This window comes from Vagococcus fluvialis, from assembly GCF_048815235.1.
GTDB lineage: Bacteria > Bacillota > Bacilli > Lactobacillales > Vagococcaceae > Vagococcus.
Window position 1 is genome coordinate 1 of record NZ_JBMEAO010000006.1, and the last position, 115343, is coordinate 115343.

General features: G+C 32.9%; 112 protein-coding genes and 1 other RNA gene (1 of these 113 running past the window's edge). 32 read left to right on the forward strand and 81 right to left on the reverse strand.

Going from position 1 to position 115343, the window contains the following annotated elements; genetic code table 11:
- Positions 1–159: 159 nt before the first annotated feature.
- Positions 160–900, reverse strand: coding sequence for an SDR family oxidoreductase (locus ACODH8_RS04975; RefSeq protein ID WP_332466067.1), 741 nt, complete (start codon positions 898–900; stop codon positions 160–162).
- A gap of 121 nt (positions 901–1021) precedes the next feature.
- Positions 1022–2962, reverse strand: a complete 1941-nt coding sequence (locus tag ACODH8_RS04980) for an ABC-F family ATP-binding cassette domain-containing protein (protein WP_332465920.1) — start codon at positions 2960–2962, stop codon at positions 1022–1024.
- A 189-nt stretch (positions 2963–3151) separates the two neighbouring features.
- Between ACODH8_RS04980 and ACODH8_RS04985 the strand changes: the two genes are divergently transcribed.
- Entirely contained in the window at positions 3152–3796 is a 645-nt protein-coding gene (locus ACODH8_RS04985) for a redox-sensing transcriptional repressor Rex (RefSeq protein ID WP_332465921.1), read from the forward strand.
- Positions 3797–3832: 36 nt separating this feature from the next.
- On the opposite strand, the gene ACODH8_RS04990 is transcribed toward ACODH8_RS04985, so the two are convergent.
- Positions 3833–4477 carry a type II CAAX endopeptidase family protein gene (locus ACODH8_RS04990; RefSeq protein WP_332465922.1) on the reverse strand — a complete coding sequence of 215 codons (645 nt, stop codon included), beginning with the start codon at positions 4475–4477 and terminating at the stop codon, positions 3833–3835.
- A 174-nt stretch (positions 4478–4651) separates the two neighbouring features.
- On the opposite strand from ACODH8_RS04990, the gene groES reads away from it, so the two are divergent.
- A complete protein-coding gene (groES, locus tag ACODH8_RS04995; RefSeq protein ID WP_332465923.1) occupies positions 4652–4936 on the forward strand; it encodes a co-chaperone GroES in 285 nt (94 codons plus the stop codon).
- Positions 4937–4959: 23 nt separating this feature from the next.
- Entirely contained in the window at positions 4960–6585 is a 1626-nt protein-coding gene (gene groL / locus ACODH8_RS05000) for a chaperonin GroEL (RefSeq protein WP_332525816.1), read from the forward strand.
- 60 nt (positions 6586–6645) lie between these two features.
- On the opposite strand, the gene aac(6') is transcribed toward groL, so the two are convergent.
- Positions 6646–7074 (reverse strand): aminoglycoside 6'-N-acetyltransferase, encoded by a 429-nt coding sequence (gene aac(6'), locus ACODH8_RS05005; RefSeq protein WP_332465925.1) that lies wholly within the window; start codon positions 7072–7074, stop codon positions 6646–6648.
- Positions 7075–7223: 149 nt separating this feature from the next.
- On the opposite strand from aac(6'), the gene ACODH8_RS05010 reads away from it, so the two are divergent.
- From ACODH8_RS05010 to ACODH8_RS05020, 3 genes are all read left to right on the forward strand, one after another.
- A complete protein-coding gene (locus ACODH8_RS05010; RefSeq protein WP_332465926.1) occupies positions 7224–7748 on the forward strand; it encodes an HdeD family acid-resistance protein in 525 nt (174 codons plus the stop codon).
- A gap of 57 nt (positions 7749–7805) precedes the next feature.
- Positions 7806–8267, forward strand: coding sequence for a DNA starvation/stationary phase protection protein (locus tag ACODH8_RS05015; protein ID WP_332465927.1), 462 nt, complete (start codon positions 7806–7808; stop codon positions 8265–8267).
- A gap of 174 nt (positions 8268–8441) precedes the next feature.
- A complete protein-coding gene (locus tag ACODH8_RS05020; RefSeq protein WP_332465928.1) occupies positions 8442–9032 on the forward strand; it encodes a type 1 glutamine amidotransferase family protein in 591 nt (196 codons plus the stop codon).
- 46 nt (positions 9033–9078) lie between these two features.
- Here the strand turns inward: ACODH8_RS05020 and ACODH8_RS05025 are convergent, their stop codons facing one another.
- The 5 genes from ACODH8_RS05025 to ACODH8_RS05045 all read right to left on the reverse strand — a co-directional run bounded on the left by ACODH8_RS05025 (position 9079) and on the right by ACODH8_RS05045 (position 12843).
- Positions 9079–9906 carry a DUF368 domain-containing protein gene (locus ACODH8_RS05025; protein WP_332465929.1) on the reverse strand — a complete coding sequence of 276 codons (828 nt, stop codon included), beginning with the start codon at positions 9904–9906 and terminating at the stop codon, positions 9079–9081.
- Between the two features lie 82 nt (positions 9907–9988).
- Entirely contained in the window at positions 9989–11266 is a 1278-nt protein-coding gene (locus ACODH8_RS05030) for a S41 family peptidase (RefSeq protein ID WP_332465930.1), read from the reverse strand.
- Positions 11267–11280: 14 nt separating this feature from the next.
- A complete protein-coding gene (locus ACODH8_RS05035) occupies positions 11281–11724 on the reverse strand; it encodes an NUDIX domain-containing protein (RefSeq protein ID WP_332465931.1) in 444 nt (147 codons plus the stop codon).
- Entirely contained in the window at positions 11711–11974 is a 264-nt protein-coding gene (locus tag ACODH8_RS05040; RefSeq protein WP_332465932.1) for a hypothetical protein, read from the reverse strand. Before ACODH8_RS05040 ends, ACODH8_RS05035 begins: the two co-directional genes overlap by 14 nt.
- Positions 11975–12069: 95 nt before the next feature.
- On the reverse strand, positions 12070–12843 hold the full coding sequence (locus ACODH8_RS05045) for a DNA-binding response regulator (RefSeq protein ID WP_332465933.1): 774 nt from the start codon (positions 12841–12843) through the stop codon (positions 12070–12072).
- A gap of 239 nt (positions 12844–13082) precedes the next feature.
- Between ACODH8_RS05045 and adhE (ACODH8_RS05050) the strand changes: the two genes are divergently transcribed.
- The 4 genes from adhE (ACODH8_RS05050) (at position 13083) to ACODH8_RS05065 (ending at position 17653) form a co-directional block, all read left to right on the forward strand.
- A complete protein-coding gene (adhE, locus tag ACODH8_RS05050) occupies positions 13083–15668 on the forward strand; it encodes a bifunctional acetaldehyde-CoA/alcohol dehydrogenase (protein WP_420517586.1) in 2586 nt (861 codons plus the stop codon).
- A 95-nt stretch (positions 15669–15763) separates the two neighbouring features.
- Entirely contained in the window at positions 15764–16186 is a 423-nt protein-coding gene (locus ACODH8_RS05055) for a GNAT family N-acetyltransferase (RefSeq protein WP_332465935.1), read from the forward strand.
- Positions 16187–16203: 17 nt separating this feature from the next.
- On the forward strand, positions 16204–16617 hold the full coding sequence (locus tag ACODH8_RS05060) for a hypothetical protein (RefSeq protein ID WP_332465936.1): 414 nt from the start codon (positions 16204–16206) through the stop codon (positions 16615–16617).
- A gap of 106 nt (positions 16618–16723) precedes the next feature.
- Positions 16724–17653 carry a hypothetical protein gene (locus ACODH8_RS05065; RefSeq protein WP_332465937.1) on the forward strand — a complete coding sequence of 310 codons (930 nt, stop codon included), beginning with the start codon at positions 16724–16726 and terminating at the stop codon, positions 17651–17653.
- 112 nt (positions 17654–17765) lie between these two features.
- Here the strand turns inward: ACODH8_RS05065 and ACODH8_RS05070 are convergent, their stop codons facing one another.
- From ACODH8_RS05070 to ACODH8_RS05135, 14 genes are all read right to left on the reverse strand, one after another.
- Positions 17766–18719 carry a bifunctional oligoribonuclease/PAP phosphatase NrnA gene (locus ACODH8_RS05070; protein ID WP_332465938.1) on the reverse strand — a complete coding sequence of 318 codons (954 nt, stop codon included), beginning with the start codon at positions 18717–18719 and terminating at the stop codon, positions 17766–17768.
- A gap of 9 nt (positions 18720–18728) precedes the next feature.
- On the reverse strand, positions 18729–20054 hold the full coding sequence (locus ACODH8_RS05075; protein WP_332465939.1) for a DRTGG domain-containing protein: 1326 nt from the start codon (positions 20052–20054) through the stop codon (positions 18729–18731).
- A 197-nt stretch (positions 20055–20251) separates the two neighbouring features.
- Positions 20252–21670, reverse strand: a complete 1419-nt coding sequence (locus tag ACODH8_RS05080) for an MFS transporter (RefSeq protein ID WP_332465940.1) — start codon at positions 21668–21670, stop codon at positions 20252–20254.
- Positions 21671–21737: 67 nt separating this feature from the next.
- Positions 21738–23411: a ribonuclease J gene (locus ACODH8_RS05085; RefSeq protein ID WP_332465941.1), complete on the reverse strand. Its 1674-nt coding sequence runs from the start codon at positions 23409–23411 to the stop codon at positions 21738–21740.
- A 13-nt stretch (positions 23412–23424) separates the two neighbouring features.
- Complete coding sequence (gene dapA / locus ACODH8_RS05090) at positions 23425–24315, reverse strand: 4-hydroxy-tetrahydrodipicolinate synthase (protein WP_332465942.1); 891 nt, start codon at positions 24313–24315, stop codon at positions 23425–23427.
- A gap of 12 nt (positions 24316–24327) precedes the next feature.
- Positions 24328–25380, reverse strand: coding sequence for an aspartate-semialdehyde dehydrogenase (locus tag ACODH8_RS05095; protein WP_332465943.1), 1053 nt, complete (start codon positions 25378–25380; stop codon positions 24328–24330).
- A 103-nt stretch (positions 25381–25483) separates the two neighbouring features.
- Positions 25484–25972 carry an ECF transporter S component gene (locus ACODH8_RS05100; RefSeq protein ID WP_332465944.1) on the reverse strand — a complete coding sequence of 163 codons (489 nt, stop codon included), beginning with the start codon at positions 25970–25972 and terminating at the stop codon, positions 25484–25486.
- A 109-nt stretch (positions 25973–26081) separates the two neighbouring features.
- Positions 26082–27797: an ABC transporter ATP-binding protein gene (locus tag ACODH8_RS05105; RefSeq protein ID WP_332465945.1), complete on the reverse strand. Its 1716-nt coding sequence runs from the start codon at positions 27795–27797 to the stop codon at positions 26082–26084.
- 138 nt (positions 27798–27935) lie between these two features.
- Complete coding sequence (locus tag ACODH8_RS05110) at positions 27936–28637, reverse strand: hypothetical protein (protein ID WP_332465946.1); 702 nt, start codon at positions 28635–28637, stop codon at positions 27936–27938.
- Between the two features lie 322 nt (positions 28638–28959).
- Positions 28960–29190: a hypothetical protein gene (locus ACODH8_RS05115; protein ID WP_332465947.1), complete on the reverse strand. Its 231-nt coding sequence runs from the start codon at positions 29188–29190 to the stop codon at positions 28960–28962.
- A gap of 3 nt (positions 29191–29193) precedes the next feature.
- Entirely contained in the window at positions 29194–29526 is a 333-nt protein-coding gene (locus ACODH8_RS05120; protein WP_332465948.1) for an LPXTG cell wall anchor domain-containing protein, read from the reverse strand.
- Between the two features lie 16 nt (positions 29527–29542).
- The gene (locus ACODH8_RS05125) at positions 29543–30622 is read right to left on the reverse strand and encodes a DUF916 and DUF3324 domain-containing protein (RefSeq protein WP_332465949.1); all 1080 of its coding nucleotides are present in this window, start codon (positions 30620–30622) and stop codon (positions 29543–29545) included.
- Positions 30606–31124, reverse strand: a complete 519-nt coding sequence (locus ACODH8_RS05130; protein WP_332465950.1) for a hypothetical protein — start codon at positions 31122–31124, stop codon at positions 30606–30608. The genes ACODH8_RS05125 and ACODH8_RS05130 overlap by 17 nt, the downstream gene beginning before the upstream one ends.
- A 396-nt stretch (positions 31125–31520) precedes the next feature.
- Positions 31521–32150, reverse strand: coding sequence for a WxL domain-containing protein (locus tag ACODH8_RS05135; RefSeq protein WP_332465951.1), 630 nt, complete (start codon positions 32148–32150; stop codon positions 31521–31523).
- A gap of 226 nt (positions 32151–32376) precedes the next feature.
- Here ACODH8_RS05135 and ACODH8_RS05140 point away from each other — a divergent pair, with 226 nt between their 5' ends.
- Positions 32377–33489 carry a DUF916 and DUF3324 domain-containing protein gene (locus ACODH8_RS05140; protein ID WP_332465952.1) on the forward strand — a complete coding sequence of 371 codons (1113 nt, stop codon included), beginning with the start codon at positions 32377–32379 and terminating at the stop codon, positions 33487–33489.
- A gap of 69 nt (positions 33490–33558) precedes the next feature.
- Here the strand turns inward: ACODH8_RS05140 and ACODH8_RS05145 are convergent, their stop codons facing one another.
- The 10 genes from ACODH8_RS05145 to ACODH8_RS05190 form a co-directional block, all read right to left on the reverse strand.
- Entirely contained in the window at positions 33559–36744 is a 3186-nt protein-coding gene (locus ACODH8_RS05145; protein WP_332465953.1) for a pectate lyase-like adhesive domain-containing protein, read from the reverse strand.
- 261 nt (positions 36745–37005) lie between these two features.
- Positions 37006–40215, reverse strand: a complete 3210-nt coding sequence (locus tag ACODH8_RS05150; protein ID WP_332465954.1) for an SNF2 helicase associated domain-containing protein — start codon at positions 40213–40215, stop codon at positions 37006–37008.
- 13 nt (positions 40216–40228) lie between these two features.
- Positions 40229–43348: an SMC family ATPase gene (locus ACODH8_RS05155; RefSeq protein WP_332465955.1), complete on the reverse strand. Its 3120-nt coding sequence runs from the start codon at positions 43346–43348 to the stop codon at positions 40229–40231.
- Positions 43349–43358: 10 nt separating this feature from the next.
- Positions 43359–44492: an exonuclease SbcCD subunit D gene (locus ACODH8_RS05160; protein WP_332465956.1), complete on the reverse strand. Its 1134-nt coding sequence runs from the start codon at positions 44490–44492 to the stop codon at positions 43359–43361.
- 118 nt (positions 44493–44610) lie between these two features.
- Positions 44611–45219: a TetR/AcrR family transcriptional regulator gene (locus tag ACODH8_RS05165; protein WP_332465957.1), complete on the reverse strand. Its 609-nt coding sequence runs from the start codon at positions 45217–45219 to the stop codon at positions 44611–44613.
- Positions 45220–45298: 79 nt separating this feature from the next.
- The gene (locus tag ACODH8_RS05170; RefSeq protein WP_332465958.1) at positions 45299–46027 is read right to left on the reverse strand and encodes an ABC transporter permease subunit; all 729 of its coding nucleotides are present in this window, start codon (positions 46025–46027) and stop codon (positions 45299–45301) included.
- A gap of 14 nt (positions 46028–46041) precedes the next feature.
- Complete coding sequence (locus ACODH8_RS05175) at positions 46042–46914, reverse strand: ABC transporter ATP-binding protein (RefSeq protein ID WP_420517589.1); 873 nt, start codon at positions 46912–46914, stop codon at positions 46042–46044.
- Positions 46915–47047: 133 nt separating this feature from the next.
- Positions 47048–47305, reverse strand: coding sequence for a hypothetical protein (locus ACODH8_RS05180; RefSeq protein ID WP_420517591.1), 258 nt, complete (start codon positions 47303–47305; stop codon positions 47048–47050).
- Positions 47306–47442: 137 nt separating this feature from the next.
- Entirely contained in the window at positions 47443–48882 is a 1440-nt protein-coding gene (locus tag ACODH8_RS05185) for a catalase (RefSeq protein WP_332465961.1), read from the reverse strand.
- Positions 48883–49093: 211 nt separating this feature from the next.
- On the reverse strand, positions 49094–49723 hold the full coding sequence (locus ACODH8_RS05190) for a lysophospholipid acyltransferase family protein (RefSeq protein ID WP_420505106.1): 630 nt from the start codon (positions 49721–49723) through the stop codon (positions 49094–49096).
- 127 nt (positions 49724–49850) lie between these two features.
- Between ACODH8_RS05190 and ACODH8_RS05195 the strand changes: the two genes are divergently transcribed.
- Positions 49851–50597 (forward strand): tRNA1(Val) (adenine(37)-N6)-methyltransferase, encoded by a 747-nt coding sequence (locus ACODH8_RS05195; protein ID WP_420505107.1) that lies wholly within the window; start codon positions 49851–49853, stop codon positions 50595–50597.
- Positions 50584–50877 carry a GIY-YIG nuclease family protein gene (locus ACODH8_RS05200; protein ID WP_420517592.1) on the forward strand — a complete coding sequence of 98 codons (294 nt, stop codon included), beginning with the start codon at positions 50584–50586 and terminating at the stop codon, positions 50875–50877. Before ACODH8_RS05195 ends, ACODH8_RS05200 begins: the two co-directional genes overlap by 14 nt.
- 13 nt (positions 50878–50890) lie before the next feature.
- Here ACODH8_RS05200 and ACODH8_RS05205 read toward each other — a convergent pair whose 3' ends face one another.
- The 3 genes from ACODH8_RS05205 to aspS all read right to left on the reverse strand — a co-directional run bounded on the left by ACODH8_RS05205 (position 50891) and on the right by aspS (position 54412).
- Complete coding sequence (locus ACODH8_RS05205) at positions 50891–51631, reverse strand: class I SAM-dependent methyltransferase (protein WP_420517594.1); 741 nt, start codon at positions 51629–51631, stop codon at positions 50891–50893.
- An 87-nt stretch (positions 51632–51718) separates the two neighbouring features.
- Positions 51719–52603 (reverse strand): YitT family protein, encoded by an 885-nt coding sequence (locus tag ACODH8_RS05210; protein WP_332465965.1) that lies wholly within the window; start codon positions 52601–52603, stop codon positions 51719–51721.
- A 45-nt stretch (positions 52604–52648) separates the two neighbouring features.
- Positions 52649–54412, reverse strand: a complete 1764-nt coding sequence (gene aspS, locus ACODH8_RS05215) for an aspartate--tRNA ligase (RefSeq protein WP_420517595.1) — start codon at positions 54410–54412, stop codon at positions 52649–52651.
- A gap of 390 nt (positions 54413–54802) precedes the next feature.
- Here aspS and ACODH8_RS05220 point away from each other — a divergent pair, with 390 nt between their 5' ends.
- Positions 54803–56104: an N-acetylmuramoyl-L-alanine amidase gene (locus ACODH8_RS05220; protein WP_332465967.1), complete on the forward strand. Its 1302-nt coding sequence runs from the start codon at positions 54803–54805 to the stop codon at positions 56102–56104.
- Between the two features lie 53 nt (positions 56105–56157).
- Here ACODH8_RS05220 and ACODH8_RS05225 read toward each other — a convergent pair whose 3' ends face one another.
- From ACODH8_RS05225 to ACODH8_RS05255, 7 genes are all read right to left on the reverse strand, one after another.
- Entirely contained in the window at positions 56158–56874 is a 717-nt protein-coding gene (locus ACODH8_RS05225) for an MIP/aquaporin family protein (RefSeq protein WP_332465968.1), read from the reverse strand.
- A 4-nt stretch (positions 56875–56878) separates the two neighbouring features.
- The gene (gene glpO, locus ACODH8_RS05230; protein WP_420517596.1) at positions 56879–58693 is read right to left on the reverse strand and encodes a type 1 glycerol-3-phosphate oxidase; all 1815 of its coding nucleotides are present in this window, start codon (positions 58691–58693) and stop codon (positions 56879–56881) included.
- Positions 58694–58724: 31 nt separating this feature from the next.
- Entirely contained in the window at positions 58725–60227 is a 1503-nt protein-coding gene (glpK, locus tag ACODH8_RS05235) for a glycerol kinase GlpK (RefSeq protein WP_420517598.1), read from the reverse strand.
- 248 nt (positions 60228–60475) lie between these two features.
- On the reverse strand, positions 60476–61960 hold the full coding sequence (locus ACODH8_RS05240; protein WP_420517599.1) for a helix-turn-helix domain-containing protein: 1485 nt from the start codon (positions 61958–61960) through the stop codon (positions 60476–60478).
- On the reverse strand, positions 61961–63256 hold the full coding sequence (locus tag ACODH8_RS05245; protein WP_420517600.1) for an FAD-dependent oxidoreductase: 1296 nt from the start codon (positions 63254–63256) through the stop codon (positions 61961–61963).
- A gap of 74 nt (positions 63257–63330) precedes the next feature.
- Positions 63331–63777, reverse strand: coding sequence for a D-aminoacyl-tRNA deacylase (gene dtd / locus ACODH8_RS05250; RefSeq protein ID WP_420517602.1), 447 nt, complete (start codon positions 63775–63777; stop codon positions 63331–63333).
- A gap of 12 nt (positions 63778–63789) precedes the next feature.
- Positions 63790–66009 carry a bifunctional (p)ppGpp synthetase/guanosine-3',5'-bis(diphosphate) 3'-pyrophosphohydrolase gene (locus tag ACODH8_RS05255; protein WP_332465974.1) on the reverse strand — a complete coding sequence of 740 codons (2220 nt, stop codon included), beginning with the start codon at positions 66007–66009 and terminating at the stop codon, positions 63790–63792.
- A gap of 255 nt (positions 66010–66264) precedes the next feature.
- On the opposite strand from ACODH8_RS05255, the gene ACODH8_RS05260 reads away from it, so the two are divergent.
- Positions 66265–66588 carry a metalloregulator ArsR/SmtB family transcription factor gene (locus tag ACODH8_RS05260; protein ID WP_332465975.1) on the forward strand — a complete coding sequence of 108 codons (324 nt, stop codon included), beginning with the start codon at positions 66265–66267 and terminating at the stop codon, positions 66586–66588.
- A gap of 18 nt (positions 66589–66606) precedes the next feature.
- Entirely contained in the window at positions 66607–67815 is a 1209-nt protein-coding gene (locus tag ACODH8_RS05265; RefSeq protein ID WP_420504321.1) for a chloride channel protein, read from the forward strand.
- 49 nt (positions 67816–67864) lie between these two features.
- Here ACODH8_RS05265 and ACODH8_RS05270 read toward each other — a convergent pair whose 3' ends face one another.
- From ACODH8_RS05270 to ACODH8_RS05285, 4 genes are all read right to left on the reverse strand, one after another.
- Positions 67865–68548: a (p)ppGpp synthetase gene (locus ACODH8_RS05270; RefSeq protein ID WP_332465977.1), complete on the reverse strand. Its 684-nt coding sequence runs from the start codon at positions 68546–68548 to the stop codon at positions 67865–67867.
- 121 nt (positions 68549–68669) lie between these two features.
- Positions 68670–69422 (reverse strand): 16S rRNA (uracil(1498)-N(3))-methyltransferase, encoded by a 753-nt coding sequence (locus ACODH8_RS05275; RefSeq protein WP_420517603.1) that lies wholly within the window; start codon positions 69420–69422, stop codon positions 68670–68672.
- A 3-nt stretch (positions 69423–69425) separates the two neighbouring features.
- Positions 69426–70373 (reverse strand): 50S ribosomal protein L11 methyltransferase, encoded by a 948-nt coding sequence (gene prmA, locus ACODH8_RS05280; RefSeq protein ID WP_332465979.1) that lies wholly within the window; start codon positions 70371–70373, stop codon positions 69426–69428.
- An 18-nt stretch (positions 70374–70391) separates the two neighbouring features.
- Positions 70392–70868, reverse strand: coding sequence for a DUF3013 family protein (locus ACODH8_RS05285; RefSeq protein ID WP_420517604.1), 477 nt, complete (start codon positions 70866–70868; stop codon positions 70392–70394).
- Positions 70869–70978: 110 nt separating this feature from the next.
- On the opposite strand from ACODH8_RS05285, the gene ACODH8_RS05290 reads away from it, so the two are divergent.
- The 3 genes from ACODH8_RS05290 to ACODH8_RS05300 all read left to right on the forward strand — a co-directional run bounded on the left by ACODH8_RS05290 (position 70979) and on the right by ACODH8_RS05300 (position 73369).
- On the forward strand, positions 70979–72250 hold the full coding sequence (locus ACODH8_RS05290; protein WP_332465981.1) for a replication-associated recombination protein A: 1272 nt from the start codon (positions 70979–70981) through the stop codon (positions 72248–72250).
- 58 nt (positions 72251–72308) lie between these two features.
- Positions 72309–72497: non-coding RNA, 6S RNA (gene ssrS, locus ACODH8_RS05295), on the forward strand.
- A 398-nt stretch (positions 72498–72895) separates the two neighbouring features.
- Positions 72896–73369 carry a universal stress protein gene (locus tag ACODH8_RS05300; protein ID WP_332465982.1) on the forward strand — a complete coding sequence of 158 codons (474 nt, stop codon included), beginning with the start codon at positions 72896–72898 and terminating at the stop codon, positions 73367–73369.
- A gap of 45 nt (positions 73370–73414) precedes the next feature.
- On the opposite strand, the gene ACODH8_RS05305 is transcribed toward ACODH8_RS05300, so the two are convergent.
- From ACODH8_RS05305 to comGA, 9 genes are all read right to left on the reverse strand, one after another.
- The gene (locus ACODH8_RS05305; protein WP_332465983.1) at positions 73415–74599 is read right to left on the reverse strand and encodes an acetate kinase; all 1185 of its coding nucleotides are present in this window, start codon (positions 74597–74599) and stop codon (positions 73415–73417) included.
- An 18-nt stretch (positions 74600–74617) separates the two neighbouring features.
- The gene (locus ACODH8_RS05310; RefSeq protein ID WP_420517605.1) at positions 74618–75625 is read right to left on the reverse strand and encodes a class I SAM-dependent methyltransferase; all 1008 of its coding nucleotides are present in this window, start codon (positions 75623–75625) and stop codon (positions 74618–74620) included.
- Between the two features lie 116 nt (positions 75626–75741).
- Positions 75742–76098 carry a competence type IV pilus minor pilin ComGG gene (gene comGG / locus ACODH8_RS05315; protein WP_332465984.1) on the reverse strand — a complete coding sequence of 119 codons (357 nt, stop codon included), beginning with the start codon at positions 76096–76098 and terminating at the stop codon, positions 75742–75744.
- Positions 76058–76480 carry a competence type IV pilus minor pilin ComGF gene (comGF, locus tag ACODH8_RS05320; RefSeq protein ID WP_420517606.1) on the reverse strand — a complete coding sequence of 141 codons (423 nt, stop codon included), beginning with the start codon at positions 76478–76480 and terminating at the stop codon, positions 76058–76060. Before comGF ends, comGG begins: the two co-directional genes overlap by 41 nt.
- Entirely contained in the window at positions 76477–76791 is a 315-nt protein-coding gene (locus ACODH8_RS05325) for a hypothetical protein (protein WP_420504318.1), read from the reverse strand. The genes comGF and ACODH8_RS05325 overlap by 4 nt, the downstream gene beginning before the upstream one ends.
- A complete protein-coding gene (gene comGD / locus ACODH8_RS05330) occupies positions 76775–77230 on the reverse strand; it encodes a competence type IV pilus minor pilin ComGD (protein ID WP_332465987.1) in 456 nt (151 codons plus the stop codon). Before comGD ends, ACODH8_RS05325 begins: the two co-directional genes overlap by 17 nt.
- A complete protein-coding gene (comGC, locus tag ACODH8_RS05335; protein ID WP_332465988.1) occupies positions 77230–77520 on the reverse strand; it encodes a competence type IV pilus major pilin ComGC in 291 nt (96 codons plus the stop codon). Before comGC ends, comGD begins: the two co-directional genes overlap by 1 nt.
- Positions 77517–78560: a competence type IV pilus assembly protein ComGB gene (gene comGB / locus ACODH8_RS05340; RefSeq protein ID WP_332465989.1), complete on the reverse strand. Its 1044-nt coding sequence runs from the start codon at positions 78558–78560 to the stop codon at positions 77517–77519. Before comGB ends, comGC begins: the two co-directional genes overlap by 4 nt.
- Entirely contained in the window at positions 78523–79476 is a 954-nt protein-coding gene (comGA, locus tag ACODH8_RS05345) for a competence type IV pilus ATPase ComGA (RefSeq protein ID WP_420517607.1), read from the reverse strand. The genes comGB and comGA overlap by 38 nt, the downstream gene beginning before the upstream one ends.
- A gap of 130 nt (positions 79477–79606) precedes the next feature.
- Here comGA and ACODH8_RS05350 point away from each other — a divergent pair, with 130 nt between their 5' ends.
- On the forward strand, positions 79607–79948 hold the full coding sequence (locus ACODH8_RS05350; protein ID WP_332465990.1) for a hypothetical protein: 342 nt from the start codon (positions 79607–79609) through the stop codon (positions 79946–79948).
- Positions 79949–80002: 54 nt separating this feature from the next.
- On the opposite strand, the gene ACODH8_RS05355 is transcribed toward ACODH8_RS05350, so the two are convergent.
- Positions 80003–80728 carry a YebC/PmpR family DNA-binding transcriptional regulator gene (locus ACODH8_RS05355; RefSeq protein WP_332465991.1) on the reverse strand — a complete coding sequence of 242 codons (726 nt, stop codon included), beginning with the start codon at positions 80726–80728 and terminating at the stop codon, positions 80003–80005.
- 71 nt (positions 80729–80799) lie between these two features.
- Positions 80800–81315 carry a VanZ family protein gene (locus tag ACODH8_RS05360; RefSeq protein WP_332465992.1) on the reverse strand — a complete coding sequence of 172 codons (516 nt, stop codon included), beginning with the start codon at positions 81313–81315 and terminating at the stop codon, positions 80800–80802.
- A gap of 117 nt (positions 81316–81432) precedes the next feature.
- Here ACODH8_RS05360 and ACODH8_RS05365 point away from each other — a divergent pair, with 117 nt between their 5' ends.
- Positions 81433–83247 carry a M3 family oligoendopeptidase gene (locus ACODH8_RS05365; RefSeq protein ID WP_332465993.1) on the forward strand — a complete coding sequence of 605 codons (1815 nt, stop codon included), beginning with the start codon at positions 81433–81435 and terminating at the stop codon, positions 83245–83247.
- A gap of 38 nt (positions 83248–83285) precedes the next feature.
- On the opposite strand, the gene ACODH8_RS05370 is transcribed toward ACODH8_RS05365, so the two are convergent.
- The 18 genes from ACODH8_RS05370 to ACODH8_RS05455 form a co-directional block, all read right to left on the reverse strand.
- Complete coding sequence (locus ACODH8_RS05370; RefSeq protein ID WP_332465994.1) at positions 83286–83939, reverse strand: CatB-related O-acetyltransferase; 654 nt, start codon at positions 83937–83939, stop codon at positions 83286–83288.
- A gap of 159 nt (positions 83940–84098) precedes the next feature.
- The gene (locus tag ACODH8_RS05375) at positions 84099–85400 is read right to left on the reverse strand and encodes an NlpC/P60 family protein (RefSeq protein ID WP_420517609.1); all 1302 of its coding nucleotides are present in this window, start codon (positions 85398–85400) and stop codon (positions 84099–84101) included.
- A gap of 142 nt (positions 85401–85542) precedes the next feature.
- Positions 85543–86064, reverse strand: coding sequence for a rod shape-determining protein MreD (gene mreD, locus ACODH8_RS05380; protein ID WP_332465996.1), 522 nt, complete (start codon positions 86062–86064; stop codon positions 85543–85545).
- Positions 86061–86924 carry a rod shape-determining protein MreC gene (mreC, locus tag ACODH8_RS05385; protein WP_332465997.1) on the reverse strand — a complete coding sequence of 288 codons (864 nt, stop codon included), beginning with the start codon at positions 86922–86924 and terminating at the stop codon, positions 86061–86063. Before mreC ends, mreD begins: the two co-directional genes overlap by 4 nt.
- Before the next feature lie 164 nt (positions 86925–87088).
- Positions 87089–89689 (reverse strand): bifunctional acetaldehyde-CoA/alcohol dehydrogenase, encoded by a 2601-nt coding sequence (gene adhE, locus ACODH8_RS05390; protein ID WP_332465998.1) that lies wholly within the window; start codon positions 89687–89689, stop codon positions 87089–87091.
- A gap of 266 nt (positions 89690–89955) precedes the next feature.
- Positions 89956–90225, reverse strand: a complete 270-nt coding sequence (locus ACODH8_RS05395; protein ID WP_332465999.1) for a post-transcriptional regulator — start codon at positions 90223–90225, stop codon at positions 89956–89958.
- A gap of 36 nt (positions 90226–90261) precedes the next feature.
- Positions 90262–90567 carry a preprotein translocase subunit YajC gene (gene yajC / locus ACODH8_RS05400; protein WP_420517611.1) on the reverse strand — a complete coding sequence of 102 codons (306 nt, stop codon included), beginning with the start codon at positions 90565–90567 and terminating at the stop codon, positions 90262–90264.
- Between the two features lie 80 nt (positions 90568–90647).
- On the reverse strand, positions 90648–91793 hold the full coding sequence (gene tgt, locus ACODH8_RS05405) for a tRNA guanosine(34) transglycosylase Tgt (RefSeq protein ID WP_332466001.1): 1146 nt from the start codon (positions 91791–91793) through the stop codon (positions 90648–90650).
- Positions 91794–91814: 21 nt separating this feature from the next.
- The gene (gene queA / locus ACODH8_RS05410; RefSeq protein WP_332466002.1) at positions 91815–92849 is read right to left on the reverse strand and encodes a tRNA preQ1(34) S-adenosylmethionine ribosyltransferase-isomerase QueA; all 1035 of its coding nucleotides are present in this window, start codon (positions 92847–92849) and stop codon (positions 91815–91817) included.
- Between the two features lie 110 nt (positions 92850–92959).
- A complete protein-coding gene (locus ACODH8_RS05415; RefSeq protein ID WP_332466003.1) occupies positions 92960–93160 on the reverse strand; it encodes a hypothetical protein in 201 nt (66 codons plus the stop codon).
- A 90-nt stretch (positions 93161–93250) separates the two neighbouring features.
- Positions 93251–94258, reverse strand: a complete 1008-nt coding sequence (gene ruvB / locus ACODH8_RS05420) for a Holliday junction branch migration DNA helicase RuvB (RefSeq protein ID WP_332466004.1) — start codon at positions 94256–94258, stop codon at positions 93251–93253.
- A gap of 12 nt (positions 94259–94270) precedes the next feature.
- The gene (gene ruvA, locus ACODH8_RS05425; RefSeq protein WP_332466005.1) at positions 94271–94888 is read right to left on the reverse strand and encodes a Holliday junction branch migration protein RuvA; all 618 of its coding nucleotides are present in this window, start codon (positions 94886–94888) and stop codon (positions 94271–94273) included.
- Positions 94889–94943: 55 nt separating this feature from the next.
- Positions 94944–95375, reverse strand: coding sequence for a peptide-methionine (R)-S-oxide reductase MsrB (gene msrB, locus ACODH8_RS05430; RefSeq protein WP_332466006.1), 432 nt, complete (start codon positions 95373–95375; stop codon positions 94944–94946).
- 3 nt (positions 95376–95378) lie between these two features.
- Positions 95379–95945: a Maf family protein gene (locus ACODH8_RS05435; RefSeq protein ID WP_332466007.1), complete on the reverse strand. Its 567-nt coding sequence runs from the start codon at positions 95943–95945 to the stop codon at positions 95379–95381.
- 14 nt (positions 95946–95959) lie between these two features.
- Positions 95960–97864, reverse strand: coding sequence for a DNA mismatch repair endonuclease MutL (gene mutL / locus ACODH8_RS05440; RefSeq protein WP_332466008.1), 1905 nt, complete (start codon positions 97862–97864; stop codon positions 95960–95962).
- Between the two features lie 19 nt (positions 97865–97883).
- On the reverse strand, positions 97884–100463 hold the full coding sequence (mutS, locus tag ACODH8_RS05445) for a DNA mismatch repair protein MutS (protein ID WP_332466009.1): 2580 nt from the start codon (positions 100461–100463) through the stop codon (positions 97884–97886).
- 1 nt (position 100464) lies between these two features.
- Entirely contained in the window at positions 100465–100863 is a 399-nt protein-coding gene (locus ACODH8_RS05450; RefSeq protein ID WP_332466010.1) for a YlbF family regulator, read from the reverse strand.
- Between the two features lie 11 nt (positions 100864–100874).
- Positions 100875–101675: a TIGR00282 family metallophosphoesterase gene (locus tag ACODH8_RS05455; protein ID WP_332466011.1), complete on the reverse strand. Its 801-nt coding sequence runs from the start codon at positions 101673–101675 to the stop codon at positions 100875–100877.
- Positions 101676–101835: 160 nt separating this feature from the next.
- Between ACODH8_RS05455 and ACODH8_RS05460 the strand changes: the two genes are divergently transcribed.
- The 6 genes from ACODH8_RS05460 to ACODH8_RS05485 all read left to right on the forward strand — a co-directional run bounded on the left by ACODH8_RS05460 (position 101836) and on the right by ACODH8_RS05485 (position 105753).
- The gene (locus tag ACODH8_RS05460; RefSeq protein ID WP_332466012.1) at positions 101836–102465 is read left to right on the forward strand and encodes an NAD-dependent epimerase/dehydratase family protein; all 630 of its coding nucleotides are present in this window, start codon (positions 101836–101838) and stop codon (positions 102463–102465) included.
- Positions 102466–102492: 27 nt separating this feature from the next.
- Positions 102493–103251 (forward strand): phosphopantothenoylcysteine decarboxylase, encoded by a 759-nt coding sequence (locus ACODH8_RS05465; RefSeq protein ID WP_332466013.1) that lies wholly within the window; start codon positions 102493–102495, stop codon positions 103249–103251.
- A 16-nt stretch (positions 103252–103267) separates the two neighbouring features.
- On the forward strand, positions 103268–103810 hold the full coding sequence (locus ACODH8_RS05470) for a phosphopantothenoylcysteine decarboxylase (protein ID WP_332466014.1): 543 nt from the start codon (positions 103268–103270) through the stop codon (positions 103808–103810).
- 9 nt (positions 103811–103819) lie between these two features.
- Positions 103820–104443: an ECF transporter S component gene (locus tag ACODH8_RS05475; RefSeq protein WP_332466070.1), complete on the forward strand. Its 624-nt coding sequence runs from the start codon at positions 103820–103822 to the stop codon at positions 104441–104443.
- Between the two features lie 67 nt (positions 104444–104510).
- A complete protein-coding gene (locus ACODH8_RS05480; RefSeq protein ID WP_332466015.1) occupies positions 104511–104690 on the forward strand; it encodes a hypothetical protein in 180 nt (59 codons plus the stop codon).
- A gap of 145 nt (positions 104691–104835) precedes the next feature.
- Complete coding sequence (locus tag ACODH8_RS05485; protein WP_332466016.1) at positions 104836–105753, forward strand: prenyltransferase; 918 nt, start codon at positions 104836–104838, stop codon at positions 105751–105753.
- Between the two features lie 44 nt (positions 105754–105797).
- On the opposite strand, the gene ACODH8_RS05490 is transcribed toward ACODH8_RS05485, so the two are convergent.
- A complete protein-coding gene (locus tag ACODH8_RS05490) occupies positions 105798–106400 on the reverse strand; it encodes a TetR/AcrR family transcriptional regulator (protein WP_332466017.1) in 603 nt (200 codons plus the stop codon).
- 180 nt (positions 106401–106580) lie between these two features.
- Here ACODH8_RS05490 and ACODH8_RS05495 point away from each other — a divergent pair, with 180 nt between their 5' ends.
- Together ACODH8_RS05495 and ACODH8_RS05500 are read left to right on the forward strand one after the other, a co-directional pair.
- Positions 106581–107624 (forward strand): YibE/F family protein, encoded by a 1044-nt coding sequence (locus ACODH8_RS05495; RefSeq protein ID WP_332466018.1) that lies wholly within the window; start codon positions 106581–106583, stop codon positions 107622–107624.
- Positions 107614–108363, forward strand: a complete 750-nt coding sequence (locus ACODH8_RS05500) for a YibE/F family protein (protein ID WP_332466019.1) — start codon at positions 107614–107616, stop codon at positions 108361–108363. The genes ACODH8_RS05495 and ACODH8_RS05500 overlap by 11 nt, the downstream gene beginning before the upstream one ends.
- A gap of 23 nt (positions 108364–108386) precedes the next feature.
- Here the strand turns inward: ACODH8_RS05500 and ACODH8_RS05505 are convergent, their stop codons facing one another.
- The gene (locus tag ACODH8_RS05505; RefSeq protein WP_332466020.1) at positions 108387–109505 is read right to left on the reverse strand and encodes a 3D domain-containing protein; all 1119 of its coding nucleotides are present in this window, start codon (positions 109503–109505) and stop codon (positions 108387–108389) included.
- A 154-nt stretch (positions 109506–109659) separates the two neighbouring features.
- On the opposite strand from ACODH8_RS05505, the gene ACODH8_RS05510 reads away from it, so the two are divergent.
- From ACODH8_RS05510 to ACODH8_RS05520, 3 genes are all read left to right on the forward strand, one after another.
- Positions 109660–110139: a nucleoside 2-deoxyribosyltransferase gene (locus tag ACODH8_RS05510; RefSeq protein WP_332466021.1), complete on the forward strand. Its 480-nt coding sequence runs from the start codon at positions 109660–109662 to the stop codon at positions 110137–110139.
- A 104-nt stretch (positions 110140–110243) separates the two neighbouring features.
- Positions 110244–111977, forward strand: coding sequence for an ABC transporter ATP-binding protein (locus tag ACODH8_RS05515; RefSeq protein WP_332466022.1), 1734 nt, complete (start codon positions 110244–110246; stop codon positions 111975–111977).
- A complete protein-coding gene (locus ACODH8_RS05520; protein ID WP_332466023.1) occupies positions 111970–113727 on the forward strand; it encodes an ABC transporter ATP-binding protein in 1758 nt (585 codons plus the stop codon). Before ACODH8_RS05515 ends, ACODH8_RS05520 begins: the two co-directional genes overlap by 8 nt.
- Before the next feature lie 42 nt (positions 113728–113769).
- On the opposite strand, the gene ACODH8_RS05525 is transcribed toward ACODH8_RS05520, so the two are convergent.
- The 3 genes in view from ACODH8_RS05525 to ACODH8_RS05535 are tightly spaced (at most 55 nt apart) and all read right to left on the reverse strand, a layout consistent with a single transcriptional unit that may run on beyond the window.
- Positions 113770–114240: a hypothetical protein gene (locus ACODH8_RS05525; RefSeq protein ID WP_332466024.1), complete on the reverse strand. Its 471-nt coding sequence runs from the start codon at positions 114238–114240 to the stop codon at positions 113770–113772.
- Positions 114241–114295: 55 nt separating this feature from the next.
- A complete protein-coding gene (locus ACODH8_RS05530) occupies positions 114296–114985 on the reverse strand; it encodes a YjjG family noncanonical pyrimidine nucleotidase (RefSeq protein WP_332466025.1) in 690 nt (229 codons plus the stop codon).
- A 19-nt stretch (positions 114986–115004) separates the two neighbouring features.
- Positions 115005–115343: the 3' portion of a MerR family transcriptional regulator gene (locus tag ACODH8_RS05535; RefSeq protein ID WP_332466026.1), read on the reverse strand. Its footprint extends 147 nt past the window's final position; only the last 339 of its 486 coding nucleotides appear in the window; its start codon lies off the right edge, out of view; its stop codon occupies positions 115005–115007.

The window sequence follows — 115343 nt, forward strand, 5'->3', positions numbered from 1 at the left end:
AGGAATAACTAACATCACTATTTAGATATTCTCGGACAACTTTATGCTTAAATTTATAGTTATACTTTGTCATAAAAATACACCCCTAAAGTTAGATTTTTTGGTCTAACTTTAGGGGTGCACTACACTAATCATAACTAATCTCAATCTTTTTTATTATTACTGAGCAGTGTAACCTCCATCGGCTACAAACTCACTTCCTGTTGAATAACTAGACTCGTCACTTCCTAAATAACTAATTAAATTGGCTAATTCTTCAGGACGACCTAATCGTTTAATCGGATTTAATTGTTTCATAACAGGTAATGCTTCACCTGGTAACATCGTTGTTTCAACATAACCTGGGTGAACACTGTTAACACGAATATTATATCCTTCTTGAGCTGCATAAAGAGCTGCTGATTTAGATAGCAGTCGAACGCCACCTTTAGAAGCGCTATAAGCTACCGTTGAAGGTTCACTTACTAATCCCATCATTGATGAAATATTAATAATAGAGTTTCCTTCATCATTGAGTTTCATTGTTTTTATACCATACTTAGTTCCTAAAAAGACGCTCGTTAAATTGATATCAATGATTAAGTTCCAATCTTCTAATGACCCATGTTCAATATCAATTGCTTTCCCAATCCCGGCATTATTAACAAGAATATTTAGTTTACCGAACCTGTCTAGGATTAATGTCACAGCATTCTTCCAACTATCTTCCTTTGTCACATCTAATTTAACAAATGCAACTCGTTCTTCTGGGAGTTTTTCCATTACACTTTTAGAGAGTTCCTCATTAATGTCACCAATAACAACATTAGCTCCCTCATCTAAAAACTTCTTTACTGTTGCAAGCCCAATACCTGACAAACCGCCTGTTACCAAAGCAACCTTATTAGCTAATTTTCCCATAGCATCAAACTTCCTTTCTTTTATACCTACCTTTATTGTAACCGTTTTCTTTGTTTTTGTCATTGTTTCTGCCTACGAAAAAAAGGATGACAAAAAATCATCCTTTTCTTTAACTATTTCATTATTCAAATTCTTCTAAAGCTACCGAAGCATTTTCCCATTCTTCAAGTAGTTGTTCTTGTCTTTCGAATTTTTTATTTAGTTTTTCATTAAGTTCCTGTAAAACACCATGATCTTCTAAATTTTCTGGTAAGCCCATTTCTTCTTGTAAAGCTTCAGTTGCTTCTTCCAGTTCATGCAATTCTTTTTCCAAGGCTTCTACTTGACGCTCTAGAGTTCGTTGCTCTCTTTGCTTTTGTTTGTCTAGTTCGAAATTTTTCTTCGTATCAGTTTTAACTTCTGAAACAACAGTTTCCTCTTCATCAAGAAGTTCTTTTAGTTGCTCTTCCTCAAACTTCTTCTCTAAATAATAATCATAGTTGCCGTGATATAATTTACTACCTTCGTCTGATAATTCCAATACACTGGTAGCAATTCGATTAATAAAATAACGGTCATGGGATACGAATAAAATAGTTCCTTCATAATCTATCAGTGCATTTTCTAAGACTTCTTTACTATCAATATCTAAATGGTTCGTTGGCTCATCTAGAATTAAGAAATTATCTTTATTCATTGATAATTTAGCCAAAGCAACTCTTGCTTTTTCTCCCCCACTTAATAAAGGAATTGTTTTCTTCACATCTTCTCCTGAAAATAAAAAGCTGCCTAGTACGGTTCTAATATCTTTTTCTGGTGTTGTTCGATGTTCCGACCATAGCTCTTCTAAAATCGTTTGTTGTGAATTTAACGTTGCTTGTTCCTGGTCATAGTATCCTATAGAGACATGATGACCTAATCGTTTTTCCCCTTTAATTAAAGGAATCATATCAATAATTGACTTTAATAAGGTTGATTTCCCAACTCCATTTGGTCCAACTAAAGCAATCGCTTCTTGTTTTCTAATACTAAAATCAATTGGCTCACATAAAATGGTGTCTTCATAACCAATAGCTACGGAACTGACTTCTAACACTTCACGCCCTGATTCTCTTTCAATACCAAATAAAAAGTTAGCTGATTTTTCATCCCCTTGTGGACGATCCATTCGTTCCATTTTATCTAATTGTTTTCTTCTGCTTTGAGCTCTCTTAGTTGTTGAGGCTCTTACTAAATTTCGTGCTACAAAATCTTCTAATTTATTGATTTCAACCTGTTGCTTCTCATACTCTTTCCACTCACGTTCTAGTCTCTCAGCTTTTTGATCAAGATAACGACTATAATTACCTTTATAATGACTCATCTTGCGGCGACTAATCTCATAAACTTCTTGCACAATCTTATCTAAAAAGTAACGGTCATGGGATACCATTAATAGTGCCCCACGATAATTTTGTAGATAATTCTCTAACCAACCAAGGGTGTCAATATCTAAATGGTTCGTCGGCTCATCTAGAATTAATAGGTCTGGTTTTTCAAGTAATAGTCTGGCTAGAGCTAATCTTGTTTTTTGACCTCCAGAAAGATTACTAATCAAATGATTGTAATACGTTTCATCAAAACGGAAACCGTGTAAAACAGATTTAATTTCTGATTCGTAACCATATCCATTTAAATCATTAAACTCATGTTGTAAACGATCGTATTCATTTAATACTTGTTGGTATTCTTTTTCGTCATTTTGAACGTTGGAATCTGAAATTTGTGTTTCCAAAAACCTTAATCGTTTTTCCATTCTTTGGATTGGTTCAAAAACAGCAAGCATTTCTTCCCAAATTGTTTTATCTGATTCCAATCCTGTATGTTGGTCTAAATAACCTAACGTTAACTCTTTTGTTTTAGAAATCGTTCCTTTATCTGCTTCTTCTATTCCTGCTAAAATCTTTAAAAATGTCGATTTACCAGTCCCATTTCGACCAACAAGAGCGATTCGACTTCTATCTTGTATTTCCATTTGCATGTTTTCAAATAACACTTCGTCTCCAAACAGACGCGCGACTTGACTTGCTTGTAATAAAATCATCGTCTTCTCCACCTTTTATATACTGAGCTCAGTTTATCATATTTTGTTGTTATTGATAAAGTTCAATTGTGATAATTCAAGCTTTTTACAAGCTAATAAATTGCATTTGGCTCATTCTAAAGGTATTCTATGTAAAGTGAAGTTTATAACAATTAGACAGTTTATATATTTTAAGTGAGGGAAAAAATAATGAAAGAAACAACTATACCAAAGGCTACGGCTAAGAGATTACCTTTATATTACCGCTATTTAAAGTTTTTATTTGATTCAGGGAAGAAAAAAGTATCATCTACTGAATTAAGTGAAGCCGTTAAAGTTGATAGCGCCACTATTCGCCGTGATTTTTCATACTTTGGTGAACTTGGAAAACGTGGATATGGATACGATGTAGAAAGTTTAATGAACTTTTTTGCTAAAACACTAAACGAAGACGAATTAACGAACGTTGCCTTAATCGGAGTTGGTAACATGGGACGCGCTTTAGTTAATTACCGCTTCCATCAAAGTGATAGCATCCGTATTAGCGCTGCTTTTGATGTTAAAGAAGATATTGTTGGAAGAATCATTGATGGCGTTCCTGTCTACTCATCAGATGACATGGTACAGCAAATCAAAGAACAACACATTGAAGTAGCTATTCTAACTGTACCAACTGATTTTGCACAAGAAAATGCAGACCGCCTTGTTGAAGCAGGAGTTAAAGGGATCATGAACTTTACGCCAGTTAGATTGAATGTTCCTGAGCATGTGCAAATTCAAAACGTTGACTTAACCAATGAAATGCAAACATTAATCTACTTCTTATCTCATTACAAAGAAGACGATAAAGAATAAAAAAATGAGGATGACTTAAAAAGTCGTCCTCATTTTTTATTTTAAAATTAATAATTGTAATAATATGACTGCTGTATTCATTCCTGCATGAGCAATAATCGATGTTAAGAGTGAGCCTGTCTTTCTATAAATTAAGAAAAATAAGAAACCTAAGCCACCATAAACAAGATAATGGCCATCTCCGTGAAGAGCTGCAAATATAAATGAACTGATAACAGCCGAAACCCAAATGTTTAATTTTTGATTTAAAAAATTAATTAAACTAAAACGGAAAACAAATTCTTCCATAATGGGTCCTGCGATTGTCACCGCGATAATAAAGAACGGTGCACTCTTAATGATAGAAGTAATATCTTGGGTATTTTGTGATCCCATAGGTTGATTAAATACAACAATTTCAATAAGAGCTAAAAATGTTTGTAAAAAGAAACTACCTACAATAGAAATTAATCCTAAACTAATGATTAAACCATAATCATCTTTCTCTTCTGATAATGTATCTTTTTTATTTGTTTTTAGATTGATAACAATTAATAATATCGCCCCTAAAATATACATCAGCGCTGTCAAATTAGCTATCCATTCATTGGGAATAAATGGTAATTCGGCAAATAAAGCTGGACTCATTAACGCACTTAAAAAGAAAAAGACTGTCCAAAGTGTATTTTTATTAATAGACATGGAGTACCTCCTGAATAATTTTGTCTTTTTTCTATGATAACACAGAAAAAGACTTCATTAGCATAATTCTTGCAAATAAGAAAAAAAATAGGTATGATGAAGAAGTAAGTTAGCACTCAATATTACCGAGTGCTAACAAAAAACATTATTCTTTATTTTATGGAGGGATATCAATTGTTAAAACCATTAGGAGATCGCGTTATTATTGAAGTCAAAGAAGAGGTAGAACAAACAGCAGGAAGCTTCCTACTAACATCTGCTTCTAAAGAAAAATCTCAAACAGGCATAATTGTGGCTGTGGGAGAAGGACGCTTCTTACCAAACGGAGAAAGACTTTCTCTTGAAGTTGAAGTTGATCAAACGGTTATGTTTGAAAAATACGCTGGACAAGAAGTTAAATACGACGGTAAAGATTACCTAATCGTACACGAAAAAGATATTATCGCAATCGTTAAATAAAAAATCTATGAGGTGGAAGAATTATGACAAAAGAAATTAAATTTTCTGAAGACGCACGTAGCTCTATGATGCGTGGTGTAGATACATTAGCAAACATTGTGAAAGTAACATTAGGACCTAAAGGACGTAACGTTGTTTTAGATAAATCTTTTGGTTCACCATTAATTACAAATGACGGTGTGACTATTGCTAAAGAAGTTGAGTTAGAAGATCGTTTTGAAAACATGGGTGCTCAATTAGTAGCTGAAGTAGCTTCTAAAACAAATGACATCGCTGGTGACGGTACTACTACTGCTACTGTTTTAACACAAGCTATCGTTCGCGAAGGACTTAAAAACGTCACTGCTGGTGCTAACCCAATCGGTATTCGCCGAGGAATCGAAATGGCAACTAAAGTGGCTGTAGAAGAATTACATACTTTATCTAAACAAGTTGATTCAAAAGAAGCTATTGCTCAAGTAGCGTCAGTTTCTTCTGGAAGTGACACAATTGGAGAGTTAATCTCTGAAGCAATGAGTAAAGTTGGTAATGACGGTGTTATTACTATTGAAGAATCTAAAGGGATTGAAACTGAATTAGATGTAGTTGAAGGTATGCAATTTGACCGTGGTTATTTATCTCAATACATGGTAACTGACAACGACAAAATGGAAGCTGTCTTAGACAATCCTTACCTACTAATTACAGATAAAAAAATCTCAAACATTCAAGATATTTTACCTTTATTAGAACAAATCTTACAAGAAGGTAAACCATTATTAATTATTGCTGATGATGTTGATGGGGAAGCTTTACCTACATTAGTCTTAAATAAAATCCGTGGAACATTTAATGTTGCTGCTGTTAAAGCACCTGGATTTGGTGATCGTCGTAAAGAAATGTTACAAGACATTGCAACTTTAACTGGTGCGACTGTTATCACTGAAGACTTAGGTTTAGATCTTAAAGATACTACTATCGAAGCTTTAGGTACTGCAAGTAAAGTTGTTATCGACAAAGACAACACTGTCATCGTTGAAGGTGGCGGAAACAAAGACGCTATTGAAAATCGCGTTTCATTAATTCGCTCTCAAATCGCTGAAACAACTTCTGATTTTGACCGTGAAAAACTACAGGAACGTCTAGCAAAACTTGCTGGCGGAGTTGCCGTGGTTAAAGTTGGGGCTGCTACTGAAACAGAATTAAAAGAATTAAAACTACGTATTGAAGACGCGTTAAACGCAACTCGTGCTGCTGTTGAAGAAGGTATCGTCCCTGGTGGTGGTACTGCATTTGTAAACGTCTTACCAAAAATTGCTGAAATTGAAGCAACTGGTGACGAAGCAACTGGTGTTAAAATTGTTTTACGCGCTTTAGAAGAACCTGTACGTCAAATCGCTGAAAATGCTGGTTTAGAAGGTTCTGTCATTGTTGATAAATTAAAACAAGCACAACCTGGTATTGGTTATAACGCTAAAACAGATGAATGGGTAAACATGATTGATGCTGGAATCGTTGATCCAACTAAAGTAACTCGCTCTGCTTTACAAAATGCAGCAAGTGTTTCTGCTTTATTATTAACAACTGAAGGTGTTATTGCTGACAAACCAAGCAACGACGCTCCAATGATGCCTGGAATGGACCCATCAATGATGGGCGGAATGATGTAGTTCCATTTATCCATAAAAAACTTAAACCACTTAAAACAATTTGTTTTAAGTGGTTTTTTATTATTTTACAAAATGGATATTGCGACTGACTTCTCTAAAACCAATCTGTTGATGAAACTTAAAGCTCTCAAGATTATCAATATGGCAATCACTACCAATTTCGATACAACCTTGCTCTTCACACCACTTCTCTCCTGCTTCTACTAACTTTTTAGCAATTCCTTGTCGTCTGTGACCTTCCAAAACAAATACACCTTCTAAATAACCGCAAGGACTAGAACTAGTTCCTTCAACATAATCTGTCCTAATTTGAAATTGAGCAAAACCAATCATAATTCTATTTTCTTTAAACAAAAGCAACTCACTTTTAGAATCTTTCAGACACTCTAAAAATTCCTGATATAACTCTTGTTCCGTGCTTCCATCATAGATATTTTTAGCTAATTGAACTAAATCACTTATCTCTTCAATACAACATGTTTCAATCATAAGTTCACTCCTTTTCCTTCTTTAGCCTTATAAAACATGATATCACTCTTTTTATACCATTAACTTGTAGTTTTAACCAGTTATCATTAGTTATTTCAAAAAAGGAATGTTAAAATTAATGTATAGCATAGAGAAAGGAATGAAACATTATGTCGACACATCATGAAACAAAATTTGATTGGAGTTCTTTTATTATTGGTGTCCTAATGATCCTAGTAGCCTTATTTTCGTTTAAAACACCTATCTCAAACTTAGCAGCTATTGTCTTAGTTTTTTCTTTTTCAGCTGTTTTAAAAGGGATATTACAGCTTTTTGGACATTTTAAACTGAAAGAATACACCTATTATCAATCTAAACGACTTGTTTTTCTTGGGATTATTAATATCCTTATTGGTATCTTCCTTATTTTTAATATGACTAGTAGTATTATAGCTTTGCCTTTTGTTTTTTCTATATGGTTTATTGTTGAATCTATTGGTGAATTACTTTTAGCTAGTATTTATCGCGATATTTCAAAAAGTTATTTTTGGTTAATGATTATTGCTAGTATTATCAGTATTATTCTTGGATTCATTTTACTTTCACAACCTCTTATTGCTGCTCTAAGTATTTCTTGGTTAGTGGGTACCTATTTCCTAATCGCAGGAATTATTTATACCGTCAGAGCTTTTTAACGACACATCAAAATGTGTTATAATAAAAGAACAACATTCAATAAAGGAGAGGATTTAATGAATCAAGAGCAAACAAAAGTAGTATTGAATCAATTAGTGGCAGATTTAGTTCAGTTTTCAACAATTATTCATCAGGCACATTGGTACATGCGCGGCACAGGATTTTTAACCTTACACCCTAGAATGGACACGTACATGGAAGAGATTGACGCACAACTTGATGAAGTAGCAGAGCGTTTAATCACAATTGGTGGCGCACCTTTTTCTACCTTAAAAGAGTTTAGTGAAAATACTAAATTACCTGATTCAACTGGAACCTTTGAGGCTCCTATGACAACACATTTAGAAACGTTGATTTCAGGTTATCGTTATTTAGACAAACTTTATTCGGAAGGAATTAAAACTGCTGGAGATGAAGGGGACCAAGTAACAGAAGATCTATTTATCTCGTTTAAAGGAGCTATTCAAAAAAATATTTGGATGCTTCAAGCTGAATTAGGCCAAGCTCCTAATCTATAATCAAAACAAGAGACTGTGACATGAATATGTTACAGTCTCTTTTGTAGTTCTGATAATTATTTTTAGTACATTATATATAAATTAATCATATTTTAATCATTATTTAACACCGAACATGAGTTCTTTTTATGCTATAATTACTTTAACAAATTAAAATAAAGGATGATATCATTTATGAAAACAGCAATTTTATTTTTAGTCGATGAATACGCAGATTGGGAAGGAGCTTACCTTTCAAGTATTTTAAACACAAGTAAAGAATGGGAAGTTAAAACAGCTTCTACTAAAAAAAAAGTAACTTCTATTGGTGGATTCAAAACTACTGTAGATTATTTAATTGATGAATTACCAGAGAAAATAGATACTTTTATTTTAATTGGTGGCAATAATTGGCAAATTTCTAATGAAACATTATTAGAGAAAGTAACAACCTTTTTAAATAGCGATTTAATCGTTGGCGCTATTTGCGGTGCTGTAGATTATTTAGCAAAAAATGGCTTATTAACACCTTACAAACATACTGGAAATGCTCTATTTTTCTGGCAAGAATATGAAAAATACACAACTCCTGAAAACTTCAAAGAAGTTCAATGTGTTAGCGACAAAAATTTAGTCACAGCAAACGGAACAGCTGCTATTGACTTCACTGAAGCTTTGTTGGAAAAATTAGATTTCGAAACTGAAAAAATTCGTCACCGAGAGATAGGTTTACAACGTATGGGTTACTACACTTATGTTGAAAAATACGGTAACCCTTTCCACTAAAAATATATAAATAAAAGAAGTCTGACCCAAAATGGCCAGACTTCTTTTATTTATATTTCTCTTCTAATTTACTCATCCAAGAACCTAATAAAGCTCCTAATATCAACATAACAAAGCATAAGCCATATTGCATTATACCAAAACCTGTATAGTCTTTAGGAATAATCATAATCGTTGAAGCAAAAACAACTCCTAAAATAAAATGAAACAGCTTAGCATAAGCAATACTAAAAATGTAATCCATTATTTTGGATAATAACAACACAACAACAATCGCTCCAAATGCAATTGGAAGAATGACACTAAAGTTGAGTGTTTTTATCCCATCAGACATTGCTTTATACATGCCCATATAAACTAAAAAGTTTGAAGGACTTAAACCTGGAACAATTAAACCTAACCCAATCAAGCCTCCTGCAATCATCCAAGTCCATGTGTTTTGAACGACTTGACCATTAAATAAAGATTCGCCATAAACTAAGAAAATAAAAGCTAATACAAATGTAATAGCCATGATAACTTTATCCCCTTGACTACGCCCCTTTTTACCAGCTTCCTTCCATAGTGAAGGTATCGTTCCAACAATACAACCAACAAAAAACCATAAAATAATCGTTTCATACTGTCCTAGTAAAAAACTAACACCAAAAGAAAGTAAAAAGACTCCCGTCACACCGCCTAAACCAACAGGTAAAAAGTACAAAACATTTTCTTTAAAGTTTTTAGTTATATGGGCTAAAAAAGAAATGATTCGCTCATAAATACCAAAAATAGCAGCCAAAGCTCCCCCACTAACTCCTGGTAAAATAAAACCTGATCCTATAAACATTCCTTTGATAAATCTTAGAAACCAATCTTTGTTACTGTTTTCCATAATCGTCTCCTTAAAATTAGTCAATCTTCATAATAACTGATATGTTAAGAAAAAGAAAAAATAATACTCAGAGACAGTTGAATCATTTTTGTTCTAAGGCATAATTTAATATTGTATCAATCCTGTTTCTTTTGCTCATTAATGTTTCACTTATAAAAACATCTGGTTCTATGCCTAAATTATGATGTTTTTTGCCATTTGGATATTCTACTTTTTTAGCAGTCACCATAAACATACCACCTGTTTTTAAGGATAACCAAGCTGGTTGACCCGTTGAACCAGCAGTGGTTTCCCCAATCAAAGTAGCTCTTTTTTTATTATCAAAATTGATAATAAAATTTTCGCCAGAGGAATAGGTCATTCTATTTTGTAATATTTTAACTGGTAGCTGATTTAATACACCCATATACTTAATCAAATCATTTTTTTCAATTTCAATTTTTAACGATTGATGATTTAAAGCGTTATATTCTTCTCTATGAGTTTTTTTAGCCACTTCAGAATCCATACCATAAAGTATCATTGAAGCAATCGCTATTTTTTCACTGTCTACCACTTGACGCGATGCCTTCTCCATTTCAATTGGCTCATCAAAAAAAGCCTGAGCTATCTCATTAGCAATTCCCGAATTCCCACCAAAATTATCTCTCACATCAAAAATAAGTTCTTCTGCAGATAAATAAGCATCCACATAACAAAAAAATTCAGGAACTATATTTTCTGACATAAAATGATTAAGTTTAACTACTATTTTAGAAGCCACTTTTAAGATAACCATCGCCTCTGATTCATAAAGAATATCAAAAGGTTGCGATATATATTCGACTATTTCTTTTTTAGGGTAATACCTTTCTTTTAAATAAGGTAAATGTAACGTTTGACCTGCTTCAAATATCACCTTCAACTCTTCTCCGTCAAAGAAAAAAGATGAAGATAATTGTGTCATTCCCATAGAAAATTCATTATGATGAGCCCAACCATGTTCTGAACACATTTGAAGATAATCTTCAGCGCTTATCCCGTTAATATTTTTTATAGGCTGGTATAAATACTTATCCACATCTCCATTACCACTTAGAATAACTAATTTCCCCTCAAGTAAACCCAACTCAACAGGAAAGTAACCTATCTCCTCTTTTATTTCTTTGGGTAAATAAACTAAAGTATGTCCGTCATTTAAAATAGCCGCGAGCTTCATGAGTTCTTTATAAAATTCGACTTGTGTCATCTCTTCATTAACAGACATTAATAGAGTTGTTACCTTCTCATGCCACTTACTCATTAACTCATCTGTCCAATAAGGAAAAACAGTCAAAACATAATGATTAATTATTAAAATATCAGAAATTTTATCTTTCACCTAATCATTTCCTTTCAATCTTTATTAGTCATATGAAGAACACCTTTAGTTTCTAAACCTACTAATTCATTTAAGAGCTCTGGTTTTAGCATGGTCACAAGATTTTTATTCACCCATGAAGCATTTACTTTTTCCTTACATATTAATTCTTGTTGTTCCTTTTCATTTAAGCTCAAAAAATAAACAAAAATGACTTGTTGATAAGGAGCATTTTCAAATTCAAATAAGTTTTCCACAACAGCTATCAACTTATCCACTGTCACATGAAGATTGGTTTCTTCTAAAAACTCGCGAACTACTGCTTCTTCTGATGTTTCGCCTAACTTAACAGCTCCACTACTTAAAGTTTGAGTGCCATCAACTTCAGTTGAAATTAACACCTTCCCCTCATATTCCAAAATGCCACATGCTCTCATATCAAACTTATAATTATCTATTTTTACTCTAATATCTGTCATATTGTCTCCTTTTAAGGCTATTTATAATGTATTTAGCACCGTAACCAATAAATAAAAGTAAGCTAAGAACTAAACTTCCTTTAAAAAAATTAACCCAGAAAACAAGATAAGGAGCAGCTATTAACCAACTTGCGATTAATATAAAAATGACCACACATTGATGTCTAAATTTCATTTTTCTAATTAATAACCATGTCAAAAAACCTTCCCTCAACTGTCTCGTTTGTAAATAATCTTGGTATATTTTCATTTTTTCTACTTCCTCCCTTGTTCTATTTTGTTTATTCATTTTATCACAAACAAAATAAAGAGACGAATTGTTCTGACAATTCATCCCCTTATTTACTATGTATTTCCATAAAATGTTGCGCCTACATAGTCTCCTTTGTAGGTTTGACGATATTGATTAGGACTGATACCTTCATATTTTTTAAAAATCCGGCTAAAATAAGCAGGATCTGCATAACCAATCAACTCACTTATTTCAGCTAAAGAATCACTTGTTTCTCTTAATAATTTTTTAGCTTGCTCCACACGATACTCCGTTAAATAAGCAATGTAAGTCATTCCAACCTCTTTTTTAAATAACTGACATAAATAAGTTTTGTTTAAATGCATAAAGTCTGCTAGTTTATCCAAGTTTAGTTCTGTTTGATAATTCTCATGAATGTATTCAATCATCGGCAAAATAGTTTCGTTAGCTGTTGTTTTCACACCATTTACTCGATGATTTAAAAGAGAGACCTGATTTAACGAAATAATAGCTCGGTGAATACTCGTTAAAGCCTCCTCTTCAATAAGTGGTTTCACTAAATAATCAATCGCACCACTTCTCATTGCGTATTGAATATTCTTAAAATTTTCTTCTTGATCAAAAAAAATACATCTAACATTAGGATGTCTGGTTTTCACCTGATGAATAATGTCATGAGGATTATCATCTTGTAAGTTTAAATCAATTAGTAATATTTCAGGTGAATGATTTTTAGCTACTGCCAAGGCTTCTTGAGCATTTATAGCATCTGGTAATTGAATGACATTAACAAAATACTTTAGAAAGAGTTGATCTAGCATGCCATTAAGTTGAACATCTTGAGTTACTTTTAATACATAACACATAATACCCCTACTTTCTTCGAACCTAACTTCACAAACAATCTGCAATATTTTAATAACGTATTATTTATATACATAGATTATATCACAACAATCGTTTTGTTTTAGCTTATTTTTTAACCTTATCTTAATTTTATCCAAATTTAGTCAAAAAAAGTCCTAACAATCATTTTGTGAAAAATGATATTCTTAATGTGTCATAAGAAATCAATACACAATCAAAAACTAATAGGAGGATTACAATGAGTAAAGAAAGTAAACAAGCTATCACTATTGAAGAAACAATCAATCACTTGGTACAAAAAGGAAATGTGGCCTTAAGCGAAATGGAAACGCTTAACCAAGAACAAGTTGATACTATCGTATACGAGATGAGCTTAGCTGCAATTGATCAACATATGCCTCTAGCAAAATTAGCTGTAGAAGAAACTGGCCGTGGTGTTTATGAAGATAAAGCCATTAAAAACATGTTCGCTTCAGAAAGTATTTGGAATAATATTAAACATAATAAAACAGTTGGCGTTATTGATGAAGATAAACAAACTGGTATTGTTCAAATCGCTGCTCCAATCGGTGTTTTATGTGGTGTTACACCGACGACAAACCCTACTTCAACAACTATTTTTAAAGCAATGATTGCTCTTAAAACTCGTAATCCGATTATTTTTGCCTTTCACCCAGCAGCACAACAATCATCAGCTGAAGCAGCAAGAGTGGTACGTGACGCAGCTATTAAAGCTGGTGCTCCTGTTGATTGTATTCAGTGGGTTGACACGCCTTCCATTGAAGCAACTAATCTCCTAATGAATCATGAGAATATTGCTTCTGTATTAGCAACAGGTGGTTCTGGTATGGTTAAAGCGGCTTATTCAACTGGAAAACCTGCTATTGGTGTAGGCCCTGGTAACACCCCTGCTTATATTGAAAAAACAGCTAAAATCAAACGAGCTGTTAACGATTTAATTGTCTCTAAAACATTTGATAACGGTATGATTTGTGCTTCAGAGCAAGGAATCATTGTTGATACTGAAATTTATGATGAAGTCAAAAAAGAATTCCAAGCGCATCAAGTTCATATTTGTTCATCAAAAGAAAAAGATTTAATCGAAAACTATGTCATGAATGAAAATAAAACAGCTGTTAATCCTGAAGTAGTTGGAAAACCTGCTACATATATTGCTGAAAAAGCGGGAGTTAAAGTACCTGCTGGAACTAAAATGATCATTGTAGAATTAGAAGGAACTGGAAAAGAACATCCTCTTTCTCTTGAAAAACTCTCTCCAGTTTTAGCAATGGTTAAATCTCATTCTCATGAAGAAGGCTTTAAATTAGCTGAACAAATGCTTGAAACAGGTCTAGGACACACAGCTTGTACCCATACGGAAGACGAAGATTTACAAATTGCCTATGCTTTAAAAATGAAAGCTTGTCGTATCTTAGTTAACACACCGACATCTCAAGGTGGTATTGGAGATATTTATAACGAAATGATTCCATCTTTAACATTAGGTTGTGGTTCATACGGTAAAAACTCTATCTCTCAAAACGTTTCAACGGTTAATTTATTGAACTATAAAACTTTAGCTAAAAGGAGAACAAATATGCAGTGGTTTAGATTACCTAATCGAATCTTCTTTGAGAAAAACTCAATTCAATACTTACAAGTGATGGAAGACATTGAAAGAGCCTTTATTGTTTGTGACCCTGGTATGGTTCAATTAGGATATGCTGATTTAATTGTTGATGAATTAAGAAAGCGTCATAATAAAGTTCAATTTGAGATTTTCTCAGATGTAGAACCTAACCCATCAACTAATACAGTTTACAAAGGAACTGAACAAATTGTTAATTTCAAACCTGATACCATTATTGCTTTAGGTGGTGGTTCAGCCATCGATGCAGCTAAAGGTATGTGGTTATTCTATGAACATCCGGAAACTGAATTCTTTGGAGCTAAACAAAAATTCTTAGATATTAGAAAACGTATCTATAAATTCCCGAAAGCTGAAAAATCTCGTTTAGTTTGTGTACCAACTACTTCTGGTACTGGAGCTGAGGTAACACCATTTGCGGTTATTACAGATAGTGAAACACACGTTAAATACCCGTTAGCAGATTATGCTTTAACACCAGACGTGGCAATCATTGACCCACAATTTGTTTTATCAGTTCCAAGATCAATTTCTGCTGATACTGGAATGGACGTTTTAACTCATGCGTTAGAATCATATGTATCAGTTATGGCAAGTGATTATACAAGAGGATTAAGTTTAGAAGCCATTAAATTAGTCTTTGCCAATCTAAGAAACTCTGTAAATAATCAAGACCCTATCGCTCGCGAAAAAATGCATAACGCTTCTGCTATTGCTGGTATGGCTTTTGCTAATGCTTTCTTAGGAATTTGTCACTCAGTAGCTCATAAAATTGGTGGTGAATACAACATTCCACATGGTAGAACTAACGCTATTTTGTTACCACATATTATTCGCTACAATGCAAAAGACCCACAAAAACATGCTATCTTCCCTAAATACGATTACTTTAGAGCACATGAAGATTACGCTCAAATTGCAAGAGATTTAGGATTTGCAGGCAATACAACAGAAGAATTAGTTGAAGCTTTAGTTTTAGAAATTATTCAACTTGGAAAAGATGTTGGAATTGATATGAGCCTTAAAGCACAAGGCGTGACACAACAAGTCCTTGACACTACAGTTGATAGAATGGCTGAATTAGCTTACGAAGACCAATGTACAACAGCTAATCCAAAAGAGCCTTTAATTAGCGAACTAAAACAAATTATCATTGATGCTTACGAAGGTGTATAGGATATCTAAAAAAACAGTCTAGATTTAGACTGTTTTTTTTGCTCTAGATAAGGTATTCTAGAGGTATCTCATGAGTGACGTGAAGGAGGAATTATATGACTCAAACAATTCACTACGAAACAACTAAACATATTGCTGATCAATCCTTACGTAATTTATACATCTCAATTGGTTGGACATCTTACACAGAGCAATTAACTGACTTAAACGTACTACTACAAGGTAGTCGTCTTGTCATCAGTGCTTGGTATGATAATCAATTAGTTGGCCTCATCAGAACAATTGGTGATGGTGTTTCGATTGAATATGTTCAAGATTTACTTGTTCTTCCAGAATTTCAAAACAGAGGTATCGGCAGTACATTATTAGAAAAAGTAAAAAAAGAGACCTCTCATATCAGACAATTTGTTTTAATTACAGACAATAGTCCTGAGAACCAAACAACTGTAGAATGGTATGAACAACATGGTCTCATCCCTGTTTCAGATGCTAACATCGTCGCTCTTTGGAGAAAATAAGAAGGAGTTATTAACCAATGAAAGATTTTACACATCCAAAATTCCCAACGATTCACATTAAACTATTATCAAATACTGAAAATTCAACTGAATTAGAAGCTTTACTAGAAGGCTCTTCTAGCTCAAGTATCTTAGACTTTGTACCAGAAGGCTCAAACTTAGATGCTAAATACATTTACGGTATTTTTGATGATGCTTCATTAATCGGTGTAATTGATTTAATCGAGGACTACCCAACTAAACAAGGAGCTTTTATTCATCAATTCTTATTAAAAGAACATGCTACTGATGAATTAGCAGAAACATTATACTTAGCTCTTGAAAAAACAGTCCAAGAAACTGGTATCACTTCTCTTGAGATTTCTTCTGAGTTAAGTGAACAAGCTATTTGGAAAACATTAGGTTTTGTAGACAATAAAAAAGCGATTTAATTCTCAGAGGACGACTCAATTCGTCCTCTTTTTTGATACAAAATAGATGTGCCTAATCTTAATAGCATGGTAAAATAAACTTACTTAGTTTGTAGGAGGTTTTGTTATGCTATTTCATAAAAAATTAACTCGTCAAAGTGTTTATCATTCTGTTTTTATTTTTACAATTATTTACTTTATATTAATGTATTTTCAAAAGAGAATTTTATTTGGACTTTTCCAAACGCAATTATCTTTTTCTATTCCCAATATTATCGCATTAATCACTAGCGATAATACGCTTGATGCCTTAACTAGTCGAGCCATAAATGGTGCCATTCTAACAGGTGGATTTCTTATTATTGAAATTTTACTTTTCATTATCTTGATTATTCATTTTCTATTTAAGTTATGGCGTGTCCATTATATCGAGCAATTAAGAAAATTTGATTTTCTTCTTGTTCTTGGATTACTGACTTTATTATTTGGTAGTTTTTATTATGCTTATATTTTAGGTACTACATCCTTAGAGACTTATACTACTATCTCAACGTCTCTTAACCGAGTAACACCTAAGCAACTCCAACTACTCAGTGAGAAATGGAAAGATTTTATTTTTAATTATCAATTCTCTTTAGGCTATTTACCTCGAGATGTATCTATGGTTATCGAACATGTTAAGGGGTTAATTGCTAACGTTAAAGAAATCGCTCAAATCCCTGATGTAATTAATCATTACTTTAATCGTTTAAGCGAATTAAAATTCCATTACTTTTTACTTATGTGTGGAGGATTTGGAACTCTTTTAGTCTCTCAATTATTTGAATATCGTTTGATTGTAAAATCTTTTAGAGAGTTAAAACTAAAACGTAAAGTAGAGAAACGTGAAAGTAAAAAAGCTGAGAAAGCAGAAAAAACTAAAGAAATTAAAACAGAAGAAACAGTTACAACTGATCAGCTAACAACTATTTTAACTAATCAACAAGAATTAATGACTAAAATCATCGATTTACAAAGTGAGATGCAAGAAACGATTAACAAAGATAAGAAAAAATAACTATATTAAAACCATAAAAAAGACCATATAATGTAGTGCACCCCTAAAGTTAGAATTTTTGGTCTAACTTTAGGGGGTGCACTACATTATCCACAGATAATATGATCTTTTTTTATTTATTCACATAATCAGCAACTAACTCTTGAATTTCTTCATAGATTTCAGCTACTTCGTCTAGATTACTTGCATTAGCGCCGCTTGCTAACGGGTGCCCGCCACCATGATGGCGTTTAGCAATCGTGTTAATAATTGGACCTTTAGAACGTAAGCGAACACGGTAAAAACCTTCTGGTTGAGCCACAAATATTGCCCAGGCTTTCATTCCTCTTACTTTACCAGGAATTGGAATAATTGCAGGTGTTTCAGAATCAACGACACCAAAGCGGTCTAAAACTTCTTGTGATAATAAGACCATTCCTGCTCCATTTTCATCTACTTGAACGTTTTCCATAACATAACCTGACAAACGTAAAACATTTTCTGGCATTTCAGTCATTTCACGGTTTAATTCTGCCACATCAAAGTCAAATTCTCTTAATTTACTACCAACAAATAATGTGTGACTAGTTGTTGCTGGGTACTTGAATCGTCCTGTATCTCCAATAATTCCGGCGTACAACAATCTTGCTGCTTCAACAGTCATCACTAATTCTTTTTCAAATTCTGTATAAAAATCATAAATCAATTCACTGGCACTACTTGATTTCGTATTAACCCATGATAGGTCTCCGTAAGGCTCATCATCAGGATGGTGGTCCATTTTAATTAAAAAGTCACCTAATTTGTATTGCTCTCCACTGATACGTGGCTCATTAGCAGTGTCTGTTACAATCACTAAGGCTCCTTGATACATCTCATCTGTTACTTCTTCCATCTCAATTAAATATGAAAGAGTGTTAACAGGTCCTCCAACTACGTAAATTTCTTTTTCAGGAAAAGAAGCTCGTAAAATCTCAGCTAATCCTCCTTGAGAACCTAATGCATCCATATCTGGACTTTGATGACGGTGAATCATGATTTTATCATATTCTTTTATTTTTTCTAATATCTCTTGAGTTACTTTCATTTCTTCCTCCTATGCCTGTTCCATTAACTGGCAAACTGTAATTGCTTTAGCTACAACAACGTTATCAATAAAGACTTCAATATCTAGTTTAGCAGAACGTCGACCAACTTCAATAATTTGAGACTTAAATTCTATTTCACTATCAATTTGAATCAATTTAAAATAATACAAACTCATTTGTTCAATCACAGAGTTATAATGATATTTCACTGTTAAAGTTCTTTGAGCTACTTTTGATATAATCTGGTTTAACACACCAAATGAAAGTGTCCCCATATTATTTACCATTTGAGGCGTCACTACAAATGAAAATTCTGGTAAATCTGCGTCTTCTTTTCCTTCTTTTTCAACTACTTCATCCATAATTAAATCGGATAATGTATTAGATACTTGAGGTTGTCTTTGAGCTAACTGCATTGCTTTCATCACATCACGTCTTGAAACTATCCCAATTAAGGTTAAGTCATCTTCAACCACAGGAACAATCTCTAGTCCATCCCAAATCATCTGATGCCCAATACTAGCCACACTCATATGCTTTTTTGCTCTTCTTGGCTCTTTAGTCATTATTTTATCAATTGGCTGTGTTAGAGCCTTATTCACAACATCTTTAGCTGTAATAATTCCCACTAAACGATTTGATTTGTTTACAACAGGGAAACGTGAGAAACCACTTTTTTCAGAAATCTCCTGATAATCTCCAACAGTATCTCCCATACTTAAATAAATCGTTTTTTCAAATGGCGTTTGGATATCTTCAACTAGCATAATATCCTTTTTAATCATTTGGTCACTAATAGCTCGATTGATAGTTGTTGCTACTGTGAACGTGTCATAAGTCGTTCTAATAATCGGCATCTCTACTTCATCTGCTAAAGATAAAATCTCCTCAGACACATCAAATCCGCCTGTTAACAGAACAGCTGCGCCATTTTCAAGTGCTAAGCGTTGTACGCCTTCTCTATCTCCCACAATCATAAGAGAACCTGAAGTGATATACCGAAGCATGTTTTCTTCTGTCATTGCTCCAATAATAAACTTTTTAAGTGATTTATCTAGTCCTTTACGTCCTGCTAAAATATCCCCTTCAATAATTTTAGAGACTTCACCAAATGTTAATCTTTCAATATTTTCTTTTATTTTTTTTTCGATTCTAATAGTTCCAACACGTTGAATAGTGGATACTAAACCAATATTCTCAGCCTCTTTAATGGCGCGATAAGCAGTTCCTTCACTCACTGATAATACTTTCGCAATTCCTCTTACAGATATTTTTTCACCAACTGGTAGTGTTTCAATATGTTCCAGAATTTGATCATGTTTTGTTACTGCCATGTTAATTCACCTAATTCTTTCTTTATCTTACTATAGTTTTAATATTCTGTTTCATTCAAAAAAATACTAACTCATTAACATTCTAACATGATTTCACTGTAAAATAAATTGCAACGATTATAACAGTTATTTCAATTTATCAGATAATTGCAGTACAGATAAAAAGAGAACGACTAATTAGTCGTCCCCTTTCATTCCTATTCACTTTTTTTAGCTTGATAGAATCGCCACGCTGTTATAACAGTTGCTAATAAACAGATACTAAAAGAAACAATATAAGTAGTATGCATGCCGTAAACAAAAATATCTGGTCGGCCTTCAACAAAACCAACGACACGTTCACCCATTTTAAAACTCATTGACTTATAAAGAATAGTAGTCGAAATTGAGATTCCCATAACCATTCCAAAGTTTCGAGCTAAGGCATTTAAACTCCCTGCTACACCATACTCTTCTTTTTTTACACTAGACATAATAATCGTATTGTTTGGCGCTTGGAACATCGCGTTCCCTGCTCCAACAAGAGACATAATAACTAAAAATAATGGCACAGGTGAGTTTTCACCTAATACTAAGTACCCAATTTGACCTAGTGTAATTAAAACTAATCCAATTAACGTAATCAAGTGCGGTCCTTTTTTATCTGTTAAATAACCACTTAAAGGAGCTCCCACAACCATTACTAAGGGGAAAACCATCATTAGCATTCCAGCGATATTAGCTTCTAATCCTAATACATTTTGTAGATAAAAAGGATTCACCACATTAGCAAAAAAGTTGGTAATAAAAATCATCGTCGCTGTTAGCAAACTGACTGTAAATAACTTATTACTAAATAATTTAAATTGAACCAATGGCTTATCGTGTTTCATTTCATAACGATAGAAAACAACTAAAGACACTAATGCAACTACAATCATTAACCAAATTATTTTTTGATCAAATCCTATTTCCTGTCCTAAGAAGATGCCGCCAAAGAATAACATAATGAATAAAGCAAATAGAATAAATCCTACAAAATCAATTGATTCTCCTGTTTTCACTTCTTCTTTTGGTAAAAAATACCAACCAAACATCAAAGTAATAATACCCACTGGCACGTTAATCCAGAAAATATAAGACCATTCAAAATGAGACAAGATAACGCCACCAATACCAGGCCCTGCAATCGCTCCTAAAGAAACAAACGAACCAATTAGCCCTAAAGCTCTTCCTCTTTCTTTTGCTGGGAATATTTCAGTAATAATCCCGCTACTTGTAGCCATTGTCATACTAGCTCCAATCGCTTGAACTACTCTAGAAACAAGTAATAATGGTAAGCTCCCTGGAATACCACATAAAAAGGAACCGATAATAAAAACGATGGTACCAATTTTAAACACTTTGATTTTACCAAAACTATCGCCAATTTTTCCAAAAATCAGTAAAAAGACACAGATTGCCATTAAATAAATAGAGACAATCCATTCTGATAAGTTCATGGCTACACCTAAATCTTCTGATATCACTGGCAAGGCGATATTGACAATACTGCCATCTAAAGTTGACATGAATGTAAATAAACCCACTGCGGCTAAACTAAACCAGCGATATTTTTGAATCTTTTCTTGATTCATCTTGTTCTCCCCTTTTAACAAAACAAATGTAGGTCAACTTGGCTAAGTCAACCTACATCTGTGCATTCTATTTTCTTTTTTGGCTTGATTCCATGATAACTGGTAAAATAACCGGTCTACGTTTTGTTTGATCATATAGATAACGACTTAATTGTTCTCTAATCTCTTGTTTTAAGACACCCCAGTCAAAATCTGATTTGCCTAGGTTTTCAAGAACCACATTCTCTACTATCGTTGCACTTTCAGTCATTAAATCCGTACTTGTTTTCATGTAAACAAAACCTTTAGACGTAATACGAGGTTTTGAAATGATTTTTTTTGCACGACGATTGATTGTCACAACCGCAATAAAGATACCATCTTGAGATAAAATCTTACGATCACGTAAAACGATATTTCCAACGTCCCCTACGCCTAAACCATCAATTAATACATTATCAGCGTCTGTTGTACCAGTCATACGTAGTCGACCTTTTTCAAACTCTAAAATGTCTCCACGACCTGTAATAAAGATATCTTGGTAATCCATTCCTACTTCATGAGCTAACTCAGCATGAGCTGCTAGTAAACGGTATTCACCTTGAACTGGAATAAGGTATTTAGGTTTCATTAAGTTAATCATTAATTTAAGATCATTTTGGTTACCATGACCTGACACATAAAGGTTATCAGAAATAGTTTTCACTTGACCACCAGCACGGTAAATCATGTCTTCCGTTTTAGCCATTGTCGTTTCAATCGAAATAGACGGAGTAGTTGTAATATAAATTAAATCTCCTTCTTCGATATTGATTGATTTGTGGCGACGACTAGCCATTTTTTGTAACGATTGTAACGGCTCACCCATACGACCTGTTTCTAAGATGATTAACTGATCAGGACGTTTGTTTTTCATTTCTTTTTCGCTAATTAGTAATTCTTCATTAGGCAATACTAGTTTACCTAATTTTATAGCTGTTTGAACAATTTGTTCTGCATCTTTTCCAGTAATGACGATATGACGCTCAGCTTTATCTGCTGCATCAAAAATTTGTTGCACACGTTGAATATTACTTGCCACACTGGCTACAATAATACGACCATCCCAATAACGAATCGTATCATAAACTTCTTCAGCCACTTGATTTTCAGAAGCAATTAAAGCTGTGCTTTCTGAATTACTAGAATCACTAAGTAAAGCAAAAACGCCCTCTTTACCAATTTCTGCTAAACGAGCAAAATCCGTTGCATAAGGAGCTGATGCGCTTTGGTCAAATTTAAAATCTCCTGTGTACACAATATTTCCTTCACTTGTTCTAATTGAAATACCTAAAGAATCTGGCACTGTATGAGTTGTTCTAAAGAAACTAATCACAGCACTACCAAAATCAATTTCAGTAAATTCATCTACAACATGAAATTCATTAAAGTCTTTTGTTTTGGCATAATTTTTAACATTTATTTTAGCTAACTCAGTTGTTAACTCAGACCCAAATACTGGTACAGTAATATTCTCTAACAGATATGGTAAAGCACCAATGGCATCGGCATGACCATGACTTAAGAACACTCCTGCAATTTTATCTTTGTTTTCTAATAGATATGAAAAATCAGGAATAACCATATCAATTCCTAACTGCTCATTTTCTGGGTATTTTAATCCGCAATCTAAAACAAAGATTTCTTTCTCCAGCTCCACAACGTAGATACTCTTTCCATTTTCTCTAACGCCACCTAGAGGGACTATTTTTATTTGACTCACTCTTTCCACCTCATTATTTTTTTACGACTTGATTAATTTCAGTCATTATTTTTGTCTTTTCTTCATTATTACATGAAACAAGAGGTAGTCTTGGCTCTCCAACTAATAAGCCCCATTCGTTATAAACAGTTTTAATAGGTGCAGGCGAAGGCACAGAGAAGACAGCATCAAACACGGGATTTAATTCCCCATGAATTTTGGCTGCTTTTTCTATGTCTTTCTCTTCTAAAGCTTGATACATTTCAAACATTTCATCCCCTACAACATGTGAGGAAACTGAAATAATACCATCTCCACCAATTAATTTACATGGTAGTGATAAATGATCTTCTCCAGAATAGACTAAAAAGTCTTGAGGTGTATTATTTACAATACTTGTAAAAGCCTCTAATCCTTGACATTCTTTTGTTCCAATAATATTTGGTACTTTTGCTAGTCTAAGAGTTGTCTCAACTGTCATATTGACCCCCGTTCTGCCTGGGACATTATACAGAATGATTGGTAAATCGCTTGCTTCTGCTAATGCTTTAAAGTGTTGATACATACCTTCTTGACTTGGTTTATTATAATAAGGAACCACACAAAGCCCTGCTGTCACACCTTGTAAGTTAGCTACTCTTTGAATAAAAGAGATAGAAGCTCTTGTATCATTGCTTCCAACGCCACAAATAACAGGGACACGACCTGCAACTGACTTAATGGTTTCCTTGTATAAGATTATTTTTTCTTCTTCAGATAAGGTTGGAGATTCTCCTGTTGTGCCACCCACAACAATACCTTCTGTATGATGCTCTATTAAATAATTTACCACAACTGGAATCATTTCCATAGCTAAATTACCTGATTCATCAAAAGGTGTAATCATTGCTGTCAAAATACGCGCATTCTTTAATTCATTTATCATTTTTAAGTCCCCTTATCCTGCCACACGAACTAAATCCATCTCATGCAATGTTTCTGCAATTTGAACGGAATTCCAAGCAGCACCTTTCAATAAATTATCTGATACAACCCACATATGGAATCCTGTTGGTGTATCTAAATCACGACGAATCCGTCCTACAAACACATCTTTGTGCCCAACAGCTGTCCTTGGTTGTGGATAAAGTTGTTCTTCTGGCTTGTCTTGTAAAGTAACTCCTGGAGCATCTTTTAATAATGCTTGTAACTGAGAAACTGTCACATCTTTTTTAGTTGTCTCAATATAGATAGACTCTGAATGACCTGACATAACCGGAACACGAACACAAGTCGCACTAACTTTAATCGTATCATCAGACATAATTTTTTTGGTTTCATTAATCATTTTCCACTCTTCTTCTGTGTAGCCCTCAGCACCAAACACATCAATCTGAGGTAACGCATTAAACGCTAAAGGATAATGTTTTTTATCCCCTGAACAGGGTAAAATATTAACTTCAACTTCTTCTTTGCCATCTAATATGTCTTTAGCTTGTTGTTTTAATTCATTGACTGCTGCTACACCTGCTCCACTGACAGCTTGATAAGTTGACACAATTAAACGCTCTAAACCAAAAGACTCACGGATTGGTTCTAAAGCAACCATCATTTGAATCGTCGAACAATTTGGATTGGCAATAATACCTTGATGATATTGTAAATGATGAGCATTAACTTCTGGTACAACTAAAGGCACATCCTTATCCATACGAAAAGCACTTGTATTGTCAATAACGACACAGCCGCGTTGTACAGCCTCTTGAGCATATTCTCGAGAGATAGACCCTCCCGCACTAAACAAGGCTATCTGCATACCTAAAAAAGCGTCTGGCGTCAGTTCTTCAATGATGTACGTCTCACCTTTGAAGCTAATCTCTTTTCCTGATGAACGCTTAGAAGCTAAAAATTTAATCCCACTAATTGGAAGTGAACTTTCTTCCAACATTTCTTTCATTTTTGTGCCAACAGCACCAGTGGCACCAACGACAGCTATATGATATCCCGACATTTAACATTCCTCCATTTATACACAATTTTCCCGATTTTACTTAACTCCCATTTTAGCATAAAAAAAAGAAAAATTCTTTAAGGAATCTTTCTCTCAACACCTTCTATTTGGTTAAATTTAAACGATCTAATACTTTAATTAAAACTAAGGAAATAACCATTCCAAAACCCGTTTGAAACACATTTCCAATAATAGAAGCGACACCTGCTACACTGCCATATAAAAACCAAGTAGCAAAAAAATAACCCACTATCATTAATAGCGACGCGCTTATTAACGAAATCATTCGCCCTGAATTAGATCCATTTCTTGTAAATCTACCAGCCACATAACCTTGCAAACCATGAATCAAAACTGAAAAAGGCAACCACTGAGGATAACCTAATAATAAATCTAACATTCCTCCACTAATTGCTCCTACAACGAACCCTGCAGGTCCACCAAACAACATAGCTGCTATATAAATGCCAACTTCAAGAAAATTAACATATCCTTTTGTTAAAGGAACTGGAATGACAAAAAACAAGGCTAACACGACACTTAAAGCTGTCAACATCGCTAGTATGGCTAATTTTTCTCTTACAATCTTCATAAGAAAACTCCTAAACTATTTTTATTGTCTTATTCTACGTCAAAACTACTGGTAATAAAAGAAAATGAGATTGTAAAATAAGTTTTCACCTATCCTACAACCTCTTTTATTAATCTCTAAACTGTGCATCATAAAGACGTTTATAAGCTCCTTCTTTAGCCATTAACTCTTCATGAGTTCCATCTTCAGCAATACCTTCCTCGTTAACGACAATGATACGCGTTGCTTGTTTAATCGTCGCTAAACGGTGAGCAATCATTAACGTCGTACGTCCCTCTGATAAGGACATTAAAGACTCTTGAATAACATTTTCAGTTTCTGTATCTAAAGCGGATGTAGCTTCATCTAAAATCAAAATCGGCGGATTCTTTAAAAACATACGAGCAATAGCCACACGTTGTTTTTGACCACCAGATAATTTCACACCACGCTCACCAATAACAGTATCAAGACCTTCTGGCATATCTTGAATCACTTGATTCAAATGAGCTAACTTAATTGCTACTTGAATTTCTTCTTCGCTAGCACCAAGTTTGCCGTAAGCAATATTTTCTTTAATCGTTCCCGGGAAAAGAAAAACATCTTGTTGAACGATACCAATTTGTTTACGTAAAGAACTCATGGTCACGTCTTGGATATTAAACCCATCAACTGTTATATCTCCTGAATCAATCTCGTAAAAACGAGGTAGTAAGTGACATAAAGTTGTTTTCCCAGCACCACTTGGTCCCACAAAAGCAACCGTCTCACCTTGCTTAATAGATAAAGATAGATTATCTAAAACTTGCGTCCCGTCACCATATGAAAAATTAACTTGATTGTAGTTAATATCTCCTTTAAGGCTTTCTACTTCAACTGCACCATCTTTGTCTTGAATACTTGGTTCTTTATCCAATTCATCTGTTAAACGCTTAAAGCCAGCAAACCCTTTTGGATAACTTTCAAGCATAGTATTAATTTTCTCAATTGGTCTTGCAAAAACATTAGATAGAAGAATAAAACCAACAAAGTTACCGTTAGTAATGTCTCCTTTAATAGTGTAATAAGAACCAAATATTAGAGCAAATAAACTAATTAAACGAATCAATAAATAATTATAAGAAGAACTTAAAGCCATTGTTTTATAAAAAGCTAACTTAGATTGACGATATAATTCATTTAATTTACCAAATTTTTGTTTCTCAAAATGTTCATTGGCAAAAGCTTGCGTCACTCGAATCCCACTAACACTAGCTTCAATCCCTGCATTAAACTCACCTAAATTATCGTAAATCTTAGTATTTACTTTAGTCATACGCTTATTAAAATAAGCAAGGGCTACAGTAATAAACGGCACCATAATAGCCGTTGCCAATGCTAATTGTGGATGAATATTAAACATTAATAAAAACGAACCCACTAAAGTCATAACTGTGATAAACACATCTTCTGGACCATGATGGGCAAGTTCTGATATTTCAAATAAATCAGTTGTTAAACGACTCATCAACTTACCTGTTTTTTGATTATCATAAAACTCAAAAGGTTGTTTTTGAAAATGAGCGAATAACTGATTTCTCATATCCGTCTCAATGTTCACACCTAACTTGTGCCCAAAATAAACCACAATATATTGAAAAGCTGTATTAATGACATAAAAGAATAACAGCAAAGTACTAACCATAAAAATTAAGCGTAGATTTCCACTTGGCATAATTTTATCAATCACTTGATTAACAATCACTGGAAAACTTAACTCTAAAAGCGCAGCGATAACAGCACAAGTAAAATCTAATATAAATAAAGCCTTATAAGGCTTATAATAAGCAAAAAAACGTTTAAACAAACCAATCCCTCCAAATCCGATACTGAAATTATACTATAACAAAAGTTTTGATATTTTGTTATCTTTCCCCCTCGAAATTGATAAATTGACAAAAAAAAAAGTTAGATAGTTAATCTAACTTTTTTAAAAAAGTATATTTTATTTTGATGAAGTTAAAGTCCAAGTAACTTTACCAATATAGCTACCAGCTACTGCTTTTCCTGTTGCAATATCTAATGTAGCATCTCCTAAGCTAGTTTTAGCTCCTGCTTCAGCTTCAGCTGCTGCTGCTGTTGCTGTGAAGAATTCAACTGCGTCTCCATTAGCATCCATAACAAAAGGTTTTACAACAAAACCTGCATTTCCAATATCCACACGGTCAGTACCAATTGCTTTTGGCGCAAAATCAATTGTTCCATCTGATTTATTAACTAAATCACCAATATCGTATTTAGTAATATCACCAGGCACAATAGACATTTTAGCTGGTAACTTTTCATTACCTGCTTCCAAGGCACTTAATTTACCAGTAACTTTCCAGTCTCCACCTACACGCTTGCCATCCTCATCTTTTCTATCATCATTAACAACAATAAAACTTTTTTCTTTATTTGCGTTTTCATTTTTTAGCTCTAAAGCTCCAGTAGTTTCTGATCCAGTAAATTTAAATACATCTGGAACATAAACTAAAGATAACTTATCTTTGTATGGTCCAGGTACTACGATAGTACCACCCTCGTTAATTCTCACTTCAACGTTTGAATCATATGAATCATGTTCTGTTGCTGCATAAGTATTTACAACTCCTGCTGATAATACTACAGCCGATAATAGAACTGTTCCTAAAATAGTCTTCTTCATTATATATTACACCCTTTCATTTTTTTACAATAATTATTAATTATTGTTTTTTCCGTATTTTAATTATACCTTATATGAAAGCATGAGGTTAAAATTATTCTGCTTCTATTAGGTATATATTAATACTAACACACACCGTTCATAAAAGATACCTTTTTATAACAAAATGTTTATTTTAATTATAAAAATATTTTTTCATCATATTCATTGAACAAAGAGCTCATTTTTATACATTTAGTTCATAAAAGACATTTTTAAACTAAAAAAAATTACAAAAAAACCGATTAAATGAACTCTCTGAATAAAAAAATTAATTATTAGTTTAAAAATTACTAAATCTCTCAATCTGTTGTCTCACATCTTGTAGCAAGTAGATACCAATACCAATATTAGCTAGACCAATTAATAATATAGTTAAATTTAACATAATATTAGCTTTACTTTTTCTTAGTCTTTTTATTAATGATGAACTATTTGACAAAGTCATCATAAAAAAGATAAAAGCGATTAATGCAAATATCGCCACAATGATAATCCATAAATAATCTTTCATTACTTAATACTCCCATCTAATATATTCTCTCGTCATTCTGTTTATCAGTATTCCGATTAAAAAGATTAATAAAGACAATCCCACAATAACATAGATAAAGGTAGTAATAATTTCACCTGTTTGAGGTAAAATTCTTATTGGCTTTGGCTCACTAGGTTCGTATATAGTTTCTTCGTCTTTAGTAATAACTTTATCTGGTCCCTTTTTAATCTCAATTTCTGTTTTTGTCTCCAAATTATTTTTTGTTTCACTTATTTCAGCTTTTGTAATAGTTGGAGAAAAAATTATTAGTGATACCAAACAAACTAACAAACTATAGATTTTTAATTTTCTCAATCCAATAGCCTCCTCCCTACTTCTTTTTTCTTCCTTTCTTACTTTTTCCTCTGTTACTTCTCTTACGAGCTTTAATTTCAGTAATCCATTTTTTATTTCTCATATATAAAATAATGCATAATAAGATTAGAATAACGTTCATAATAATAATCAACATTTTCATAAAATTAGGTGTTTGAACAGAAAAGGCTGCTTGATTATTCAGCTTTTTAGCATCTTCACCTCTGATTTTAAAGTCTTTAGTTAAATCAAAGCTTTCAAAATCATTACTAGCTTTAAAGTTGAATGTGTATTCTCCAGTTTCAAAATTAGTTAATCCCCAAGGTATTTCGTAAAGTACTTTTGAGTTCGGAGCAAAAGAAAAGTTATCGATATTTTTCTCTTTTAATTTTTTACTGTCACCTTTTTTTGTTACAAACGCTCTTACTTCTAAGTCTTCAATAGTTTTAGGTAGTGGATTTACTAATTCTCCTTGAATTACTTTTGACCCATTGCTCACAAACGCTTTTGCATCCTCTAATTTTAGAATATCTCCATCATTAAATAAGTCTCCTGATTCAGATGTAATAACACCTATTCCGTATTGATACTCTTGACTTACTCCGACAGATGATTCTTCTGTTTTTTCTTTAACAATAACTCGCCCCATCTTTGCTCCCTCATATGTTTCAGCTGGTGGGTTAATCTCTAAAAAGACTATTTTTTCTTCTTCTGGTTTAACTGTAACCACTTTTTCAGTAGGAGCTAAAATCTCAGACATTGGATTTTTTAAAGAATCGTGTACTTTTTCAAGGTTGGTAGTATAATCAATACTACCAGTTTTAGTAGATATTGCATTTTCAACAAATATCTCTACTGTAATATCTTTATCTTGAACATTTAAAACTGATAACTCTATTTCCTGTTTTACACCAGGCTTTGTTTCAAAATAATAATAACCTAAACTATTATCTATTTGTGTTTGAGGTAAGATAGGTCTAATTTCAAATCCTATTCCATGCTTTTTATCATCTGCTGCATCTACGCTAGTAACAAACGAGAAAAGCAAAATAATTACTAAACATACTTTTTTAATAATATTATTTTTCTTTTTCATTTATAATAAAATCTCCTTTGCTATTCAAAACTAATTGATCTGTGGCATAGACTTCAAAATAGTATTCCTTGTCTACTATGAAAATATCACCTGACAATTTTGATGAATTAAGTTTTCTCATTTTTTTATTGAGTCCATCCTTTGCCTGATCTTTCGTTAAAAAAGCATCACTTGAAAAAATAATATCACCTTTTTTGAAATTCACATTTGAACTAAACAACAGATTAGACACATATAGTGATGTACTTACAACTATCATCGATAAAATAACTAACAATAAATGAACTGAGAAAAAAACATTTGACAACACACAGACAATAGCGATAAAAAATAAATTAGCAAAAATCATATAACTAAGAATTTCCCTTTGATTTTTTATACTTGTCACACGGTAAAAATAAATTGAAAGCAAACTAGTTACTGAGACCAGTACAAAAAATACAGCTAACATGATAATTAACTCATTACCACGATAATTAGTAAATTCTAGAATTTTTATCATATATGAGCTTCCTGGTGTTATGAATTCTTTTACTTGAGAATAGAATCGATAAACTTGGAAAATATACACTAACCAAAACAGCGCTAAAATCACAGAAAATATCTTTGCTATAACATTCTTATTGACACTCACAATAAATCCTCAACTTTCTTTAAATTTAAAATCAGAAAATTTTTAGAAGAAATATTTATTTTCTAACTTACTAATAATATATCATTATAGGTATTTTTTTTGAACAACATTTTATTTTCCTTAATAAAAATGTAATGTTTTTTATTATTCAATAGAAATAACAACTATAAATTTAATATTTTATAAGAAATATACAGCAATAAGCATCTTATTTATAATTTTATAACACTTTTGTATATTATTTTTTTCTGAAGTTTATTATTTTTATAAAATTGGAGTATCTCGAACAGTATAAGTCACTGTACTCTTATAATTTCCCACTACTTGACCTGTTGGTATTCTTAATTGAACATTAGTATCTGCTGAGGCTCCATAAGCAAGTGTCCATTCTCCATAACCATTACCTGCTTTTGCGCCTGCCAATGTTACTGGTGTATTATTATCTTCTACTATAGTACCTTTTACATTTTCATCTATGAATCCCTTATCTTTTCCATCTGAAATTGGTAGATGTTTATTCGCATCTCCGCCTGTAGTAGTTGTTGGTACAACATTAGGGTAGAACAACTTAATATCCTTAGCTTCGCTTGTTCCATCCTTAAATTTTGACATCTGAACTTGTAAAGTCCACCCCGGCTTCCATCCACTAAATTCAGTCACTTTAATGTTAAGATCATTTGTAGCTTTCGCATCTACATCTCTTGGTGAAATAGTTTGTGGACCAAAAAGTAAAGAGTTAGCCTCTATCATGATTGTTCCGTCTGGATTTGTTACAATTTCAAAAGTTGCATCTGTTTTCTTTGAATCCTGTTCCGCAGCCAAAACATTAGTTCCTACAACAAAACCTAAATTTGATATTAACAAAGCACCAATTAGTAATTTTTTTGTGTTCATAATTATCCTCCTTAAATAAAAAATTGATTTGTATAATTCCATTATATCATTTATCGTATCTTTTTTAAACACATATTGTATTTTTTTGTATTAAACAACTGTTATATTGTTGTCAATCCCATAAATATCATTCTAAGTAATCAAAATAATCAGTTGCTTATTATGTCAGACTGTTTTATCATAAAAGGGTATTAAAAAAAACATAAGAAATGAGGTGTTTCAAAAAATGAAACTAAAAAAAACTTTCTTATTATTGACCACTCTCTTATCATCTTTAATGATTACTAACACTCCCTCATTTGCGGATAATGAAAACATGGATTTTACTATGTCAGTAGCACAACCAAAAAATCAAATTGATAAGACAGTAACTTATCTAGATTTATTAATGGAACCTTCTCAAACTCAAGAAATTGAAGTAACTGTTAACAACACTGGAAAAAAAACAAAGACTTTTCAAGTAACACCAACAAATGCCATTACAAATATTAAAGGTGAGATAGAGTATAATAAGCAAAGTAAAGACTACCAATATGATGACACACTAGTTACTCCTTTTACATCTTTAATCAGTGAAAAGCAAGAGGTGGAGATAGAAGCTGGAAAATCAAAAACTTTAACTTTCAAGTTAGAGTATCCTAAAGAACCCTTTGAAGGGGTTGTACTTGGTGGATTAGTTACTGATATTGTAGATGACGAAGAATCTATACAAGCTGAGGAAAACGTTACTTTTATCAATAAATTTCAAATGATTAAAGGAGTTGTCCTACATGGAGTTAACGAAGATAATATTACTCCTATTATCGAATTAAATAATATTAAACCCGCATTATATTCATATCGAACAGCCGTTACAGCTAATTTACAGAATAAATCACCTATTTTAATTGGCGGAGTAGCAGTTGATGCACAAATCACTAAATTTAATTCAGATAAAGTAATCAAGTCAGAACAACGAACTGATATTGAATTTGCTCCTAATTCTAATTTTGATTTCCCTGTTATGTGGGATAACGAACCATTAGAACCAGGAAGATACACTTTAAATATGACTGTAAAAACAAAAGAACAAGATTTTACTTTTGACAAAAATTTTGAAATCTCAAAGGAACAAAGTTATCGAATTAATAAAGAAGCGATTGAGTTAGTTGAAAATAAAAAAAATGTTTTTAATTATTTTATTATAGCCGGAATTGTTGCAGCTACTGTCTTAGCTATTTTCATTGTTTTTTGGCTTTCAAAAACAAAAAAAGAAAATAAAATTAATCAACAAAAATTAAAAGACATACGTAAAAAAAATATCGCTAAACTTAAAAAAGAACAAAAAAAGCGTAAATAATAATAAACATGAGCTCCTAAGTTAGAAATCAAATCTAACTTAGGAGCTCACTTTTTATTTAATCAAAGATTATTCCGGAACATCGTCTAGACTCCATAGTAAATCACCTTGATAATTCCCTGCTGAATTACCTATTTTTTGAGTCAACCTCATTCCAACATTATCTTTACCTTTCATATCTAATTCACTGAAAAGCTCGTTTGGGTTATCTTGAGTTAATAATTTTGTACCGCCTATTCCAATTGGAGTCTTACTATTATCAGCACCATAATAAATCAGTTCTCCTAAGTATTCTTCACCAGTAGGTTTACCACCTTTTTTAATGCCTTTCGGTAGAGACACTTTAAGCTCCCAATTTTTATGCTGTAATGTATTGACTATTTCTACATCGGCTTTTTCTTTATCGGGTAATTTATGAACAGACTGATCCTTAGTTGTGTTGATTTGACCAAATTTCAAATCTGGCACACTTTCAAAAAACATCTGACCTTCATATTCAAAAATTAAATCGAAGGGGTCGTCTGGTATTTCAGTTAATTCTCTTTTTTTCCCATCAACTTTGATAATGAATTTAGATTTGTCAATATCTACGAAACCATCATGATTCACAACTAATTTTTTATCGGTAATTAACTGATCAACTAATTCTGATATAGAATCACCTATTGTGACATTTTCTTTGTAATTCGTAATCGGTGTCTTATTCTTTAAATCAGAATAAATCACATCATCTGTCCCTTTATAAACTTGCTTTAAAGTCATTTCCACTTCACTTGGTATAACTGTAAATTTAATTTTTTTACTTAATGGTTCATTAGGTACTTCTAAAGTTACATCAAATACACCTTTTTTAGTTGACGTTGAAAGTCCACCATAATCTGTCACTTTGATTTTATTTGTAAAATCTTCTTTACGATTGTTAACTATTTTATAGGCTTCTGCCTTACTCTCTGTTAGGATGTATTCTTCTAGGTTCGTAATTTGTTTTAGTTCATTTTGAGTAATACTTATATCAGATGCCTCAAGTACGTTTCTTTTATCACTTTCAAAGATAATTAAATTTGATTTAACTACTCCTTTTTTACCTGCGTTATCAATTACATAAACTTCTACTTCATGAGTTCCTACTACTGACATCATCGCTGCTACATCATTAATGTCTGTTTTATATTCATAAGTAAAATTTTGCGGTAATGGATGAGTATCTGTAGGATTTTTAACAAATACTGAAGGTAATGGTACTGGACCTCCCTCCACTTCTAAATACTCATTTGACTCACCTATTGGCGGTGTTTCATCTAATACTGTTTGATATACAGATTTTTCTTTACCATCTTTAAACCCATAAACTTCAATTTCAGTACCTGCATTAAAATTACCTGACGGAAGAGTGTATGTATACTTGCCAGATGCAGGTACAATTAAAGTGAAATTATCAAGCATTTTTCCAAAAACAGGATTATCACTTGATGTTAATTCTACAGGTGACTTTATTCCATTGTTTTTCGGATCAATTTCTGTCGGTCTTCCTGAACCTGCAATAGGAGTTGTAGATAAACGTAAATACGAACCAGGGGTCGCTGTTCCTGAAACTGTAGTTGAACTTTGATCAGTAGACACATCTGTTGCTACTGTATCAATTGTCAAATCTACGTCTGGAATAAACTCATATTGTAACCTTTGATACCCCGCCGAACTATTTCCAGTATATGTATTAAAGTTAGCTTTGAATTCGTCTACTGTATTCTTAGTTGTTGATGCAGCTGTAAACTTAGAGCTTGTTCTTTGGACATTGGGCCCATTATATGGTATTCGCATCCCAAACATAGGTGCATATGATTTAAAGTTTGGAACATCCTCATCAACTATGTTTGCTCCCTTCGTCCAAGTATTTACTTTTTGAACATCTACATAAAAATTACCTGGATTTGTCATATTAATAAGCCTAGAATTAGTATGAACATTACTATTTAAAAACTTAATGTCTACACTCTGCGCATCTGTAAATCTAAAATCCGCATTAGACCCCATATCTAATATCGCTTTGTTTCCTGTCCCGTCTGTTTCAACTATGAAAGAGCCTTTTCTACTCACCATAAATTTTGCATTTGAACCAACACTCATAATTGGTGACTGTCCGCCTTTTGTTCCTGTAGATGATATCGAAAATATAGCATCTGTCCCTACTGTTAGAGATGTGTTATCACTCAATTGAATAGGTCTAGTCCCATTTATTCCAGGGAATATTCCATTTGTATCATTTCCAACTAAGTTAACGCTCAGCTCAGATCCTTCTTTCAACTCAATTTTCGATCCTGACTGCTCTAAAAAAATAGCTGTTTTTTTCCGTGTAGGACCAGAATTTATTGTTAATTTGGCATTTTTTTCTAAAACAACGCTTCCTTGCTGTACATGTAAAGAAGGTGCTTGTTCGTTATTATAATCTATAGGCGTAAAGTCATACGGACTATCATCACTAGTGTCTAACAAGACATCAGCACCTTCACCCAATCTAACTGTACCTGAGCTAAGAACTTGAAGGTTTCCATCTTGTTCCGAAGTCGCAATAAACGTTGAATTTTTTGCAAAAGTCACATTAGAACTTTGCATATTTCCTTGACCAGCATTAGGTGTATGTTTATTGCCATCAAATGTATATTCTATAACAACATCTGTTCTGACATTGCCAGAAAAGAAAACGTCTTGATTGTCAGATCGCATTAACTGTGATCCTATATGATGTACATTATGATTGTATACTTTAGATCCCTTATTTGGACCATTAGCTGTCACCCATCCATAATAGTTCATAGCATAAACTTCCATATTCTGAGAATAAATACTTACAGGAGTATTACCACTATCATACCAAAGCCCATACCTTCTAAAATTTACTTTGGCATTTCTGTAACCACCTTCTCCATCAGGAATACGACCATCTAATACTTTAGTAATTCTTTTTCCTTTACTAAAATTAGTTGCAGGATGATAAGCTCCACCTGTAGTTGTTCCACCTAAAAGTGAATTCGTATTACCTATATCATTCATAATTTTCACATATTTAGTTTCTTCACTTCTCATATGCTTAACTAAGTCTTCAAAATTTGTAACTTCTACATACTCTCCTCTTTGCTTGAAAGGTTCAGCTGATTGTTCATAACTTGTTTCTTCAACAACTGCTTGTCCTATATTTGGTATAAGTAAGGTAAAACTTAAACATAGTAGAGCACCAATAATTAATTGTTTTATTTTCACAACTTTTCCTCCATTTCTATAATATTTTCTCAGTTTTATTTTCAATTATAAAATTAGTAGATAGCACCTCTTTTAAGTATTCACACTTTTATTATACCTTATACGAACGAAATATACAAAAAACATTTACATAACTTTTTCAAATCAAAAAACTACATAAATTACACAAATAGCAAAACAACAACTTTAAAATGAGTTTAAAATAAAAAAATCATACAAATAGACTTAACTCTACTTAATATGATTTTTTATATAATTTTTTTAAACTCCTACATCCAATATATCCTGTATATCTTCAATAGTCATCTTGCTTAATTCTTTTACATCTTCTGAGTTTAAGACTTGTTGGAATAATTCTTTTTTCTCTGCTTGTAGTCTATTCATTTTCTCTTCAACTGTTCCCTCAGAAATCAGGCGCCAGACCTCGACTTTTTTCTTTTGTCCCATACGATGAGCTCGTCCTGTTGCTTGGTCTTCAACAGCTGGATTCCACCATAAATCATAAAGAATAACAGTATCTGCTCCAGTTAAGTTAAGTCCGGTCCCCCCAGCTTTTAGTGAAATTAAGAAGACATCCTTATCACCACGGTTAAATCGATCCACCATCTCTTGTCGTTTACTAATTGGTGTACTTCCTCTTAAATAAAAGGTTGTGATTTCTTTTTTAGCTAACTCTTCTTCTAAAATATCAAGCATTCCTGTAAATTGAGAGAATAATAAAATGCGTCGACCATTTGATTTAGCTGTCTGAATAATATCTAAAGCTTGAATCAGTTTTCCAGAGTCTCCCTCATAATCCTCAATAAATAATTTAGGGTGACAACAGATTTGTCTTAGTCTAGTTAAGCCTGCTAAGATCGAAATCCGGTTTTGATTTAATTCTTTTTTCGACATACCAACTAAACTTTTTTGCATCTGTCTTAAGTGAGCTACGTACACAGTTTTTTGCTCTTCTGTTAAATGACTGTAAAGATCTGTCTCAATCTTATCTGGTAAATCTTTAAGGACTTGTTTCTTCTCACGTCTTAAGACAAATGGCTGAATCATCATAGCAATACTTTCTGTTGGCAGTTGCTTAAATCGTCTTAACGGTGGAAAAAAGCCTGGCATTAAGATTCTAAATAATGACCATAATTCCTCTAATTTATTTTCAATCGGTGTTCCACTCAAGGCGAAATAGTGATCTGCTTTTAGTGTTTCTATAGTTTGGAATGTCTTAGTTGCTGCATTTTTTATCATTTGTGCTTCATCTAAGATTAAACTATGGAAAGTTTGCTCATTGTAAATATCAAAATCTTGTCTTAAAGTTGCATATGATGTTACTAAAACATCCACGTCTTTATGAGCCTCAACTATTTCTTCACGCTCTAGTTTACTACCAATCACAACAGCTACTTTTAAACTTGGTGCAAATTTTTCAATTTCAATTTGCCAGTTATATAATAAACTTGCTGGAGCAACAATTAACGAGGGACTTGTTAACTTACCTTCTTCTTTTTCAGATAACAAGTAAGTAATGGTTTGAACTGTTTTCCCAAGTCCCATATCATCAGCTAAAATACCACCAAATTGATAGTGACTTAACATCTTCAACCATTTAAATCCTGTCACTTGATATTCCCTTAAACTAGCATTTAAGCCTTTTGGTAAAGGAATTTTAAAATCATTAGGATGTGTTAAGTCATGAACCATTGTGTTGAACTTATCTGTTGTTTCCACATCAGCCATTTCTGATAAAGCATGATTCACCATTAACCCGCGATATCTAGGGACTTCTAATTTTCCTTTTCTTACTTTGATATCTCCTCTTAGTTGTTGCAAGACTGTACTTGTTTCTCTAAAACCTTGCTCATCTAAGAATAATAATTGACCACTTTTTAATTGATGGTAATCTTGTTGTTTCATTAAACTAACTAAGACATCATTAATTTCAGATTCTTCAATATTTGAAATATCAAATTTAATATCTAGCCAAGAACCATCTTCTTGAATACTTACTTTTGGTTGATAGTCTGTTGTATTTAAAAATAGATTACCAATATTTGGTGCAATACCAACTTCAGCATATTTTCTAATAGTCGGTACTTCTTCACGAATAAATGAATACAATTCTTGCTCTTTCGGTAACATTTTAATAAATGCGTGCTGCCTTTTTGCATAGCCAAAATGTTGTAACAATTTCTCAATACGTTTTTCTTGAACTTGATTTCTAATGACATGAGATTCTTTTCCTGTATCAGTTATATACTCACTATTACTTGAAAAAGTAACATCTCCATAAACATAATCAACTCTAGCAGTTAACTGTCCCCCATCTTCTTCCATCCAAATTTTAGTTCTAAGTGGTACTCGAATCATTTCACTTTGTAAATCATCTGAAACAAAAATTCGAGCGATGGCATCTAGATTAGGTAAAATATAAGAGAATAATTCCCCAACATTATTTTTGGTAAAAAGGACTTCTGGCTCTTCCAAGCGTTTCAATAATTGTAGTAACAACTCATATCTGTCAGCTTGTTCCTTTGTTAACTCATAAATAGAATGTTTACCAATTGCCCACTGATATTTTTCTAAGTACATCTCTAAAGAGTCTTCGATTACTAATTTGTAATCACTTGTTCCAACTGGTATTACCTTAATATCAATTGGTAATTTTTCCTTTTTAAAAATAATAGTTTGCTTTTTATCCTCAGGTGTATTAAAAACCAAGCGATCTGTTTGCATTAATTCCGCGACAAATAATTTAGTTACGCGACTGTTTAAAATTAAATATCTGCGATTAATCTTTCCTTTTTGTTGAACACTAACTTGGTCCACTAATTCTTGAGAATCTCTGACTTTAAGTAATTCTTCTAATAAAAACGTATCTCTTTGAGTAAATGAGTTATCACCAATTTTATAGCTTTTATCAGTTAGCTTATAATTATTTTTCTTCTCATAACTATCTAAAAAATCTAAAATATTTTTGACGACATAAGTTTTACTACCTGGAAAGCGACTTCCTATTTTTAAAGAAACACCTATTACCGATTGTTCTGGATGAAAGGATAGGGTTTCAACCACATCAATATTAAATTCAATCTTTAAGGGATCACTTGTTACTAATGTTTTTTCAGTTTCAGCTTCTTGAAATCTCTCAAAGCTTTTTGAAAAGATATCAGCGTGTGTTGGTGCTTGATATACTTTTTGTGTGTTCACTTGTTTTTTGATGTATCTATTAAGTCCTTTATCTCTTAGAGCAAGCTCTGTGGCTACTGTATGTTTACAAAAACCATGTTGTTGCCAGTAAGGACATTGGCAAACGTCATCTTCTTTAGCCGTTCCGTCTAATTCAATGTGAAAGACTTCTGAACCAACTACTTCTGCATACCATACTTGTTGTTCTTCATTTTTACTAATTGAAACAACTCGGCCGTCTTTAGCATATTCACGACCTTCTTCAACTACTTTTTCAGGGATGGACCATTTCATCTTTTTTCACTTCCTATTCTAAATCTAATGGATTCTTCACATGACTTTGTCCATTTTTCGATATTACTTGGAGTTGCTGTGGTATTCGTTCTTTTAATTCTGATACATGAGAGATAATTCCAATAATTCGTTCATGTCCTTCAACATTTTCTAAAGCTCTAACTGCCATCTCTAAAGATTCTTCGTCTAATGTTCCGAATCCCTCATCAATAAACATGGCATTTATCTTAATTCCACCAGCTTCTTCTTGAATGATTTCAGCTAAGGCTAAAGCTAGAGACAATGACGCAATGAAACTTTCTCCACCTGATAAGGTATTAACACTTCGAATTCGACCTACATTATCATCAAAAATATTGATTTCAAGGCCTGTTTTCTTTTTCGAAGAGCCTTGTTCTTCCTTCGACTCAAATTGATACCTACCACTTGTTAGACTAACTAGCTTTTCATTAGCACGGTTTAATATCTTTTTCAAATAAGCTTGTAAGACAAATCGTTCCACACTTAGTTTGTGTGGTCCATCTCCTGTCATTACATCAGATAAAGCCGTTATCTCTTCTAAAATAGCCAGCGCCTCTCCTATAGAAGCCTCTTTTTTTCTAATTTCTTTAACAACTTCTTCGTTGTGAGTTTGCTTAAAGGATAGTTGCTCTTTTTCTTTTTGTAGACTTTCTACTTGCTCTTTTAATTCTGATAAAGTTATTAATAATGGCTCAATAATTGGTTTTTCTTGATTAGTCAATGTGTCAGATAAAGCTTTTAAATTTTCTTTTACTGCATATTCTCGTTTTTCAAAATCACTTATACTTTCTGTTAGTTCATCTATTTGAGATAACTCTTTAATTAAAGCATATAAATCTTCTAGCTCTAATGACATATCTTCTAAAAATTGATTTTGTTTTATTTCTTCTTGTTCCAATTTATCATGAATGTCATTTTGTTGTTTGATTTCACTTGCTAGTTGAGTTGTAGTAGCAAGTAGTTCTTTTTCAAGGGCTATTATTTGTTCTTTTAGTAGAGTCACTGTTTCTTCCCAATGACTTATTTCTTTGTCCAACTTACTTTGTTCTTCCAACATACTTGTTAAATCTAACCATTTTTTTGGTAAATGCGTTACGACTTCTTTTAATGTTGTTTCTGTTTGGAGTAACTGATTTTCTAATAGTCTAACTGATTGATTTTTTGCTTCTATGTCAGTTATTATTTCGGTTAATCGTTCTTTTAATTCACTCACTCTTGTTTCTTCTTTTTCAATCACAAGTAGTTGGTTTGATATATCAGACATTTGTTGTTCCAACATGTTTTGTTTCTTTTGATACTCTGTCGCATAATCCGTTGACTCGAACCAATTATTTAGTTGCGTTTCTAGTTCATCAGACGTAGTACAGATACTAGCTATCTCTTGTTCTTTAAATTCAATTTGATTTTTCAACGTAGTTATTTTTTCAGCTACTTGAGTTTCTTTATTTTCGACCATATCTAACTCTGTCTCTAAATTAGCAATATCTTCTGCCGTTAACTCTTTACCATGAGAAGGATTAGGATGGTTAGTTGAACCACAAACAGCGCAAGGTTCTCCCTCTACTAAAAATAAGCTTAATTTAGCAATTTGAGCTTCTGCCCATTTACTTTTTAGTTGTATTTTTTGAGCTTCAAGTTTTTGTTGTGTATCTATATTTTCTGATAGTTCATCACTATATTTAGCTAACAAAGCTTGTTCTGAAATTAATCGTTCTCTTAATTCGGTGAATTTATTCAATAACTCCCCTTTTTGAGCTAATTCATTTTCTATCGTTACCAATTTCATTTTTTCTTCTAGAACAACAGGCTTTCCTTTAATCAACTCATCTATCACCTGTAACTCTTGTTCCAAGTTTTCACGACTTTTCTCTAATTTTTGATAACTCATTTTCCCTTGAGCCAAGTTTTGTTCATGAAGTGATACTTGTTTTTCTAATTCTTTTTTTTGTTCAAAAATTGGAATACTTCGTTTAATGTCAGATAGATTATCTTTATGTTCTTCCATCTCATCAGATAGTTGTAACTTCTTATCAAGTGTTTCTTGAGTCGTTACTATCATTTCTTGAGTCGTTTGTTCTTTGTTTTGAAGGGTAGTAATTGTTTTTTTCAACAGCTCATAATCAGTTTTTAAAGAAGCAATTTGTTCCAATGTTGGTTTTATATCAGAAACTTGTTTTAATAATAGTAATTTTTGTTTCTTTTCCTCAATTATCCCTGTTTGTTTACTTAACTTCTCTTCTTCTTGTTGATAACTTTCATATTGCTTAAACAAATCTAATAACTTCTCATGTTTAACCAACTCATTATTAGCTTTTATTATTTCTTCTTCTAAGAGTTGAATCTTTGTTTGAATCTCCTGTTGTTGTTTGATGCTTTGCTGATGTTGTTCTTCATATATTTCTAAAACCTCTTGATACAACATCTCTTTTGAAAGTTGCTCTTGAAAACCTTCATCCCATTTAATTTGCTCTACAACACTATTTAATTGTTGAGTGATTTCTTTTCGATAAGACGTTTGTTGTTTTTTCTTTTCTCTAAAAAAAGCAGCCACATCTTGATAGAAATAAGTATTAAATAGTTTTCGTAAAACAACTTCTTTACTATCACTATCCGCCCCTAAAAATCGTTTAAATTCACCTTGAGGTAACATAACAATTTGAGAAAACTGTTGAGAGTTTAGCTTTAGTAACTCACCTAAAAACTCTCCTACTTCACGTTGCTTCGTTAATTGATTAATTTCTTTTTTATTTTCATCAAAAACAGTTAATCTAACTTCTGATGCTTGCTCTCTAAAACCTTCACCACGTTGTTTTTTTACTAATTGTTCAGGTTCTCTTTCTATCTGATACGTTTTTCCATCTTGTTTAAAGATAAAAGTCACTCTTGTTCTTTCACCTATTTTAGCGAAATTAGAACGCATTTCCTTACCTTCTCTTAAACCACCAGATGTATTATTGTATAACGCATAACTCATCCCATCAAATATAGTCGTTTTTCCAGAACCAGTCTTCCCTGTGATTAGAAAGAGGGAATGATTATAGTATTTAGAAAAATCAATGGTAGCATCTTTAAATGGACCAAAATTTTCTAATCTTAAACTAATTGGTTGCATATCTCTCCTCCTAATACTCTTTTCTATTTTCAAGAATGGCTTCTTCAATCCACTCCATTTGTCTTGGCGTCAACTCTTTTTCAGTCACTTCTTCAAAGTAACTTTTAAGAACTTGCTCAGGTTTTAATTGAACTAATTGTTCTATCTTATCTTCTTTTAATTGCTGTCTTTTTTCAAAATTAACACGCTCTAAACTAATGATATGTGGATAAATCTGGCGTAACTCATGTAGTGCATTATCAATAATACTTGTATCTGTTAATGAGACACCAAAATAATCATCTCTTTTAATTTGGTTATAAAAATCTGGAGAGGTTAACACTTTAAAAGAGCCTTCTAATTTTTTTACATCTCGTAAAGGTTCTATTGGGATAAAAGCATTACTAAAATCATTTTCTGTTATTTCTATGATTCTAATTCCCTTTTGTTGCTCCTCTTCTGATAAAGAATACTTCAAAAGAGCTCCACTATATTGGATTGTCTCTACTTTTTTAATTGCATTTTTGTCATGTAAATGTCCAAGCGCTACGTAATCAAAGTCTTTTAATAAGTCCATTGGTACACTATCAAGTCCTCCAACTTCAACAGGTGTTTCAGATTCACTTTTTAGTGAACCTGCCACAAAAAAGTGACTAACTAATACCTGTTTCATACTTGGTTGAAAACTTTCCTTCATCTTATCAATAACAAAAGTCATTGCTTGCTGGATATCTTTTATATCGGGATTTTCAAAAAATTCGCGTGCATGAAATGGCTCGAAATATGGTAATAAATAAAACTGAATACCTTCCATTTCAACAGGGTCAAAAGCTTGTTCTAATTGTGTATGTAAATGAAAATCTAATTCTTTTAACCATAAACTTCCAGTATCAAGCCGTGTCGCACTATCATGGTTTCCTGAAATAGCTAGAACAGGGTATTTTTTTTGGATATTCATTTCTATCATCATTTGATTAAATAAAGAAACAGCTTCAATTGACGGCACTGAACGGTCATATAAATCTCCTGCCACAACAATGGCATCAACTTGTTCTTTATCTGCAATAGCTAACATTTTTTGAAATGCAGCGCTCTGCTCTTCAAGTAAAGAAAAGCCATTTAATTTTCGCCCAATATGCCAATCTGCTGTATGTAAAAATTTCATCTTGCTCCTCCTAAAAAAGGTCTTCTTACCATTATAACAAATATTCAACACTTAGCGTATTTTTACCTTTTATTTAACAAACAAAAAAACGCAGAAATCAATTTCTACGTTTTCTTATCTATTTCAAAAAGCCACTTTCCAAAATTTGTACTTGCCGACTAGCTTCACCTATTATCTTATCAAAAAAATGATAATCTGTTATCTTTGTACCACTCATTTGTTGCTTTGCCTCTATTTCAACTTGATTAAAGACAGTTAAAATTAGCTTTACTACATCTTCCTCTCTCACACCTTCCCTAATCGGCATTTGACGAATTATTTGAGCTATCATTTCATAACTATCCGTTTTCATTTTTTCAATGTACTCAAAGATTTCTTTTTGTAACTCTTCTGGTAATTTTTCCAAATTCCCATAAACGTCGAGCATCAAAGCCATTTCAGCTGCATGGCTTTCCGCTATTTCAAATTTTCTTTTCAAAGAATAATCAAACAAATTAACCAAGCTATCATTTGGGAATTGTGTGTAATCAAACAATTCTTCTAATTTTTGAATAGCAACTTTAACTACTTGGTTATAAAGATTTTTTTTAGATTTAAAATAATGAAATACTAAACCTTTTGAAACACCTGCTCGATTAGCTATGTCTTCTGTCTTTGTTTGAAAGAATCCTTTTTCTGAAAATTCTTTTGTCGCTGCAAGTAGTATCTCTAATTCTTTTTCTTCCATTAAATTTCTAAATCCTTTCTCTCATAAATGAAACATGTTGCTACTAATAAAAGGAAACTCACTCCTATCAATATCAATACTAACCAAACATCAAATTTTTTTCCAAAATAACTGCTGGATTAGCTTGTGCCATTGGTGACAAATCTTTTAAAAAGCTTAATTTGTCTTCTAAATCACCAATAATTCCAAATAAATAAAAAGCAAAGACAACTCCCATACTAATGCCTTGATTGGTTCTTTTTAATAAACTTGATAAAAGAAAACCAACACTTAAGAAAAATATTAAAACAAAAAATTCTGTGGCAAATATTTTAGACACACTAGTCATAATGTCTTGATTTTTCATGTTTCCTTGATTAAAAAATAAGGTTGCACCTAAACTGGCTAGATAGGTTACTAACCAAAATAATCCTAAAATACTGATACTAGATAATAGTTTTTCGCCCATGATTCTTCTCCTGCTAACAGGTTGTGCGTATAAAAACTCAATAGTCCCTTCTGTTTCTTCTTTTACTAACATCTTACTTCCAAACATAACTGCAAATAGGCTTGCTGCTATAAATAAATATTGAAATACATAAGCAAAGAATCCTGTTGTTTCTACTAAACTTGGGCCTGTGTTCAAATGAAAGGCTTTTAACATATTTTCAGGTAATGTATCCAGTTTAGTGGTCATCATTTCCTTCATTCCAGAGTTTGCCATAGAAGGAAAAATCGCCATAAAAGTAAGGATAATAAGCATCAAACTAATCGACCATACTAGGAGACTCTTTTTATTATTTTGCCATTCTATTTTAACTATTGTCATGTTGTCTCCTCCTTTTAATACATTGATAAGAATTTATCTTCTATATCAAGTGGCTTGATTTCTAAATCTGTGATATTTTTGCTACTTAATAATTTTATTAAAGTATCCATCTCACCTTGATAGATAAAACTTATCTGTTCGTCTTTCATATCAATATTGGTTGCTCCAATAACTTCTAATTCTGTCTCTAGTAAATTATTGGTACATACAATCACTTTCTTCTCTAGCTCTTTTCCTTTATTGATTTCTTCTATAGCAATAATTTTACCGTTTTTAATAAACGCTGCTCGGTCACAATGTGCTTGAATTTCATGTAGGTCATGACTAGATAAAAAGATAGTCATTCCTTCTTTGCTTTTTTTCTCTAATACTTCAAATAAGCGATACTGAATCATTGGATCTAAACCGTTAGTGGGTTCATCTAAAATTAATAATTTTGGGTTTTGAAGGAGTGCTGAAACAATAGCCACTTTCTTTTTATTTCCTAAAGATAAATCTGCTATTTTTTTATTGGGCTCTATTTCAAAATAATTAACATACTCATCTATCACTTCTTGTTTATTTTTGATGCCGTGAAATGATGCTGTATATTTAAAAATATCTAAAGAAGTCATATTATGGTAGTACCGAACATCACTTGAAACATACCCTACTTGTTTTTTGATAGCTAAGCTCTCTGTTACACAATCTAGTCCTAATATGGTTGCTGAACCTGATGTTGGAAAAATAAAATTAAGCAACATTTTTATAGTTGTTGATTTCCCAGCACCATTAGGACCAATGAATCCAAAAATTTCACCGGATTGAATGTCTAAAGAAATATTATCCACAGCCTTAAACTCTTTATAACTTTTACTTAAATTCTTAATTTCAATTACCGCCGACATAACTCCACCTACTTTCTTAATTGACTTGTTAGTCAACACCATCATACTCTCGACTGACTGATTAGTCAATCAGATGATTTCATTAGAAAAACAGCACCTAAACTTGATTTCCTCAAGATTAAGTGCTGTTTTTCTAGTTTTTATGATAATTTTTCATGCCTTGTTTGATGGCTATTATAAATGTAGCGACACTTAGTATAATCATAGGAGTTACTTTAATAAATGTTCTAACAACACCCTCTTTATCCATTCCCCACATTTCAACATTGTCTGTTGGAATCACCCAAAAAGAAAGTGCATTCCAAAAAATTGAAAAGTTAATAACAAACACCACAAAAGAAATCAATGCCAGCAGTAACCAAAAAATAACAATAAAATTTGTTTTTTTCATCACAATCACTCGCTTTCTTTTATACAGACACGTCCTCACCTTTAGTTCTTTTTATATAATAATTATATCATAAAACAGACTATAATTTGATATATATCAATAAAAAAACTGACCCTAGTAGGCCAGTTTTCAGTTTTTTATAATACCTTTAATTCTTTTAATTTCATTTCAATTCTCTCACCATAATCTTTGTCTGCTAAGTAAAAATGTTTTAATTGACGTTCGATAATCTCAACGTGTGACACATTTTTTAAGCCAGCTACAATATTTGATGTGAGACGATCTTTTTCATCATCTGTGAATAAGTTATAAAGAATACCTGCATGTGAATAAAAATCTTGATTGTAATCAAAGTTACCCACAGTTTCTCTGATTTCCTGTGCATAGTCTTGATGTTGTTTTGCTTCATCTAGTTGATCAAAGCTATTAGGACTATAATTCACTGATGATGTTACCTTAGCATAACTCATACTACCATCTTGTTGATGATTACGAATACCGTTTTTAGGTGCATTCACTGGTAAATGATGACTATTAGACCCTACACGGTAACGATGAGCGTCACCATAAGCAAATAATCTTCCTTGAAGTAACTTATCAGGTGAAGCTTCAATACCTGGAACAAAATTCCCTGGTGAGAAAGTCGCTTGTTCAACTTCATTAAAATAATTTTCCGGGTTTCTGTTTAAGGTGAATACCCCAACCTCTTGTAATGGATAATCTTTTTGAGAAACTGTTTTAGTGACATCAAAAATATCACTGCCGTATTTCAGTCCATCTTCGTAAGGAATAACTTGGACAGATAAAGTCCAAGAAGGGAAATCTCCCGCCTCAATTGCATTGAACAAATCTTCTGTGTGATATTCAGGATTAGTACCAGCTAATTCTTCAGCTACTTTTACATCTAAACATTTAATCCCTTGATTCGTTCTAAAATGATATTTAATCCAATGTGGAACACCTTCTTCGTTTGTCCACATATAAGTATGACTACCATAACCGTGCATATGTCTAAAGGTTGCTGGTATTCCTCTATCACTCATTAGTATAGTTACTTGATGAAGTGATTCAGGACTTAATGACCAAAAATCCCATACAGCATTCGGATCTTTTAAATGAGTTTGTGGATTTCTTTTTTGTGTATGAATGAAATCTGGAAATTTAAGTGGATCTCTGACAAAAAAGACAGGTGTATTATTTCCCACAAAATCAAAGTTACCTTCTTCTGTATAAAATTTTAAAGCGAAGCCACGTGGGTCTCTTAGAGTATCTGCTGAACCTAATTCTCCAGCAACTGTTGAAAATCTAGCAAACATTTCTGTTTTTTTACCAACTTCAGATAAGAATTTTGCTTTTGTAAATTTTGACACATCATTTGTTACGACAAACTCACCATACGCTCCTGCACCTTTAGCATGAACAACTCTTTCTGGTACACGTTCGCGATTAAAATGAGCTAATTTTTCCAATAAATGAGTATCCTGAATTAAAATAGGGCCTCTACTTCCTGCAGTTAATGAATTGATATCATCTTTTACAGGTGTTCCTTGATTCGTTGTTAAATAATCTGTCATCAATAATTCCTCCGCTTTAATTTTTTTGGTACTCTTTTATGCTATATTAGAATTATTATAATTAAAACAACTATGCTCACAGTTTCAAATTTAATCCATTAAACTAACTAAATTGAACACGTTTCCGAATAACGATTTCAATCTCTATTTAATAACATAAAAAAGGTTACAACTGTTGATATTAAACAATTGTAACCTTTTCTTTTTACTCATTTTATTTTTCAATTTTAACTGGCTTTTCGTATACAAAATCCGGGTTTATTTGATGGTCTAATTTATCAAAAGCTTCTTGCATTCTGCGCTCTACTTCTTCTAAACCAGCTTTATCTAATTTTTTAATATCTGAGATATCAATTGGATCACCAAAAGCGAGTGTTACACGTTTTTTAGTCCATAAACGACTGAACTTAACTGGCCCTTGATACACTGCAGGCACAATTTTAACTTTAGCCATCTTAGCAATAACTGCTGCTCCACCTTTTAAATCATCTGAATAACGACTACCACTTGGGAAAACCATGACACTTAGATCCGTATTTTTTAATGCACGAACCGGTGTTTTAATAGCACTTGGTCCTGGGTTATCTCTATCCACTGGAAACACGTGACATTTTTTTAAAACGTATCCTAAAACTGGGTTTTCAAATAATTCTTTTTTAGCCATAAAAGAGAATTTCTTAGGCCAAGCCCCCATTGCAAAATAAAGGGGCTCATACCAAGTTCTATGAGGTCCTACTAATACATAATTTTCATCTTTTGGTAATTTTTCACGACCAATATAGCGAGCATTTGTGTTAATAAAAAATGTTAAGAATCGTACAACATATAATAAAAATCGATACATAATTTTTTGTCCTTTCTGTCAATTCCTTATCAGTATGCCCAAATTTACAAGAACTTGCAAGTTTTTCTTATTTCAATTCCGTAAAGCCATGCTATAATAAAAAGACTGATTTGAAAGGACATTTAAGATGACAGACTTATTATTAGAAGGAGAAAGAATTGACCAACTGGTATCTCAAGGCGTTCAAATAATTCAAAGCCCAGATGTTTTTTCTTTTTCCCTAGACGCTGTATTATTGGCTCATTTTGCTTCTATTCCTAAACGTGGTACTATTGTTGATTTTTGCTCCGGAAATGGAGCCATCGCTTTGTTTATGGCCCCAAAAACTAATGCCGAAATTATTGGGGTTGAATTACAAGAACGTTTAGCTGATATGGGAAAAAGAAGCATTTTACTTAATCATTTTGAAGATCAAGTAACAATGAAACAACTGGATATAAAAAATGTGTTAGAGGAAATTAACAGTGATTCTGTTGACTTTATCACTTGTAATCCACCTTATTTTAAAGAGCAGCCAAATAGCAAAAAAAATCCAAATCCTTATTACGCCATCGCTAGACATGAAATCCATTTAAAATTAGATGATGTGTTTCAATCTGCTAGTAAATTACTTAAAATGAATGGCAAAATTGCAATGGTTCATAGACCTGATAGATTAATGGATATTTTAGATAGTATGAGACAACACAGAATTGCTCCTAAGAAAATTCAATTTATTTATCCAAAAGAAGGTAAAGAAGCCAATACTATTTTGATAGAGGGTATTAAAGACGGAAAAACAGATGGTTTAAAAATCTTACCTCCTCTTTACGTTTACGGTGAAGACAATGAGTATTTACCAACTATTAAGGATATGTTACATGGTGGAAAATAAAGAACATTATTTTTATGTCCTTCATTGTAAAGATAATACTTTTTATGCAGGATACACCATTGATTTAGACCGCCGCTTGGAAGAACATAACAGCGGAACCGGAGCTAAATATACAAAGTTAGCTAAAAGGCGACCTGCTAAAATGATTTATCATGAAGTTTTCACGACTAGAAGTGAAGCGATGAAAGCAGAATATGCCTTTAAACAACTCACTAGAAAACAAAAAGAAAACTATTTGTTACAATTTAAAACACCAAAAAAGACAACCCTAAGTAATTAGGTTGTCTTTTTTATTATTTCTTCGCAAAAAATGTTACTAAAGAAGCTGATTCATTTTTTTCATAACCAATCGTATACGAGATATCTGCAAAACCAACTTCTTTCAAAATCCCTTTAAATTCTTCAATACCATACCAATACAATGTAAAATTAGAGATTTCTGTTTCAGTAATGACACCTTTTTCTACTAATTCATAACGATGAATGTAAGAGACTTTTTGTTCATGCCAGTTCATCTCTTGGGCTGTACTTGTAAATAATATTCCTGTGTCTTCTGTTATTGAATAGTTTGAAACACTTACTTCATCAGACTTAAACCACATAGGTAATTCTATATCAATCATCAATTGACTATTCTCTGTCAAATGATTTAATAACGAACGTAACACATCTTTTATAATCATTTTTGGTAACAAACAAAAACTACCTGTCGGCATCATGATAGCATCGTAACGAGTTTCAATATCTAGTTGAGTTAAATCGCCTTGAAAAATAGTTCCTTCTACTTGATAGTCTGCCATATTGTGACGACATTGACTTAACATCTCTTCTGATAAATCAACCCCTTCAACGTTTAATCCTTTTTGAATAAAAGGAATCAACATACGGCCTGTACCAACTCCAGCTTCTAAGATAGGCCCTTTAATACTTTTTAGTTTTTCATAGTAGTACTCAATATCTCCATCTATTGATTGTCCGACAGGTTTTGTTATTTCATAAAGCTTTGTACTTAATTTTCCATACTCAACAAACATCTGACTACCTCCTTTTAAATTAAACTCATTGTATCATAATAAAAAATTGAGCCTTAAGAAAATAATCTTAAGACTCAACTTTTCATATTAATCTAGAGCTTCATAAAAATTCCCCATAATGGTGACATTTTCTGAGATACTAACAAACGCTTTGGGATCCGAGTCTCTCATAGCAATTTGTAGTAATGGAATCTGATCCCTTGTGATAATGGTAATCAAAATAGTTTGTTTATTATGATTAAAAGCTCCTTCAGCATCATTAACGATGGTGATACCACGACGAATGCGTCTTTGAACTTGTTCAATCACAGCGTCTGGTTTTGTTGTGACTATCATAATTTGCATTTTTTTCTGTTTAGTAAAGACCACATCAACTACTTTTCCATTAACAAAAATAGAGAAAGCACTATAAAAAGCATATGGCCATCCAAACAAGAAGCCTGAAGTCATGATAATACAAGCATTAATAATAATATTTAATGAACCAACATTTTTACCAGTCATTTTTCTAATGGTCACACTAATAATATCGAGACCTCCAGAAGACAACCCACTTCTTAATGCCAAACCAACACCTAATCCACAAACTGCCCCACCAAAAATAGCACAAATAATAGGGTCCTTAGATAAAACAGTTACAGGAATAATCTGAATAAACAACGACGTCATAAAAACTGAAATCATAGTAAATATTGTAAATTTTTTACTGATTTTAAACCATGCCAATATAAATAAAGGCACATTCAACATATAAAGAACAACCGACATAGGTAACTCTACTCCCGTTGCATTTTCCGTTAGAGTTACTACTATTTGTCCTATCCCGGTAATCCCACTGGCATAAATATGTCCTGGTCGCCAAAACAGATTCAAAGCAATTGCTTGTAGTATTCCGTTGATAACAGCCATTGATATTTTTTCCATATACTGTTTTTGAAAAAACTTATCTCTGAGGTCTTCTATCTTTTCCATTTTCCTAACTTAACTCCTTCACGTGAGTAAAATCGTGAACATCCTTTATTTTTCTTCTGATTGAATTGATAAATGTAATTCTACTAATTGGTCTTCTGAAACTGTTCCTGGTGCATCTGTCATTAAATCAATAGCTCTATTATTTTTAGGGAAAGCAATCACTTCACGAATATTGTCTTTTTTTGCTAATAACATGATTAAGCGGTCTAATCCTAAAGCGATTCCTCCATGTGGTGGGAATCCGTATTCTAAAGCATCCATTAAGAAGCCGAATTGCTCTTGAGCTGATTCTTTTGTAAATCCTAAGGCAGTAAACATATCTTCTTGAACGTCTCTTTGGTAAATTCTAAGTGATCCCCCACCTAATTCGTAACCGTTTAAGACAACATCATAGGCTTCTGCATAAACTTTTTCTGGATTTGTTTTAAGTAGTTCTACATCACTTGCTTTTGGCATTGTAAATGGATGGTGAGCTGCTGCATAGCGGCCTGCTTCTTCATCATATTCAAGTAATGGCCAATCAACAACCCATAAGAAGTTAAATTGATTTTCATCGATTAAGTCTAATTCTTTTGCTAAACGATTTCTTAATGCACCTAATGATGCTGCAACCACCTCTTGTTTATCAGCTACAAACATTAATAAATCGCCTACTTCAGCTTCTGTTGTAGCGATAATTGTTTCTTGGTGTTCTAATAAGAACTTAGCTATTGGTCCTTTCAAACCATCTTCTTCTACTTTAACCCACGCTAAACCTTTAGCTCCAAATTGAGATAACCATTGACCTAAAGCGTCCATATCTTTACGAGAGTAGTTACCAGCTGCACCTTTAGCATTAATAGCTTTCACTGCTCCACCATTTTCTAAAGCTGATTGGAAAACTTTGAATTCAATGTCTTTAACAGCCTCTTGCATATCAATTAATTCCATTGCAAAACGTGTGTCGGGTTTATCTACTCCGTAACGCGCCATTGCGTCATCATACGTCATACGTGGGAAAGGTAAGATAATCTCTTGTCCCATAACATCTTTCATTACTTTAGCTAACATGTTTTCAGTATATGTTTGAATTTCTTCTGCTGTTAAGAAACTTGTTTCAATATCGACCTGTGTAAATTCTGGTTGACGATCTCCACGTAAATCTTCATCACGGAAACAACGAACGATTTGGTAATATTTATCCACACCAGCTCCCATTAACAACTGTTTTGTTGTTTGTGGTGATTGGGGTAACGCGTAGAAATGTCCTTCATGAACACGAGAAGGTACCAAATAGTCACGAGCTCCTTCTGGCGTTGATTTGTTTAAGTAAGGTGTTTCAACATCAATAAAGCCATTGTCATTTAAGAAATTACGAATCACCATACTTGTTTCATGTCTTAATTTTAAATTGTTAAACATTTCTGGTCGACGAATATCCATAAAACGATATTTCATACGAGTATCTTCATTAACATTTTCATCTCCAATTACAAATGGAGGTGTTTTAGCTTCGTTGTAGATAACAATTTCACTAGCGATGATTTCAAATTCACCTGTCTTCATATTAGGGTTAACAGCACCTTCACGGTTAACTACTTTCCCTTTAACACCAATAACAAATTCACTACGACATTTATCAGCTAATTTTAAAGCTTCCTCAGACGTTTCAGGATTAAATACAATTTGTACAATTCCTTCTCTATCTCTTAAATCAATAAAGATTAACCCTCCTAGGTCACGTCTTTTTTGAACCCAACCTTTAACAGTTACTTCTTGACCTAAATGTTCTTGATTAATAAATCCACAATACGTTGTTCTGTTATCCATCTTTTCTCTTGTCTCCTCTATTTGTTTTTAGATAATAAAAAAAGCCCCTGTTTTTACAAACAAGGACGAATGATTTTCACACGTGGTACCACCTAAATTTAAGAAACCACTTTTTAGTTTCTTTTCTCAAACGATTAACGCTCGTAACGGAATGATTTTTGGTCATTCATCTCCAGAGTGTCTCAGCTTTTTGATAGATTAATTTCACCAAGTTTAATCTTCTCTTAAGGTAAAAAGCTCTTGCTCTTTCACAGATATTATAATTAAAAGCTACTAGATTATTTCATAAAAGTCAAGAGCTTTACAATAAATCTAATTCACTACTTTTATTTCTTATTTTTTGTTATAATTGTCCTAACTAAAACTAATAAATTTATTGGAGCAATCACTGTGAGAAAATCAACTACTAGCAGAAATATGATTAAGCTTTTTTTATTTAATCTACTCATTATTATTATCGTATTATCTGGTTTTTATTTTATGAGGGGCACGAACCAAATTGTTGAAGTTCAAACAACTGCCCTTAACGTACACAAAGAACCAGGGCCAAACTCAAAAGTTATTACCCAAGTTCATCGTGAAGACAAAGTGACGATTAAAGAAAAAAAATCAGGTTGGTATAAAATCCAAACAGCAGATAAAGCTGAAGGTTGGGTTGCTGACTGGTTAATTTTCGACGGTACTTCAAGTCCCTATACTTATTTACCAGCAATTGTTACTGACAAAAAAACTGCACTAAAAGAGAAAAAGAATGAAGACAGTAAAACTCTTGATACCTTAAAAAGAAAACAAACAGTCTTTGTTACTCTTGAATCTAATGGATGGAGTAGGATTTATGCCAATGACATGTACGGTTGGGTCCCTTCAAGCTCTTTAGATATTCGGAAAAGTCATCAGCCAAAATTTGAAGTGGATGAATCCCTACAAATAACCTTAGACAAAGTCGCCCTACATAACGAAGCTTCTGTTTCTAGTAAAGAAGTAGCAAGTTTAAACTATGCTGATAAAGTTCGCTTAAAAGAAACTGGAGACAACGACTGGTATCAAATTAAAACAGAAGACGGAGAGACGGGTTATGTCAGAACATGGGAAGTAACAAATAACCCTCTTCATAAAAAAGACAAGCGTCCAGAGGAACCCAAAGCTGAGTACACTATTATGTTAGACCCAGGGCATGGCGGAGAAGACCCTGGTGCTGAAACGAACGATGGAACTGTTCTTGAAAAAACATTAACACTCCAGACAGCTGAAGCTGTTAAGAAAAAACTAGAAAGTAATGGATACAACGTCCTAATGACTCGCTCAGGAGACGATTTTGTTACGTTATCTCGAATTGCTAAAAAAAGTAATGAAAGCAAAGCTGATGCTTTTGTGAGCTTCCATTACGATTCTTCTGGTAATCCGAATGAAGGTTCTGGTACAACGACATTCTATCGTCATGACTCAGGTAGACCTTTAGCACAAGCTGTTAATGATCAAATCGCTAGTATTTTACCTCTTGATAATCGTGGCTTTGCCAAATACGATTACCAAGTTTTAAGAGAAAATGAAAGGCCTGCGATTCTTCTTGAATTAGGCTACATTAACAACGATACAGACGCTGCTTACGCACAAAGCGATAAATACCATAAAAAGGTAGCACAAGCTGTTAATGATGGCTTAAATACTTATATTAACGAACTAAAAGAATAAACAAAAAAACTACTTTCAATGATGAAAGTAGTTTTTTATTTATCTTTATTGGTTTATGGAATTAATCCCCATACTAAAGCTGCTAATAAACCACCTAACATTGGTCCTACAACTGGTACCCAAGAGTAACCCCAGTCAGATTCACCTTTGTTAGCAATTGGTAATAATTGGTGAGCAATACGAGGTCCTAAATCACGGGCAGGGTTAATTGCGTATCCTGTAGGTCCACCTAGAGATAAACCTAATGAAAGAATTAACACACCTACGATTAATGGATTCATACCATCAGCAAATGTTGTACGTCCGAATGCTAATAAAGCAAATACTAATACAAATGTACCGATTAACTCAGTAATCATATTTGATAATGGGTTTCTGATTGCAGGTCCTGTTGCAAATGTTCCTAAAATAGTAGCTTGATCTTTTGTTGCTTCCCAGTGTGGCATATAAGTAATCCACACAAGAGCTGCTCCAACGATACCACCTAAAATTTGAGCAATAATAAATGGTGCTACCATGTTCCATCCAATATTACCTGCTACTGCCATACCTAACGTTACTGCTGGGTTTAAATGAGCTGGTCCCATAAAGCTTGAAGCATAAACAGCGATTGTTACTGCAGCACCCCAACCTAATGTGATAACTACCCAACCAGCACCTTGTGCCTTACTTTTTTCTAATGAAACAGCAGCTACTACACCGTTACCTAGTAAAACTAAGATTAACGTTCCTAAAAACTCACTGAAAATCTGTAAAGTATCTCCACTCATGATATTAATTCTCCTTTTTTATATTAATTAGTTTTGATTCATTAATTGTTTCTTCTAATTCTAATGTATAAGCCTTAACTTGCTCATCATTCCAATCGAAAAACTCAGTCATTTTGTTAATAATTGGTTGTTTAACTCGTTCCAATTTTTCGCTCATAAATAATAAATAATTAGTTCTTCTTAACAAATAATCAACTGGTGTTAATGTCATCTCATGGTTTAATGAATACATCAAGCTAATAGATTCGCCTTGTGTTAATCCAGGTATCTCTTCATTAACATAATTCAAGACTGTTTCTATATTAGAGCCATACAAATGAGCTAAAAATAAACTATCTTCTTCATTTAACCCTTTAAGTTGAGCTTGGTGGACAGATGTAGCTAAAACTTCATCTACCTTAGTATAATCAAAGTGTCCCCCAGAAACTGGGTAATTACTTGAGTCTACTAAATCATATTCTTTTTGATCAGATAAAAGTTTAGCAATCAGATGCAATGCGCCTTCTGCCATTAAGCGATAATCGGTAATCTTTCCACCTGCAAGAGTTACTAACCCTCTATCATCTACTTCTAAGCTACTACCACGCGAAATAGAAGAATTACTTTTTTCACTTAAACTCGTATCTGCCGATTTGATTACTTTTTCAACATCTTCTTTAGTTGTTTCTTGGTTTACATAACTTGTAACACTTTCAACAACTCGGTTAAAGCTCTCATCAGACATACTACCGTTGTTACCACCATTATAATCTGAACCACCGTTCGCAGAAATTAAAGGACGTAATCCTGCCCAACTTGCTTCAATGTCATCAATAACAATATGAGCTTCTGGGAATTGATGATTGATGATTTCTAACAAATAATCAACGTCTTCTTTGGTTACTTTAGGATGCTTCAAGTCTCCTGTGTAATCAGTATCTGTTGTCCCAAAATAAGTTTTATCTTCTCGTGGAATAACAAATACCATACGTCCGTCATGTCTACCTGTATCAAAATAAGTAGGTTGCAATACGCTTAACCTAGACTTATCAACTACTAAGTGGACTCCTTTTGTCGGTCTCATAATACTTGGAATACTTGTTTTTGTATCTAATTGACGAATCGTATCTGACCAAGGTCCAGTTGTATTGATCACAACTCTTGCTTCAATGCTATAAATTTCTTTAGTCAGTTGATCTTCAACTCTCACACCAGAAACTTTATTCTCTGAATTAAACATAAAACCTATTACTTTTGTTTTGCTTAAAAGATGAGCACCATCAGCATTAGCCTGTTTGATATTTTCAATTACTAGCCTAGCGTCGTTATTTCTAAAGTCTAAGTACAAACCACCTCCTAAGAGTTTATCTGTATTGATCTTTGGAACTCTTTCAATGACTTCTTCTTTCGTTAAAACTTGATTGGTAAATTTAGGATTAGTCACATCAGCTAAGTGATCGTACAAATCCATCGCAACTTTTACCGAAAACATTGAAAAAGTAGATCCTGGTTCATCATAAATAGGTAACAACATCGGATCAGGCTTTGGAATATGAGGAGCAATTCTTTGAACTGTCGCTCTTTCTCTTACAGTGTCAGATACCACTTCAACATCAAAGTTTTTTAAGTATCTAATACCACCATGAACTAACTTGGTTGAACGAGAAGAAGTTCCTTCACCAAAATCCTGCATCTCAACTAGAGCTGTGGTCATACCAGAAGCTGCAGTTTGAACTGCAACTCCTGCTCCTGTAATCCCACCACCGATGATTAAAACATCTATTACTTCATTTTTTACTATTTCTTTTGATGCTTCGCGATTTTTAATAGAAAAACTCACTTTAATCATCCTTCATTTCTATTTACTTATTTTAGTTACGTTTAAATGATTGAGTTGCTGCAACAGCATTCTTCCAGCCAGAGTATAAATCATCACGTGTTTCTGCTGCCATAGCCGATTTGAATGTACTACCTTCACCAGCAAATTCTCTTAATTCATCTAAATCTTTCCAGAAACCAACTGCTAAACCTGCTAAGTATGCTGCTCCTAAAGCCGTTGTTTCTAAGTTTGGTGCACGTGTTACATTAATATCTAAAATATCTGATTGGAATTGCATTAACATATCATTTTTCGCTGCTCCACCATCGACTTTAAGAACTGGAATATCAATACCTGAATCTTCTTTCATAGCATCAATAACGTCTTTAGATTGATAAGCAATTGATTGAAGTGTTGCTTTCACTAAATCTTCTTTCGTTGTACCACGAGTTAAGCCAAAGATTGCTCCACGAGCATCTGAATCCCAGTAAGGAGCGCCTAATCCAGTAAAGGCTGGTACCACATAAACACTATCGTCTCCTGTTGAGGCATTAGCTAATTCTTCTGATTGAGGTGCTGTTTCAATTAAACGTAAACCATCACGTAACCATTGAATTGCTGAACCTGCGACAAACACACTACCTTCTAAAGCATAATAAACTTTTCCATTAATACCATATCCAATAGTTGTTAATAAGTTATTTTTAGAAATTTGTGGTTTTTCACCTGTATTCATTACGATGAAAGCACCTGTTCCGTAAGTATTTTTAATCATACCTGGTTCAAAGGCTAATTGGCCAAATAATGCTGCTTGTTGGTCTCCTGCCATACCAGAAATAGGAACTTCACTACCATAGAAATGATAACTTTGAGTATGTCCGTATACTTCTGAGTTACTTTTTACTTCTGGTAATAATGATTTTGGAATGTTTAATAATTCTAGAATTTCATCATCCCATTTTAAGTCCATAATGTTATACATCATTGTTCTAGCAGCATTTGAGTAATCAGTTACGTGAACATTTCCATCTGTTAATTTCCATAATAACCAAGTATCAATCGTACCAAATGCTAATTCTCCACGTTCAGCACGCTCTTGAGCACCTTCTACATTATCTAAAAGCCAACGAACTTTAGTCGCTGAGAAGTAAGCATCCACAACTAAACCAGTTTTAGAGTGAATCATCTCTGCATAACCATCTTCTTTTAATTTGTCAGCAATTGGAGCTGATTGACGTGATTGCCAAACAATGGCGTTATAAATTGGTTTACCTGTTTTACGATCCCAAATAACAGTTGTTTCACGTTGATTCGTAATTCCGATCCCTTTAATATTTTCAGGACGGACATTAGATTCAATTAATGCCCCTGCAATAACTGATTGAACTGAATTCCAAATTTCATTGGCATTGTGTTCTACCCAACCAGATTCAGGGAAAATTTGGGTAAATTCTTTTTGTGAACTTCCCACATGATTACCAGCCTTGTCAAAGATAATTGCTCTTGAACTTGTTGTTCCTTGATCGATTGCCATGATGTACTGTTGTTCTGTCATTTTTCTTCCTCCTTAATTCGTAAAAAAGATAACGCTTTCTTTTTCGTATCTCTATGATACCGTTTTTTGCATTATTTAAACAGTCATTTTTTTGTAAAATTTGTAAAAAAAATGACTGATTCAGTAAAAACAAGGTTAATTGTCTTTTTATACCTAATATTAACTAAATAAAGCATCATTTTAACCACAAAATAAATAACCGTTCAAATCCTATTAATAAAATTAATAGGATTTAAAACGATTGTTCTTTAAAGTAAGCTACGATTCAGCTTTGGATTATTTTTTTCTTGATATATTTTTCTAATAGTTTGCTTTATTTTTTGAAAATCATAGTTGGTCCCTAACTCAGAAAAGACATAAACCTCACTTTTCCAATCTATTTGTGATTGATTGGTTAATATCAAATCATAGTTAGTTCCTTTCTTGTAAGGTTCACAAAGAACTCCATTAATACTACTTAATTGAACCATCAACATATTCACCGTTGCTTCTTTAAATAAGTTGTCCATTTCTAAAGAAACACCTACTGTCACATCTCTACTTAACAAGCTATCCATGATTACCACAATACTTAAATATTTAATTTCCGTTATTGGCAATAAACTATTGTCATCATTAGGTTTAATTTTTAATTGCTTAGTAGCTATTTTTAATAAATGATTCGTTAAAGTTCTCATAGAATGACCTGATAAATAACTTTCAATGTTCCAGATGTTTTCTCGGTGATAAATCTCTATATCTCCTGTAAAAAAATAAAGTCTGGGATGTATTTGTGCTAGTAAAAAATAAATATGTTTTTCTAATTTTCTAGGTACAATTAAAGGTTTGTAGTACATCAGTAAACTTTCTAGAACAACTGTATCCAGTAGAGCCGTTGGAGTAAATCGTGACCGATTAAGTGAATATTCATAAAAATCTTCTTCTGATAGAATAGACATCGATATTAAAAAGCTAAAGTGAATCATCGCTTCTTCTTCTTCAACTTCAATGGCGTAATGTCCGATCATTCGTAACGTAATTTCTCTGATTTTTTTATACAGTGGATCTCTTTCATAAGGAGCGCACTTTTTTATAAGTTCAGAATAATCCTGATTACTTACAGCTAATCTTTTTTTAGTGATTCTAAACCATAAGATTATCTTTTTTTGACTATCAAAAGAAAAATCTATTTCTAACGCTTTTTCAATCATTTTTAAATAAGATATTTCACTCTTGTCTAAATTTTCTTTTCTTGATTCTGTTAGGTACCAATAAAATTGAAAATAAAAATACCTAATTTGAGATTCTTCTCCAATTAGTTTCCCTTGCCAAATACTAATTTCAAACTCGCTTAAAGATTGGTTCAACTCTTTAATCTTTCTAAATAAGGTTGATTCACTAATCAAAAGCTCGTTAGATAGGTAGACTGGCGAAAATTCACGATGATGAAACAAATAATTAACTATTTTATATTTTGTCGAACTTAAATAAAAGTCAGTTTCCACTTCACTCATTGAAAAATCATTAGCCATTTCTAAACGAAGAACCGCACCATCTTCAATTAATTCTATTTTCCCATGATAATCAAGTAGCACCTCATGAAGATCTACTATGTAATTTTCAAGAGAGGATTTGGAGACTCCTAATTTTTGAACCATTGATTGAATCGTATCTTGACCATTATCAAGCATTAGATGCTTTAATAAGCTTAGCTGAGTGATTTCTTTTTTATCTAATAAACTTTCGTAATTCATTTATACCCCTCGCTGTTCCAACTGTGGCATATCAATAAGTGGATTAGTATAAGACGGGTGATAAAAATAATCTTTTTGGGCTAATTCTTTAATAGTCATCTTCATATCAATCGCTAATGCGTAAGTATTTATTTTATCTAAAATATTTTGTTTTGACATAATTTGAGTTCCAAGTAACACACCTGTTTCTTGATTGTAAGTAAACTTCACTCGAACGGGCTCCGTTTCAGCGATTGTAAAAGGTGCGTTGATTGTCACAGTCGCTACTTGCCCCTCATACAAAAAGGAATCGGCTTCTGTTAATCCACAACTAGCTAAATAATAATCAAATACTTTAGTCCCGATAATTCGAATTGAGCCTAAATATTCAGTTTGCTTTTCTTTTAAATTTTCAGCACAAATAGTTCCTGAACGAATGGCATTATTGATTAATGGTAGGTAAACAGTTTGATCTAATAAAAGTGAGGGCACTTGAATTAAATCACCTATCGCAAATACATTGGGTTCAGATGTTTCAAAATAGTGATCTACTTTTAAAGTTTGGTCAACATGATAATCTAATTTCCCTTCAAAAATAGCTAGATTAGGTCGCACATTGGTTGCTAAAAATATCGCTTCACTTTCAATTTCTTTTTGTTGAGTCACTAATCTTAAAGTTTTATTATCAGTAATTTCGCGTACTGTTTGACCAAATAAGGTTTCAATCGAATCATTTCGCTTAATTGAGGCTACTAGTGGTTCAATAAATTCCTTATCAAACGATTTATACAGAGGATAATCCATACTTTCTACTAGAGTTACTCGTTTTCCGCAATGAACCAATGCACTAGCAAGCTCCATTCCTGCTTGTCCTGCACCAATAACAGCCACTTGGTCTGTCTCATTTAATTTATCAAAGGCATTTAAAGCCTCTTTTTTCTTTTTATAAGTTAAAAATCCTGTATGTTCACTCATTAATTTTTGAGAAAACTGAGAAGACCCCATAGCTAACACTAGACGATCATAGAAAACTTCACCATCTGTCGTTGAAAGACTTTGATTCGTAAAATCAAAGCTTTTAACACAAATCCCTAACATCAAATGAATTCCCGACTGGACTATTTGTTCCTTTGAAATAAAATTGGCTTCATCTAATGATGCTATTTCCTTATTTAACAAAAGAGTCAGTCCACTTGGTAAATAGCCTAATTCTTCTTCTTTTTCAATCAGAATAACTTCATCATATGGATATAATTCTTTAGCTTTTAGTGCACAATGAACTCCTGAAAAGGAAGCTCCAATAATAACTATCTTCATAATAAAACCCTTTCATTTTAGGATAATAAAGAGATTGTAGTACAAGCTCTCTTACTTATACTACAATCTCCTTTTTATTTATGGTCTGTGTCAAAAACAATTGTCACTGGTCCATCATTCTCTAAAGCAACTTTCATATGCGCTCCAAATTGACCTTCTTCAACATCTAAGTCATATCCTCTTAATTGTTCATTAAAATACTCATACAATCTTAAGGCTTCATCTGGATGAGCTGATTTAGTAAAACTTGGACGATTACCTTTTTTAGTATCAGCTAGTAGCGTAAACTGAGAAATAGATAACACTCTTCCTGATACTTGATGAATGTCTAAATTCATTTTGCCTTCTGTATCTTCAAAAATACGTAACCCGTTTATTTTTTTAGCTAAGTAATCAGCCTCTTTTTCAGTGTCACCTTCTGCCACACCCACAAGAAGAACATAGCCTGTGCCAATCTTACCTATTATTTCTCCATCCACAGTTACTTGCGCTTGATTAACTTTTTGTAAAACAACTTTCATGAATACGCTCCTTTACCCATTCGTACGACGTACACTATATACTTCTGGAACAGCTTTTATTTTATCCACAATTTGTTCTAAATGGCTTAAATTTTGAATTCCTAAAGTTAAATGAATAACCGCCATTTTATTTTTAGCTGGTCTTGCTTCAACACCAACAAGTTTTTTCGTTTGAGAATTAACAACTAACAATACATCGTTTAAAAGTCCCGTACGATTATAGCCATAAATCTCCAAGTCAGCATTGTAATCTTGATTGCCACTTGCTGCAGTATCTTCCCACTCAACTTCTATTTGACGTTGTTGTTCTTCTTCTGAGCTATTTACCATATTAGGACAATCTTTACGGTGAATAGACACACCGCGCCCTTTAGTAATATACCCCACAATTTCATCTCCAGGAACGGGATTACAACAACGACTAATACGAACTAATAAATTATCAGCTCCTTGAATAACGATACCACCTTCATGGCGAATCTTCATTTTATTAGGGTCTTTTTTCTGAACAGGTTGTTTCATCAACTCTTCTGCTTCTTCTTGTTGTTTTTTGACACCACGTTCTTTTCGTTCTTTTTCAGTTAAACGGTTATAAACAACTTGAGTCGTTACTTCTCCAAAACCAATCGAAGCAAATAAATCATCTGCTGTTTGATAGTTAAAACGCTCTAGGGCATCAGCTATCTTTTCTTTAGTTAAGAAATCTTTTGGTGCAAAGTCATTATCTAACAGATAACGCTCTAACATGGTGCGACCTTTTTCAATATTTTCATCACGATCTTTATCTTTAAAGAATCGTTTGATTTTATTTTTAGCACGACTCGTTGCTACCAAATTAACCCAGTCTCGACTTGGACCAAATGAATTAGCTGAAGTTAAGACTTCGATGATATCGCCATTTTTCAGTTTATAATCAAGAGGAACCATCTTACCATTAACTTTAGAACCCGTTGTTTTATTACCTACTTCAGTATGGATATTGTAGGCAAAGTCTAACGGACCAGAGCCCTTAGGTAGTTCTGTGACATCTCCTTTTGGTGTAAAGACGTAAACTTTATCACTAAAAATTTCACCTTTGACATTGTCCATAAATTCTGATGCATTATAGTTTTCATCTTGTAACTCGATAATTTCACGTAATAAACTAATTTGATTCGCATTTTTATCGTCTTGTTTTTCAGTTTTACCTTCTTTATAAGCCCAGTGAGCTGCCACACCAAATTCAGCTATTTCATGCATTTCATGAGTTCTAATTTGGATTTCAATTGGATTTCCACTTGGTCCAATAACTGTTGTATGAAGAGATTGATACATGTTATTTTTAGGAACTGCAATATAGTCTTTAAATCGGCCCGGTAGTGGCTTCCATTTCGTATGAATAGCTCCTAAAACAGCGTAACAATCTTTTATTGAATCCACTAAAACACGAATCGCTAATAAATCATAAATTTCAGCAAACTCTTTTTTCTTGTCTTTCATTTTACGATAAATTGAGTAGATATGTTTTGGTCGACCATAAATCTCAGCATCAATCCCAAGATCCTCAGTCGCTTCTTTAATTTCATCAACTGTTTGATTAACATACATCTCACGTTCACCGCGTTTTGAATTCATTAGGTGAACAATACGATAATATTGTCTAGGATTTAAATAACGTAACGAACGGTCTTCAAGTTCCCATTTAATCAAACTAATCCCTAAACGATGCGCTAATGGTGCATAAATTTCTAAGGTTTCTTTAGCAATTCGGCGCTGTTTGTCTTCTCTTAAATGGTTTAATGTTCTCATATTATGAACTCTGTCGGCTAATTTAACCATGATAACACGTAAATCTTGAGACATAGCTAATAACATTTTACGGTGATTTTCAGCTAATTGCTCTTCATGAGATTTGTATTTAATTTTACCTAATTTGGTTACACCATCTACTAACATAGCAACATCAGGTCCAAATTCTTCTCTTAAATCTTCTAAAGTTACTTCAGTGTCCTCAACTACGTCATGTAAAAATCCAGTTGCTACAGTATGAGGGTCCATTCTAAGTTCGGCTAAAATCCCTGCTACTTGAATAGGATGAACAATATAAGGTTCTCCTGATTGTCTAAATTGTTCGGCATGAGCTTTTGTTGCGTAGTCACATGCTTTTTGTACAAACTCAACATGTTCTGGACCCATATATTCTGATACCATTTGAATGACTTCTTTATCGGTTAATACTTTTTCTTTTGGCATATGACTCCTCCTTTTATTTATAGAAAAAGAGACTGACTCAAAAGAGCTAGCCTCTTTTTATTAATGTTAGCTAATTGCTTCCATTCTCTTGATTAGATTAAACTAATTATACTCACTTTATTTTAGTATTTCAATCATTTACAACAAGAGTTTCAGTATCTTTCCTAAAAACATTCTTAATTATCTTTGAATGTCTTTTCTTTTATGTTATCATACTTTGAAATAACTAATATCTTATTATTTAGGAGTGAAAAAATGACTGAAAAGGACTTATCTCATCTAACTACTTTATTGGATGATGTAGACTCACAAACATTCAGTGCTTTTTTTAAATTAATGTCTAAAGAAATCAGATTTCAATTAATTTATTTATTAGCTCATGAAGGTAAATTGTGTGTCTCTGATTTAGCAACTTTAGTAAATTCTTCTGTTGCCACAACCTCACATCACTTACAAATTTTAAAAAAAAATAACCTAATAAAAAGTGAACGTGATGGTAAACAAATCATGTATTACACTGACCATCCTAAAATTATGCATTTTGTTCATATTGGTCTTGATTTTACTCATATATCTTAATTCGAAAGGATTCTTCACATGACAAAACATCAACTTAATTTTCGCATAGCTTTATACGGTATTTTATTAAGCTCTTTAATTGGGGGCATTTCCTTTGTGTTCATTTTTCTTGAGAGTAACTTGTCTCATCAATTATGGGGAGCCATTCAGGGAAATATTCTCTTATCTTTTATTGCTTGTCTTATAGGTGGTTTAATTATTGGCTTACTCAAGCATAAATGGGGAAATTACCCACATGTAGCTCATCATACTATTTCAGAATTAAAAGCTAATCTAACAATAGATTACAGACCTGTTTTTAAAAATTTAACCGTAGCTCTTTTTATTTTAATTTTCGGTGCTGGTGTTGGACCTGAGGCTGCTTTATTAAGTTCAATCGTGATGCTTTCTGTTTGGCAGGCTGATAAATTACGTTATCTATTTTTCAATCAAGATACATTTATAACCCTAACTGTTAAAGAAAAACTTAGACGCATGTTTCATCCGACTGAGTATATTGTAACTTACAGCCAAGACAAAGCTTCAAATCATCCTAAAGCAAAACGTGTGAATATCATTATTAATACCCTATTTACTTTTAACGGTTTATTTTCATTTACTTTTTTAATGAAACTAACAGAACAACCCTCTTTTATTAGTCATATGGGGGTATCTAACTGGCATCTGAAAGAACTTATTCTTTTGATTCCATTGATGATTATTGGTATTGCCTTTGGTAAAGCCTACCTTCTACTAAAAAAACAGATGCAAAAATGGTTTAATTTTTGGCAAGATCAACCTATCAAAAAAACTTTACTTGGGTCTGTCGCTATCTTTTTAGTTTCTCTTTCTCTACCAAGCTTAATGTTTTCTGGCCAGACAAGCCTTGGCATGGTTCCAGAAAAATATTTCCAATATTCTTTCTTATTCTTAGTTGGATTAGTTATCTTAAAATTAGTTTTTCTCGAGATTTGTTTAAACACTGGATGGGTTGGAGGAGACATTTTCCCTATCGTTTTTGCTTCTATTCTTTTAGGATTTAGCTTAACACATTTATTCAGTGGTTTTGATGTTGTCTTTATCGCTGCTGTAACAGCTACTGCTATGGGAATTACCATACTAAAATCTCCTATTGGTATTTCCTTATTTATTGCTCTATTTTTCCCATTAAACATCTTCCCTATTATTCTTTTAGTAGGTGCCTGTTTTATGGTTCAAAAAAAGGTGATGGCTCCTAAAAATGCTTAACAAAAAACCACAACATCAATTCATTAAAAATTGATGTTGTGGTTTTTATTTATTTTTCTAATCCTTCAATTTCATTTCGAATCGTTAACATTTCTTCTTCCATCATGGTAATAATTTTAGAAGCTGCTTCCAATCTATCACTTAAGTTATGGTCAATTTCTGCTTCTTTATATCTTAGTCCATGCTCTAAACTTGCCCAATAATCCATAGCAATGGTTCTAAATTGAATTTCAACTTTCACTTTTCTTGTTTCTTTAAAAAAGAAAACAGGGATTTCTAAAATAACATGTAAACTTCTATAACCACTTGGTTTTGGATGCTCTATATAGTCTTTTACTTCAAGAATATTAATATCTGACTGATGACTTAAAGAATTTAAAATCATATAAATATCATCCACATAAGAACAAATTACTCTAATTCCTGCTACATCTGCTAATTCTTCTTCCACAATTGCTTTTGAAAAGGACAAATCTTTTCTATCTAATTTTTTTACGATACTATTTAATGTTTTAACACGACTTTGAATCTGATGAATCATATCATTTCTTCCCACAATATTTGAACCTGATAACTCACGGTTAATAATTCTTAGCTTAGTTTCTACTTCATCTATTGCTGACTGATAATAGATAATTAATTTTTTATAGATTTCAAAAGCTCCAATATAACTGTTTTCTTTTGGGTTATCATTATTAATTAATTTGATTAATTCATTTGATGAAAATTCCATACCACTTCACTCCGGTCTTTTATTCACTTCATTCAATATACAGTGATTTTATGAATTTTAAAAGACTTTTTAACAAAAAAAACAAGCTAACTTATTAAAATTAACTTGTTCTTTTACATATTTAATTTAAAAGCTCCCACTGATAACTCATTGCTGATAAAGCATATAGAGGAGCTGTTTCTGCTCGTAATATTCTAGGTCCTAAACCACAAAGGATGGCATTATTTTTTTCAAATTCTTTGATTTCATCAGGTGCAATGCCTCCTTCTGGACCAAAAATTATCAATACTTTATCATTTTTTGATACTGTCTGAAGTGCTTTAACTAAACTTTTAGTTTCGCCTTCTTTAGCTGATTCTTCATAAGCCACTAAAATCTTATCGTAATCTGCTAGTTGAGTGATTAGTTGTTTAAATGATGGTAACAGCTCAATTGCTGGCACTTTTTGACGATGAGATTGTTCAGCCGCCTCTTTAACAATTTTTTCAAAGCGAGGTACTTTTTTAGTTAATTTTTTTTCATCCCACTTAGCTACTGACGTTTTTCCTGGAAATCCAATTAATTTTGTCATACCTAATTCCGTTGCTTTTTGAGCCACAAACTCTAATTTATCGCCTTTAGTATAGGCACAAGCAACAGTAACATCATAGGGTAATTCTTTTTCTTGATTTTCTTTTTTGATTTCTTTAAAAACGAGCTTATCTTCAGATATTTCAACTAATTCGCCAACAACAGCAATAGAATTTTCAAAAGTCAGAAAACACTCTTCTCCAACTTTCATGCGCATCACATGGGCTGCATGGTGGTAGTCGTCTCCCGTTAGATAAATCATTTCTCCTTCAGAATAATTATCCTTTATAAAATAACGCTGCATTGCCTAATCCTCAGTAACTTTCTTAATAATGAAAGCTAACCAGTCTTTTTGTTGGAATCTTTGGTCTACCTCAAATCCATTAGCATATAAAACTTCTAACACACTTGCTTCTTTGTCTTCAATAATGCCTGAAATAATAAACGTTCCATTGTCATTCAAACAACGATACGCATCGGGAATTAATTCAATAATAATATCTGCTAGAATATTAGCGACAATCACATCTGCTCTTTTATCAATTCCAACTAATAAATTATTTGCATCCACAATCACATCTTTAGCAATTGGATTTAAATTCATATTTTCTTTAGCAGAAGCTACTGCAACGTCATCTAAGTCATAAGCATAAACAGTTTCTGCTCCTAAGCACTTACTTGCAATACTTAAAATGCCTGAACCTGTTCCCACATCAATTACTGTTTCACCACCTCGTAAAACAACCTCTAAAGCTTGAAGTGTTAAACGTGTTGTTGGGTGTGTCCCTGTTCCAAATGCCATTCCTGGGTCTAACTTCATGACATGCTCATCAGCTGAATGAGGTGTGTATTCTTGCCATTCAGGAACGATTGTTAAATAACGAGAAATATTAACAGGATGGTAATATTTTTTCCAAGCTGTTGCCCAGTCATTTTCTACCACTTCTGATGTTTCAATTGTTTTTTCTCCAACTTCTAAACCAAAGTCTTCTAATTGGTTAACTCTTAGCTCAACAGTTGGCAAAATTTCTGGTAAAAAGACAGTTTCTGGGAAGTAAGCAATAACTTTTGCGCCTTCTTTAATATGGTCAAATGTTTCAATATCTAAGATTTCACCAAAGGCATCACTTTCAAAATTAAGAGCATCTAACGAGTCTTCAATCGCAACGCCATTAGCTCCTGCTTCCATTAAAATATTTGAGACAGCTTCCACTGCTTCGCTTGTTGTTAAGACTGATACTTGATTCCACTTCATTATTTTTTGCCTCTTTCACTAATATTTTGGATACGATACAAATTGATGTGATTCAATAACTGAGATGCGGTTGTCAAATTCCTCTTGATTCCAGTTTAACTCAAAAACTTCAATCGTCTCATCTTCTAAAAAGTCTAATAAATCACTTTGTCCTTCAACTAATACTTCATTTAAGTATGTGGCAAACGTACGTAACCACTCTCTTGATAATCCTTTTTTACGGTCAAATTTAATTTCTGTTAAGTACTCATCTTCTGGAATAACATCTGATTCATTAGCGAAAAATAAAATGGCATCTTCAAATTCGATGACTTCTTCTTCACTAACAATCCCTTCTTCGTCTTCAATACTTTCTTGATCTTTATTTTCAGCAAACAAAGCAACTAAAACTTCAAATTGATGTTTCTTAGGATTCCAATCAATAGCAAAATCAGCTTCTGTAATATGTTTTTCAAGTTCTTTTTCTAATACTTCTAAGACATTTTCTTTTTTCATTTTTTTCTCTCTTTTTCTTTTATTTGGATGTCCTTATCATACCGAAAACACAAGGCTTTGCCAATGGAAAGATATGTTATAATGAACAAAATAACTTTAGGAGGGAAATTATGCAAAAACCATTAGCTTATCGAATGAGACCCACAACGATTGATGAAATTGTTGGACAACAACATTTAGTAGGTGAAGGAAAAATCATTCGCCGAATGGTCGAAGCAAAGATGCTTTCTTCTATGATTTTATACGGACCTCCTGGAACTGGAAAAACAAGTATCGCAAGTGCTATTGCTGGATCTACTAATTACGCCTTTAGAATGCTCAACGCTGCGACTGATACTAAAAAAGACTTACAGGTTGTTGTGGAAGAAGCCAAAATGAGTGGAACCGTCATCCTATTATTAGATGAAGTTCATCGTTTAGATAAACCCAAACAAGACTTTTTATTACCTCATTTAGAAAATGGTCGAATTGTAATGATTGGAGCAACAACGGAAAATCCTTACATTGCCATTAATCCAGCTATTAGAAGTCGTTCTCAAATATTCGAAGTCAAAGCACTTACCGAAGATGACATTGAAACAGCTGTTCATAGAGCTTTGGAAGATAAAGAAAAAGGGTTAGGTAATCTGCCAATTGAGATGTCTTCTGAGGCCTTACTACATTTAAGCCGAGCTACTAATGGGGATCTTAGAAGCGCTTTAAACGGATTAGAGTTAGCCAGTAAATCAACTCCTGTTTCTGATGATAAAAAAATCCATCTAACATTAGACATCTTGGAAGAATGTATCCAGAAAAAAGCCTTTTCTCATGACAAAGATGGTGATGCTCATTATGATGTCATCTCAGCTTTTCAAAAATCAATTCGTGGAAGTGATGTAGATGCTGCTCTTCACTATTTAGCTCGCCTAATTGAAGCAGGTGAGTTGTTAATTGCCTGTCGTAGGTTACTTGTAATCGCCTATGAAGATATTGGACTTGCCAATCCTGGAGCTTGTTCAAGAACTGTCTCAGCAGTTCAAGCAGCTGAAAAATTAGGTTTTCCTGAAGCCAGAATTCCCTTAGCCCAATGTGTGGTTGATCTTTGTCTATCACCTAAATCTAACTCTGCTTATTTAGGAATTGATGCGGCTCTTGCTGATATTAGAATGGGTAATATTGGAGAAGTACCAGATCATCTAAAAGACAGTCATTATCAAGGCGCTAAAGAATTAGGTCGAGGAGTTGATTACAAATACCCTCACGACTTCCCAGGTGGTTGGATTAAACAAAGTTATCTACCTCAAAAAATAAAAAATAGACGTTACTATTCACCAAAAGAAACTGGTAAGTATGAAAGAGGTCTAGCTCAGAGATTAATTCAAATTGAAGATGCAAAAAAATAATTTTTAACCTCCTTATAATTGAGTAATCCGCTTTCTTGTGTTAAGATACATGTATAGAGAATATCTGTGATGTACGTCGTACTCCCATTAGTGTTGACCGAACAAATAATTTTACCTTGGGAATTAACCAGATATTATGAAAAACAAGCCTTATCACTTGGTAGTTTGACATAATACTAACGATTCCCACCTGCATAAAAGGCGGGTTCAACCAAACTGAGTACATAACGGCATCGACGGATATTTTTTTATTTTGGGGTTTGCTAAATCAGCAAATGCCTTTTTTTATTTCTAAAATTTAAAGATTATCCTTTATTTTTTACATTTATTTAGATGGGATTGTGATATAATTGATACAAATACTTCTATTTTTGTTTAGTTTAATCCTAATTATTCTCGGTTGGTACTTCAAAAAGCACCTAACTGATTTAATAATCGTTTTTAAAGAAGCTAACAAACAAAACATTAACAACATGGCCACTACATTACTTGTTTTAGGTGTAATTGGCCTAGTACTGAGTCTATTTTTAGCCACTAAAGTAACTGCTTTATTTTTTATTTCAATGGTTTTAATATCCTCAGCATTTTTTTCCATTCGTCTTTCAAAAAATATGAAATAGAAGGTCATAGAAAGGGTGTTACATCATGTTAAAAGAATACGATAAAATTCTAGTTGCAATTGACGGGTCTAGTGAATCTGAGCAAGCTTTTAAAAAGGCTGTTCAAGTAGCTAAACGAAATAACTCAATCTTGTACGTAGCTCACGTCATCGACATTAGAGCTTTTGAATCAGTTTCTAGCTTTGATGAAAACTTAGCGGAAGAAGCAACAAAAGTTGCCCGAGAGACTCTTGATGACTACTTAGCATATGCAAAAGAACACGGTATTAAAGACATCTATCCAGTTATTGAGTACGGTGCCCCAAAAACAGTTATCTCTAAACAACTTCAAAAAGACTATAAAATTGATTTGATTATGTTAGGAGCAACAGGTTTAAACGCGATGGAACGAATTTTAATTGGTTCTGTTTCAAGTTATGTCGCTCGTCATGCTCATTGTGACGTTTTAATTGTTAGAACAGATGTTAATAATCAACTATTACCAAAAGAAAAAAAATAAGACTAAAAAAGAGGCTCCTTTTTCAGGAACCTCTTTTCTTATGTCTTATTTTTTTAACGCTTCAACGTCACGAGCAATCATTAATTCTTCATCAGTTGGAATTAAGAATACTTTAACTTTAGAATCATCAGTTGAAATCACACGTTCGTCACCACGAACATTGTTTTTCTCGTCATCGATTTCACAACCAAACCAGCTAATGCCATTGATGATTGCTTTACGCATGTTAATGTCATTTTCACCAATACCTGCTGTAAAGACAATAGCATCTACACCGTTCATTACTGAAATGTAGCTACCAATGTATTTACGTACACGGTCAGCAAAAATTTCTAATGCTAATTTAGCAGATTCTTCTTCAGAGTTTTCTAAGTCACGCATATCACTTGATACACCTGATAAACCTAAAAGTCCTGATTCTTTATTTAAAATGTTAATCATGTCTTTAATATCAGTTAATTCTAATTTTTCCATTAAGTATTGTAATAATGAAGGATCAATATCGCCTGAACGAGTTCCCATTGTTACACCTGCAAGTGGAGTGAATCCCATTGATGTATCAACTGATTTACCGCCGTCAACAGCAGTAATAGAAGCACCATTACCTAAGTGACAAGTAATAATTTTAGTTTCTTCAGCAGGTTTACCTAACATATCAATAGCTCTTTCAGAAACATAACGATGACTTGTTCCGTGAGCTCCGTATTTACGAGCACCAAATTCTTCATAATATTTTTGATCAATGCTGTATAAGTAGTTTACTGCTGGCATTGTTGTATGGAAAGAAGTATCAAATACCGCAACGTTTAATGTATGTGGTAATACTTTTTCAAATACGCGAACTACTTGAGCTTCAGCTGGATTATGTAATGGAGCAAAGTCTGATAAATCTTCAATTGTTTTTAATACATCAGCATCAATAATAATTGACTCTTTAAAATGCTCTCCACCAGCAACAACACGGTGGCCAGCTCCTGTAATTTCTTCGTAAGAACCAATAATGTTAAGTTCTAATAATTGTTCTAATAACATGTTAATAGCAAGTTCATGGTTAGGAATATCTTGAACTAATTCAAATTTTTGACCTTCTCCATGTTTGATTGTAAAGATTGAATCGTTTAAACCAATTCTTTCCACGATTCCTTGAGCGATAACTGTTTCTTCTGGCATTACATATAATTGCCATTTTAAACTTGAACTACCTGCATTAATTGCAATTGTTTTTGACATGATTTTTTTCTTCCTTTTCTATTTAATATTAGACTCGCGCCAAGCACGAAATTCATTAATAAATGTTAATACTGATTGAGTTTCTTTTAAAGAAGGCAATTCGGCTAATAAAACTTCTTTAGCTTGTTTAGAATTCTCACCCTTATTTTGAACAATCAGAATTGACTTGCCAAGACTTTTTTGACTAAATAAAGAACTTGGTAATTGTAGCACTGCTTGTAAGTATACCTCATTCTTTAACCAATTTGTTAAAAAAGAAGCTTGTTCAGTTTCCAAAAGATTACTTGGGACTAAAAACAGACCGAATCCATCCTCTTTCACGTGTTTCATTGCTTTTTCCATCAACACATGGTGAGCATAACTATGACCTTGATCTGCCGCTATTTGATAATCCATTACTTTTTCATCAAACGGATAATAACCAATAGGTAAATCTGATAAAGCAAAATCAACTGGATCAATTAATAACGGATCGATACTATCTTGGTGATGAAGCTCTGCTGTAAGTTCTAACCATTCTTTATTAACTGCAGCAACACTAAGCAAGGTATCATCTACGTCAACACCAAATCCTTTTGTTTTTCTGTTAGCTAAATTAAGATTAGTCATCACTGTATACAACAAATTACCTGTCCCTACAGCTGGATCAAACAAAGTAATAAGTTCTTCTTTACTCGCAAGTTGTTCCAAAATGTAGACAAATAAAAAACCAATGCCATCTGGCGTCAGTTGATGATTAGCTTGAACTGTTTCTTTCATCGATCCTTTCAAGAGTACCAATTGTGTTATTTTTCGTCGTTCCTCTTGATTTAATGATAAAACTGAAAGTTCTTCATATAGCTCTTCAATTTTTTTAACTTCTTCTTTTGAAGGGACTCCATCAACAACACGAACTCTTTTTCCATCTAAAAGATTTTCATTGTTTTCAATGTAGGCATCAAAAAAAGATGTGTCTAGAGCAACTTGTAAACTCTCAATTGATTCAAGTAAAAGTTGAAAGCCCTTTTCTACGTCAGTCTGTGACAATAGCTCCACCTCTTCCATTTGCTTTAACAAAATATCTATCACTTTTTTATTCTATCTAAAAAAACCGAATAATTCAAGATATAGATATCATAAAAAGGCGAGATTACTTAATAATCTCACCTTTTACTTGAAATATTTTTGAAGCTCGTTCGTTTATACTGGTTACTCAAACTAGTCTCTACTAAAAATTTATCTGGTATTTCTGTTTTACTCCAAATAGAAACACCTAAATTAAAGGAGATCCTCTGATCCTCATTTTGATCATAGTCAATACATTCTAATCCCATCTCTTCCATAGCCTTAACTAAGTAATAGTCTCTTGTATTTACTAACATTTCACGACGGCTAAAGTAATCTTGTGTCACAAATAAAAGGAGGCAAGTGAACATAAGAAGGATAGCTAATATTGGAAATAAAATACCTCCTTTCTTATTATTCAGGAAAGAAAAAGTAAGTATACCTCTTTTCTTCAAGTGTCGTCACCTCCATTTGAATCATGTCACCATCTCCCAAAAAGTTAACTTTTTTAACCTCAGTCATGATTGGCTGATGGCCAGTTTTACTCGTTGTTTTTCGAATCATTTTTTCGTATTGTTCAAAAATAACCTCCACTTTTTCTTTTTCTTGTAACTCGCTAAACACCAGTTTATTATGGCGAATTTTCTCAAATTCTAACTCTTCCATTTCATTTTCCATTTGAATTTTACCTATTTGAACTTCCAAATAATTCGATTCCTTCAAATATTCCTCCATTGTCATAAAACTATTTAAAAAAGGTTGTAGAAATAGGAGTAAACTCATTAAAACAACTAATGCTAATAAAGCTTCTAACAGTGTGAAACCTTTTGTTTTCAAGGTATTATCTCTATCTCTATCTCTAACGATTGAAATTCACTCTCAATTCTTATATTTTCTTTTTCCCAATTAACTATCTCTATTCCCAATGATTCTGCTTTTTCTTCAATGTCTTTCTCACGATGAATGGAACGACTTGTCATACTTGACATTTCATAAAGTAAAATCGCCATCTCTAGTTCTTCTTCACAGCGCTTATTTTCAGATAACATAAAAACAATTCCACCAAATATAAATAAAACACCCGATACAACAACAACCATCGCTACCATGGTTTCCAATAATAAAAAACCTTTATAAGGCTCTTTCACGGCGTATCACCTTTCCACTTCCTAATTGAAACTGATACTCAATAACTTTTTTATTCAAGTGGTCTTCTAATTTTATAACTCTAATCTCTTTAATATTTCCTGATTTACCTAAAAATTCAATTTTTTCACTGGACCGTAATTTTAAAGGGGCTTTGACTTCCATTATATCTTGTCTGTGTTCACCGTGATGATAATAAGTAAAAACAAATCTCTGTGGGACAATCAATTGATCTATGGCGCTGTCATTAACTTCGATGATGGCACTTTGATGGGTTTGCTGAATTTTTCTTTCTAATTGATTAAAAAATAAGCTTACCTCCGTTTGTTCTTTCCATGATTTAATACCTAATATTGGAACTATTAAAGAAACAGTTACGCACATTAAAACCAATAAACTTTCTAAGAGGGTAAAACCGTGATGTTTAAAAGAAACTTTCATTATTTCACACTAATACCAATATCTGTCGCTTTTTCTTTTTGTTCTTCTGAGATATAATCACCCTCATATAAATCATCTAAGCTACCAGGTCTTTGGTTATTGTCTAAGTAATACATTTCACACTGCGTCTCAATTACCTTGGTTAAGGCTGCGTCTCCCTGTTCATTAATATGAGTTGTTTGTTTAACTAGATTCGGTACAAACAAAACCATTAAAACGGCAATTACAAATAACACAATCAACATCTCGATTAACGTGAATCCTTGATTCTTTTTCTTGTTTTTTTTCAATATAATCCCCCCATCCCTTTATAAATTGGTAATAATAACGCACTGTAAACAGAAATGATTAACACGGCAATAAATACAAACATTAAAGGTTGAACAATACGTATTTTATTCTCCGCTAGTTTCATTAAATATGTCCATTCCCTTCTTCCATATATTAGTAACTCCTTTCCTAGGTCTCCTTTCACTTCTCCTTGTAATAAAATTAAATTCAGTTCAGGTTTTAAAAATTGCCATTCCTGAATCGGACCATTGATAGTAATTCCATTTTCTAATTGCTGCTCTATTGTTTGAGCCATTTCTTGCATTAGTTGTGTGTATCCTTGTTGATTCATTACTAGTAGAACTTCCCTGAACTCCATTCCTTGAGTTAATAATTTTCCCCACTCAGTTGCAAAAAGTGACGTGTAATATGACATACAAAATTTTCTAACTACTGGCACTCTGCTCCACCAGTTCGCTTTTTCAATAGCTGTTTTATGAGAAAAATATACTTTTCCTAGTAAATAAACACATAAAGCTATTAGAAAAATTGACAATATAATCATTGGACTATTCTCTACTAACACTAATCCCCAATTTTTGTCTTCTGATAAAGAATACAAATCTGATAATTGAGGTAATATATAAGTTTTCATCCCTACGATAACACCAAACAAAAATGTTAGTAAAATAACGGGATAACTACCTACTTTTATTAATTGATTTTTTTGTTTCTCTTGGTCAGACATCTGTTGAGACATTCTATCCAAAGTACTTACTATGTCACCATGAACTTCTGCAAAAGTTAATTGTGCTTGTTGTGACTCATTTAGATTTAATAAGGATAGAGTCTTTGCTAATGATTTACCTTTTAATAGATATTTTTTCATCAGTTTAATCTCACTTTTTCTTTTAGGTGTTACCATCTTTAAAAATGACAAACTTTGTTCCATATCGAATCCATTAGATAACAACTCTGAAAGAAGATTTAGAAAATCTTTAGTCTCCTTCTTACTAAAATGACTAATGGTAAAAATCGAATACTTTTTGACTAATAACACGTTTTTTATAGGCTTCTTCCAAACTTTTTTCCCAATTAGTTTCCTCCCCATTTATAAAAAAATCATATAAAACACCGTATTGTTTATTTTCTGTTGTTTGAAGTAATTCTTGGTAAATAACACCACACAAACATTGATCTAACTCAATACTTGGAATATTAAAATCAAGTAATCTTAATCGAACACTTTCCTTATTTGACGCATGAATGGTTGAAAAAACCATATGTCCTGTTAAAGCTGCCCTAACTACTATTTTGGCCGTTTCTTGATCTCTTATTTCTCCTACAATCAATACATCTGGTCGATGTCTTAAACAGACTTTAACCAACTCTTCATAAGATAAATCAATTTTTTCATTTACTTGAAACTGTAAAAAAGAACTATGCTCAATCTCTACAGGGTCTTCAATCGTTATTATTTGTTGCCTCCTTTCTTCATATAGTTGATTAGCTAGTTCATACATGGTTGTTGATTTTCCTGCACCTGTCGGACCTGAGAATAAATACAATCCTTTTTTATTTATCAACGACGTTAGTTGCTGTTGTTGTGATGGTAAAATATAACGACATCTCAAAGGTGTTTCCTTTTGATGTAGAAACCGAATAACCAAAGTTTCTCTATTTTGATAATCTGCTACACTCGATAGTCTGACTCTCAGTTGTTTTTCTTTTACTTTTATTGTGGCACTCCCTGTTTGTGTCTTTCTTTTTTCTGCAATATCCATTCCGCCAAGATATTTTAAATAGAGAATTAATTTTTCTCCAATCTTTTTATCTACCACTTGATAACTCTCAATTTCATGATGATACCGATACGTTAACTCATATTTTTCTCCAGTTGGAAACAGATATAAATCACTTGCTTGAGTTTGAAATCCTTTTTTAAGTAAACTTTTGACAACTTTTTTTACATCCATTTCTTCCCCTCTCTTTCTACTAATAATATTCGAGAAAAAACAAAAAATTATATTAACTAATTAGTTTTTTCTTGGAAATCAATAATTAGTTTGTGCTATACTCAATGTACTTAATTTTGGAGGAATACATATGATAGTTAATTTATTTAACCCCATTTACCGCCAAGGAAAACAAGCTAAAATAGGTATTTCTTGGACCGTTTTCTTTTTCGGACCTTTCCCTGCCCTTTTTAGAGGTGACTGGAAGTGGTTTTTAATTATGATTTTAGCTGACTCGTTTACCTTAGGCTTATCTCATTGGGTATTTATTTTCTTGTATAATAAACTATATTTAACCGATTTATTAGCTAAAGGTTACGTACCAAATGACCCTTTTAGTGAACAAGCTCTTATTTCAAAAGGATACTTTGTACCAAGATATCACTATGAAGATACTTCTAGTGACTATGACTTTGATGATATGGATTTTTAAATACAAAAAAAGAGGCTAACCATTTTTTGGTTAGTCTCTTTTTTTGTATTCTTTTTACATATCAGCTGACGTATAAACATCAGATACATCGTCATCATCTTCAAGAACATCAATAATACCTTCTAAAATCTCTTGTTGTTCTTCCGTTAATTCAGTTACCATTTGTGGAACCATCGTCAACTCTGCTTGAGCTAATTCATAACCCTCTTTTTCTAAGGCATCGCGAACATCTGCAAAGTCACTTGCTTCTGTATAAATTTCAAATACTTCTTCACTTGCTTCTAACTCTTCTCCACCAGCTTCTAAAACACTCATTAACATTGTATCTTCGTCTACATCTAAACCTTCACGAACAATTGCTATATAGCCTTTACGATCAAACATATAAGCAACAGAACCTGTTTCTCCTAATGAGCCACCATTTTTATTAAAAGCTACTCTGACATTTGTTCCAGTACGATTTTTATTATCTGTTAAAGCATGAACTAAAATAGCTACGCCAGCCGGTCCATAACCTTCGTATACTACTTCATCGTAATTGTCGCCTTCACCTGCTGTAGTTGCTTTTTTAATAGCACGTTGCACATTATCATTTGGCATATTAGCAGCTTTTGCTTTATCTAAAACTAATCTAAGAGAAGGATTTGAAGCTGGATCAGGTCCACCACTTTTAGCTGCCATATAGATTTCACGAGATAATTTTTGGAAAATTTTACCACGTTTAGCATCTTGAGCACCTTTTCTTTGTTTAATGTTATTCCACTTTGAATGTCCTGCCATTTAAATCCCTTCTTTCATAAAATTTACTTACAATCGTATTTTATCACAGTTAAGACATAACCAATACATTACTATTTCTTTTTGCCTGTTTTCTTTCTATTTAGCCATAGATAATAAATCGTTAGTAAGATACAAGCTAAAAAAGCGCCTGAACTGTCCAACATCACATCTTGAAACAACGGACTACGCCCTCCTGTTAACATTTGATGAAATTCATCCATCGCAGCATATCCAGTCGCACCTAACCAAGCATACAGAAAAGAAATGCCAACCTGTTTAACTCGTGGATTTAGTCCTAAAAATAAGCTACCACCTAAAATAAAATAAGTCACAAAATGAGCTGCTTTTCTAATAAAAAATTCAACAAATTTAAAATATCCGCTTGCTTCAATACTCACTGGAGATCCACCATATAAAAAAGAAACATTTGAGAGACTATCTTTAAAGGGTTCATTCTTTAATAATTTTTCTAGTAGTGAGATTGAACTTTGTTGTTCATATGTTTGAGAGGAACTATAAAATAAAATCCCCATCATCAGAAATGCTATAACAATATAAGCATTACCATTTTTAAATTGCTTGCTCAACTAAACCCCTCCTTAATCCCTATTTATCGTACCTTGTCTGTTATAAATTATCAAATCATTTCTGATTAAAACAACTTAGTGTATAATAGTAATAATCAACTGAAGGGAGTTACACACATGAAATATGCAATTAAATGGGATTTAGATTCATTATTTGAAGGTGGGATTGATTCTCAAGAATTATCAGCTCGCTTAATTCTTTTAGACGATCAAATCAAAGATTACACACGCTTAGTAGGTAAATGGGATACTGAAAAAGATGCGCCACATTTTCTTTTCTTAGAATCTATCATTGCTTTACAAGAACTAGTACAAAATGGATTCGGGCAAACAATCAGCTTTGTGAATGCGATACAATCAGCTGATGTTAATAATAAAAAAGCTGGTACAATGTTAGCTGGACTTTTTACAAAATCAACAGACTTTGAAAATGCAAACGTTGTATTTACTAAAAAATTAACAGCTATGCCTGAGAAGACATGGGAACAACTTCTAGCATCTGAAACAGCTCAAAAACAAGGAATCGCTTTTGTTTTAAACGAAACACGTGAACAAGGAAAACGTTTATTAAGTGAAAACGAAGAAAATATCATCAATCAATTATCAACTGACGGTTTCAATGCTTGGAGCTCACATTACGATACATTAGTAGCTCAAATTAACATTCCTTTCACAGAAGCTGATGGATCTGAAGTTAACCTTTCAGCTGGACAAGCTTTTAATAAAATGATGGGAGACGCTGATCCTAAAGTTCGTGCTGAATTATTTGAAAAATGGGAACAAGCATGGTCAGAGAAAGCTCCATTATTTGCGGATACACTAAACCATTTAGATGGCTTCCGTTTAACAGCCAACAAATTACATGGGATTACCAATCATCTACAAGTTCCTTTAGAGTACAACCGTATGAAAGAAGAAACATTAAACGCTATGTGGGGAGCAATCTCTAATAACAAACAGCCATTTGTTGACTTTTTACAACGTAAAGCACAATTATTTGGTAAAGAAAAGATGGAATGGCAAGACCAAGATGCGCCAATTATTTTAGGAGACTTCAAAGAAAAACGTTATACATTTGATGAAGCAGCTGACTTTATTGTTGAAAACTTTAATAAATTCAGTCCTAAAATGGCAGATTTTGCTCAAATGGCTTTTGATAAGAGTTGGATTGAAGCTGAAGACAGACCTGGTAAACGTCCAGGCGGTTACTGTACAAGCTTACCTGAAAATAAAGAATCTCGTATTTTTATGACTTACGGAGAATCAATTAATGAAGTATCGACATTAGCTCATGAATTAGGACATGCTTATCATTCACACGTTATGTGGGATCTACCTGCAATGAGTCAAGATTATGCTATGAACGTGGCAGAAACAGCTAGTACCTTTGCTGAACTAATCGTTGCTGACGCTACTTTAAAACAAGCAGCAACTGATGAAGAAAAAATCAATTTAATTGATGTTAAAATGCAAAATGCCATTGCTATGTTTATGAATATTCATACTCGTTTTATTTTTGAAAATAATTTACATGAAGCTAGAAAAGAAAATGTCTTAACAGATGAAGAAATTACTGAGTTAATGTTAGCTGCTCAAAAAGAATCATATTGTGATTCTTTAGGCTCTTACCACCCTCATTTCTGGGCAAGTAAACTACATTTCTTCATTGATGATGTTCCTTTCTATAACTTCCCATATACGTTTGGTTACCTATTTAGTTTAGGTATTTATGCTCACGCTCAAAAACAGGGAGCTTCATTTGAAGATAAATACATTGATTTATTAAGAGATACTGCTTCAATGACGACTGAAGACTTAGCTGAAAAACACTTAGGTATCGATTTAACAAAACCTGACTTTTGGCAAGATGGTATCAACATCATTAAACAAGACATTGAAGAATTCCTTACAATTACAGAAAAATATATCTAAGCAAAAAACCTTGTTGGAAATTCCAACAAGGTTTTTTATTATTGAATATGAGTTATATAATAATCGAAAAGTAGATCAATTTCACTACTCATAATATATGGTATCGCTTCTTCTATTTTTTCTTCTGGCCAATCGAACCAGCGTAATGTCATTAATTTAGTTATCTCTTTTTCAGAAAAACGTTTCTTTATTTCTTTAGCTGGATTTCCAGCAACAACACTATATGGTTCTATATCCTTAATAACCACTGACTCAGCAGCTACGATTGCCCCTTCTCCAATGACTACTCCTGGCATAATCGTTGCTCCCATACCAATCCAAGCATCACTTTTTATTTCAGTATCTCCTTTTCTTTGAAAAGAGTTTTTGATTGTCTGTGGAAAAGGATAAACACTAATCCAATCTGATCGGTGATTATGATTACCACCTAAAAGAATCGTCACATCACTTGCTATACAAACATAGTTACCAATTATCAATCGGTCTAACTCCCATCCAAAATCTTTACTAGGATTAAACAAGTTTTTAGTTTCCTCATCGCCCCATAAATAACGGACACAACCATTTTCAAATTTCATTGAACTATAAAATCCTGAATAATAAGATTTTTTCCCTACAGTTATTAATGGATTCGTTATTATTTCATCTAAATACTTAATGTCAGACCAATTTTGATATTTTTCTTCATTCATTTTTTTCGCTCCTAAGTTTTTATTATTAATTTACTTAGAAGCTAATACCACTGAAACCTTTTTAAAACGCCTTAATTTAACATACATTTCAAATCATTCCTTCATATAAAAAAAGACTACTCACTATTGAGCAGTCTTTTATATTTGTTTTATTTCGAATTACATACGTACGCCGAAGTCTGGTGACCATCCTGAGATACTTTGAACAGTTACTGTTTGACCTGGAGCTGGAGCGTGGATATATTGTCCACCACCAACGTAAATACCTACGTGGTAAGTAGCGCCATGTGATCCCCAGAATACTAAGTCTCCTGGTGCTAATTCGCTAAGAGAAATTGTTGTTCCAGCACTCTCTTGAGGTACTGTCCATCCACCGATTTCTCTTCCTTGAGCTTGACGATAAACATATGATGTAAATCCTGAACAGTCAAATGAATCTGGACCTTTTGCTCCCCAAACATATGGTTTACCAATATGTTTGTAAGCCTCAGCTACTACTCCACTAGCATCTCCTGGTGCAGGTGCTGGTGTTGGATTAGGAGTTGGCTCCGGTGTTGGAGTCGGCTCTGGGTTAGGTGTTGGATTTGGTGTCGGATTAGGAGTTGGCTCCGGTGTTGGAGTTGGCTCTGGAGTCACGACATTGTTGTCAGTTGGTTCTGTTGGTTCTGTTGGTTGAACAGGTGCAACTGGGTTTGAAGTTGCTGGTTTTTCAGCTGCTTCTTTTTCAATTTTTTCTGCTTGTTTTGCTGCTTCTTCTGCTGCTTTTTTAGCTGCTTCACGTTGAGCTTCTGCTGCTGCTTGTTCAGCTAAGAACTCATCTTTTTTACCTTGTTCTGTTTCTTTTTCAGCTGAGATAGCACTTACTGCTGCTTGTTGTGCTAATTCTTGATCAACTAATTCGCCTTTTTTCTGTTCTAATGCAACTGCATTTTCTTGAACTTCAACAATTTTTTCTTCTGTTTCAGATTTTTTAGCTTCAACAGCTGCTTTATCTTCTTGTTGTTGTTTCATCATGTCATTATTAGCATTTACTAACTTAGAAGCTGCCATTACTTTTGTTAAAGCATCAGATACAGATTCTGCATTTAATACTAAGTCAACAACGTTAGAGTTGTTTGATTCAACTTGTACTGAACGAGCTTGTTCTTTAATAGAAGCATCACGTTTTTCAATACGTTGTTCTAATTCTTGTACTTCATCATTTAAAGTTGTAATTGTTTCATTTAATTTACCTTGTTTTGCTTGTAATGCAGCTGCTTCTTCTTGAATAGATGCGATATTACCTTGGATAGAAGCTAACGCTGATGACGCTGACGCTTCTTTATTTTGTAATTCAGCAATCTTTTTATCTTGAGATGCAATTTTTGAATCCACTGTGTCAGCACTTACTGCTAATGGTAATACAGTTGCTGATAACATTAGACTACTTATTAATAACGTAGATAAAATCTTCTTTTTCAATTTGTTAGTCCCCCAAATATTTTTAGTTTCATATAGTTTTTTTAGATTTAATTTTTAATTTGTAATTTAACGATAAATGAATTGTAGCATAAGCACATGTCAGCTATATAATAAGAATGTTACAAACATATTTCAATTTATGTTACACTTGCTTGCCGACATTGAACATTTTCTTTAAAGGGACTACCAAAGCGCTTGTTAACAGGATATTTAAGACTAAAGTTGGCGCTAATGTTCTAGCGAAAAAATCTAAAATTGTTGTATCAGTTAGCTTAAATATAGTTAATAATAAGACTCTGCTTATAGATATGGCTGTTACAAATACAATGAAACTTAAAATCAGGGTAAACGTGTTAGGATACACATGCTCAAAAAGTGCATACATAACTAATACCATTAAAGGGAGTATAATAAAATTTATTCCCACTACATTATAAAAATAAGAATCATATAAAATACCAATTATCCCTGAAGTTATTACTAAATACGTTTTTTCCATTTGAAACGTCGCAAACATTAAAAATAAAAGTAATAGATTACTCGTAAAATCCATTGGAACAGAAAACACTTTTAATACGGCACTACTAACATGCCCATCAATTAACATCATAAAAAATAAAATGAAAGGTAAACTATAAGATAAATATTTTCTTTTTTTTATCATTCATTACTACCTGCCAATCGTTTCACGACAGTTACTTGATTTACATCATACATGTCAGCTAAAGGTGTTATAAGCACTTCGCTCGTTAAACCAGTTTTATTTTTCTTAACTTCCTTCACTTCACCAACTAATAATCCTTTTGGCGAATTATTACCTAATCCTGACGTTGTTACTTTACTTCCAACTTCCACCTCTTCTGTAGAAGTTAACTGTGACACAACTAAAGTATGCGTTTTGTTATTGTAAGCTTCCATTAAGCCATAAACCATCGCGTCACCTTTTCCTTGAATCATTACTGGAAAATGGTTAGTTGTTTGATTAACAGTTGTTAATAACTCCACTTTAGCGCTAGTTGCTTCAGCAATAATCACGCGTCCAATTAGGCCTTTGTCTCCCATTACAGGCATGTTGACTTCAATGCCGTCATTTTTACCTTTATCAATAATTAAGACATCTTGCCAACTATCTGGAGAACGATTAATGACTGTTGCATTTACCACATCATAATTAACAAGGGTTTCATTTAAATCAAGTTGTTCTTTTAACTTACTGTTTTCTTGTTTTAAAATGTCGACTTCAGCTTCAAGAGAATCTGTTCGATCTAATTTTTTCTTTAAACTATCATTTTCAGAATACGTATTAAATAAATTATTAACTGACTTAACCATACTTTCAATCCCTCTAAAAGGAGCTTTTACAATATTATCGATAGTCGCTACAACACCATTAACTTGCGACTGACCTGGTAAACTTTCTTTTTTATTATCACGCTGCATCGCTGTAAAACTAATTAATAACACCACTAAAATAACAATGGTTAAAGCGATGATTATATTTCGACTTGAATTAAATTTTTTCACATTTCCACCTCAATGAAATCTTCGTAATTTTTCCGTATACATAACCTCCATTCTAACATTTATTAGAGTAAATTCATATAAATCAGCTGTCAAAATTAACAATTTCCTAAGAAACAAAAAGAGACTGGTACCCTAAGGACCAATCTCTCTTTATTTATTTATAATTAACCTTTAAATGAGTCAACAATAATTTGTTGTAATTCACTAATTAATGGTTCTTTTGGATTTGCTGTTGTACATTGATCTTCATAAGCAAGCTCTGCCATACGGTAAGAAGTTTCGTCTAATACTTTTTGAGTAACTCCTTGAGCTTCTAAATTCATTTCAATTCCAACACGTTTTCCTAAATCATCAATAGCTGTTGCTAAAGCTTCTACTAATTCAGCTGTAGTATCTCCTTTAAGGCCTAAGAAACGTGCAATATCAGCATAATCTGTATCAGCTCTAAAGAAATCATATTTAGGGAATAATGCATGTTTTGAAGGATCTTTCGCATTATATCTTACAATATGTGGTAAAAGAATAGCGTTTGTACGTCCATGAGGGATACCGTACTCTCCACCAATTTTATGAGCGATTGAGTGACAAATACCTAAGAAAGCATTCGCAAATGCCATACCAGCCATTGTTGAAGCATTATGCATTTTTTCTCTGTTTTCTAAGTTAGGATTTTTAACTGAATCTTCTAAGTAATCAAATACTAATTTAATAGCTTGTAAACTTAAACCTCTTGTGTAATCACTTGCCATAACAGATACATAAGACTCAATAGCATGAGTTAATACGTCCATACCTGTATCAGCTGTAACTGAAGCTGGTACACTCATAACAAATTGTGGGTCAATAATTGCCACGTCTGGTGTTAAAGCGTAATCTGCTAATGGGTATTTAACGTGTGTTTCACTATCTGTAATAACGGCAAATGGTGTTACTTCAGCACCTGTACCAGATGTTGTTGGAATACATACCATTTGAGATTTTTTAGCTGCTTGAATTTTGTAAGTACGTTTACGAATATCTAAGAATTTTTGTTTTGCTCCAAAGAATTCTGTATCTGGATGTTCGTAGAATAACCACATACCTTTAGCAGCATCAATTGCAGATCCCCCACCAATTGCGATAATTGTATCAGGTTCAAATTTAGCAATTCTTTCTGTTCCTGCATAAACAGTATTTGTTGAAGGGTTAGGTTCAACATCAGAGAAGATTTCGTAACTTACTTTGTTGCTACGTTTATTTAATTCATCAATAACTTTTTGAGCGTAACCAAATTTCACCATACCTGGGTCACATACGATAAAGACACGTTCTAAGTTTTCCATTTTTTGTAAATATTGAATTGAATTTAACTCAAAATAGATTTTTTCAGGAAGTTTAAACCATTGCATGTTTTTTCTCCTTTTTGTTACTGTTTTCGTATTAATTAAGTTAATAGCTGTAACGTTTTTAGATACTGAGTTTTTACCGTAAGAACCACAACCTAATGTTAATGACGGGATCATGTCATTATAAATATCACCAATACCACCTTGAGCAGCTGGAGAGTTAATAAGTATACGACAAGCGTTCATTCTCAAACCAAATTCTACATGTAAATCTTCGTCTTCTGAATGTAAAACGGCAGTATGTCCTTCTCCACCAAGTTTTAACATTTGCTCACATAATTCTAAACCATGTTCACGACTATTAGATTTCATCATCGCTAAAACTGGAGATAATTTTTCACGTGATAATGGATATTCTGCGCCTGCTCCTTCAAGTTCAGCAATTAAAATTTTTGTTCCTTCTGGTACTTTAATTCCTGCTTCGTTAGCAATAGAGACTGCTGAATGACCTACAATATTAGCATTAACTGCTGTTTTAGTTTCATTCATCACTGTGTTTTCTAATTTTGATAATTCGTTTGGTTTAACGAAGTATACTTGATGGGCTTCAAATTCAGCTTTTACTTCTGCGTAAACTTCTTTATCTACGATAACAGCTTGTTCAGAAGCACAAATCATTCCATTATCAAATGATTTTGATACGATTAAATCGTTAACAGCACGTTTAATTTGAGCTGATTTTTCGATGTAAGATGGTGTATTACCAGGTCCTACTCCAAGAGCTGGTTTACCAGTTGAGTATGCTGCCTTAACCATTCCCGCACCACCTGTTGCAAGAACAATCGCCACACCTTCGTGGTTCATTAAAGCGTTAGTTGCTTCAATTGATGGTTGTTCAATCCATTGAACACAGTTTTCTGGTGCTCCTGCTGCAATTGCTGCATCACGAACAACACGAGCTGCTTCTGCAGAACATTTTTGAGCGCTTGGATGGAAAGCAAAAATAATTGGATTACGTGTTTTAATAGAAATCATCGCTTTAAAAATAGTTGTTGATGTTGGGTTTGTTGTTGGTGTTACCCCACAAACTACTCCTACTGGGTCAGCAATTTCAATAATTTGTTTCACACTATCTTCACTAATAACGCCTACTGTTTTATCATTTTTGATGTTGTTCCAAATGCTTTCTGAAGCAAACATATTTTTAATTGCTTTATCTTCATAAATTCCACGTCCTGTTTCTTCAACAGCCATTTTTGCTAATGGCATATGTTGATTTAATGCCGCCATTGCCATTTGATGAACAATATGATCCACTTGTTCTTGGTCGAATTTTTTCATTTCAGCTAATGCTACGTTTCCTTTAACAACTAACTCATCAATTACTTGTGCCACACTGTTTTCGTTTTTCTCGATTTTTTTATCTTTTGATTTAACCATGATAGCCTCCTGAATAATTTGTTATGTCTTTCACAAACATAATATACAACATTTTTTCGTGATTGTAAATACTTTTTGTGATATTTTTCACTATTTATAAATTGTAAACGTTTTCCTTGTTTTGATAAGCTTTTTTCATTTAGAATTTACAACTTAATAGTTAACTCCTTTACTCTTATCGGTTTATTTTTCACAAATTTTAATAGGCTTTTAAAATAAAAAAAGTACATTAATACTAGGTTTTTCCTCCTAATATTAATGTACTTTCATAATAATAAATCTAAATCATCGAAATCATTTTTCGTCATTGCTTTTAACCGTTGATAATCAAAATAGTCATTAGCATTGATTTTTTTGATTGATACTTTCATCTCTTTTAAAGTTTGCGGGCAATTCTTTTTCCAATAAAAACACTCTAAAAATTCCCACATGTCTTTTTCAGTAATCTCTTGATAACCTTCATCAAGTAAGCGATTAACCTGCTGCTTCACTGTATTTTTTAAAAGCCAACGATTTGGTTTACTCAATTCTTTCATTTGGTATATCCCTGTAGATAAGAAAAAAAGAAAATCTTATAGATTTTCTTTTTCTTCCTCAACTTCTACTGTTTCAGGTACAACAGTATCACTTGATTTAACTGTTTTTATTGCGTTACGTTCAAACTCTAAATAAATACCTTCACAATCGATAACGATTGTTCCTTTGTCGCTATTTATTTCATGAACGATTCCGTATAAACCACCGATAGTAACAACTTCGTCACCCGGTTTCATACTATTTAATAATTCTTGACGCTGATTTTGTTGTTTCTTTTGAGAACGCGTCATGAAAAACATCATACCACCGATAACTATTAATGGAAATAACATTGCTCCCATTTCTTCACCCCTATTTCGTTTATTAGTCACTATTCACTGTATCAAATTTTATTACATTACACTAGTTAATTTTAAATATTTTAGAAATTTTTCGCATTTTCTTCATTAAATCCGTACTCTTCAAAGAAAGCTTGTCTAAATTCAAGTAAATTATCATCCATAATTGCTTGACGAACTTGTTTCATTGTATTTAATAAGAAATGTAAATTATGGTAAGACGTTAATCGAATACCAAATGTTTCATCACATTTAATCAAATGTCTGATATAAGCACGAGAATAATTACGACAAGTGTAACATGAACATTTCTCATCAATTGGACGATAGTCTCTAGCGTATTGAGCATTTTTAACAACTAAACGACCTTGAGACGTCATACAAGTTCCATTACGAGCAATACGTGTTGGTAACACACAATCAAACATATCTACTCCACGAATAACACCATCAATTAATGAATCTGGCGTTCCTACTCCCATTAAGTAACGTGGTTTATGTTCTGGAATAAGTGGTGTTGTGTACTCTAATACACGGTTCATTTCTTGTTTAGTTTCTCCCACAGATAAACCACCAATTGAGTAACCTGGGAAATCCATACTTACTAAATCACGTGCACTTTGCTCACGTAAGTCTTTGTAACCAGCCCCTTGAATAATCCCAAATAAACCTTGGCGATCTTTATTAGCGTGTGCTTCTAATCCACGCTCTGCCCAACGAGACGTACGCTCGATTGATTTTTTAACATAGTCATGACTTTGCTCAAATGGTGGACATTCGTCAAAACTCATCATGATATCTGGACCTAATTTATTTTGAATTTGAATCGCTTTTTCTGGAGATAAGAACATTTTTGACCCATTTAAATGGTTTCTAAAATGAACTCCTTCTTCTTCAATTCGGCGCATGTCACTTAATGACCACACTTGGAAACCGCCAGAATCAGTTAGAATCCCTTGATCCCAGTTCATAAATTTATGCAGTCCGCCTGCTTCTTCAACAATGTCTTCACCAGGTCGTAACCATAAATGATACGTATTACTTAAAATAATTCCTGCTCCCATTTCTTTTAACTCTTCTGGAGCCATTGTTTTAACTGTGGCAAGAGTTCCTACAGGCATAAACATCGGTGTTGGGAATGTACCGTGAGGTGTGATAATTTCACCTAATCTCGCCCCTGTATGCTTTTCTTTTTTTATTAGACGATATTTAATTGCTGGTTCGCTCATTATTTATCTTCCTACTTTCTTTTATTTAACAAACATCGCGTCACCAAAACTAAAGAAGCGATACTTCTCTTCCACAGCATGGTTATACGCACCTAATACATTTTCTCTTCCAGCAAATGCACTAACTAACATCACTAATGTAGACATTGGTAAATGGAAATTAGTTGAAAAAGCATCTACTACTTTAAATTCATATCCTGGCTTAATAAAAATATCTGTCCAGCCACTATCAGCTTGGATATCTCCATCAAATTTACTTCCAATAGTTTCAAGGGTCCTAATTGAAGTTGTTCCTACAGCCACAATTCTTCCGCCATTTGCTTTGATATCTCGTAAACTTTGAGCAGATTCTTCTGATAAAGAATAAAACTCACTGTGCATGTGATGACTCTCTAAATCTTCAACACTAACAGGTCTAAAGGTACCTAGTCCCACATGTAATGTTAAATAAACTAATTTAACACCTTTAGATTCAATTTTTTCTAATAAATCTTTTGTAAAATGTAATCCCGCTGTTGGTGCTGCTGCTGAACCATTTTCTTTAGCGTAAACTGTTTGATAACGCTCTTGGTCATCTAGTTTTTCTTTGATATAAGGAGGAAGTGGCATTTCACCTAAAGCTTCTAAGTTTTCAATAAAGATTCCCTCATAAGAAAACTCGATGATTCGACCACCATGCTCTAATTCTTCTTTAACAACAGCTGTTAAACGACCATCACCAAAAGAAATAGCCGTGCCAACTTTAGCACGTTTAGCTGGTTTAATCAACGTTTCCCACGTGTCGCCTTCTGTATTATTTAAAAGTAATACTTCTAGGTGTCCCCCTGTATCAGGTTTTTCTCCATGTAATCTAGCTGGCAATACTCTTGTATTGTTCATAACAAGAGCATCTCCCTCGTTTAATTCATCTATTATATCTTCAAAATGTTTATCTTGTATTGCTCCAGTTTTTTTATCTAGAATTAACAATTTTGATGAAGCTCTATCCTTTAAAGGCGTTTGAGCTATTAATTCTTCTGGTAGATAAAAATCAAAATCTGACGTTTGTAATGTCATGTCATCAGTTCCTTTCTAAGTCTTCCTGTTGTATTTTAACACCTTTAGACAAAAAGAAAAAGGGTTTGAACCAGTCGTTTACGACTGTTCCACCCTAATGTATATTCTCTCTATTGTACCAATAAGCTGACAATACCTATTACTATAAAAACAACACCACTTAAAAACTGACCTAAACCTGAAGCTTGTCCTGATAAAGCAAATAAAAGCATGTTCTTTTTCGTCTTATTTGTTTTAAAATCGTTACTTAGTCTGAAGCTACCCCATAAAATAAATAGTATTCCTATACCAAAAGCAATTAATGATGTCATTTTGTTTTCCCCTATCCCTTTTCTTATAGACTTATTATAAAGGCACATTTTAAAAAAAATATCCATCTTCAGACGGATATTTTTCTAGGTTTATTCTAATTTTTCATAACCTAAATGCTCATAAGCAAAGTCAGTTACAACACGACCTCGTTGAGTTCTTTTAATAAATCCTTTTTGGATTAAGTAAGGTTCATACATGTCTTCAACCGTTTCTGTTTCTTCACTGATATTTACAGCGATTGTTGTTAACCCAACTGGTCCGCCATTATATAATTCAATCATTGTTTTTAGTATCTTTTGGTCAACGTAATCAAGTCCTTTGTGGTCGACTTGAAGCATTAAAAGAGCTTCATCAGCAATTCTTACATCAATCTTACCATTACCTTCAACTTGAGCGAAATCTCGGACTCGTTTTAACAAACGGTTTGCAATACGTGGTGTCCCTCTCGAACGTCTTGCAATCTCATAAGCCCCAGATTCAATAATCTCTGTTTGAAAAATATCTGCAGAACGTAACACGATTTCTTTTAAATCCTCATCTTCATAATATTCCATATGACAAATGATACCAAAACGATCTCTCAAAGGAGCTGATAACATCCCTGCTCTTGTTGTTGCTCCAACTAATGTGAATGGTGGTAGCGGAAAGTGCACGGGGTGTGCATTTGGTCCTTGTCCAACAATAATGTCAACATAGAAATCTTCCATAGCTGAATACAATAATTCTTCAGCCACTCTAGGTAAACGATGAATTTCATCAATAAATAAAACATCACCTGGTTCTAATTCATTTAGTATAGCTACCAAATCACCTGGTTTTTCAATAGCAGGTCCACTAGTTGTTTTGATACTGACATTCATTTCATTAGCAATGACCATAGCCATTGTCGTTTTACCTAACCCAGGAGGTCCATAAAGAAGACAATGATCTAAAGCTTCTTCTCGATGTTTAGCTGCTTTAATGTAGATATCTAATTCTCTTTTCACCTTATTTTGACCAATGTATTGAGACAAATACTGTGGTCGAAGTGATTTTTCCATCAACTCTTCATCTAAAGACATGTCACTAGATAACAATCGGTCTTCTTCTTCGTACATCTAGGAACCTCCTTATTTTTTCATTAGTAATTTCAAACCATGACGTAGAATTTCATCTGTTGCTTTACCTGTCATGACTTCCAATTCTTTCTTAATACGTTTAATCTCGCGTTCTGAATAACCTAAAGCTTTCAAGGCTTCAATTGCTTCATGTAACGATGAATCATCTACTGTTGAGAATAAATCATCTTGAGTCGCAACAACGCCCTTAGGTTGTCCTTCAATATCAAGCTCTCCAAGTTTTCCTTTTAGGTCTAAAATCATTTGTTGAGCTGTTTTTTTACCTACACCTGGAAACTTAGTTAGATACTTAGCATCTTCTGATTCAATGGCTATCACTAAACCTGCATGATCATCTAAAGCCATAATTGCCATACCACTCTTAGGTCCAATCCCTGAGACACTAATTAATTTTAAGAAAAGTTGTTTTTCTTCTAGCGTTGCAAAACCATATAGAACATGAGCATCTTCTCGAATAACTTGATGTAAATAAACTTTCACTTCTTCATTTAGATAAGCTGAGTATTTAAAGGGATTCGCTACTGCTACTTGATACCCTATTTGATTATTTTCAATTACCATATAATAAGGACTAACAAACGTTACTATCCCTTTAATATATTCATACACTTATTGCTTCCACCTTTCGCGTACATATGTTCCCTAAGATTGTAACATACCTGAACTAATCTTGAAAGAGTGGTAAGTAATCACCATATCCCTCTTCAACCAATGTTTTAACCGGAACAAATCTTAAAGCTGCGCCATTAATACAATAACGTAAACCGCCACTTTCACTTGGTCCATCAAGAAATACATGACCTAAATGAGAGTCTCCCTCGCTACTTCTAACCTCTGTTCGTGTTCGAGCTAGCGTATTATCTTCTAATTCTTGAAGGGTTGCAATTGGTTTAGTAAATGATGGCCAACCACATCCGGCATCATATTTATCTTTTGATGAAAATAAAGCTTCACCACTAACTATATCTACATAAATACCTTCCTCAGTAAATTGATCTAATTCACTTGAAAAAGGACGTTCTGTTCCATTTTCTTGCGTTACCGCGTATTGTAAAGGGGTTAGCGTTTCTCTTAACTCTTCTTCAGTTTTTTTCATACCTTAACACTCCTTATGATTAATTTCCTTCATAACTTGATTCACAAAACCAATAGGGAAACCAACGATTGAATAATAGTCACCCCGTATTTCTTTTACAAATAAAGCTCCTTGCCCTTGAATACCATAAGAACCAGCTTTATCTCTATGTTCTCCCGTTTGAATGTAACTTTCAATATCTGTCTCATCTAATTTATAAAAGGTTACATGAACCATTTCAGTTTTTCGATAGATTTTAGTTGGCGTCTTGATGTAAACACTCGTTAAAACTTGGTGAGTCATATTGCTTAATCTCTTAAGCATCAACCGTGCTTCTGTATCATTTTGTGGTTTTCCCATAATAGAATTGCCAAGAATAACTGTTGTATCACAACCTATAACAATATCATCTGGATAACTTTTAGCAATCGCTAATGTTTTTTCTTCTGCCATTCTAGCTACATAACTTTTTGGTGATTCTCTGTCTTTAACACCTTCATCTATATCGGCTGGAATAATATCAAATGACGCAACTGATTTTTTTAGTAATTCTTTTCGTCTTGGGGAACTTGAAGCTAAAATAACTGCCATGTTTTTTTCTCCTTTTAATGAGGATCTTGAATACGTTTAAACATTTTTTCCATATCTTTATTTGAAAATTGAATTAACACTGGACGACCATGTGGACAGTTAAAAGGATTCTCACATGTCTTTAAATCTTCTAAAAGTTGTCTGGCCTGTTTCTCATCTAAATAATGATTGGCTTTTATCGATCGTTTACAACTCATCATAATAGCTGTGTCTTCTCTAAATTTTGCCACACTAACCTTACCTGTCTCTAAGAAAATATCAACCATCTCCCGAATGATTTCCTCTTCTTGTCCTGGAAGATACCATGTTGGGTGAGCTCTCACAATTAAACTGTTATTTCCGAAATCTTCTAAGTAGATACCTACTTCTTCAAGAATCTCCTTGTTTTCAGTAATTCGTAACACATCATCTCTTGAAAACTCTAAAACAATAGGAACTAATAACTCTTGTAAATCATTAGAAACTTCCCCAATTTTTTTTCTAAAGTATTCATATTTAATTCTCTCTTGAGCAGCATGTTGATCAACAATAAATAACCCATCTTGATTTTGAGCGAACAAATACGTTCCGTGCATCTGACCAAAATAATCTAAATCTGGAAAATAAACGTCTGGCTGTAATTCTTCTTTTACATTCTGTACAGAAGAGACTTCTTCTAAAGATTTTTCCGCAATAGGAACTTTGGTTTCCTCTACTTGAAAAACTTTTTGTTCAGCTAAGCTTTCTTCACGATGGCTGTTTGTCAGAGTAGGTTCTTCATTTTTCAAATAAAAGTCTCCTGTTACTTTATCAAAAACAAGGTCACTATCTTTAACTTTAGGACGTTCAACAACAACTGGTTTGCGCGTGGATAAATCAAAACCTAATTGTTCTACTTTTTCTTCAGGCACTACTTTTTTATAAAAAGTTGCACTATCACCTACATTAGGTATTAAGTTTTTTTCTGCTAATGCTTGTTCAATGCCTTCTTTAATTAGGACAACTAGCTCTTTTTCTTTACTTAGTCTAACTTCTTGTTTGGTTGGATGAACGTTCACATCTACAAGAAGAGGATCCATTTCAATTTGAAGAACGACTAAAGGAAAACGACCAACCATTAGTTTAGAGCCGTATCCTTCTACAATCGCTTTATTTAAAATAAAATTCTTAATAAAACGTCCATTAATAATCAAAGACATATAGTTACGACTGGCTCTTGTCACTTCTGGTAAAGAAATGTAGCCACTTAATTTAAAGTCCAAATCTTCATTTTCAACAGGCAGCATTTTCTTAGCATTCGCAACACCATAAATCCCTGCAATAGTCTGTTTTAAATCCCCACTACCTGTTGTTATTAACATCTGATTGTCATCATGGAATAATCTAAAAGCAATGTCTGGATGACTCATCGCTAGACGGTTAACAATATCCCCCACATTAGCTAATTCTGTTTGTAGTGTTTTAACATATTTTAATCTCGCAGGAGTATTAAAAAATAAATTTTCGACTGTAATACTTGTCCCTTGTCTTAACGAGTGAGGTTTATGTTCTTTGACCTCTCCGCCTGATAAAAAGACAAAGCTTCCTTCATCTCCAGTTGAGGTCTCTAAAGTCATTTCAGAAACAGAAGCAATACTTGGTAAAGCCTCTCCTCTAAAACCTAATGTTCTAATCCTAAACAGGTCATCTCGACTATGGATTTTACTAGTTGCATGACGTTTAAACGCATTTAAGACATCTTCTGACGCAATGCCTTCGCCATTATCAATCACCTGAATTTTTTTAAGTCCTGATTCTTCTAAATAAATATCAATGCGTGTACTTTTGGCATCAATTGCATTTTCAACCAATTCTTTAACAACTGAAGCTGGTCTTTCAACTACTTCTCCAGCTGCTATCTGATTGGCTAGGGTTTGTGATAGTTCTTCTATTTTCCCCATTTACAGCCACCTCCTTGTCTCAGAGCTTTTTTTGTAATTGGAATAAACAATTCAGAGCATCCATTGGTGTCATATCTAATAAGTTTAACTCTTTTAATTCTTTTAAGACTGGGCTATCTGTTGCATCTGTAAATAATGACAGTTGTTCTGTCTCTTCTGCGACAACTTCTACTACTTCTACTTTTGGTGAATTTAGATTTATTTCAGGTGTCGTTCCTTCTAAATGACTTAAAATTTCAGCTGAGCGTTCCAGTAAATCATTTGGTAAACCTGCTAATTTAGCCACATGGATACCATAACTTTTATCAGCTGAACCTGTCATCATTTTATGTAAAAAGACTAGCTCACCATTTTCTTCCACAGCACCTACGTGAATATTTTTTAAACCAGATAAGACATCTTCTAAAACTGTAATTTCGTGATAATGCGTAGAGAATAAGGTTTTAGCTTTAACATGTTCATGAATATATTCAATAATTCCTTGAGCTAATGCCATACCATCAAAAGTTGCTGTTCCTCGACCAATTTCGTCAAATAGAATTAAACTTTTTGGTGTAGCAAATCTTAAAGCTTGATTAGCTTCCATCATTTCAACCATGAAAGTACTTTGGCCTGAAATTAAATCATCAGAAGCTCCGATTCTTGTAAAGATTTGATCAAATATTGGCATCGTTGCTTCTTTACACGGAACGAAACAGCCAATTTGAGCCATAATAACCGTTAATGCTAATTGTCTCATATAAGTACTCTTACCAGACATATTAGGACCTGTAATAAGTAAAATTGATGTTTCCTCATCCATTAAGACTGAGTTAGGAACGTATTCCTGACTGCCTAAAACTTTTTCAACTACTGGGTGACGTCCATCAACTAGGGCTAATTCACTACGGTCACTAACTAACTTAGGACGCACGTAATGATACGATTCACTAATATCAGCAAATCCTTTTAACACGTCTAAACTAGCAATTGATTTAGCCAAACGTTGTAAGAATTCAATTTCTCGTTTAACTTCTTCTCTGACTTCTAAAAACAATTTATATTCTAGCTCTTGCGATTTTTCTTCTGATTCTAAAATAAGTGTTTCGATTTCTTTTAATTCTGGTGTCACGTAACGTTCTGCATTAGCTAATGTTTGTTTTCTTTCATAACGTCCTTCAGGTAAAGCAGCAATGTTACTTTTCGTTATTTCAATAAAGTAACCAAAGACACGATTAAATTTAATTTTTAGTGTTTTAATTCCTGTTGCTTGGCGTTCTTTAGCTTCTAACTCTGCAATCCACTGCTTACCATTTTTCATAGCATCTCGGTAAGTATCTAGCTGCTCATTGTAACCGTCCTTAATCACATTTCCTTCTGTAATAGCTAAAGGTGCTTCGTCATTAATTGCTTTATCTATCAAAGCAACTAGGTCATAAGCTGGTACTAAGTCTTTTAGAACTGGAGCCCATTCACCTGAATCAATGCCTTCAATCACTTCTCTAATACCAGGCACTTGGTTAAGTGATGTTTTTAATTGAATCAAATCTCGACCGTTAACTGTTCCAAAAGCAACTCTTCCTGCTAAACGCTCTAAGTCGTAAACTTTTTTGAGACGTTCCTTTAAATCCATTCGCTCGAAAAAGGCATTCAGTAAACTTTCAACTTGATTTTGTCTTTCTTCAATTAATTTCTTTTCTACTAAAGGGCGATCTAGCCACTGTTTTAATAAACGAGCTCCCATAGCTGTATTCGTTTCATCTAACAACCATAAAAGAGTTCCTTTTTTCTCACCTGTTCGAATAGATTGAGCCAATTCTAGATTATATTTTGAATAATAATCCATCTTTAAGAAATGATCAGCTTCATAGCTAATAGCTTCTTGTAAATGATCTAGGCTACGTTTTTGAGTTACTTGTAAATAAGAAATTAACAAGGTGACGCCTGCAATTAATTTTTCATCTTTTATGTGACTCATTAACAAGTTAAGCTCTGGTGACAAAGGTAATTCTTGTTGATAAGGAGACATCAAAATACCGTGATGTTCTAACTTATTAGTTAACTCCTCTGAAATTTCAGACCCTAAAACAATTTCTTTTGTAGACAAGCTTTCACATTCATTAATAATAGCATCTACGCTATTTAATAAAGTCACTTTGACTTCACCCGTACTTAAATCAGCATAAGCAAAACTATATTGGTCTTCTTTTTCAAGATAGATAATCGCTGTTAAATAATTATTTTCTCTTGCAGCTCCTTCACTAGCAGCGAGTCTAGTTCCTGGTGTCACGACTTGAACAACTTCTCGTTTGACCATACCTTTAGTCGTTCTTGGATCCTCTACTTGTTCACAAACAGCTACTTTATAGCCTTTTTCAATTAACGTATCAATGTAACCTTGCGCTGCGTGATGTGGAATACCACACATTGGAATTGGATCATCCGCATTTTTATTGCGAGCTGTTAGCGTTAACTCTAGTAATTGAGATACTTGAATCGCATCTTCATAAAACATTTCATAAAAATCACCTAATCGGTAAAATAAAAAAGCATCTGGGTAATCTTTTTTTATACTAAAATATTGTTCCATCATAGGGGTGTGCTTCGTTTTTTGAGGCATATTATGACTCCTCTTCTTTTACTTCGTCTAATTTATCTTCTAAGTATTGATTAACATTTTGTTCCAATAAAAAAGTTACATGTTGCAGTAAATCATTAGCTTCTATCAATTTTTCACGATAAGCAATCACTAAAGGATGTTCATCAAATGCTTTTTGCTTTTCATCTGCTAAACGAGTTGCTTCTTTTTCAGCTTCTGGTTTGTCATAATGAGCAAATTGAACGGCATCTTTTTGATGTCTTTTAATTTCTTCAACTAGTTGTTTTAATCCCTCATGTTGATCTACTTTGCGAGCAATTTTTTTGTAGTCTTCAATGATTTCGTTGCTTCCAATTTGTTCTAATAAGGCATCTAAACTTTTTTTAACTTCTTCTTCATATTGAAATTCTCTTTTTTCCATATAAAAACCTCTTATTCTTTAAAAGGACGGTCAGGATTTATCATGCCAGCTTCAATCTTTTTCGCTTTTCCTGTAGTATCATCTAAATCAATGACACAATAAGAAATAACAGTATCCCCTTCTTCTACTACTTCAAAACGATGAGGAAGAGCTGTTCTAAATTTTTCAATAACAGCATTTCGTTGCATCCCTAAAATACCATTATATGGTCCTGTCATACCAACGTCTGTTAAATAGGCTGTCCCATTTGGTAAAATACGTGCATCATTTGTTTGGACATGTGTATGAGTTCCCACAATAGCAGATACTCTGCCATCTAAATACCAAGCCATTGCTAATTTCTCACTGGTTGTTTCTCCGTGGAAATCTACAAAGACTAATTTAGTACGTTGTTTCACTTCTTCTAACAACTCATCAATGACTGTAAAAGGATCATCGATGGCTGTCATAAAACTTCTTGCTTGTAAGTTAATCACAGCAAGTTCCTCTTGGTTCACTTTGACATAAACAATACCAACACCTGGTGTTGTGGCTTTTGGAAAGTTAGCTGGACGTACCATCTTTTTAGCGTCATCTATAAATTCAAAAATTTGATGATTATCCCAAGCATGATTGCCTAACGTCACAACGTCAGCTCCATCTTGAAGTAATTTTTTATATATTTTTTCCGTAATCCCACGACCTGCTGCAGAGTTTTCTCCATTAACTATAGTCACTTGGGGACGGTATTTCTTTTTTAATTTGGGTAAATAAGTCGTAATCGTCTCTCTACCTAATGACCCTACAACATCTCCACAAAATAAAAGTCTCATATTTTCTTCCTCTTTTCTAAATAGCTACTTGCTACATTCTAACAATTTTTAATAGGAAATAAAAGTTATCTTAATTGGTTAAAAGGCTCATATTCTCCGAAATCCCAGTTCTTTGTGTTAAAATAAGAAATAATATCTCACAGATAAGGAGTTGCTAAAAATGATGATACAACTAGTTGTATTTGGTGGCAGTGGCTTTGTTGGGCAAGCACTCTGTCAAGAAGCTATCAAACAGAATATTCCTGTAATCAGCATCTCTAAACATGGACAACCTAAAAAAAGTGATTTATGGATGTCGCATCCCTTAATAACTTGGGTAAAAATGGATATTTTTAGAGATGATTCCTGGAAAAAATACTTAACCGATTCAACTGTGTGCATTAATTTAATCGGTATTCTTTTTGAAAATAAAAGAAAGGGCTTAACTTATGAAAAAATGATCGTTAGAGCCAATCGTTTAATTATTTCTGATACAGCTAGAAAAAATATTCCTTATATATTCCTCTCAGCTAAAGGGGGACCTAAAGGATATGTGAACGCCAAAAAGGAAGCTGAAAAATACATTTTAGAAAAACGAAATCCTTCTACTATTATAAGAAGCGGCTTAATCGTTGATCACAAATTTTCTTTTCGATATGCTCAAGGCCTAGCAGTTAGATTAGGAAATAAGTTACCTTTGATTTCAGAAGAAGCTAATAAAGTGTATCCCACTTCATTAAATCATTTAGTCCACACAATACTAAACGAAGCAAGAAATCCACAATATAAAATTATTGAAGATATTCGTTAGAAACGATAATAAGGAGTACAAAACATAATGAATCTATTAATCACAGCTGGTGGTACATCTGAAAAAATTGATGATGTTCGCCACCTAACAAATCATGCAACAGGCTCTTTAGGTAAAGCTATTGCTGAAAGCTTTCAAGAAAATAAAGATATAACTATCCATTACGTTTACGGACCAAAAGCCGTTTTACCTAAAGGGGATAATATCACTTTTTACTCTATCAATTCGGTCAGAGAACTAGAGAAACAAATGAAATCTTTACTAACAACTTTAACTTTTGATTTTGTGATCCATAGTATGGCCGTTAGTGATTATGAACTACAAAAACCAACTAATGAAGTTCAATTGTCAGAAGAATTAGCTCTATTAATAGCTGATAAAAAGCCTAATTCAACGAAAGAATTAGCTAAAGTAATCGAAGAAGGTTTACTTGCTAGTACAATGGATGCAACTACAGAGAAAAAAATAAGCTCACAACAAGAAAAGTTAATTCTAATTATGCAAAAAGCTCCTAAGGTTATCAAAAGCATTAAAACTTGGCAGCCTCATACGACTCTAATTGGTTTTAAGCTATTAGTAGATGTCACTGAAGAAGAATTAGTTGCTGTGGCTCAAAAAAGCATTGTCACCAATCAAGCTGATTTTATTTTAGCCAATGATTTAGTTCATATAGATGGCGATAATCATATCGGCTTACTTGTTTCGAGTCAAGGAGTTGAAAAACGTTTTTCAACTAAACCTGAAATTGCTCAGGGTCTTAAAACATTAATCCTAGAAAATTCATGAGAGGATGTTTCATAAAATGACAAAAGTTTTATTAGGTGTTTCGGCAAGTATATCAGCTTATAAAGCAGCTGATATTGTCAGTCAATTAAAGAAAAAAAATATTGATGTTGAAGTCATTATGACTAACAATAGCACCAAAATCATTCCAGAATTAACTTTACAAGTCTTATCAAAAAATAAAGTTCATACAGATGTGATGGTAGAGGAGAATCCTCTTGAGATTAATCACATTGACTTAGTTAAAAGAGCTGACATTTTTGTTATTGCGCCCGCTTCAGCTAATATTATTGGCAAGATTGCCAACGGGATTGCTGATGACATGCTTTCAACAACTGCTTTAGCTGTCCATGACATACCTAAAATTATTGCTCCGGCTATGAATACTTATATGTATTCAAACCCTGCCATGGTTGATAATTTAGCTACTTTAGAAAGATATGGTTATCAACTAATCGAACCTAAAACGAGCTTATTAGCTTGCGGCGATTATGGCAAAGGCGCTTTGGCTGATGTCGATCATATTGTTCATACTATTACAGAAATTTTAAACTTACACTAAGGAGTATTTATTTTGAAAACGAAACAACTAACTTTAACAGCTATCTTTTTAGCGATTATTATTCTATTCTCATTTACACCACTTGGTTTTATCAATCTTGGTTTTATCAAAGCAACTCTTGTCCACGTACCAGTGATTATCGGCGCTATTGTATTAGGCCCTAGAGTTGGTGCCTTTCTTGGTTTAGCATTTGGGTTACTAAGTATGACGATTAATACCATCACACCCTCTGCTCTATCTTTTGCTTTTTCTCCCTTTATTCCTGTTTACGGAACTAATAGTGGAAGTCTTTGGGCAATCGCAATCGCACTTATTCCTCGTATATTAACTGGGGTTGTTCCTTACTATGTTTATAAGTGGTTAAAAAATAGCAATACTAATCAAAATATTAGTTTATTCTCAGCGGGAATTGCCGGTTCATTAGTGAATACGATACTTGTTATGAACATGATTTTTTTCCTTTTCCAAGATGCTTACGGTTCTATTAAAGGCATTTCTGGTGGAGCTGAGCTTTACAAAGTTATTTTATCAGTTATTTTCATAAACGGCGTACCAGAAGCTATTGTAGCCGGTATTGCAACTAGCGCAGTAGCTGCGGTCCTGTTAAAACTCCTAGATAAAAATCGGGCTTAAGGTTGACGAGCACCTGTTACTTCCATGTTAAACTTAATTCAACAACAACAGCAAGGAAGTGATATGTATGAATCGAAAATTTAGTCCCCTAGAAATAATAGGTCTCATCCTATTGGTAATTATTGGCATTAACTTACTACAATTTTTTACTGGCTTAGTTTTTTGGTTAATTAAGTTACTTCTACCAATTGCTGTTATTGCTTGGCTTTGGTACTATTTCTCCAATCAAAAGAATTCATCCAGATAAAAGCATGTTAAAGATTTTTCTCTAACATGCTTTTTTTGTTTTTATTTTAAACTACGACTATTTAAATTCACAAACCAAATAGTTTCATCTCTTTTTTCTTTTTGATAAGATAGGAACTGTTTCTATCAAGGAGGGGACCTAAACTATGCACACGAAAAAAATAACTTTCAAACAATTTTGGGAGCTTTCTGAAATCTATACAGCTCCCTTAAATCTATTTATTATTTTACTTGGGATTTCAGCTGCTAATTTCTTAGCTCATACAGAATTATCAAGAAATCTTACTGTATTTATTAGTATTATTCTAAGTTTCCATATCGCTGTTAACGTTTTTAACAACTGGAAAGATTTTGAAAATGCTGAAGATGAAGGTTACAAAACAGCTACCAATATTATTGGACGAGATAATCTTTCCATTACTACTGTTAAAGTGATTTTTTATTTAGCTATGGCTGTTTCTCTAATACTAGGTACTTATCTAGTCAGTCAAACAAATCTTTTAGTTGGTATCTTAGGGTTTATCGGATTTTATATTGGACTCTTTTATTCTTACGGTAAATATCCTATTAACAGCCTACCTATCGCTGAAACAGTCACAGCTATTGCTTCTGGTTTTTTTATTACGACAATTGCCTATTACTTAGCTACACTCAAAGAACCTCATCAAACAACAAACTTTTTTCTCAGTCTAGGAGCAATTAGTTTACCACTTGTCATTAGTATGTTTAACAATCTTTTAGCTAATAATACCTGTGATTTAGAAGAAGACATTCAAAATGGCCGAAAAACTTTGGTTTATTATTTAGGAAAAGAAAAGGCTGTTAATTTATTATGGGGTCTTACTATTTTTAATTTTGTTTGGTTGATTCCTTTGGTAATTTTAGGATTAGCTCCTAAACTAATATTAGCCCTTCTCTTAGCTCTTCCGTTTGTGTTAAAAAAATTACGCTTCTATAAAGTCGAACAAGATAAACAAAAAACATTTCCTATCGTTTTAAAATCAATGTCTCTTATGATGGTCATCTATCCTGTATTATATTTCATAGGTAGTTACTTATCGTAGAATTTTTCAATAATAAATACTCAAAAGAGATTAACCTTAATTGCTTAGGTTAATCTCTTTTTTAATTGATATTTGATAAGTGACATACATAACTGATAACGTTCTTCTTCTGAGCACATATTTTCCTTCAGTGCCCGCAAAATCATTTCAAGAAAACCATGACCAATGATTCGATAAAATAAAGAAATTTCATATTCTGTCATTTTTAACGTTTCATCAAAGAAACGTCCCTTTATCAATCTATCTTCTGTCATTTCATTGATTATTTTGTCTCTCAACCCTTCATATCTTGTTCCTTCATTTTTATCAAGCATAATAACGACTTCTCTATAACGACTAGATATTAATTCCATTTGGCTGCCAATCAGATTACAGACTTCCTCTGATTCTTTTTGCTCCACTAAAAAATCATTATACGTTCTAATAGTTGAATAAATAGCTTCTTCTAAATATGATACTGTTTCTTCTGGAAGAACCGTATAAAATAAATCTGTCTTATTCTTGAAATAAGTGTAAATATTTCCTACCGAGATACCCATTTCTTTTGCAATATCGCTCATTTTGGTTTTGGTATAACCTTGTTGATAAAAGATTTCTAACGCTGTTGTTTGAATCGTCATTTGAAGTTCTTTTTTCTTAAGTTGCATACTTTCACCCCGCTTTTATATTATACCACTTGCCATTCCAACATAGTATTTCCTTAAATAAAAAAACCGTGTTAGACTTAACCGTACTCATCATCTAAATCAAGGAGTGATATTATTTTTTCATTAAAGAAACATCAAAAAGCAAGTCTTGTTATTTGGCTTATTATAACAATCCTAGCTTTGTTCGCCTCATTTCAGTTTAATTATTATTCTGGAACTATTGGAAAAGTAACAAAAACTCATCCTGTTTCAGAAGAAATGATTGTCGATGAAAATGGTAATCAAGATAAAAAATCTATTCAAACACTTGAAATAAACATTTTAAATCATGACTACAAAGGTCAGTCTATGACTCTCACAAATGAATTTACTTATTCTCAAGTTAACAATCATCAGTATCATCCCGGTGATTATCTGTTTATCCAAGTTAATCCTGAGAATAACAAACTATCTGGGCATATTATAGAGCTCAAACGAGATACTTTTTTAATTCTTTTAATCAGTATGTTAGTCCTTTTACTGATAGTTGTAAGTGGCAATTTTGGCTTATTAACTTTTCTAGGATTTATTCTAAACGCTTGCCTATTGGGGGCAATTTTAATTATTTATCGGCATGTTAATAACCAACTACTTATTCTTTTATTTATTATAGCTTTTCCCATTATGGTTGCTCTATCCTTAACTTTAGTTAACGGTTGGCAACTCAAAACTAAGATTACGACTGTTGCCACAATTTTAGGAACTTTGATAACCTTCTTAATTGGATTTATCGTTATTTCACTATTTAATCACAATGGTCTTCACTATGAAGAAATGGAGCTCGTTACTAGACCTCCACACGTTTTATTTTTAAGTAGTTTATTGATTGGCTCTGTGGGCGCTGTTATGGATGTTTCCATGACTATCGTATCTTCTTTAACAGAAATTATTCATAATAAAAAGACTATTTCTTTAGATGAATTAAATACAGCTGGAAAAAGAATTGGTGAGGATATTATGGGTCCTATGACCAACATTATGTTCTTTTCTTATCTAAGTGGCGCAATTCCTTTAGTTTTGATTTTTTTAAGAAACGGAATGTCCTTTAGTTATACGTTCTCAATTGTATTGTCTCTTGAAATCGCTAGAGCTCTAGTTGGCAGTATCGGCATTATCTTAGCTGTTCCCATCTCTATTAAAGTAACCCAGTTTTTTGTTAGAAAGGAGATAGTTCATGAGCGTTAATATCATCCTTTTTATCATACTAACTGGTCTCATGTTAAAGATTGGTGGCGAAAAAGGCCGCATGGCTTTAGCTGCTTTATTCTTTAACCTTTTATTTATGTTTATTATGTTGATTTTCTTTAATTGGGGATTTCCACCTATTCCTATTACTTTATTAACAAGTATCGGTATTACAGCCATGAATTTATTCTTTATTAACGGCTATTCTCCGAAAACAAGTGTTGCTTTTTTTAGTAGCCTTGCGATTCTTTTAATCATGATTGGCCTTATTTTTCTAAGTGTTAACCTCATCCATCTTCAAGGCTTACCTTCTGAAGAGTTAATGGAAATGGATATGTACTCATTAAATGTTGGTATCTCTTTTGTTTCTTTAAGTATATCGGTTATGGTAATGAGTGTTGTTGGGGCGATTAATGATATTGCCATTTCAATCACTTCTTCCATTGCTGAACTCAATAATTCCTCACCAACACTAGCAAAAAAAGATCTTTTCGATTCTGGCATGCGAGTTGGTAAAGACGTTCTAGCATCAACTATGAATACGTTGATATTTGCTTTAGTTGGTGGTCAAATTGCTTTATTTGTTTGGGTGAGTGACTTAAATTATACCTTTGCTCAATTTCTAAATACTAAAATTTTAGTTGTTGAGTGGGTTGGTTTATTGTTAAGTGGTATTAGCATCACTTTAACCATTCCAGTTACTACTTATATGATGGTTCACACATTAAAAAAACCTTAGTAGAAATTCTACTAAGGTTTTTATTATTTCATTGTTACTGTTACATTTTGGCGTCCAAAAATTCGACATTCCTCAATTGTATTAAAGTGGACATCGATACGATTACCTACAATATCGCCACCAGTATCGCCTGCTATTGCATAACCATAACCAGATACTTCAACAACTGAACCTAATGGAATCGTATTAGGATCTACGGCAATAACACGTGAATTTTCACGTAAGTCAATTCCTGTAGCTGTGTAGAAAGATAATCCTGGTTGTGTATAAGAATAAGCTGTTGCTACCATGTTTAACGTTGTTCCACCAGTTGAACCACCTGTATCAGGTACTGAAGGTTCAGGTGTTGTCACAGGAGGTGTAGGATCAATAACAGGTTTTTCTTCTGTTGTATTAGTTGTTCCTTGTGAACCATTATTTTCAGAACCAGATGTAGCTGTTTCTTGTGCTTGTTTAGCTATTTCTTTTTCAAGTTCTTTACGATTTGCTTTTTCAGCAGCAGTTTTTTTAGCTTTTGCTTCTTCAGCAATACGATCACCAGCTAATTTATCTAGTACTTCTTGATTATTACTTAATTCATTTTTCAATGCCTCAACATCTTTTTCTAATGTTGTAGCTTCTTGAGTCATTAACGTTTGTTTGTCTGTTAATGTTTTTTGATTAGAATCAAGACTTGCTTTTAATTCTTCTAGTTGTACTTTATCTTCAGCTAAAGTATCTACTTTAGATTTTTCTGCTCCTTGTAACACTGTTACTGCGTAAGCTCTATTGAAAAAATCAGACATGTTTTCAGCTGACAGTAAAGCGTCAATTAGGTTAAATGAAGAACTGTTAGATTGCATATGTTGCATACGTTCTGCCATTACCTCTGTTCTTTTAGCAATGCTTTCTTCTGTTTTTTCAATATCTTTTTTAGTTTCTTTAATGGCTTCTTCAGTTGTTGAAACTTCTGATTTTAATGTTTCAACTTCTTGATATTTCGCGTTTACCGAATCAAGCGCTTTGTCAATTTTACTACTAATCTCAATACTTTCTTTCTTTACGCTAGCTTCTTTACCGCTCTCTGCAGCCAAAGATAAAACTGGCGAAATAGATAGAGCTATAATAGAAAATAATGTAATGGACAGCCCCTTAACTTTCACAACGACAACACCTTTCAATTTCATACCGATCAATTTTTTACTTAATTATGTTATTATTATACAAGAAGAGCTTCCTACCTTTGTAACAATCTCTTTACAAATTGTTACATTTTGGGATGGGTTTTCTAATCATGTAACAGTTAGGAGTTTTTGTATGACAAAAAAAATCTATTATGCAAGTCCTTTATTTTCTGATATGGAGCGTTTTTATAACGATTACCTTGTAAAAAAAATTCGCACTCTTTATCCTGATGTTGAGATTTATGTTCCTCAAGAGCAAGGTGATATCAACGATAAAGAAAGCTATGCAGATGCAAAAATGATTGCTAAATATGACACAGACGCTTTACTTAGTAGCCAATTGGTATTAGCTGTTTTAGATGGTCCTATCATTGATGTTGGTGTTGCATCTGAAATTGGAGTAGCTTATCAAGCTGGTATTCCTGTCTTAGGTTTATTTACAGACTCTAGACAACAAGGAGCTAATAATTCAGAAAAAATAGCTGCATTAAATGAAGTTGCTGAGTCTCAATTTCCCTATGTCAATCTATATACAGCAGGCTTAATCAAGCTAAATGGAGATATCATTAATAACGAAGCTGATTGGCTAAAAAAAATTGAAACATATTTGTAATATAAATACACTTGTACTTTTATAATAAATAGCAAAAGGTTGGTAATAACTACTTAGTTACTATCAACCTGTTACTATTTCTAAAAAAATAAGAAGGTGAGTCATTGTTATCTCTACTACAACATGCCAAAAAATATAAAAAAGAATTACTTTTAGGTCCTTTTTTTAAGCTTCTTGAAGCTATCCTTGAATTACTACTACCTCTTTATATGGCTAAATTAATTGACCAAGGAATCAAACAACAAGACACTAGCTATACAATTAAAATGGGTGTTTATATGCTCCTTATGTCTGTTATTGGATTAATTTGTGTGATGATTTGCCAATATTACGCCTCTATTGCCTCTCAAGGTTTTGGAACAGAATTACGTCAAAAAATGATGGCTAAAATAAATTCTTTTTCTCATAAAGAAATTGATTATTTTGGGACTTCTACTTTAATCACACGAACTACTAGTGATATTAACCAACTTCAATTAGCTTTAGCTATGCTAATTCGATTAGTTATCCGAGCTCCATTTCTAAGTATCGGATCCATTATCATGGCCTTTTATATTGATACTAAAATGGGCTTTCTCTTTATTTTAACAATTCCTATTTTTTCTTTGGTTTTATTTATTATTATGAAAAAAACAGTTCCATTATTTAAACAAGTTCAACTTAAATTAGACAAACTAAACGAAGTTATTAATCAAAATCTGAGTGGTGTTAGAGTCATTCGAGCCTTTGGTAAAAAAGAAAAAGATGTTGAAAACTTCACTCACGCAAGCGACGCCTTAGCTAATGCCTACTTAAAAGTTACTAACTTATCAGCTTTTCTTTCGCCCATAACAACGTTAATTATGAATTTAGCGATTATTTTAATTCTTTACATTGGCGGATTAAATGTCAATACAGGTCAACTCTCATCTGGAGAAGTGGTTGCTTTAATAAATTACATGACACAAATGTTATTAGCTTTAATTGTTGTGGCTAATTTAGTCGTTATTTTCACTAAGGCTTTTGCTTCAGCTGATCGTGTTAACGAGGTATTTAATACAGAAGTTACAATTGAAACAACAGAAATTAAACAAACTGATACTTGGCAACAGACTAACCTTCTCACTTTTGAAGATGTTTCTTTTAAATACACTGATACAAGTGGTTATGTATTAAAAAATATTTCCTTTAACCTACGTAAAGGTGACACTCTAGGTATTACAGGACCAACAGGAAGTGGTAAATCAACCCTCATTGATTTAATTCCTCATTTTTATCCAATAACAAAAGGTAATATTCTTTTAAATAATAGAAACATGACAGAATACGAGACGGGAGATTTGAGACGTCATATTGCGACTGTTTCTCAAAAAAGTGTGTTATTTAGCGGCACGATTCGAAGTAATTTGCTTATGGGGAATCCTATAGCTACTGAAGAAGATTGCTACGAAGCACTTGAAGTTGCTCAATGTCTTGATTTTGTGCTTACTCTTCCAGAAAAACTTGATTCACCTGTACTAGCTAACGGAACTAACTTTTCAGGTGGCCAAAGACAACGGCTTAGTATCGCTAGAGCTTTCATCAAAAAACCTGACTTATTAATCATGGATGATTCTCTAAGTGCCCTTGATTATCAAACTGATTGGTTAATCCGAGAAGGCATTAGTAAAAAATACGCAGATCTTACTTTGATTATTATTTCTCAAAGAATCTCTTCTGTTAAGGAAGCAAACCAAATTTTAGTTTTAGACAATGGTGAGCAAGTTGGATTAGGTACTCATCAACAATTAGTGCAAACTTCACCTGTCTATCAAAATATTATGGCATCTCAAGAAGAGGAGGATACGATAAATGACTAAGAAAACTAAGAATTCTAGTAATATATCCTTTTTCCTTCACTACCTAAAAGATCTTAAAGTTGAGATATTATTAGCTTGTACTTTAGGTATTATTAACGGTTTATCCGTCGTGTCGATTACTTATCTAGTTGGAAAAGGAATCGACACGATGATTGGTACCAACCAAGTACTTCTTTCTAATTTACTTAAGATAATTGTTCTTTTATTAAGTATTACGGTCATTTCTTCTTTATCCCAATGGTTGATTCAAACATTAGGAAATAAAGTAGCTTATCGCTCCGTTTCAAATCTCAGAAAAGATACTTTTAATCACTTAAATAAACTACCTTTAAGTTTTTATGATACAGCTTCACATGGAGATATTATGAGTCGATTTACAAATGATTTAGATTATCTATCGGAAGCTTGTTCTGTGATTTTTAATCAACTTTTTTCAGGTGTTACAATAGTCGTCATTTCATTAATTAGTATGTTTCTTTTAAGTCCTTTTCTTACTGTTGTTGTTCTGTGTTCAACAGGATTGATTTTTTTAGTCAACTGGTTGATTGCTACTAATTCCCAAAAGCAGTTTTCCGCACAGCAAAAAAGTGTTGGAGAAATAGCTGGCTTTCTTTCTGAAAATGTGACCAATCAAAAACTGATTAAAACTTTTCAATATGAAGCTTCTAATCAAACTAAATTTGATTCATTAAATAAAAAGTTGCAAGTTTCAGGTCAAAAAGCACAGTTTATATCATCGCTAACAAATCCTTTATCACGTTTTATTGATCATCTTGCTTATTTAGCCATTGGTTTAACAGGTGGACTACTTATTATTAATGGTTCTGAGTCTATCACAATTGGGATTATCACTAGTTTTTTACTCTACTCTAGTCAATTTTCAAAACCTTTTATTGAACTCTCTGGTATGATGACTCAAATTCAAACAGCTATCGCTGGATTAAGTAGAATTGTGAACTTAAACAATCAAGCTACTGAAGAAAAAAGTCATGCTACTCTTAAATTAAAACAACTCAAAGGACAAATTGAATTTAAACAGGTTTCTTTTTCTTATAACAAACAGCAACCTCTCATTGAAGATTTTAATTTAATAGTGTCCCCAGGAGAAACAATAGCAATCGTAGGAAAAACCGGTGCAGGTAAATCCACTTTAGTTAATTTACTGATGAGATTTTATGACGTGGATAAAGGAAATATATTAATCGATAATATTCCGATTCAAGAAATTAATCGAAATGAATTAAGACAATCTTTTGGAATGGTTCTTCAAGACACTTGGTTATTTAATGGGAGTATTTGGGATAATCTTACTTTTGGAAATCCTCAGGCAATAGAAAAAGAAGTAATAAAAGCTTGTCAAGACGCCTTTATCTATCATTTCATCGAAACTTTACCTAAAGGTTTTGATACTATTATTGGTCAGGATGGCGTTGTTATATCAAATGGTCAAAAGCAGCTTTTAACTATTGCTAGAACGATGATTAGCAATCCTAAAATGTTAATTCTAGATGAAGCGACTAGTTCGGTAGATACCTTAACTGAAAAACATATACAAGACGCTTTCTTTAACATGATGGTTGGTAAAACGAGCTTTGTTATCGCCCATAGACTTTCAACAATAAAAAAAGCTGATAGAATTTTAGTGATGGACCAAGGAAGTGTTGTTGAAATAGGTACTCATCAAGAACTACTTAAAATTCCTAATGGCTTTTATAGCGAACTTTATCAAGCGCAATTCAAAAAAGTATAAAAAAAGAGTATTTGGCAGATAAAATCAGGCCAAATACTCTTTTTATGCTATTTTCGTTAAATTTATTGTTATATTTAATACGGCTAATAAACCAATTAAAGCTGTTTCTCTATCATCTTCGAATACAGTTAATTCATAAGCATCATTTGATGTAATCCAACGTTTTCTAATCTTGCCTACCTTACGATAACCAAACATCACATCAAACGTCATATCCAACAAATCACCATCAATTGTTAATTCATCACTACTAGCTGTCAGCTTAGATGTCGTTTCATCTTTTTCAATATAAAAAGCTGTTTCTCCATCTAATAATACAGCAAATTGACTTTGATCGTTCCCCTTTTTTTGCTTAACAAGTACAACTGGATTTTTTTTGAAATCTGAGATTAATAGATGCTCTTCTTCCAAATCATTTAAAATCACAGTATACGTTTCTTCCCCACGTCGATCTTTAATAATAAACTTCTCTTTGTTCTCAGAACCACTTTGTTCCATAAAAAACTGCTTCATTAAATCACTCCGTTTCGCTATATTCAATTATACCCATATTATAACATGATAACCTTTAAATATTAAACATATTCTCTATATCTTTTAAATTAGTATGTTTAAATGTCGGTTCATCCTGAATAACATCATCATAACTATTATTCAACCAAATCGAATCTATTCCAACTCGATTCGCACCTCTTATATCAGAGCTTAAACTATCTCCAATCATTAACACTTTTGATAAGTCTTTAATTCCCTCTTTTGTAAATATTGTTTCAAAAAAACGAACATCTGGTTTTTCAAACCCAACTTCTTCAGAAATATATAAGGCATCAAAAAACTCCGTCATTTCAGCATTTTTCAATCGTTTTCTCTGAGTTCTTCCAACGCCATTAGTTCCTGCAAACAACTTGTAACCTTGGCTTTTTAAGTAAGTTAGCAACTCGATACTATGGGGCATTAGATCATTTCGTGACTCAAGTAATTGTCTATACTCATCATCTACAACTGCCCCATCTACTTGGAGTCCTTGTGTGGCAAAAAACTTAGCAAATCTTGTATTTAAAACTGTTTCTTTTTTTATGCGACCTTCTTCTAATTTCTGCCATAACTCATGATTAATTTCTTTATACGTTGCAAATGTCTCTTCATTAAAAATAACGCCATACTTTGTGAATAAGCTGCGTAAAGCATTGGTTTCTGACTGACTAAAATTTAATAATGTGTTATCTAAATCAAAAATTAAATAATCATATTTTTTCATATATATTCCCCTATACTTTTCATTTGATTGTGTGATTTGGCGTTCTTTGAACTTTATCTTTTTCATTTTTTTGAAGACTATTATAGTAATCCAGTACTTCTGGATTAAGTTTTTTAGTTCCTTCAATAAAGTGAATAGATTCTGTATTTGCTTCAAAAGCCTTCTCATAATACCATTTTTTCCATTTTAAAAAAGCTAACATGGTTTCTAGGGTTTTGATTTTTTCTTCTAGATTAGTTTGTTTTTCAGTAAAAAATTCTTTTCTCAGATTTAATGTGTCATCCCCCATCATGGTCCACTCAACAAATTGACCAATTTCTTTTACAGGAACATCCGACAGTTTTAAACACTGAATAAC

Excerpts from the sequence above, each read along its gene's own strand:
- ACODH8_RS04975 (WP_332466067.1), bottom strand. The coding sequence starts at position 900 with ATGGGAAAATTAGCTAATAAGGTTGCTTTGGTAACAGGCGGTTTGTCA.
- ACODH8_RS04980 (WP_332465920.1), bottom strand. The coding sequence starts at position 2,962 with ATGATTTTATTACAAGCAAGTCAAGTCGCGCGTCTGTTTGGAGACGAA.
- ACODH8_RS04985 (WP_332465921.1), top strand. The coding sequence starts at position 3,152 with ATGAAAGAAACAACTATACCAAAGGCTACGGCTAAGAGATTACCTTTA.
- ACODH8_RS04990 (WP_332465922.1), bottom strand. The coding sequence starts at position 4,477 with ATGTCTATTAATAAAAATACACTTTGGACAGTCTTTTTCTTTTTAAGT.
- groL (WP_332525816.1), top strand. The coding sequence starts at position 4,960 with ATGACAAAAGAAATTAAATTTTCTGAAGACGCACGTAGCTCTATGATG.
- ACODH8_RS05010 (WP_332465926.1), top strand. The coding sequence starts at position 7,224 with ATGTCGACACATCATGAAACAAAATTTGATTGGAGTTCTTTTATTATT.
- ACODH8_RS05015 (WP_332465927.1), top strand. The coding sequence starts at position 7,806 with ATGAATCAAGAGCAAACAAAAGTAGTATTGAATCAATTAGTGGCAGAT.
- ACODH8_RS05020 (WP_332465928.1), top strand. The coding sequence starts at position 8,442 with ATGAAAACAGCAATTTTATTTTTAGTCGATGAATACGCAGATTGGGAA.
- ACODH8_RS05025 (WP_332465929.1), bottom strand. The coding sequence starts at position 9,906 with ATGGAAAACAGTAACAAAGATTGGTTTCTAAGATTTATCAAAGGAATG.
- ACODH8_RS05035 (WP_332465931.1), bottom strand. The coding sequence starts at position 11,724 with ATGACAGATATTAGAGTAAAAATAGATAATTATAAGTTTGATATGAGA.
- ACODH8_RS05040 (WP_332465932.1), bottom strand. The coding sequence starts at position 11,974 with ATGAAAATATACCAAGATTATTTACAAACGAGACAGTTGAGGGAAGGT.
- ACODH8_RS05045 (WP_332465933.1), bottom strand. The coding sequence starts at position 12,843 with ATGTGTTATGTATTAAAAGTAACTCAAGATGTTCAACTTAATGGCATG.
- adhE (WP_420517586.1), top strand. The coding sequence starts at position 13,083 with ATGAGTAAAGAAAGTAAACAAGCTATCACTATTGAAGAAACAATCAAT.
- ACODH8_RS05055 (WP_332465935.1), top strand. The coding sequence starts at position 15,764 with ATGACTCAAACAATTCACTACGAAACAACTAAACATATTGCTGATCAA.
- ACODH8_RS05060 (WP_332465936.1), top strand. The coding sequence starts at position 16,204 with ATGAAAGATTTTACACATCCAAAATTCCCAACGATTCACATTAAACTA.
- ACODH8_RS05065 (WP_332465937.1), top strand. The coding sequence starts at position 16,724 with ATGCTATTTCATAAAAAATTAACTCGTCAAAGTGTTTATCATTCTGTT.
- ACODH8_RS05070 (WP_332465938.1), bottom strand. The coding sequence starts at position 18,719 with ATGAAAGTAACTCAAGAGATATTAGAAAAAATAAAAGAATATGATAAA.
- ACODH8_RS05075 (WP_332465939.1), bottom strand. The coding sequence starts at position 20,054 with ATGGCAGTAACAAAACATGATCAAATTCTGGAACATATTGAAACACTA.
- ACODH8_RS05080 (WP_332465940.1), bottom strand. The coding sequence starts at position 21,670 with ATGAATCAAGAAAAGATTCAAAAATATCGCTGGTTTAGTTTAGCCGCA.
- dapA (WP_332465942.1), bottom strand. The coding sequence starts at position 24,315 with ATGATAAATGAATTAAAGAATGCGCGTATTTTGACAGCAATGATTACA.
- ACODH8_RS05095 (WP_332465943.1), bottom strand. The coding sequence starts at position 25,380 with ATGTCGGGATATCATATAGCTGTCGTTGGTGCCACTGGTGCTGTTGGC.
- ACODH8_RS05100 (WP_332465944.1), bottom strand. The coding sequence starts at position 25,972 with ATGAAGATTGTAAGAGAAAAATTAGCCATACTAGCGATGTTGACAGCT.
- ACODH8_RS05110 (WP_332465946.1), bottom strand. The coding sequence starts at position 28,637 with ATGAAGAAGACTATTTTAGGAACAGTTCTATTATCGGCTGTAGTATTA.
- ACODH8_RS05115 (WP_332465947.1), bottom strand. The coding sequence starts at position 29,190 with ATGAAAGATTATTTATGGATTATCATTGTGGCGATATTTGCATTAATC.
- ACODH8_RS05125 (WP_332465949.1), bottom strand. The coding sequence starts at position 30,622 with ATGAAAAAGAAAAATAATATTATTAAAAAAGTATGTTTAGTAATTATT.
- ACODH8_RS05130 (WP_332465950.1), bottom strand. The coding sequence starts at position 31,124 with ATGATAAAAATTCTAGAATTTACTAATTATCGTGGTAATGAGTTAATT.
- ACODH8_RS05135 (WP_332465951.1), bottom strand. The coding sequence starts at position 32,150 with ATGAACACAAAAAAATTACTAATTGGTGCTTTGTTAATATCAAATTTA.
- ACODH8_RS05140 (WP_332465952.1), top strand. The coding sequence starts at position 32,377 with ATGAAACTAAAAAAAACTTTCTTATTATTGACCACTCTCTTATCATCT.
- ACODH8_RS05150 (WP_332465954.1), bottom strand. The coding sequence starts at position 40,215 with ATGAAATGGTCCATCCCTGAAAAAGTAGTTGAAGAAGGTCGTGAATAT.
- ACODH8_RS05155 (WP_332465955.1), bottom strand. The coding sequence starts at position 43,348 with ATGCAACCAATTAGTTTAAGATTAGAAAATTTTGGTCCATTTAAAGAT.
- ACODH8_RS05160 (WP_332465956.1), bottom strand. The coding sequence starts at position 44,492 with ATGAAATTTTTACATACAGCAGATTGGCATATTGGGCGAAAATTAAAT.
- ACODH8_RS05165 (WP_332465957.1), bottom strand. The coding sequence starts at position 45,219 with ATGGAAGAAAAAGAATTAGAGATACTACTTGCAGCGACAAAAGAATTT.
- ACODH8_RS05170 (WP_332465958.1), bottom strand. The coding sequence starts at position 46,027 with ATGACAATAGTTAAAATAGAATGGCAAAATAATAAAAAGAGTCTCCTA.
- ACODH8_RS05175 (WP_420517589.1), bottom strand. The coding sequence starts at position 46,914 with ATGTCGGCGGTAATTGAAATTAAGAATTTAAGTAAAAGTTATAAAGAG.
- ACODH8_RS05180 (WP_420517591.1), bottom strand. The coding sequence starts at position 47,305 with ATGAAAAAAACAAATTTTATTGTTATTTTTTGGTTACTGCTGGCATTG.
- ACODH8_RS05190 (WP_420505106.1), bottom strand. The coding sequence starts at position 49,723 with ATGTATCGATTTTTATTATATGTTGTACGATTCTTAACATTTTTTATT.
- ACODH8_RS05195 (WP_420505107.1), top strand. The coding sequence starts at position 49,851 with ATGACAGACTTATTATTAGAAGGAGAAAGAATTGACCAACTGGTATCT.
- ACODH8_RS05200 (WP_420517592.1), top strand. The coding sequence starts at position 50,584 with ATGGTGGAAAATAAAGAACATTATTTTTATGTCCTTCATTGTAAAGAT.
- ACODH8_RS05205 (WP_420517594.1), bottom strand. The coding sequence starts at position 51,631 with ATGTTTGTTGAGTATGGAAAATTAAGTACAAAGCTTTATGAAATAACA.
- ACODH8_RS05210 (WP_332465965.1), bottom strand. The coding sequence starts at position 52,603 with ATGGAAAAGATAGAAGACCTCAGAGATAAGTTTTTTCAAAAACAGTAT.
- aspS (WP_420517595.1), bottom strand. The coding sequence starts at position 54,412 with ATGGATAACAGAACAACGTATTGTGGATTTATTAATCAAGAACATTTA.
- ACODH8_RS05225 (WP_332465968.1), bottom strand. The coding sequence starts at position 56,874 with ATGAGTGGAGATACTTTACAGATTTTCAGTGAGTTTTTAGGAACGTTA.
- glpK (WP_420517598.1), bottom strand. The coding sequence starts at position 60,227 with ATGACAGAACAACAGTACATCATGGCAATCGATCAAGGAACAACAAGT.
- ACODH8_RS05240 (WP_420517599.1), bottom strand. The coding sequence starts at position 61,960 with ATGAATTACGAAAGTTTATTAGATAAAAAAGAAATCACTCAGCTAAGC.
- ACODH8_RS05245 (WP_420517600.1), bottom strand. The coding sequence starts at position 63,256 with ATGAAGATAGTTATTATTGGAGCTTCCTTTTCAGGAGTTCATTGTGCA.
- dtd (WP_420517602.1), bottom strand. The coding sequence starts at position 63,777 with ATGAAAGTTGTTTTACAAAAAGTTAATCAAGCGCAAGTAACTGTGGAT.
- ACODH8_RS05255 (WP_332465974.1), bottom strand. The coding sequence starts at position 66,009 with ATGCCAAAAGAAAAAGTATTAACCGATAAAGAAGTCATTCAAATGGTA.
- ACODH8_RS05260 (WP_332465975.1), top strand. The coding sequence starts at position 66,265 with ATGACTGAAAAGGACTTATCTCATCTAACTACTTTATTGGATGATGTA.
- ACODH8_RS05265 (WP_420504321.1), top strand. The coding sequence starts at position 66,607 with ATGACAAAACATCAACTTAATTTTCGCATAGCTTTATACGGTATTTTA.
- ACODH8_RS05270 (WP_332465977.1), bottom strand. The coding sequence starts at position 68,548 with ATGGAATTTTCATCAAATGAATTAATCAAATTAATTAATAATGATAAC.
- ACODH8_RS05275 (WP_420517603.1), bottom strand. The coding sequence starts at position 69,422 with ATGCAGCGTTATTTTATAAAGGATAATTATTCTGAAGGAGAAATGATT.
- prmA (WP_332465979.1), bottom strand. The coding sequence starts at position 70,373 with ATGAAGTGGAATCAAGTATCAGTCTTAACAACAAGCGAAGCAGTGGAA.
- ACODH8_RS05285 (WP_420517604.1), bottom strand. The coding sequence starts at position 70,868 with ATGAAAAAAGAAAATGTCTTAGAAGTATTAGAAAAAGAACTTGAAAAA.
- ACODH8_RS05290 (WP_332465981.1), top strand. The coding sequence starts at position 70,979 with ATGCAAAAACCATTAGCTTATCGAATGAGACCCACAACGATTGATGAA.
- ACODH8_RS05300 (WP_332465982.1), top strand. The coding sequence starts at position 72,896 with ATGTTAAAAGAATACGATAAAATTCTAGTTGCAATTGACGGGTCTAGT.
- ACODH8_RS05305 (WP_332465983.1), bottom strand. The coding sequence starts at position 74,599 with ATGTCAAAAACAATTGCAATTAATGCAGGTAGTTCAAGTTTAAAATGG.
- comGD (WP_332465987.1), bottom strand. The coding sequence starts at position 77,230 with ATGAAAGTTTCTTTTAAACATCACGGTTTTACCCTCTTAGAAAGTTTA.
- comGA (WP_420517607.1), bottom strand. The coding sequence starts at position 79,476 with ATGGATGTAAAAAAAGTTGTCAAAAGTTTACTTAAAAAAGGATTTCAA.
- ACODH8_RS05350 (WP_332465990.1), top strand. The coding sequence starts at position 79,607 with ATGATAGTTAATTTATTTAACCCCATTTACCGCCAAGGAAAACAAGCT.
- ACODH8_RS05355 (WP_332465991.1), bottom strand. The coding sequence starts at position 80,728 with ATGGCAGGACATTCAAAGTGGAATAACATTAAACAAAGAAAAGGTGCT.
- ACODH8_RS05365 (WP_332465993.1), top strand. The coding sequence starts at position 81,433 with ATGAAATATGCAATTAAATGGGATTTAGATTCATTATTTGAAGGTGGG.
- ACODH8_RS05370 (WP_332465994.1), bottom strand. The coding sequence starts at position 83,939 with ATGAATGAAGAAAAATATCAAAATTGGTCTGACATTAAGTATTTAGAT.
- mreD (WP_332465996.1), bottom strand. The coding sequence starts at position 86,064 with ATGATAAAAAAAAGAAAATATTTATCTTATAGTTTACCTTTCATTTTA.
- adhE (WP_332465998.1), bottom strand. The coding sequence starts at position 89,689 with ATGGTTAAATCAAAAGATAAAAAAATCGAGAAAAACGAAAACAGTGTG.
- ACODH8_RS05395 (WP_332465999.1), bottom strand. The coding sequence starts at position 90,225 with ATGAAAGAATTGAGTAAACCAAATCGTTGGCTTTTAAAAAATACAGTG.
- yajC (WP_420517611.1), bottom strand. The coding sequence starts at position 90,567 with ATGGGAGCAATGTTATTTCCATTAATAGTTATCGGTGGTATGATGTTT.
- tgt (WP_332466001.1), bottom strand. The coding sequence starts at position 91,793 with ATGAGCGAACCAGCAATTAAATATCGTCTAATAAAAAAAGAAAAGCAT.
- queA (WP_332466002.1), bottom strand. The coding sequence starts at position 92,849 with ATGACATTACAAACGTCAGATTTTGATTTTTATCTACCAGAAGAATTA.
- ACODH8_RS05415 (WP_332466003.1), bottom strand. The coding sequence starts at position 93,160 with ATGACATCATTAATTGCTTTTGGTATAGGAATACTATTTATTTTATGG.
- ruvB (WP_332466004.1), bottom strand. The coding sequence starts at position 94,258 with ATGTACGAAGAAGAAGACCGATTGTTATCTAGTGACATGTCTTTAGAT.
- msrB (WP_332466006.1), bottom strand. The coding sequence starts at position 95,375 with ATGAAAAAAACTGAAGAAGAGTTAAGAGAAACGCTAACCCCTTTACAA.
- ACODH8_RS05435 (WP_332466007.1), bottom strand. The coding sequence starts at position 95,945 with ATGGCAGTTATTTTAGCTTCAAGTTCCCCAAGACGAAAAGAATTACTA.
- mutL (WP_332466008.1), bottom strand. The coding sequence starts at position 97,864 with ATGGGGAAAATAGAAGAACTATCACAAACCCTAGCCAATCAGATAGCA.
- mutS (WP_332466009.1), bottom strand. The coding sequence starts at position 100,463 with ATGCCTCAAAAAACGAAGCACACCCCTATGATGGAACAATATTTTAGT.
- ACODH8_RS05450 (WP_332466010.1), bottom strand. The coding sequence starts at position 100,863 with ATGGAAAAAAGAGAATTTCAATATGAAGAAGAAGTTAAAAAAAGTTTA.
- ACODH8_RS05455 (WP_332466011.1), bottom strand. The coding sequence starts at position 101,675 with ATGAGACTTTTATTTTGTGGAGATGTTGTAGGGTCATTAGGTAGAGAG.
- ACODH8_RS05460 (WP_332466012.1), top strand. The coding sequence starts at position 101,836 with ATGATGATACAACTAGTTGTATTTGGTGGCAGTGGCTTTGTTGGGCAA.
- ACODH8_RS05465 (WP_332466013.1), top strand. The coding sequence starts at position 102,493 with ATGAATCTATTAATCACAGCTGGTGGTACATCTGAAAAAATTGATGAT.
- ACODH8_RS05470 (WP_332466014.1), top strand. The coding sequence starts at position 103,268 with ATGACAAAAGTTTTATTAGGTGTTTCGGCAAGTATATCAGCTTATAAA.
- ACODH8_RS05480 (WP_332466015.1), top strand. The coding sequence starts at position 104,511 with ATGAATCGAAAATTTAGTCCCCTAGAAATAATAGGTCTCATCCTATTG.
- ACODH8_RS05485 (WP_332466016.1), top strand. The coding sequence starts at position 104,836 with ATGCACACGAAAAAAATAACTTTCAAACAATTTTGGGAGCTTTCTGAA.
- ACODH8_RS05490 (WP_332466017.1), bottom strand. The coding sequence starts at position 106,400 with ATGCAACTTAAGAAAAAAGAACTTCAAATGACGATTCAAACAACAGCG.
- ACODH8_RS05500 (WP_332466019.1), top strand. The coding sequence starts at position 107,614 with ATGAGCGTTAATATCATCCTTTTTATCATACTAACTGGTCTCATGTTA.
- ACODH8_RS05510 (WP_332466021.1), top strand. The coding sequence starts at position 109,660 with ATGACAAAAAAAATCTATTATGCAAGTCCTTTATTTTCTGATATGGAG.
- ACODH8_RS05520 (WP_332466023.1), top strand. The coding sequence starts at position 111,970 with ATGACTAAGAAAACTAAGAATTCTAGTAATATATCCTTTTTCCTTCAC.
- ACODH8_RS05525 (WP_332466024.1), bottom strand. The coding sequence starts at position 114,240 with ATGAAGCAGTTTTTTATGGAACAAAGTGGTTCTGAGAACAAAGAGAAG.
- ACODH8_RS05530 (WP_332466025.1), bottom strand. The coding sequence starts at position 114,985 with ATGAAAAAATATGATTATTTAATTTTTGATTTAGATAACACATTATTA.